Source organism: Marinobacter salinus (genome assembly GCF_001854125.1).
Classification (GTDB): domain Bacteria; phylum Pseudomonadota; class Gammaproteobacteria; order Pseudomonadales; family Oleiphilaceae; genus Marinobacter; species Marinobacter salinus.
The window spans coordinates 2,012,848-2,127,696 of sequence record NZ_CP017715.1 but is presented as its reverse complement, the minus strand read 5'-3'; the positions used below and the strand labels follow the sequence as shown (position 1 = coordinate 2,127,696).

The window sequence follows — 114,849 nt, the reverse complement described above, 5'->3', positions numbered from 1 at the left end:
CCTGCTCGGGTTTACCGGCGTGGGTGCCTCACTGCTGATTGCGGCGCTGATTGCAGCCTACATGGGGTTTTCTGTCGCCCGGGCACTGGAGCGGGTCCCCATGGCCGAAGAGCGGTCACGGGCGCTTTGGATCTATGGCGGATTTCTTGGGGCTCTGTTTGTAGCCTTCGGAGCCTGGGTGTTCCTGGATACCGGGTTTAATGCGGTGACGGCGTCTACCCTGCTTTTACATTATCTGCCGTATCCGGCCCTCGCCCATGTATTCCTGTCTGACCGGTCCGTCCGGATGTTCCTCAAGAAAAACAGGCAGCCCTGAGTGCCCGGGAGATGATTTTGGCAACGCTTACGTTGGAAGATGTTTCTGTTGGTGCTCTGAAGAAGGTGAATCTTTCCGTTAGCGAGGGCGAAATCGTTTGCGTATCGGGAGCTTCGGGCAGCGGCAAAAGTCGGTTGCTGAGAGCGGTCGCCGACCTTGATCCCCATGAAGGCAGAGTGGCGCTTGATGGCGAATCGCAGGATTCCATGCCGGGCCATGTCTGGCGTCGGCAGGTCATGATGGTGCCCGCAGACAGCCAGTGGTGGTTTGATGATGTCGGCTCACATTTTGGTGCGGATGCTGACCGGGAGGTTCCGGAGGCCCTGGGCTTCGGCCCGGATGTCATGAGCTGGACCGTGAGCCGCCTTTCCTCGGGGGAGCGGCAGCGTCTGGCTATCCTGCGTGGGTTATACCGGAATCCCCGGGTGTTGTTGCTGGATGAGCCGACGGCAAATCTTGATGACGAAATGACACAGAAGGTGGAAGGGTGGCTGGTCTCGGAAATCCGGGCGCGGAAGCTGGCCGTCATCTGGATTGCCCACGACAACAGCCAGATCCGGCGCATTGCGGGCAGGCACTACCGGATTGATGGTGACTCGCTGGAGCTACTCGATGGAAATCATTGATCTTGCCTGGTGGAAGCTGGCGCTGACCGCCGTGCTGGTTCTGGCCCTGGCGGGTGTGAGTCTGGCGGCCCGGCTCGGGATTGCCCGGAGCCTGCTCATTGCGGGCATGCGCACCGTGATCCAGTTGACGCTGATCGGTCTGGTCCTGGAAGCCCTGTTTGCATCCTCGGAGCTCTACTGGATAGCGTTGATGGCCACCGTGATGCTTCTGGTGGCCGGTCGGGAAGTTATGGCTCGTCAGCAGCGGCGACTGCGGGGCTTCTGGGCCTTCGGTATTGGCACCGGGGCTATGTTCCTGTCGTCATTCACTGTAACAGTGCTCACACTGACGGTGGTGATTGGCCCCACGCCCTGGTATGAACCCCAGTATGCCATTCCTTTGCTGGGCATGATGTTGGGTAACACCATGACCGGCGTGGCCCTTAGCCTGGACCGGCTGACCGAGTCTGTCTGGAGTCAGCGCGCCGTTATCGAGAACCGGCTGATGCTTGGAGAGCCCTGGCGCGATGCCCTGGAGGATATCAGGAGGCACGCCATGAGAAGTGGGATGATGCCTTCCATCAATGCCATGGCTGCTGCGGGTATCGTCAGCCTGCCCGGCATGATGACCGGGCAGATCCTTGCCGGCAGCCCGCCCGCGGTCGCTGTGAAATATCAGATCTTGGTGATGTTAACGATCACCGTTGGTACCGGTTTCGGCACACTGATTGCGGTTTCCTGGGGCAGTCGCCGGATGTTTGATGACCGGGAGAGGTTGCGGCTGGACCGGCTGATTCTGCAAAAAGGCCGGTGAGACTGCTTTGTTTTCGATGAAATGTTATATTATAACGATTGACCCATCCCGACCGGCCGCGAGTGCGACATGAAGCAACCTATTCCTACCAATCTGATCCTCGGTTTCCTTGGCGTCGGTAAAACCACCGCTATTCTCGATTTGCTGAAAAGCAAACCCGAGGATGAGGTCTGGGCCGTTCTGGTGAATGAATTTGGTGATGTCGGCATTGATGGCGCCATGCTGCAAACCGAAGGTACCTTCGTTAGGGAGGTACCGGGAGGATGCATGTGTTGCGTGGCGGGCTTGCCGATGCAGATTGGTCTGAATCAGCTGATTCACAAGTCAAAACCTGACCGGCTGATTATCGAGCCAACCGGGCTCGGGCATCCCTCGCAAATTCTCGAAACCCTGACAGGCGAGCATTACGCCGATGTGCTTGAACTGGGGCCGGTCATCACCCTGGTGGACCCCCGGAAACTGGAAGACCGACGTGTTTTGGAGAATGTTCAGTTCCGCGACCAGGTCGCCGCCGCCGATATCCTCGTGGCCAACAAGACCGATCTTTGCACGCCTGAACAACTGACCCGGTTTGAGAACTGGGCGAGAGACCTTCAGCCGGAAAAGCGAGCAGTGTTCCTGACTTGTCAGGGCCGGTTGAGACCTGAATGGCTCAGTGGCAACACCGCATTGCCAGAGGTTTCAACGCCTGAGGCGCACCATCACCATCACCATCGGGAACATGGGGTCGACGTCCCGGAATCTGTGGATGAGAATCCCTGGCAGATTGCTGAAAACGCGGGTCAGGGCTTTTTCAGCGTTGGCTGGCGTGTTCATCCCGATAAGGTTCTGGATGAGAATGTATTGCTCGCGATGGCCATGGACAGTCGGTTTGTGCGTTTCAAGGCTGTTGCGCATACCACGCAAGGATGGCGAGTGATAAACGCCGTCGATGGTGCTTTGTCAGTAACGGAAGCCGAAACCCGTGAACAGTCCCGCCTGGAAGTCATCAGCGGGGGCGCGCTGGATGCGCCCGAGCTGGACAGGCAGTTGCGTCAGGCTGTCCGGTAATCCCGGGTATGATGATGAAGCAGTCTTCAGATTGGGGGTGTGAGTGAGGGATTGCCCGGTGTGTGAGAAGGGGCAGATGTCCGATTTTGCCACGGTTAAGGCGCAGCGATACCTGCGGTGTCGGGTATGCGCAGCCACAGTGATGGATGAATCCTGCCGGTTGTCGGAATCACAGGAACGGGCGATTTACGAACACCATGAAAACGGGACCGATGATCCCGGCTATCGGCGGTTTCTGTCCAAACTGGCGGAGCCGCTGCTGGCAAAACTTCCGGCCGGGGCTACGGGCCTCGACTTTGGCTGTGGGCCGGGCCCGGCTCTGGCTGGCATGCTTGGTGACGCCGGTATGGCCATGAGCCTTTATGATCCCTTTTTTTATCCGGCCGCCGATGTATTGAACCGCCAGTATGACTTTGTGACCTGCACGGAAGTGCTGGAACATTTGCATCAACCTGCGGCGGTTTTCAGACAACTGGACAGTCTGCTCAAACCAGGAGGCTGGCTTGGCACAATGACCTGCCTCCAGACGGATGACGCCCGCTTTGCTAACTGGCATTACCGTCGGGACCCGACGCATGTGGTGTTTTACCGCGAACAGACACTATCGGCTATTGCCGCAAAGATGGGATGGGAGCTTACCGTTCCTGTGAAGGATGTGGCTTTGTTCCGGAAACTGCTGACGCCTGGTCAGTGACGGACACAGGGCATTCCGGAACACGGCAGTCTGAAGGCCTGGGTTTTAAGTGCGTTGATTCCAGGGACGCTTCAAAGCGTTTCGGTGCAAGGGCTGACGCACACTGTTGCGCTTTTTGTGCCTCATCAGCACAGCCCATCTGGTTCAGGGTGTAAGCGAGGTTGTTCCAGCCTTCCGCCGCGTCAGGAAACTCTTTGACCATGCGGGCAAAATCGTCTGCGGCTTGTCGCATATTGTTCCGCGCGAATGCAATGTTGCCTTGCCCAAGGATGGCCGCGGGCTGATCGGGCCAGCGTTGTTCTGCCGTCTCATAGGCTGTCATCGCCGCGTCAGTGCGTCCGGTGGTTTCAAGGTCGTTTGCTGAAGCCAGGAAATTCAGAGGGGTAGCGGTTGCCGGCAGCTGGTCTGGTGGCAGTATGACCACCGCCCAGTTTCCCGAACGGGCCCATGTGTTGGTGAACACTTCCACGCTGGTCTCATATCGTTCGCGGGTGCCGGTGTGCAGAATGACATTACGCTTTTGCGCATCAAAGCCGATCACCACGGCAAAATGCCACTGTGGCCACCAGTCGAACATGAGGTTCTGCATCACCAGGACAGGGTGTCCCTCATACACTTCCCGGAACAGGCTTTCCAGATCGCCATCCAGGCGGTAGACCAGCATTCCGTGTGCGCGTCCCGCAGCAACCATCTCTACCTGCAGTGAGCCTTCCCGTCCCGGAATATACACCAGCTCCTTAAGCACTTCGGGATCGGTGTTCAGCCCCTGGCTGTTTAGCATCATGGCCAGAGCGGCCGGACCACACTGGTAGCGCTCCTGAGGGTAAAACGGTATTTCCTCAAGCACAACACGCTGTTGCAGGGGCTGACTCTTATCGGTGGTTGCGGGCCATTGAGGTGCTGAGGCGCAGCCGGCCAGCAAGAGAACCAGCATCAGACTGGCAAGATGGCCGGCCGGCTTGAGTCGGGCTGAAAAGCGCACTTACCGGATGCAGTTTACGAACGGGAAAACGTTGGTCGCACAAAGCATATCGGTAATTATGAATACCAGCAGAAACAGCACAATGATGCCCACAACATCCTGGCCTGCAGGCGCTTCGGCCAGCTGTTGTTCGAAATCCGCCAGTTCCTGTGGTGTGAGATTCTGGATGCGGTCCTTTACCTGATCCTGGCTAACGCCCATCTCAACCAGTTTGTCCTGGACCTCCTGTTTATCAAGCATGCTTAACAATTGCTGGCGGTCCAGCTGAACCTGTTGTTCGCTGATCATTTCGCCGGTGCCCACCATGGCGGCAGATGCCGTTGAAGACCAGACGGATCCAACCGTCAGCATAATAGCCAGAAGGAAAGAGACGTTCTTCAGGTGCTTTCTGATACCGGACATTTCAGGCTCCCGTTATTCGTTATGTTCACATTACAGTAGAGCACAGTTATGTATATGTTCAATATACAAAATTGTCATCCCGATGTTTCAAAACGTGGAAAGCCCCGAGGCTTCCATGATGCGATAGCGCCAGTACCGGAGCCGGGATTCATCAGCCCAGGCTTCGTATGGCAGGCTCATCACCGGATCATTGTCTGGTCCCAACTGCCACTGCAGGTCAAAGAAACGGGCTGCTTTCTGAGCGACGGGAGAAGCTTCCGCAACGGAAATCCAGACATTCGTTTCCAGGTTCAGGTCATCCAGATTACGACGGGTAAAATTGGCAGAACCCAGCAAAATCCGGGTATTGCCCTTTTCCGGAGTCAGCGTCAGGAGCTTGCTATGGCATTGTTCTCCCCGGGTGTAACACCAGCGTACAGGAACGCCAGCTTTGTGAAGCTCCATGGCAACCTGCCGGTTTGGAATTCCGCTCTTGTCATGGCCGAACGCTTCGTTATTTGCATCCAGTAATACCCGAAGCTCGGCACCGCGGGCTTTGGCCGCGAGCAAAGCCTCCACGACTTTGCGATGGGACAGGTAAAACACGGCCAGGTCCAGCCTGTCGCCGGTTCCGGCTGACTGGATCATCGTAAGCGCAGCATCCCGTATTGCGGATTCCGTTAGCACCGCCACGAGGTCGCCGGGATTCCCGTTGGCGGGTTTCTTCTTTCCGTGGTGGTCAATTCGGGCGTCTATGATCGACGTGTCGGCACCGGACATTGCCAGAACTGCCCGCTCGCTTTTCAGTACGTCCATGACAGCCGGGCCCGCAAAGCTCAGCCCCAGGTTGCTGTGTCGGCTGCTGCCGTCGTGAGGGTTGGCGGATGTTACAACTGCACGTAATTCAGGCCCGTCATCGACCACCAGTAGTTTGCGGTGGTTGGCTTTGAAGTTTGGCAGGGCCAGGTAGCTTCGCAAGGTTACGGGGTGGTTGCCCAACGCGTTATCCAGCCAGCCTCCCCGCGGGTTGTTACCGAGCCACTGGCAACATGCCCGCCAGATTGCCGACCACGCAGGGTTGCTGTCCCTGAGCGGTGTCAGGCTGGTCTCTACGACTGTTATACCCGCCTTCCGAAGGGCTTCGAACCAGGGTGAGGCGGTGCCTCCATACATGGTATTGAGGGGGTCGGAGATGACGATGATCTTCAGGTCCGGCCTGGCTTTTTTGCGGGCAAGCAATGTGTCGGTAAGTTGTTCGGCGAGGGGCCGGTGTGCGACGCCTTCTGGCTTGGTGCTGTTGAAGAGAAACATGTCCAGCAGGACGAACCGCTCGGCCTGGCCAACCAGTCGGAATACCTCGTCGAAGATTTCATGATGCCGGGTTTCCGAGCCATCGGCGTGGTGTTGGGTGATGTCTGAAAGCAATACCGGGTCAATCAGAGGTGCAATCGGCCCGCGATAGCTGATGCCGGGCGGCAGCGACTTGTGCGTGTGGTACAACCCGATACCTGCCAGTGCGAGCAATGCCAGACTGATCAATAACTTCAATGTCATTACCGATGTTCCGTCATGCTTTTTTGATGGCTGGGGCTACCAACTATACGTGACCTCCCTCGCAGGTAAACAAACCCTTACAAAAAAACCGCCTTCGCCTGTATCGCGTCGCACTGGCTGTTTCTAAACTAGACAGATCAATCATTTAGAATAAAGCTGCCTGTGAATTCCATTTTTTCGGTCGTGTCTCGCCTCTTCAGCCTCAGGGTTCTGATCCTGCTGGCTGCAATCCTGTTCGCTATTGCAGGAGATCAACTCGGCTTTCTGAGCTGGGCTGACAGAGCTTTGTTCAGTGTCCTCGGGACCCCGGACACCGGTAGCTTTGCGGCACCGGTGCCCGTGGGATCCCTGGATTCGGCGTTGGCTGCCCGAGGTTTGATTGAACCCCGGTGGTCCGATCTGGCGATCCGCGCCGGTATGATGGCGGCTGCCCTGTATCTGGTGTTTGCGATTCCCCGAATGGGGGCTGCGGTTGCGCTCCCTGTGACGCTTCTGCTTGGAGGCTCGCTGGTCGTCCTGCAGGCTGCATTGATGTTTTATCGCAATGAGTGGCTGCCGCTGGGCGAGACAATTACGCTCCTGACACTCGGCTTCGTAGTGATGCTGTTCTGGCTGCAACCCCACCGCCAGATAACGGCCTTGGCGGAAAATGTACGCGATGCCAGGTTGCGGCTTGCAAAGCTTCTGTTGCAGCAGGGCCACCCGGATGAAGCGTTGGAGGCATTACTGGATTGTCCGTCCTGTGAAGATGCTCTGGAGCTTCGCTATCAGATTGCCATTCAGCAGGAACGAAAACGCCAGTACGAGAAAGCAGTTGGGACCTACCGGGGCATTCTGGAGCAACGAAAGAGCTTCCGTGATGTGGCTGAGCGGCTTTCCGCGTTGGAAAAACTGTCCACTGATGCCACGGTTTTCCAGCCTGGCGGGTTTGATAACACACGGACTCTGCTTATGCCTGAGCAGTCGGTCAGCCGCCCGACGCTGGGTCGCTATGAGATTGAACGGGAAATCGGCCGTGGTGCGATGGGCGTTGTCTATTTGGGTAAGGACCCGAAGATCGCCCGCACTGTGGCGATTAAAACCCTTAGCTATCAGGCCTTCGATGATGGCCAGCTGCAGGACCTGAAAGACCGTTTCTTCCGGGAGGCAGAGGCTGCCGGGCGTCTCAACCATCCGGCCATTGTGACTGTTTACGATGTCGGGGAGGAGGCGGACCTGGCGTACATCGCCATGGATTATGCCCAGGGCCGGCCGCTCAGCGAATTTGGTAAACCGGGCCGATTGCTTCCGCTGCCGACGGTGCTGGATGTTATTGCCCGGGTTGCAGATGCGCTCGCTTACGCGCATAGCCAGAAGATTGTTCATCGCGACATCAAGCCGGGAAACATTATCTTTAACCCGGATACGCGTGGTATCAAGATCACCGACTTTGGCATCGCCAAAATTTCAGACGATTCCCGCACCCGGACGGGCACCGTCATGGGTAGCCCGCTGTACATGTCACCGGAACAGCTCAAAGGCCAGAAAGTATCCGGAGCCTCGGACATCTACAGCCTCGGTATTACGCTGTATAAGCTGGTCAGTGGTGAGACGCCATACCAGGGCGACACTCTGGCTAATCTGACTTATCAGATTCTGAACAAACGTCCCAAAAGTGTACGCGAGTTCAATCCGGAGCTGCCCAACGGGGTGGTGAGGCTCATCAACAAGGCGATCCAGCGAGACCCGGACAAACGCTTTGCCTCCGCCGCCACCATGGCTGAGGCGGTACGCAGACTGGCGGTAAGGGAAGCAAGGGAGGAGGCCTCCTGATGGCTATGGATGTTGCAGGACGAAGCCACACCGGGGCGGTCCGGGACAGCAACCAGGATGTGGTTGCCTGGCATGTTAACGAGAACGGTAGCTCCGCACTGATGGTCGTTGCTGACGGTATGGGCGGGTATCAGGGGGGTGAGATAGCGAGCCGCATGGCGGTCGATGTGGTGATGGAATCGCTTTTACCGGAGTTCGGTGCCACCAACGGTGAGGTGGCGGGCGAAACCATCCGTGCACGTCTCCAGGTGGCGTTTTCCGTTGCCAATGAGCGCATTCTGGATCGGCGGGCTTCGGAGCCCCGGCTGGACAAAATGGGAACGACCCTGGTAGCCGCCTGGGTTAAGGGAAATGAAGTCCATGTCGCCCACGTGGGTGATTCGCGGTGTTATCTGATAAGGGGCGGGTGCGCAACCTGCCTGACCCGTGACGATACCGTGGTTCAGAATATGCTGGAAGACGGCAGCATCACAGAAGCTGATGTGCCCAATGTGCCGTTCAGAAATGTCCTGACCCGCGCCGTCGGTTCCATGGACCCTGTTGAAATAAGTTACCGAAGTGAGCATCTGCAGAGTGGTGACAATCTGTTGATGTGCTCCGACGGCCTAACCAACTCAGTCCCGGAATGGACCTGGAAAAACGTGTTGAATGAGTGCAGCAGTATTGAGGATGCAGCGCAGGCGTTGATTGATACCGCCCTGGAAAATCAGGCATCCGACAATGTATCTGTTGTTTTACTGACCCTGGATTAGCAGAGGAAACTGACATGGCATCGCTTTCACAACTGGTCGACAACGTGGTGGTGAACACGTTTGAGTTGGGGCAGCCGGAAACCCGGATTGGCCGCCGTGCTGATAACGACATTCGTATTGATGAAATTTCGGTGAGTGGCCAGCATGCGATGATCGAGGCCGTGCCCAATGCCTACCTGGAGGGCACCATCGATTATTACATTACCGATAACGAGAGCACCAACGGGACGTTCGTGAATGACATCCGTGTTGACGGCCGCCAGCGTCTTAACAGCAACGACATGGTGCGAGTGGGCTGGAACGAGTTCCGTTTTATTGATGAAGAAGAGAATACCCTGGAGAAGACGGCATACATTCTCGACTGAGGGGGAGGCCGCCAGGCGTTTACCTCTGCAACACCAGCTCTGAAAAGCGCTTCAGGAGGCTAGAGGCCTCCGGCGCTGGCTCAACACCCGCAATCAGGGCGGCGGAATCGAGATTTTCCTTCTCCAGGTCCGGTGCCTGTACTTCCAGGTAAGCTTTCATGATGGCGTCATTGAATTCCGGATGAAACTGGACGCCCCAGGCGCATGTACCAACCCGGAAAGCCTGGTGTGGCTCAAAGTCGTTCCTTGCCAGCAGCACAGCGCCGGGTGGCAGTTGCAGTGCGGACTGTCTGTGGGTCAGATGGGCTTTGAAACGTGTTGGCATCGACTGAAACAGGGGATCCGTTTTGGCTGCCGGCAAAAGCTCGACACTGTGGGTGCCTGTTTCGCGGCCCCTTGGGGGGTAGCCTGCCTCGCCGCCCAGGGCATGTGCCAACAGCTGATGCCCATAGCACACGCCCAGAACCGGGATTTCCTTTCTTACCGCACTAGCGATCCACGTCGCAGTGGCTTCGCTCCAGGGTGCCCGGTCGCTGACCATTGCCGGAGAACCGGTAATAACGATGGCATCCCAGTCTTCGGGCTCACCGGGTGACTCGCCGGCCTCCACATTCACGACCACCAGCGCCAGATCCGGTGAGAGTCCGCGGATGAACCACTCGTCAAAATCCCCGAACTGCCCCCTCAGACCGGCATAGGTACTGCCGGTTTTGAGGATGACGACCCGTGGGGCAGTGCTTTCGGTTTCTGGTGTGTCCATCCGGTGTCTCCGACGTAAATGCAGTCGTTCAGTCTTCTTGCTCGGGCAATTCGGCGTTGTGGAAAACGTTCTGAACGTCATCCAGTTCGTTCAGCATATCGAGAAATTTCTCGAACAGGGGAATATCATCGCCCTCCACCGGAGTTGTGGTCTGGGGCAGAAACTGGATTTCGTCCACCTCGAAATCAATGCCTTCGAATGCATCCACCAACGCCTGCTTGGCCTTGGCGTATTCAGTGTTCGGGGTGAATACCGTGATCTGACCGTCTTCAGTTTCGATGTCGGTAACGTCCACATCGGCTTCCATCAGGGCTTCGAGCACAGCTTCTTCGTCTTCGCCCTTGAAGACGAAAATGGCGCTGTGATCAAACATATGTGCGACTGTGCCGGGCGTGCCAATCTTGCATTTGGTTTTCGTGAACGCCAGGCGGACATCACCAAAGGTGCGGTTCGGGTTGTCGGTCAGGCAGTCCACGATGACCATGCAGTTGCCAGGACCGTAGCCCTCGTAGCGCGCGGGGGAGTAATCTTCGCCGGCACCGCCCTTTGCCTTTTCGATCGCTTTGTCGATAACGTGGCTGGGTACCTGGTCTTTCTTGGCGCGATCAATCAGTCCGCGCAGGGAGAGATTGCCGTCCGGGTCTGTGCCACCGGATTTTGCGGCCATGTAGATCTCTCGACCGTATTTGCTGTAGACCTTGGTTTTTGCCGCAGCCGTTTTGGCCATGGACTCTTTGCGGTTTTGGTAGGCTCTGCCCATTTGCGCTGCCTCTCTGTTCTTATGGAAAAGGCGGGATTTTACTCAACAATGCCTTTTGGGGACAGGCTTATTTGGCTTTGGGGCCAAGTTAAAGTTGAGATTAACGGCTGGTGAAATTGCTGTAAGGGTGCGCAGAAATTGACCTCGGACAGGTTTTCTGGATGACACGGAAGAGTATTCTGAAATCATAGATCGGGCATGCCTCTACAGGCCTCTGCTGATCTTCAGAAGGCTTTTCCTGAAGCCGGGGATGATCGGGCTGACGATGAATGAGGTCACCTCAATGAAACAGACAATGATTTATTCCGCTGTTGTTACGCTGGCGCTTATGTTGCCGGTCGCACCGTCCTATGCTGCTGATCAGGATCAGGATCGAGACCAGACACAAATGCAGGATCAGACGCGCCTGAAGGATCGCGACGGTTATCCGGTTTATGGCTATGGCATGATGACGGAGCAGGAACGAGCGGAGTTTCGTGAGCGTATGCGCTCCATGGACTCAATGGCAGAGCGCCAGGCATACCGGGAACAACATCATCAACGGATGGTGGAGCGGGCCCGCGCCCGGGGTATCGATATCGAGAACCTGCCGCCCACAGCGGCCGGCCAACCAGGTGGTATGAACGGAAAGGGCATGATGAATAAGGATCAGAAAGGCAAAGGGGCTGGAATGAACCAGTCGTCCGAGTGGAAGAAAAACGGCGCCGGTGGTGGCAAGCAGCAGTAAGCCCATGCCACGGCATCAAAGCGGAGCAGCGGGACCAGAACCGCTGCTCCGCTTTTTTATACGTAGTCTACCGGCCGGCTGTAGCTGTCCTGCGTGACCAGGTCAATCCCGCAGTCCATTTCGCTCACCCAGTCCAGGAAACGGTCGACCATGGCCGGCCCCTCAAAACGTTTACCATGCTGGGGAACGATCATGTCGACATCCATCTCTCTGATCATATTGGCCCACAGCCGGCAGACTTTCTTTGATGCGATGTACCGGCGATGAAACCCGATCATGGTGGGAATGTGTTTGTCGAAATCCTGCACCGGCAGGTGATCGTCTTCGCCGCCAAGGGATGCCCCAAGGTCCCCGGAGAACAGGATCTTTGCCACCGGATCATAGAACTGGAGATTGCCCACGGAGTGCATGAAGTGGGCAGGCAGGCACTGAAGGTAGGACTCTCCAAACTTTACGTTGGCGCCGGCATCGGGAACGCTCACAATGCGATCATAAACACTGCCGCTGAGCTGATTGGTCACGTAGCTGGAGACCAGGTGTGGCAAAAACCGCGCCCAGAGCCGTGAGGTTACAATTTTGGCTCGGGTATGGACGATCCACCGGTCAATAGCGCCAATGATGTCCGGGTCCTGGTGGGAAGCAAACACGTAATCCATGTCGCGAATGTTCATGTACCTGGACGCGGCGACCGAAAGCGGCGTATAGGTCAGGTCCCCGCCTGGATCGATCAGTGCTTCATGCTTTCCGTCAACGATCAGGAACTGGTTGGACTGAACGCCTTCCCCTGTTACCAGGGAATCGAACATCAGGCATTTATGGTGTCCGTTATCAAACAGAACAATGGGTTCGGCTGCCATTTCGGTCTCCCGCTGAAAATGGAGTATCCGGCCGTTGTGGCTGGATATTGCAAGCTGCGCGGAGATTACAAAACTGGCGGAAGCGGGCTATTGCCTCAGGTCAATTATCTGATATTCATCAAGTAACGATTTGTGTTCTCTCAACGTTGCTTCGCCAGTTTCGGTACCTGCCTGATTCCTCTACGAATACCCTTTTCGAGAGCAGAACTGACGACCTTGCCGGTGAACGGCACAATGTCCTCGAAGGTGATGGTGTAACTGATTTGAGTATGGCCTTCCGGTGTGTCGTCAAAACGGATCCGGCCCAGGTGGTTCTTGATCGGGCTCATGCTGGTAATGGTGTATTCGATCAGCGAATCCGGCTCGAAGTTGGTCACGGTCTCCTCCAGGCCGACCGGTCCAATACCGATCTTGCGGACAGAGCCGATGCCGTTCGGGTCGGCATCCTGGCTGTCCTTGATGCGTTTTACCGGTGCCCCCAGCAATTTGCCAAAACTGTTGTGGTCGGCAAACAGGGCGAAAACCCTGTGACGGGGAACATCAAATGTTTCATTGATTTCAATGGTGTACATGGCCATGAGTTCCCTTTTCTTCGGACTTTATGGTTCAAGGGTATCTGTTTGTCTTCTGCAACAAAAGTCGTAGTAATAGACACGTTCGAATCTGGCCCGAAACGCCGAGTCAGTGCCGTGCTGTGTGTCGGTAATCCCGTGGCGACTGCCCCATGACCTTCTTGAAAAGCCTGGAAAAATAGTAAGAGTCGTCATATCCGAGGCGCCGGCTGATTTCCGCAAAACTGAGCTCCGTTGTATCCAGAATCTGACAGGCCCGCTCTACTTTCAGGTGCAGGAAATGCTGGATGGGCGAGGTCCCGGTCTGCTCCCGGTAACGGGTCGCAAAATGCGCCGGCGATAGGCCGGCGAGATCCGCAAGCTGCTCCAGTGCGATTCTCTCGTCCAGGTGCTCGCGCATGTAGTTGTGGATGGTGTCGAGTTCGACCTTGCGATCATGGCTGGTTTCGTCGGCGTTGATAGGCACAGCTGCCAACAGCTGTCGAAGGCGGTTCGCGGCATGAATCAGGCCCCGGGCCCGAAAGCCGGTCTGGCGAACCGACAGCAGGCCGTTGAAATCCACCAGAAGTCGGGGTTGGCGGCCAAGGTGGCGGATCCGGGTAGGGCTATCAAACCCCATGTAATTGCGGAAATCCTCGGCAAGAGGTCCGGTGTAGTGTACCCAGTGAATTGTCCAGGGATTGTCCGGGTCAGCGGTGTAACGATGATTGGCGCCCGCCGGTAACAGCAACAGATCACCGGCCTCCACCGTATAGGGTTCACCCTGAACATTCAGAAAAGCTTTGCCTTCCGTGCAGTAAATCAAAAGATTGTCGCTGTGGTGTTCCCGGTGCATATGGTGCCCGGTGGCCCTGCGGTAATGGCCGAACGCCAGGGGGTATAAGTCCCGCGTTAACGGGTGACTTGCCAGCAGCCTGATGATTGGCGCTGGTACCACATAGCGGATGCTGTCCTGGGGTACAGGCCATTGTGAGGTTTGGGTCATTGCGCTTGTCTTTGCTTATTGTCCAGTTTCGAAAGATAGTCCATCACGGGCGAAATTTAGTCAATCACCAACCGGCAAACATCATGCTAGGATTTTGGCAATCGTGATCGAACCCGATGGGGTATCGGTCGGCTTCCCGCATAACAACAAACAGGGATATCAACATGAAAAACGTACCACTGTATATTGCCGGTGAATTCATCCAGAGCCAGACCAAGGACTGGATTGAAGTTACCAACCCCGCCACCAACGAAGTGATCGCCAAGGCTCCGAGCACGACCCATGCGGAAATGGAGCAGGCTATCAAGTATGCCGGTGAAGTATTCAAGACCTGGAAAGAAACGCCTGTTTCGGAGCGTGCCCGGGTAATGCTCCGCTATCAGGCACTCCTGAAAGAACACCATGACGAGATTGCCGAAATCCTCGCGCAGGAAACCGGCAAAACGTTTGAGGACGCCAAAGGGGATGTCTGGCGTGGTATTGAAGTGGTCGAGCACGCCGGAAATGTCGCGTCTCTGATGATGGGCGAGACGGTTGAGAACGTGGCCCGTGAAGTGGACACCCACTCCTGGATCCAGCCGCTGGGTGTTTGCGCCGGTATTACGCCATTTAACTTCCCGGCCATGATTCCTCTATGGATGTTCCCGATGGCGATTGCCTGCGGTAACACCTTTATCCTGAAGCCGTCTGAGCAGGACCCGCTGACACCGATGCGTCTGGCTGAGTTGTTTGAGCATGCCGGCGCGCCCAAGGGCGTTCTTCAGGTTGTTCACGGTGGTAAAGAACAGGTTGATACCCTGCTGACGGATCCGGCCATCAAGGCGGTGTCTTTCGTTGGCTCCGTTCCGGTTGGCCGCTATATCTACGAAACAGGCACCCGCAACATGAAGCGTGTTCAGAGCTTCGCCGGTGCCAAGAACCATATGGTTATCATGCCGGACGCTGACAAGAAACAGGTGATCAATGCTCTGGTTGGTGCCTCTGTTGGTGCGGCAGGTCAGCGCTGTATGGCCATATCCGTGGCAGTATTCGTGGGCGAAGCCCAACAGTGGATTCCGGAACTGAAAGAAGCCATGGCCAGCGCTCGCCCGGGTGCCTGGGACGACGCTGGCGCCAGTTATGGTCCGATCATCAGTGCCAAGGCAAAAGATCGTATTGAATCACTGATTGCCACGGGCGAAGCCCAAGGTGCCAACCTGCTGCTTGATGGCCGCGGCTGCACTGTTGATGGCCTGCCGGACGGCAACTGGGTTGGGCCAACGCTGTTCTCCGGCGTGACAACCGAGATGGACATCTACAACGAAGAAATCTTTGGTCCTGTTCTGTCCTGTATGGAAGTGGATCATCTGGGAGATGCCATCGAGGTGATCAACAACAGCCCATACGGTAACGGTACCTCCATCTTTACCAGTTCAGGTGGCGCAGCCCGCCGCTTCCAGCACGAGATCGATGTAGGTCAGGTGGGCGTTAACATTCCCATTCCGGTGCCCCTGCCGTTCTTCTCGTTCACCGGCTGGAAAGGTTCTTTCTACGGTGACCAGCACGCATACGGCAAGCAGGCTGTGCGCTTCTACACGGAAACCAAAACGGTTACCTCGCGCTGGTTCTCCAGTGAGGCGACGGCGGAAGCGAACTTCTCTATCCAGTTGCGTTGATTGCGTTGAAGGTGGGGATATTTGGGCCGGAACCTGTTTCCGGCCCCTTCTTTCCGTTCCTGCAATCAAGCTCTTAATTCTGGAGTGATTCATGGACTTTAACCTGACCGAAGACCAGTTCGCCTTCCGCGAAGCAGCGCGTGCGTTCGCCGAGAAATCCATGGCGCCTCACGCAGCGAAGTGGGATGACGAGCATATTTTTCCGGTAGATATGATGAAAGAAGCTGGCGAGATGGGCTTTATGGGCCTGTACACGCCAGAGGCACTGGGTGGCATGGGGCTTTCCCGTCTCGACACCTCGGTCATTGTGGAGGAGCTGGCAGCCGCCTGCCCGTCCACAGCCGCCTTCATCACGATTCACAATATGGCGACCTGGATGGTCGCCAGCTTCGCCTCCGACGACCTCAAACAGGAAATCGTACCGAAACTGGCCAGCGGTGAATGGCTGGCTTCCTATTGCCTGACAGAGCCTGGCGCCGGGTCCGATGCTGCCAGCCTGCGGACCAAGGCGGTTCGTGATGGTGACAGCTACCTGATCAATGGCAGCAAGGTCTTTATTTCCGGTGCCGGCAGCACCGATATTCTGGTTCTGATGGCCCGCACCGGCGCGCCCGACAGCGGATCAAAGGGCATTTCCACCTTTGTCATTCCCGCGGATGCCGACGGCATTACCTACGGCAAGAATGAAGAGAAAATGGGCTGGCACAGTCAGCCGACCCGTATGGTCAGTCTCGAGAACGTGCGTATTCCTGCTTCCAATCGTGTGGGTGAAGAGGGTGATGGTTTTGCCATTGCCATGAAAGGCCTTGATGGCGGCCGTCTCAATATCGCCACCTGCTCTCTGGGTGGTGCCCAGGCCGCTCTGCTGCGTGCTCGCAACTATATGCATGAGCGGGAACAGTTCGGCAAGCCACTGGCAGCGTTTCAGGCGCTGCAGTTCAAACTGGCGGATATGGCAACCAACCTGGTTGCGGCTCGCCAGATGGTGCGCCTGGGTGCATTCAAACTGGATAACGCAGACCCGGAAGCGACCCTGCACTGCGCCATGGCGAAACGTTTCGCCACCGACGCCTGTTTTGAGGTGGTCAATGAGGCCCTGCAGCTCCACGGCGGCTATGGCTATATTCGCGAATACCCACTGGAGCGCTATCTGCGCGACCTGCGAGTGCACCAGATTCTGGAAGGCACGAACGAAATCATGCGCCTGATCGTCGCCCGTCGTCTGCTTGATGACGGTGTGGCAGAAGCGATCCAATAAGGAGATTCCCATGAGTGATCTGATTCAGCTCGAAAAACGCGGACACATTGCGGTAATGACCATCAACAACCCGCCGGCGAACACTTGGACCAAAGAGTCCCTGGCGGCCCTGGTTACCACCATTAATGATCTGAATGATGACAGGAACATCTTTGCGTTGGTCGTGACCGGGCAGGGCGAAAAGTTTTTCTCCGCCGGCGCTGATTTGAAGGCGTTTGCCGATGGCGATATTGCCAATGCCAGCGACATGGGAAAGGCCTTTGGCGAGGCTTTTTCGACGCTGAGTGCGTTCCGCGGCGTGTCGATTGCGGCTGTGAACGGGTACGCCATGGGCGGTGGTCTGGAATGTGCTATGGCCTGTGATATCCGTATTGCCGAAGAGCAGGCCCAAATGGCACTGCCAGAGGCGGGCGTTGGTTTGCTGCCCTGTGCCGGTGGCACCCAGAACCTGCCGTGGCTTGTCGGTGAAGGCTGGGCCAAGCGAATGATCCTGTGTGGCGAGCGCGTCACCGCAGAGAAAGCACTGCAGATTGGACTGGTGGAAGAGGTGGTGCCAACCGGCAAGAGTCTGGACAAGGCGCTGGAACTGGCGGAAATGGCCTGTAAACAAAGCCCGTCCTCCACAGCACGTTGCAAGACCCTGGTGATGAGCGCCCGTGATGGCCGCAGCCATGCTGACGGTTGGCGCATGGAGCGGGAGTTGTTTGTTGAGCTGTTCTCCACCGAAGACCAGAGAGAAGGCGTTAACGCATTTCTGGAGAAGCGCAAACCGGAATGGAAAAACCGCTGAAACCCGACGCAGTGCAACGGTTGAAGGAATTGTTATGAGTGATCAACCCATCGTTTTTGAAGAGTGGTCTACGGGTGATGGCGCACTGATTGCCGTGGCGCGACTGAACACGCCCAAGGCGCTCAACTCGCTGTCCCTGGAGATGATTCGCCTGCTGACGCCACAGCTGAAGCGCTGGGCGGAAGATGATCTCATCCGTGCCGTCTGGCTCGAAGCCGAAGGCGACAAGGCCTTTTGCGCCGGTGGTGACATCGTGGCTCTGTACCGCAGTATGACGGAGCCTCAGGGCGCCAGTGTGGGCGAGGCCTTCTTCTCCGAGGAATACGAGCTGGATTACCTGATTCACACCTTCCCCAAGCCTGTTGTTTGCTGGGGCCATGGCATCGTCATGGGCGGTGGCATGGGGATCATGGAAGGTGCTTCCCATCGCGTGGTTACCGAAGGCTCCAAACTCGCCATGCCGGAGATCACCATTGGCCTTTATCCGGATGTGGCCGCCGGCTGGTTCCTGAACAAAACCCCCGGCCGCACGGGCCTGTTTTTGGGACTGACCGGCGCCCGGCTGAATGCCGCCGATGCGCTGTTTACCGGGCTGGCGGACCGCTTTATAAAGCATGAGCTCAAAGCCGGTGTTATAGAAAGCCTCAAGCAACGTGATTGGAAAGGGCAGGACGCCCATGCAATGGTAAGCAGTGTGCTGCGGCAGTATGAGCAGCAAAGTGCAGACGCTCTGCCAGAATCGCCCGTTCGTACCCATTTCGATGAAATAAACCGGGTGACGGATGCGGACTCTCTCGAAGCCGTTGTCAGCCAGTTGCGCGAGCTTTCAGGTGGCGATGGCTGGGTAGCGAAAGCAACAAAATCCCTGGCTGCGGCATCACCTACTTCACTGGCACTGGTCTGGAAGCATTTGCACGGTTGTGTGCATGACAGCCTGAAGGAAGTTCTCGATAAGGAGCTGGTGCTCTCACAGAAATGCCTGAGCAAAGGTGAATTTGCCGAAGGCATTCGTGCGCTGCTGATCGACAAAGACCAGCAGCCGCGGTGGCGCTACGCTTCGCTGGCGGAAATGGAAAGCGCCTGGATCGACGACTTCTTCGAATAATAGCCAACAGGCCACTGGAAGAGGTGGCCAACTCAATCGAATACAAAAATAAGGGGAAGAGATATGGCAACGATTACCTTTATCGGCTTGGGCAACATGGGTGGCCCCATGGCCGCAAATCTCGTAAAGGCCGGTCATGATGTGACTGTGTTTGACCTGTCAAAAGATGCGGTACAGGCACTGGTCGCCGAAGGTGCCAAAACGGCGGACACTGCGCACGAAGCGGCTAAAGGTGCCGAATGCGTGATCACCATGCTGCCCGCTGGCCAGCACGTAGAGGCGGTGTATCTGGGCGAGGATGGTCTGTTGGCGAAGTTGCCTGAAGGCACACTGGTGATCGATTCCTCCACCATTGCCCCAGAAACGGCCCGTGGTGTCGCGGAAGAAGCAACGGCCCGCAAGATTCCATTTCTGGACGCCCCTGTCTCTGGCGGTGTGGGTGGCGCCAAAGCCGGCACTCTGACATTTATCTGTGGTGGCGCCGAGGATACCTTCAACAAAGCCAAGCCGATTCTTGAGAACATGGGCAAGAATATCTTCCATGCGGGGGATCACGGTTCCGGCCAAGTGGCGAAGATCTGCAATAACATGCTGCTGGCAATCCTGATGGCAGGCACCAGCGAAGCTCTGGCGCTTGGCGTCAAGAATGGTCTGGATCCTGCGGTGCTGTCTGAAGTCATGAAACAGAGCTCGGGCGGTAACTGGGCGTTGAACGTATACAACCCGTGGCCGGGAGTGATGGAAGGCGTGCCTGCCTCCCGTGGCTATGAAGGTGGCTTCCTCGTAAACCTGATGAATAAGGATCTGGGGCTGGCTTTCGACAACGCAGTGAAAAACCATGCGTCCATTCCCATGGGTTCACTGGCCCGAAACCTCTTTGAGATTCACGCGGGGCAGGGTAACGGTACTCTCGATTTCTCCAGCATCCAGCGTTTGTACAAGCCGGAGTAAACGGAACGTGGGCACGGTTCGCCGTGCCCACGTTCCGGCATCCCGTTATTGTGCAAACCGCTTTTTCACGCGTTCAACTGACTGTAGGACCTTTCGAACTCTCCGTGGCCAAACGTCTGCGATAAGTAACCATCACGATGAGCAGAATACAGGCAACGGCGATGGCGCCGGGGAACAACACCGTGGTGACTGAATAGCTTTCCAGCGCCAGGATAACGATCAGGTTACGTGCTGCGAAAAGTGAAAAGAAAAGCACTGATTCTGAAAACGGGTGGTAAAAGGACTTTCTGATTGTGGGCCCGAAACCCAGAACGTCGACAGTTGTGAGCACAACAACCGCCCAGAGCGGGTCTGCCGTAAAATACCAGAAGGGCAGGGACGACATTGCTGATGCAAAAAAGACCCAGTCAGTGCCGGTAATGGCAATATCGCCCCGTTTTACGAATGACAGCAATGCGATGACGATTGCCACAACACCGGACACGCCAATAGGCCATGCGCCTACCCCGCCATCAGCCTGAAGTTGAGCCAGAAAAACCACGAACGTGGTGGTTCCCCAAATCACCCAGGAAAACACGTGTGGCCTGATTGCACCCGCTATGATGGCACGCATATACGGCACAAACGCCATGAATGTGAGCGCAATCGCAACCGCGCTTAAAACGCCTTTGTATGACATGAATTCCTGTATGTTTTGACCCGGTGCCGATGCTCATTCAATCCTTGCCGGTTTTCTTACTCGCCTGTCAGGCAAGCTAAATGCTCAATACTGGTCCCACAACATCCCCCCAGTATCTGCACTCCGTATGTGTTGTTCAGCGTTAACATCAGTTGTCCCCATTCATTCACATCATCAGTCTGCAACTCATCAGCCTTGTCCAGATCGCAGTGATCGAATGACGAAGCATTGGCCTGGTAGCCAATCAGTCGAGTAAAAATGTCGCCAGGCTGTTCTTCGGGGCATAGAAACGACGGATGAGCACAATTCACCATATAACCAAGGGGGGGCTGACTCGTATTTGAGTCGATTAAATTAATCGCAGCCTCAAGACTGGAACCATCCAGCACGCGCCCGTCTCTGGAAATCACAAAACTGATAATGTAGGGAACACCGGTTATCTCCATTGCCTTTGCGATACCCAGCGCTTCCTGAACATTCGGGAGCGTTTCAGCAATCAGGAAATCCACGCCTCCTCTGACCAGCTCCTGAATTTGCCATGTGTGGAACTGTTGGGCATCCGGCGCCGACAATCCTTCATCAGGATGGTAGCAGTCGTTCTGGCATCCGATCATTCCGCCAATCCTTACCTGCGTGTTGCGATCACCGCCGGAATCACGGAGTTCTCGTATAAAAGAAACCGCATCCACATTGACGGTATTGCTGACATCGGATTCCTTCACCCTGGTTTGGTTCGCTCGCCAAGTGGGTGTGCAGACAAGCATTGGTAAATTTCTGTCATGTGCCAGGTTCATGTATTCCAGGTAGATGGCGCTCATGATGTCTCTGGCGACAGGGTCATAAATCAAGGGCGCATTTACGAGAGTGCCATGAAGACGAACCTCTTCAGAACGCCGCAGCTGCTCTACAATTGCAGCTTCCATCAAGATAAACGGGTTGTTATCGAGCAGTTTTCTCATTTTGTTGGTTAACGCCTGCAATGGTTGGGGGGCAGTGCTGCCAGGCTCGGCTCTGTAGGGCATGAGCTTTGATGACAGGTTCAGCCTACTGCATCTTTGGAAAAAGCTGCAATACGACATGGTGTTGATGACTTTTGATACGGGCACCAGAAAAAGGCACGGCGTGCGGGCTCACAACTGTCAAATGTTGTCAGAGGTCTTCATTTTCGGGAGCAGACTGTTCAAACTGTATACAGGTCAGGCTATCCATCCATACTGAATTGAATCCTTCCCAGCCCCCCTGGAACAACAGCCCGTGTGCAAGGCAAAATGCAATGTCGATTTCAGCTAAAACCACTGCCTTGATTTTGCTGATGGGTATTCTGCTTTCATTTTCCGCCTTTTTTATCCAGCGCAGCGTGATCTATCCGGCTTTCCACGACATCGAAGTTGATTACGCCAAAGATAATATTGACCGGGTCATCGGGCGGCTGGAGGCTCAGCGGGAAATCATTGATGCCACGGTATATGACTGGACTGCATGGGATGATACTTATTCATTCATCCGGACGGGAAATCCAGATTACATCGCCTCAAACCTGTACCCGGACACTTTTCTCAACTTTGGATTCGACGTTGCTCTTTTTCTCAACCTTGCCGGGGAACCGGTCTGGGGCGGCGTTTTCGACTTCTCTTCGGAGGACGGGTACGTCAATCTGACAGAGACCCACCTCGACGGCATTGTGTCGGCGATAGGGGGTTACAGGGAACGGATTGACTTTGGGGATAGCATCGAAAACCAGAGTGCGAGCGGTGTTGTCCTGGTTGATGAGATTCCGGTTTTGTTTGCGATGCGGCCAATCGTACGAAGTGATGGTACCGGCCCCCACGCAGGCTATGTGGTGTTTGGGCAGTTTCTGCGTGACGGCCTTATAGACAGGTTTTCGGAACAGCTTGTCCAGGACTTCAGCATCGAGCCGGTGTCGGAGTCTGGTGGCTCGGAAGACCCAGGCGACTACACATTAGATGTTATCGACCAGGCGTCTCTCTCCGCGTCAAAGATCTACAGCATAAATGGAACGCCAAGCCTGAGGGCAACCGCGATTATGCCTCGAAACATCACCGAACTGGGCAGGGAAATTACCCAATTCGGCATCGTCCTGCTGGTCTTGCTATGCGGGTTTTTCGCCGCTGCACTGTTGCTATTGTTCCGGCGAATTGTGGTAAAACCGATCATGAGCCTGAGGGCGGATATATCCAATATATCCAATGGCATGGATTACTCCTTCAGGTCCAGTATCAGAAATAACGATGAAATCGGAGCCCTGTCGCGAGAGTTCAATTCGATGTTAGCGACGATCGAAGCAAACAACATGGAACTGCTTTGGCTAAATACCGAATTGACCTTGAAGCATCAGAAGGTGCTTGAAGTCCAGGGTGACCTCCAGGAGGCCAATGCGGAGCTGAAACGGTTGTCAGAGCACGATCCTCTCACCGGCCTCTCGAACCGGCTGGCCCTTGAGAAAAAGCTTAAGCAGGCCTGGGAGATACTATGCAGGACCGGGGATCCTCTCTCGGTCATTCTGGTTGATATTGACTTCTTCAAGCTCTACAACGACCGCTACGGGCATCAAAAGGGAGACCGATGCCTGAAGCAGGTTGCTGATATCCTGGCGAGTGCCATGCAGCGCAAATCGGACATGGCTGCACGATACGGTGGTGAGGAATTCCTTTTAGTTCTTCCAGGAACAGATGCCAAAGACGCTATCGGTGTCGCCGCTTCTATACGGGAGCAGATCATTGCGGCCAATATTGAGCATGATCGCAGCCCTGTCGCGCCATTCCTGACTATCAGCATCGGCATCTCGTCGATTGTGCCCAATGGCGAGATTGAGATGGATAGCCTTGTCTGGACGGCAGACAAGGCTCTATACGCAGTCAAGGGGAGCGGCAGAAACAATTTCAGATACGAGCCAGTCTGTGTAGCTGTCGAAAGCAGTAGTCAGCTATTGGGGTAATTCCGCCGAAATCTGGAAGCAGTTAACGAAAGGGGTCGAGTATTCGACTCGACCCCTGACGGATTCAAATCAGTAATCGCTTATCAGCGTACTTTTGAAAGAAACTTCTGGGTTAGCGGGTTTTGCGGGTCGGTAATAACCTGTTTGGCCTCACCAATCTCAGCAATAATTCCTTCGTGAAAGTAAGCCACGCGATCGGACACATCACGCGCGAAGCTCATTTCATGGGTTACGCAGATCATGGTCATTCCCTCTTCCGCCAACAGGCGCAAGGTATCCAGAACCTCTCCCACCAGTTCGGGGTCAAGGGCGGATGTAACCTCATCAAAAAGCATGTAGTCGGGTTTCATGGCAAGGGCGCGGGCAATCGCCAGGCGTTGCTGTTGCCCCCCGGACATTTTAGTCGGGTAGACATCAAATTTATCACCCAGGCCAACATGCTCGAGTTCCTTCTTGGCGATTTCAATCGCTTCTTCCTTGCTCATTTTTTTGACGATTCGGGGAGCAAGCGCCGCATTTTCCAGCACGGTCATATGAGGAAAAGAGTTCCACTGCTGAAAGACCATGCCCAGTTTCTGGCGTAGCTTATCCTTATTGGTCTCTTTGCTATGAACATCAATATCATCAACGATGATTTTGCCTTTCTGGATATTCTCGATGGCATTGATGCAATACAACAGGGTTGATTTGCCGCTGCCGGAGCCACCGATAATGCTCACGACTTCGCCCTTGTCGACATCCAGACTGACGCCTTTAAGAACTTCAAGATCACCAAAGGATTTATGGACATTCTGGATACTAATCATATTGCCATTTTCCTCTCAACATACCGACCATATGACGATAAGGGGTATGAAATAATAAAGTAAAAGATACCAACACCGATCAGAATCTCCAGTGGTTGCTGGGTACGGGAGATGAGCTGGTCGGACGTGCGCAGCAGTTCCATGTAACCAATAACAGAGACCAGAGCCGAGTCTTTGATGACACTCAGGGAAACGCCCAACCAGGAAGGGAAGACTGCTCGCAAACCAATGGGTAAACGAATGTAGAAAATGGTTTGCCAGTATGTCATGCCCAGTGAGCGGGCTGATGTCCGCATGGACTGATGCACGCTTTCGAAGCCACTACGGAAAACTTCGCTCATGAAGGCCATGGTATAAAGCGAAAGAATGATGGAGCCAGCGACAAACGGATCTAGTGGGTACCCAATCGCGCCAACAAAGGTTGAGAACAGAATGAGCTGAATAATCAGCGGTACACTTCTGAGTATATCCAGCACACCACCAAACAGTGTGTTGACGAGCTTGCTACTTTCAGCACGCGTAAAACCCACGACCAGGCCCAACAGTGTTCCCAACACTATCGCCACGACCGATATGGTCACCGTATTCATGACACCGGTCAGGATAAAACCCGTATCGTTCCAGGACAGAGGCGTGAATAAGGAGTTCATCAGACTTCCCCCTTGAATAGTCTGCGGGAAAGAAGTGATGAACTTATCAGCACCAGCTTGGTGATGACGAAGTACATAACCGCTGCCACAATAAAGAATTCAAGCGTCCGGAATGACAACGACTGCAGTCTCTGGGTTGTTCCGGACAGCTCGCTCATTCCAACCAGGATGCCCAGCGAACTCATCAGGATGGACCAGACAAACTGGTTGGTCATCGGGTGGTAGATGCGTCTGAGCATTTGCGGCAGGATGATGTAGCGATACACCTGAATGCTGGTCATGCCGAGAGATTTGGAAGCACTGTACTGAGTGCTGGGGATGGACTGAAAGCCGCCCCGAAAGGTCTCGGTCAGGTAACCTGCGTTGATGAATACCAGGGCGCTTAAAACCGCAACATAGGGGCTTAAATGAATGCCAAAAGCCCCAAGTCCGAAATAAGCCATGTAGATTTGAAAAAGTGCCGGAGTGTTTCGGGCAATCTCTACCCATACCGTGGCGACATAACAGAAGGGCTTACTGTTATTCATCTTGGCAATCGCTAACAGTATTGCAATCACAATACCCAGAAGCATTGCGAGCACCGATACGTGCAGGGTTACAAAGGCCCCGTTCAGTAACTCAGGCATTGTCTGGAACACGACGTTCCAGTGAAATTCATATTCCATACCTTGGCCACTTTCTGTGGTTGGAGGGAGGTCTGATCAGTGCCATACCGAGGCACTGATCAGAATTCGAAGCCGTAACGCAAAGGTGTTTTCGGCTGGCCTGTAGACAAGTAATATTGGCAGCCGCCTGCCTGGCGGCCGCCGATATTATTATTACTTGTTATCTCTCAAGGATTGGATCAGATCGGCAGGTGCGTCTGAACCGAAGTGCTTGTTGTAAGCCTCATTCATGTTGCCGTCGCGAATCTGACGAACCAGGAACAGATTCAGGTAGTTGATCCAGGCGGTTTCGCTTCTTTTTGCGATCAGACCTACGACGTCATCATAGTTGGGTACGAACGGGCCTGCCTCAAAACCTGCGAACTCTTCGCTTTGCAGCTTGGTCGCGATATTGGTGTTGGTTGAGATAATCGCGTCCACTTTGCCCTGGTACAGACCGAGGTACGCATCGTTCTCAGACTTGAACGCTGTGTAGTTATCGGTTCCCCAGCCTTTCTTCTCAGCGTAGGCGAGGTATTCAGTTTCGTAGGTTGTACCCAGTGCAGCGCCCACTTTCAGGTTCTTGAGGTCGTCAAATGATTGGATATTCTTGTCTTTTCCAGCAATAACCTGGAACTTGAAGACGAAGTACGGGTAGGTAAAACCAACGGATTTTGCGCGTTCCAGAGTGTCGGAAGTAGAGCCGATAACGACATCGGTTTTCCCGGCAATCAGGGATGGGATTCGATCACCCCAGGTGAGGTTGAGTACATTTACGTCCACGCCGAGGACTTCGGCCAGATCGTTACAATAATCTACGTCGAAACCTGCAGGCTCATTGTCTTCATTGAAATAGCCCATGGGTGGAAAGTCGAGAACCACGCCACAGTTCAATGTGCCTCGTTGAATCACAGTATCAAGCTGGTCGGCTGAAGCATTCATGGAGCCAACGGCAACACAGGCGAGCACTACTGTCGCTAATTTCCTGATCATAGTTTGTCTCTCTGTTGTTCTTGTCTGGGTCATAATTCCCAAATCTTTTACATATCTGGGAGGATACACTTAAAGTGTACCCTAGATTTTTTAGTGAAAATTCTTAAAGTTCCCAATAATATAGTTAATATGACCTTTAATTTCAGGTTTAATAGGTAATTATCTTTTAAAATGTTTGAAAAATAGGCAATTTTTCCGAAAATAGCATTAAAGTACCGATTTAATTTATTGAAATAATGGCTTTTTTAGCTTAAATCAAAAAACAGGCGCTGAATTGGTCGGAAGTATTGGTTAACAAGGGGGGGAACCAGCTCAGCAGATAATTTTTGGCGTCAGTGATACCCCGCAGGCAGATAGTTACTGCCATCACAGTCCGGATTTGGTTTCTGCATCATTCGGCTGTAGGACTAAATGGTCTGTTTGAATACCCCAAACCCGGCAACCAGGGAGGGTTACCCGCCCATGATCCCGAATACCATGAAAGCCATGGTTCTCACCGGCCACGGTGATATCGACAAGCTAGAGTATCAGGAGTTGCCTACACCCGAGCCCGGGCCCGGTCAGGTGCTTGTTCAGGTAACCGCAACGGCAAAGAACAACACCGACCGCAAGGCGCGGGAAGGGCTGTATCCCACCAAAAAGGGTGAGATGAAATCCTTCCAGATGGGCGGCAAGCCTACGTTGGTTTTTCCTCGGATTCAGGGTGCGGATATTGCCGGCCGCGTTGTTGCCGTGGGAGAAGGTGTTGATGAAGGCCGAATTGGTGAAAGAGGCCTGCTGGATTTCAACATCTACGCCAATGATCGCCGGGACATCAATCTCACCCCGGATTATTACGGTCATGGTGCTGATGGCGGATACGCCGAGTATGTGGCGTTGCCTTCCGACCAGTTCCACCACATCCCCAATCCGGAACTGTCCGACGCCGAAGTGGCATCCATGGGAATGTGTTCCTATCAGACTGGCTACCACATGGTCACCTCGGCCAACATTCAGGCCGGCGAGCGGGTGCTGGTCACGGGTGCCAGTGGTGGTGTCGGGACCGCGCTGATTCAGTTGTGCCGCATTGTGGGCGCCATTCCCTATGCCTTGAGCAAGCCAGACAAGGCCAATGCTTTACTTAGGCTCGGTGCCGAAGCGGTTCTCGATAGATCCGATATGGACAGCTTTGTTAACCGGGTCAAAGCGGAAACCGGTGGCAAACCGATTGATGCCGTGATGGACCTGGTGGGTGGCGAGATGACCGATGTGTTTATCGACACCATGATCTTCGACATGAACGCTCGGGATACCTACCCACGCCTGAGCATTGCCGGCGCCAGCGGCGGCAACATCAGTGAAATCCTGTGGACCCGGATCTACCTATACCAGGTGCAGATTTTCGGGGTATCCCACGGTACCCGGGAAGAAGCGGAACAACTGATGGCCTGGATTCGGGAGGGGCAATTGAAGCCGGTTCTACACGGAGCCTTCAAACTCTCTGACCTGCATCGGGCAGAACAATACTTTGTGAACCGGGGCAGCAATTATCTCGGCAAGATCGTGATTATTCCCGACTCACAATGGGAAAAACACGGCCAACCCTGGTCACTGGAGAGCGCCTGATGAAACCGGAACTGACGATTCAGTTAATGGATACCCATGCCGGCGGCGACGTCAGTCGGATTGTCACCGGTGGCATCGATCCTTTACCCGGTGACACCGTGCGGGCCCAGATGGAATACCTGCGGGACGATGCTGACGGCTTGCGCCGGTTATTGCTGGAAGAGCCCCACGGGATTCCCGAGATGTCCGTTGACCTGCTGGTAACTCCAACCGATCCCCGGGCAGTGGCCGGCTATATCATCATGGAGGTGATGGGCTACCCGATCTACTCGGGGTCCAATACCATTTGCACCGCCACGGCGGTTATGGAGTCGGGCATTGTGCCGAAGAAGGAGGGCAGGCAGCAGTTCATGCTGGAGTCTCCTGCCGGCCTTGTGCAGATTGACGCGACGGTCCGTGACGGGGTGGTGGAGGCGATTACCTGCGAAGGCCTGCCCAGTTACATCCACACCTACAAGTCGACCATAAACGTACCGTCTATTGGCGAGGTGGCGTACAGCATTGCATACAGCGGTGGCTTTTATGCATTGGTTGATGCGCAAGCGCTGGGTTTTGACCTGACACTGGATGAAGAGCGCAGGCTGGCCGAAACCGCCCATGCCATTGTGGAGGCGATCCGGGCTGAGCGGGGCTTCTCCCACTACACCCTGGGTGATGTGGGGCCCCTGCCGTTCCTGCACTTCATGGGGCCGGTAGAGCACGTGGCTGAAGGTTATTACCGGTCCCGTTCGGCCACGTATGTGCACCCCGGTGTTATCTGCCGAAGCACCACAGGTACCGGAACGTCGGCGCGGCTGGCGCTGATGAACTATGAAGGCAGCATCAAGCCGGGCGATCGGCTGGAAACGGTTTCCTTGCGAGAGACCGGCTTTATCGGGCAGTTCAGTGCAGTTGAACAGGAAGGCGATTATCAGGTCGTGAAGAACCACATTACTGGCAAGGCCTATGTCATTGCCCGTTCCGACATCGTGGTCAACTGTGATGACCCGATGGTGGAGTGCGGCAGCCTTCACCACATTCTCTCCAGTCGGCATGTGGGCCCAACCGAACCGGAATCCTGAGGTAAGGATTCCGGTTCGCCCTCCAGTACAGCATTCAGGCTGTGCCCCTTTCTGTCCCTGATAAGACTGCTCGATTTTCTGCTCTTTTGATCTAAAGTTTACCTTTACGTAAAGTGAACCCTGTGATAAACCTTGATCTCGTGGATTCAACGACAACAACAACAGGAGCTGAAAATGAGCCTTCCGGAATACACTGCCGTCTACAACAACTTCGATCCTGCCGCTCTGGAGGCCGAGGTCCTGGATGGCCGACTTGATAGCGGCCTGAACGTATGCCACGAGATCTGCGACAAATGGGCAACTGACCCCCGGAAAGTGGCGTTGTATTACGAAAAAGACGGTGGAGGTGAGGGCACTCTGACCTTTGCCGAGCTGAAGGAAGCTTCTGCCCGTTTTGCCAACTACCTGAAATCACAGGGCATTGGTAAGGGTGACCGGGTCGCTGCGCTCCTGCCGCGCACGCCGGAGCTATTGATTGTCATTGCCGGTACCTTGCGTGCCGGTGCGGTGTACCAGCCCCTATTTACTGCCTTTGGTTCTGGTGCCATTGAATATCGTTTCGAGCGGGCCAGTACCAAGCTGGTTGTGACCAATCCGGAAAACTACCCCAAGCTGAACGACGTAAAAGTGTGCCCGCCAGTACTCGCTGTAGACGCAAGTGCCATTGATGCCGAGATTCCGGACTTTGAGCAAACCCTGGCGGGGCAATCCAGTGAGTTTGAGCCGGTTATGGTCACGGGTGATGACCCGTTCCTGCAGATGTTTACATCCGGCACCGTTGGCAAGTCCAAAGGCGTTGCTGTGCCGGCCAAGGCGCTGCTCGCGTTTTATGTCTACATGAAGTACGCCATTGATCTCCGGGATGATGATAAATACTGGAACGTGGCCGATCCCGGCTGGGCTTATGGCCTCTATTACGCCGTGGTTGGTCCGCTGTTGATGGGGCACGCGACACACTTCAATCCGGGTGGTTTTACCCCGGAATCCACCTACGACATGATCCGCAAGTACAAAATTACCAACCTTGCGGCAGCGCCAACAGCCTACCGCCTGCTCAAGGCCAATGATCATGTACTTCCGGAAGGCGAGAACCTCGGTCTCCGGGTCGCCAGCAGTGCCGGCGAACCGCTCAACCCGGAAGTGGTGAACTGGATCCGCAATCGTCATTTTTGCCCGGTAAAAGACCACTACGGCCAGACCGAGACCGGGATGACCTGCTGCAACTTCCACGGCCTTGAGCATCCGGTGCGTGAAGGTTCCATGGGCTACGCTTCCCCGGGCCACAAAGTCGTCGCCCTGAACGAGAAGAACGAGGAAGTGGGTGAGGGTGAGGTCGGCCAGTTGGCTGTCGATGTCAAAGCCTCGCCGCTTTTCCATTTTGACGGCTACACCTGGGGTGAAAAGGATCCGTTCGTGAACGGTTATTATCTCACCGGTGACATGGTGATCAACCATGGCGGCGGCTGTTTCGCCTTCAGCGGCCGGGATGACGACATCATCACCACGGCCGGTTACCGGGTGGGGCCGGCGGACGTAGAAAGCACGCTGCTCGAGCACGCCGCGGTGGCGGAATCAGGTGTTGTCGGCAAGCCGGATGAAAGCGCGGCTCCATCATCAAGGCGTACGTCGTGATCAAGGGCGATTATGCCGGCGGAGACGAGCAGGCCCTGAAAGACGAACTTCAGGAACTGGTGCGTCGCCGGCTATCTACTCACGCCTTCCCCCGGGAAATCGAGTTTGTTGACGAGCTGCCCAAGACACCCAGCGGCAAGATCCAGCGGTTTGTCCTACGTAATCAGGCCAAGGAAGAAACCGGCGCATGATTATCACGTTTGAGGAGCTCCAGGCTTTCCTTGACGAGCAGTTTCCGCAGGGTGCCGCGTTTGGCACCCTGCAGAAGCTCGGGGACGGCTGGGCGGAAATGAAGCTGGAAGTGGACGAAGAGCACCTGAGGCCCGGCGGAACCGTGTCCGGGCCCGCTATGATGGGGTTGGCCGATGTCACGCTGTATGCCGCGCTGTTGAGCCAGATTGGGTTGGTTCCGCTGGCGGTGACCACCAACCTCAATATCAATTTTCTGCGAAAGCCGGTTGCCCACAAACCGATCTGGGCCCGGGCGACGATGTTGAAGGTTGGCCGCACCATGGGTGTGGGCGAGGTGTTCGTATACTCCGAAGGTGCGGACGAGCCGGTTGCACACTCCACCATGACTTACTCCATTCCACCCAGGCGATAGCATCATGCAGATTCGAGACATGATGGTGCCGTTGGGAGACGGCCTTTCAGTTGAAGTTCGCCGCATACGCCACAAAAAAACGCAGGGTCCGACACTGGTCTTTCTGCATGAATCGCTTGGCAATATTGCCCTGTGGCGAAAGTTTCCGGAACGGCTGGCCAAGGCCACCGGGTTCGATGCGCTGCTCTACAACCGGCTGGGTTACGGGCGGTCGTCCGACGAGCCGCTGCCTCGCCCCTATGACTATCAGGAGCGGGAGGGCTCGGTATTGTTGCCGCGCCTACTCGAAGAGCTTGGGCTGGAAGACGTAGTGCTGATCGGTCACAGCGACGGTGGTTCCATTGCCCTTATTGCGGCGGGTGCACTCGGGCCCCGGGCGCACGCTCTGGTTACGATGGCCGCGCATGTGTATGCCGATTACCTGACCGTTGAGGGCATTCAGGAGATGATGGCGCGTTATCGGGAAACCGACCTGAGGGAAAAGCTTCATCGTTACCATGGTGATCGTACCGATGACGTGTTCAAGGCCTGGCATACGGTTTGGCTGGATGAGGGGTTCCAGAAGTCCATGAATTTCAGGGACTGGCTGGCAGCTATTGAATGTCCGGCTATGATCATTCAAGGGGAGGAGGATGAGTACGGCGTGCCGGAGCAGGTCACCGACATCGTCGCAGGCATCGGTGCTGCCGCGATTCCGCTGTTTTTGCCCGACACCGGCCACTCGCCCCATCTTGAGCAACCAGACCTGCTGCTGGAGCAGGTGTGCGACTTTTTGCTAAGAGAGACAGCCTGAAAAACCGAAATTTTCTGTTGACGTTTACGTATACGTCAATCTAATCTGTTAACTAGTTCGAATGTACAACAATAACAAAGGTAAATTGGCTCATGAGTGAACCGTACGTTCTGGAGACCCGCAGCCTTGTCAAAGAGTTCAAAGGCTTTGTTGCAGTCGACGACGTGAATCTGAAGATTCAGAAAGGCCATATTCATGCCCTGATTGGTCCTAATGGCGCAGGGAAGACAACCGTTTTTAACCTGCTGACCAAATTCCTCACTCCCACCCGCGGCCAGATCCTGTTCAACGGCGAAGACATCACTTCCATGAAATCTGCTGCCATTGCCCGAAAAGGGGTGGTTCGATCCTTTCAGATTTCTGCCGTATTCCCGCACATGACCGCTTTGGAGAATATCCGGGTGGCACTGCAAAGCTTTGAAGGCAACTCGTTCAGTTTCTGGAAATCCGGAAGCTCGCTGAACAAGCTGAACCAGCGTTGCATGGAGTTGCTGGATTCCGTGGGTCTTGCTGAATATGCCAACACCACAACGGTTGAGCTGGCTTATGGCCGCAAGCGGGCCCTGGAGCTGGCGACGACGCTCGCCATGGAGCCGGAACTCCTGCTGTTGGATGAGCCCACCCAGGGTATGGGCGCCGAGGATGTCGATCGTGTTGTGGAACTGGTGCGCAAGGCGGCGCAAGGCAGGACAGTATTGATGGTTGAGCACAACCTGAGTGTGGTGAGCAAACTGTGTGACCGCATAACCGTGCTGGCCCAGGGCGCCGTGCTCACGGAAGGTGACTATGAAACCGTATCCGCCGACCCTCGTGTCCGTGAGGTCTACATGGGAACCGCTTCCAGCGGGGAACGCGGAGCACCCTCCGAGGAAAACGAGGAGGAGGTTGCCCGATGAGCTCGCGTCCCGACAAAGAATACGAACAGCTGCGCGTTTCCGGCCTGCATGCCTTTTATGGCGAGTCCCATATCCTTCACGGCATCGACCTGGTGGTACACCGGGGCGAGCTGGTTACTCTGCTGGGCCGTAACGGTGCCGGCCGCAGCACGACGCTGAAATCGATCATGAACATGGTGGGGCGGCGTACCGGCTCAATCATGATCAATGGTGAAGAGACCATGGCCTGTGCGCCGCACCATATTGCCAGGTTGGGTGTCGGGTATTGCCCCGAGCATCGGGGCATTTTTTCCGCACTCAGCGTCCAGGAAAACCTCACGCTGCCACCCGTCGTGCGCAGTGGTGGTATGAGCCTGGAAGAAATCTACACCATGTTCCCCAACCTTTACGAGCGCAGATTCAGCCAGGGCACCAAGCTGTCAGGCGGTGAACAGCAAATGCTGGCCCTGGCCCGGATCCTTCGCACCGGCGCAAACATGCTGCTGCTGGATGAGATTACCGAGGGGCTGGCCCCGGTCATCGTCGAGATGCTGGGGAAAGTGCTGGTCAAGCTTAAAGAGAAGGGGCTGACCATCGTCCTTGTAGAACAGAATTTCCACTTCGCAGCGCCCCTGGCTGACCGACACTATGTCGTCGAACACGGGCAGATTGTGGAAGAAGTCCGTGCCGATGAGCTGAGTGCCAAACAATCGGTGCTGGACAGCTATTTGGGTGTTTGATCCCGGATAGGTAAGAGCGAAAAGCAAAACAAGAGCAACAATAAACCCGAACTAACGCAACACAGTAGCGGAGATACAACAATGACAATGATGAAAAAGCTTCTGACCTCAGCCGTTGCCTCAGCCATGATGGCCAGTGGTGCCCAGGCCGCAATGTCGAACGATACCGTCAAGATCGGTTATCTGGCGGACATGTCCGGCACCTACCGGGATCTCGCTGGGCCGAATGGCCTTAAAGCCGTGGAAATGGCCATTGCCGACTTCGGCGGCAAGGTAAATGGTACAAAGATCGAAGTTGTCAGCGCCGATGATCGCAACAGTGCAGATGTTGCTTCCAGTACCGTTCGTCGCTGGGTCGAAAACGACAACGTGGACCTGGTTGCGGGCCTTGTGGCTTCTTCAGTTTCCATCGCCGTCAGTGACATCCTCGAAGAGAATGACAAGCTGGGCATCATTTCCGGCTCCGCTGCTTCCAGCATCACCAATGAGCACTGCACGCCGAACCACATTCACTACGTGTACGACACCTACCCGCTGGCCAACGGTACTGCAAGCGCTGTTGTCAAAGAGGGTGGCAAGACCTGGTACATCCTCACGGCGGATTACGCTTTTGGTCACGCCCTGGAAGGGGACGTTACCCGAGTGGTCGAGGCCAACGGTGGTGAAGTGATCGGTACGCTGCGGCACCCGTTCCCGACACCTGATTTCTCGTCCTTCATTCTTCAGGCCCAGGCCTCTGGTGCCGACGTGGTTGCCCTGGCAAACGCCGGTGCGGACACCACCAACGCTATCAACACAGCCAGTGAGTTCGGTGTGACCCAGTCCGGCCAGACCCTTGCCGCCTTGTTGCTGTTCCTGACCGATGTTAAAGCACTGGGTGTTGAAGCTGCTCAGGGTATCCAGCTGACAACTGGCTGGTACTGGGATATGAACGATGAGACCCGTGCCTGGTCTGACCGCTTCTTCGAGGAAACCGGTGCGCGGCCGACCATGGTTCATGCCGGTATCTACTCCAGCACCATGCAGTACCTGAAGGCGGTTGATGCGACTGATTCAGACGATGCCCAGACTGTGCGCAAGCAAATGATGGACACGCCGATCAACGACATGTTCGCCAAGAACGGTAAAATCCGCGTTGATGGTCGTATGGTGCATGACATGTTCCTGGCGGAAGTGAAGACTCCGGACGAGTCCACGGGTGAGTGGGATCTGTACAAGATTCTTCGCACCATCCCGGCCGACGAAGCCTATCGTCCGCTCTCCGAGAGCAAGTGCCCGTTGGTAACCAGCAAGTAAGAGCGTAACCCCCGGTGTATCCCCGCCAGCCTGGCGGGGATACACCGGGAACCCGCAACGATGAGTCCAGATATCACGTTTGCGCTGCTTTTGGAGTGAGCAACATGTCCATGATTTTTGGTGTCCCCCTGGCTGTGCTGTCTGGTCAGCTTTTGATCGGGGTCATTAACGGCGCCTTCTATGCGCTGTTGAGTCTCGGGTTGGCCGTTATTTTCGGTCTGCTCAAGATTATTAACTTTGCCCACGGGGCAATGTACATGCTCGGTGCCATGGCCACCGTCATCCTTTTCGACACTCTGGGTGTCAACTATTGGGTCGCTCTTTTCCTCGCACCGCTGCTTGTTGGCGTTGTGGGTGTGCTGGTCGAGTATTTTCTGCTCCGGCGAATTGCCGGTCAGGACCACATTTACAGTCTGCTGCTGACTTTTGGCGCTGCCCTGCTGATTCAGGGTGTGCTGACAAACATCTACGGGGTATCCGGACTCCGTTATTCCATGCCGGATCTGTTCAAGGGAGGAATTAACCTCGGGTTCATGTTCCTTCCTTACTACCGTGCCTGGGTGATCGTGATTGCCCTGGTGGTGTGTTTCGGTACCTGGTTTATGATCGAAAAGACAAAGCTTGGTGCCTATCTGCGAGCCGGAACAGAGGACTCGCAACTGATGCAGGGTTTCGGGATTAACGTACCTCTGCTGATCAGCCTTACTTACGGGTTTGGCGTTATGCTCGCGGCTTTTGCCGGGGTTTTGGCGGCACCTATCTACTCTGTGACGCCTGTGATGGGCTCGCACATTCTGATAACGGTGTTTGCGGTGGTCGTCATCGGCGGTATGGGCTCCATTGGTGGGGCGATTATCACCGGTATCCTGATGGGCGTGATTGAAGGGCTTACTAAAACCTTCTACCCGCCCGCGTCATCTGCGGTGATCTTCCTGGTCATGGTGGTGGTTCTGATGTTCCGGCCTGCGGGTCTGTTTGGTAAGGAGGCATAATCATGAACCAGCCCTTTAATCAGACCGACGTCCATAAGGCCATCCTGGAACAACAGAACGCCGAAAACCGCAAGAAAATGATACTGAACGGAGTTCTGATTCTGCTCCTGGTGGCGGCGCCATTTGTCATGTATCCGGTCTTCCTGATGAAGATTCTGTGTTTTGCGCTTTTCGCCGTTGCATTCAACCTGCTGTTCGGTTTTACCGGGCTGCTGTCCTTTGGTCACGCCGCGTTCCTGGCGACCGGCGGGTACACCACCGGCTATCTGCTCAGCAATTACTCCGGCCTGACTACGGAAATCGGGATTCTTGCTGGCACGGCGCTGGCAACACTGTTGGGGCTCGCTTTTGCCCTGTTGTCGATTCGCCGTCAGGGAATTTACTTCGCCATGGTAACCCTGGCGCTGGCGCAACTGGTTTTCTTCTTCTTTGTGCAGTCGTCATTCACCGGCGGTGAAGATGGTATGCACGGCATTCCCAGGGGTGAGCTGTTCGGGATGATCAACCTGGAAGACAACCTCAACATGTACTATTTCGTATTGGCTGTCTTTATTGCCTGTTACCTGTTGGTGCAGCGCATCGTAAGCAGCCCTTACGGGCAGGTGCTCAAATCGATCAAGCAGAACGAGCCCCGCGCGGTATCGCTGGGTTACAACGTCAACCGCTACAAGATCCTGGCGTTCGTGATTTCCGCGGCCCTGGCGGGCCTTGCAGGGTCCATGAAATCTGTCGTGTTCCAGCTGGCCTCCCTGAATGATGCTCACTGGCACATGTCCGGCGAAGTCATCCTGATGACTCTGGTGGGCGGTATGGGTACTTTGCTTGGGCCAGTGGTTGGTGCCACCTTCGTGGTTAACATTGAGTACCAGCTTTCACAGGGTCCACTCCGGGACTGGGTTGATCCGATCCTGGGTGGCATCTTCGTACTCACGGTGCTGGCGTTCCGCAGCGGTATTGTCGGCGAAGTCCAGAGGTTCATGAAGAAGAACCTGGGATAAGACTACAGCGCGAGAAAACGAGGAAACCTGACAGGCCGCTCATAGAGCGGCCTTTTTTTGTGAACTCTGCTGTGTTGGATCAAGGCAGTCTCATCACAATGTCGGCTACGATTGACCGGTAATGGTTAAAAACAGTCGTTTATTGATATTGCCTGAGGTAAGTGGAGGCTGATGGTGAAAAAAACCTTAATCGCTCTGGTTCTCATCGCGGTCATTTCAGCAGCGGTGTACGGCTGGTATCGCAATCAGAACTCCGACAATGGGCCGCTTACCCTGTATGGCAATGTGGATATTCGTGAGCTCTCCCTCGCCTTCCGGCAGGGCGGGCGCATAACCTCGCTTGCCGCGGATGAGGGGGATCAGGTGGAGGCTGGCCAGCTGGTGGCGGAACTGGACCCAGAGCCTTTCCGGAATGCCTTGAGAGCGTCGGAAGCCCGGGTAATGCAGGCGCGGGCCATGCTGGCCAAGCTTGAGTCCGGAAGTCGTCCGCAGGAGATTGAACAGGCCCGTGAAATCGAGCTTCAGGCTGAGGCGGTATTGGCAAATCGGCAGCGGGAGTTTACCCGTCTCAGAGAGCTGGCAAAGGCCGGTGCCACGAGCCAGCAATCGCTGGACAGCGCCCGCTATGCGCTTGATGAGGCCAGGGCCCGGGTGGCTGCTGCGAAGGCCACGCTGTCGCTGCTTGAAGAGGGGCCGCGCCAGCAGGATATAGAGGCAGCGAGGGCGCAGCTGGCCATGGCGGAAGCCGAGGCCGCCCAGACAAAAACCGCCCTGTCTGATACCCGTCTGGTGGTGCCCGACGACGGTACGGTTCTGAGCCGGGTAGTCGAGCCCGGCGCCATGGTGCAACCAGGCAGCCCTGTTTTTAGCCTGTCCCTCGGGGATCCCGTGTATGTTCGGGCCTACGTCAGTGAGCCCCGTCTTGGTGAGGTACCTCCGGGCACTTCCGTGACCATAACCACGGACAGTGCCGACCGGTCTTATTCCGGAAAAATCGGATTTGTGTCTCCTCGCGCGGAATTTACCCCCAAGTCGGTGCAGACCGAGGAGTTGCGAACGGAACTTGTGTACCGGCTTCGCATAGTTGTTCAGGATTCCGACGAACGGCTGCTTCAGGGTATGCCGGTGACCATTACCCTCGATGCGTCATGAACGCGGCCATAACGCTAAAGGATGTTCACAAGGCCTTTGGCAAAACCAAGGCCCTTGATGGGATTTCCGGTGACATTGCTCCGGGCAGGCTGACCGGATTGGTAGGGCCTGATGGCGCCGGCAAAACCACACTTATGAGATTGATGGCCGGGTTGCTCGAGTCCGACAGCGGGCAGCTTTGTGTTGCCGGGCTGGACCCGATTCGTGACGGCGATGCCCTGGCCGAATCGGTGGGCTATATGCCCCAGCGCTTTGGCCTCTACGAAGACCTCTCGGTGATCGAGAACCTTGATCTCTACGCTGATTTAAGGGGGCTTGCCCGGGCCGACTACCGCGACACCCTTGATAAGCTCCTTGAGTTTACCCGCCTTGGTCCGTTTACCGGGCGCCTGGCCGGGCGGCTCTCCGGTGGCATGAAACAAAAACTCGGACTGGCTTGTGCACTGATTACGTCTCCCAGGGTACTGCTTCTGGATGAGCCGGGTGTGGGGGTCGATCCCGTCAGCCGGCAGGATCTCTGGCGCATGGTGCAGGCCCTTACCGGTGAGGGGATGGCGGTGCTATGGGCAACGGCTTATCTGGAAGAAGCGGAACAGTGTGAGGATGTGCTATTGCTGAATCAGGGGCAGCTGCGCTTCCGTGGCCCGCCGGGGGAACTGACCGGTCGGCTGCGCGGGCGGTGTTATCGCCTGAAGGGCAGCGGAGACAAGCGACGCCTGCTTGCTGAGGTCCTTCAGCGCTCCGGGGTCCGGGATGGCACCATTGAAGGCGACAGCCTTAGGGTGGTGTTGGCCGAAAATGTACCGGAAACAATTTTTGCGGATCTGGGTGAGGCTGAGCCCGTTGCTCCACGTTTTGAGGATGCCTTTATTGACTTGCTGGGCGGCGGTCCCGGTGGCCACTCGCCCCTGGCCGATCAGATGCCCGGCGTGGCGGAGCAGGGCGCCATGGTGGAGTGCCAGGCACTGACCCGGCGATTCGGGGACTTTGTGGCCGCCGACAATGTCAGTTTTACCGTGCGGAAGGGTGAAATTTTCGGCCTGCTTGGGCCCAACGGTGCGGGCAAGTCCACTACCTTCAAAATGCTGTGCGGTTTGCTTAAACCCAGTAGCGGGGAGGCGCGGGTGGCGGGGCTGGACCTGCGCAAGTCGGCCAGTGATGCCAAGCTGAAACTGGGCTATATGGCCCAGAAGTTTTCGCTGTACGGTTTGTTGTCGGTCCGCCAGAACCTGGCGTTCAGCGCTGGCGTTTATGGCCTTTCCGGCCGGCAGAGAAAGCAGCGTATCGCCGAAATGATCGCAACCTTTCAGCTGGAACCTTTGCTCGACAGTGCTCCGAACCAGCTATCGCTGGGCTTCAAGCAGCGCCTCGCGCTGGCTTGCGCGCTCATGCACAGGCCACCGATTCTGTTCCTTGATGAGCCCACCTCCGGTGTCGATCCCATCACCCGGCGGGAGTTCTGGACCCACATCAACGGCCTTGTCAGCAAAGGCGTTACCGTGCTGGTCACCACGCACTTCATGGATGAGGCGGAGTATTGTGACCGTGTGGCCCTGATGTATCGCGGTCGCGTTATTGCCCTGGACAGCCCCGATAATCTCAAGGCACAGGCAGGCGGTGAGGGCAGCATGGAACAGGCGTTCATTCATCTGATTGAGGCGCAGGACGATGAATAGCCGCCGGCTCTTTGCGCTCATGAAAAAGGAAAGTCTGCAGATTCTCCGGGACCCGGCGGCCATTCTCATCGCGTTTGTCTTGCCCGTGATTCTCCTGTTCCTGTTTGCCTATGCGGTCTCGCTGGATATCAGGCAGGTTCACCTGGGTGTCGTGGTTCAGTCCGACAGCGCCCAGGCCCGCTCTCTGGCCGCGAGTTTCAGCGGCACACCTTATTTCAGTGTGCTGCCTGCCCGGCATCGGGCCGAGGTGACGCCACGCCTGGTCAGTGGCGAACTCAAAGGGTATGTGCTGATTCCCGGCGACTTCGACCGACGCCTTGAGCAGGGTGAGCCGATACTGCAGGTGATCACTGATGGAACCCAGCCTAACACCGCTAATTTCGTCGCCGGTTACACCCGGGGGGTCGTTAGTAACTGGTTGGCAGGCAGAGGCATCCAGGCTGTCGTGAATCTGGAATCCCGCTTCTGGTTCAATCCGGAAGTGGAAACCCGTCGTTTCCTTATTCCCGGCGCCATAGCGATCATCATGACCATGATCGGCACCCTGCTAACCGCCCTGGTGGTAGCCAGGGAATGGGAGCGAGGCACCATGGAAGCCTTGCTGTCTACGCCAGCCCGCATCCCGGAGATCCTGCTGGGAAAACTGGTGCCGTATTTTTGCCTGGGCCTGATTGCGACCCTCGGCAGTACGGTTCTGGCAATTAATGTGTTCGACGTGCCGCTGAGGGGGAGCTGGGGGACGCTGATGCTGCTATCCAGCTGCTTCCTTGTGCCTGCCCTCGGCCAGGGATTAGTGATCTCCGCCCTGGCCAAGAATCAGTTCATTGCTGCTCAGGCTGCGCTTTTTTCCGGATTTCTGCCGGCCTTCCTGCTCTCCGGGTTCCTGTTTGAGATCGATGCCATGCCCGCGCCTATCCGGTTGCTCACCCATATCATTCCGGCGCGATACTTCATTGATTCCCTGCGCACGGTATTTCTGGTTGGGGATATCTGGCCATTGCTGATCCGGGACATGCTGGCAATGCTTGCCGTTGGCGCCGTGATGTTTGTTATCGCCCGGGCCAAAACCCGCAAGAGCCTGGAGTCCTGAGATGCAATGGTCGCGACTGTTGGCGCAAATCGTAAAGGAGCTGCTGAGCTTGCTGAGGGACCCCAGGGCGCGCGCCATTCTGGTGTTGCCGCCGATGCTGCAGCTTCTGATCTTCTCCTTTGCTGCCACGCTGGATGTAAGGAATGTGACCCTGGCGGTTTATAACGAAGACACCGGCGCCGCCTCCCAGAATCTCGTGGCCGATATACAGCACGCCAGTTTTGTCAGCGAGGTTATGGTCGTTGGTGACAGCCAGGCACAGGAGCGGTTGCTGGAACGTGGATCAGTGCTATTGGCTGTGCATATTCCGGAAGACTTTTCCCGGAACCGCCTGGCGGGCAAGCCGGCAACGGTTCAGGTGCTTCTGGATGGCCGGAGGGCGAATGCTGCGCAGGTTGCCTTGGGCTACCTGCAGACAATTGCGCTGGGGCAGAGTGGCACCTTTGAACCCGTCGTTCTGCGCCATGCGTTCAACCCCAACCTGATATACCGCTGGTTCGTCGTGCCGGGGCTGTCCGGTATCCTGTCCATGTTCATAGCTTTGGTGGTCACTGCGCTATCAATCTCCAGGGAGCGGGAACTCGGTACCTTTGATCAACTGCTGGTGTCACCCACCACGCCCCTGGAAATCATTATCGCCAAATGCCTGCCCGCGGTGCTGGTCGGCTACGTGATGGGGACCATCATGGTCACCGCCGCGATCGTGCTGTTTCAGGTACCGTTTACCGGCACCCTGGTATGGCTGGCAGGCGCACTGTTGTTGTTCATTCTTTCGGTGGTGGGTATCGGCTTGATGGTGTCTGCCATTGCAGACACCCAACAGCAGGCCATTCTGGGTGCCTTTGCACTGGGTGTTCCCATGATTCTCGTATCCGGTTTCGCAACGCCCGTCGAGAACATGCCCGATGTCCTGCAATGGGTGGCGCAGGGCGTACCCCTGACCCATTTTCTGGTGATTGTGCAGGGCAGCTTCATGAAGGCTCTTCCCGCCGATGTTATTTCGGCTCATCTCTGGCCCATGGCACTGACAGCGCTGTTCACACTTAGTGGCGCAACCATCGTGGTAAAAAGCCGGCTGAACTGATGCCAAGGGCTGGTGCCTTTGGGAGTGCCTTGGCAGCCCGAACGTGACCAGGAAAACGTTGCACTATTCAAACGTTCTTGGGCGAACAGTATCCGGCTTCAGGAAGTCCTTTTCACCGGTGTTGGCATGATCCCCCAGCACCTTACCGTCGGTTTCGCGGACCTGGCCATACCGGGAGCGCTTGTGGAATGTTGGGCCGTATTTCTCAAGGGTCTCCTTGATATCCCCGGTATAGCGGGGATCCTGGGGGCGTTCCTGGCTGTCCATGTAGTAGGCGATATCCCAGGCTTCCTGGTCGCTCAGGGATAAAGGCTGGCCCAATGGCATGTTGTTCTTGATAAAACCGGCAGCCGTATTTATGCGCACGATGCCGGCACCCCAGTTATTGGACTGATCACCCCAGGGAGCTGGGAACACTGTCTGACCGGCAACCCGAAGGCCTTGCCCATCTTCGCCATGACAAACGGAGCACTTGTCACTGAATAGCTGCTCGCCTCTTGCATAACTCAGTTCTTCCGGGCGTTCCGGTGCCGGGAAACCGCGACCGTAGATAGGCTTCTCCGGGTACACTTCCACGCCTTTGGCGAGCCATTGATGATAGGCCGACAGCGCAAGCATGTTGTCGCTGCCATAGGCTGGCGGTTTGCCGTTCATGGAATATGTGAAGCAACCGGCAATCCGTTCCTCCAGGTTATTGACGTGGTCATTCTTGCCCCGGAACCCGGGCAGGGTGACTGCCGCCGGCCAGACCGGAGCGCTAAAGGGTATGCGACCTTCGCCAAGGTGGCAGCTGGAACAGTTCATATTGTTGAAAACGTTCTCGCCGCGAAGCTGCTGGGTGTTGGTGAACAGGTCGTGGCCCCGGCGAATCACCCGCTTGAGTTCCGGGTGCATGTCCGATTGCTCAAGATCTTCCATTGTCGGTGGTATATGAACGAGTTCATTGGCCTCTGGTGCGGGATAACCCAGTCCGGTCAGGGTCTTGATATAGTCGTCTTTCCGGTCGCTCGCATTAACCGCTGCGGTAAAGAGAAGGGAACTGGCCAGGGCTGTGTAAGCAAAAATTGGTTTCATGGCTGTGTCTCCTCTGGATTGGACGCGGGCGGTTGGGTTGAAAGCCAGGCAGCGACGGCAAGGATGTCCTGGTCATTCAGGCGGCGGGCTATGGTGCCCATCAGGTCCTGGGGGTCGTTCTTGCGGCTCCCTTCCTGCCAGGCCTTAAGCTGCACCTCAATATATCGGGCATGTTGCCCGGCAATGCCCGGGAACACCGATCCGGCTCCTTGATTGTTCGGGCCGTGGCAACTCTTGCAGGAGACAACATACTTCGACCAATCCCCTGTTTCTGCCAGCATCTGTCCCCGCTGCAGAGCCTGTTCGTCGGGGTTTTCTCCCGCCTGGCCCGGGGTGGGCGTCATCTCGCTGTAATACTGTGCAACGTCCAGAATCTGTTGGTCCGACAGCATGCCGGCGAAGGATTTCATGGTGGCATTCTGGCGTTGACCGGACTGGAAATCATGCAACTGCTTGGCAATGTACCCGGCGTCCAGGCCCGCCAATCTGGGCCAGGGTTCGCCCTGTGCATTGTTTTTTCCGGAGCCATCTGGCTGGTGGCAGGCGGCGCACATGGCGGCAGCCTCAGCCCCGCGGTTGGCGTCCCCGGTCGTTGCCGCCTGGGCCCACAGGCTTACGGATGCCAGGCTCAACGCGAAAAGAGTGGTTGGCAAGTAGTTCATGGTGGGTGTTCCTCCCGGATCGCCAGCGCTTGCTGGTAATTTGATATTAGTCTGTGCAGGGGATGGCTTGAGTTTCCTTAAAGTCTCAATAGCTATAAGCATATACTATATATGAATATGTGAGGCAAAGTAATCGGCATCGCCCCTCCGCCTGAAATTTATCCGTGGAAGTGATGGTTCTTCCCGGTGCATGCGGGACAGACAGACCAGGACCATCGCCCGATGCGGTATGTGCGTATCTTGCCAAACGCTCCGGAAAGCTGGATAAAGGAGCGTTGAAAATCCCTGTGCCGGCCCCTCGCCACAGGCCTATTTGAGTTGTGGAAGGCTTACCTTATGGGTTCTGGTTTCGCGAGCGCTGACGCATTCCTTCAGGCGCACCCCGAGTTGCAGTTTGTTGACCTGCTGATTCCGGATATTAACGGCATTGTTCGTGGCAAGCGGGTGGCGCCTTCGGCGCTGCCCAAGGTGTTTGAGCGAGGCATTGCAATGCCCGCGTCCATCTTTGCCCTGAATATTCAGGGCACTACGGTTGAAGAGACCGGCCTGGGACTGGATATCGGAGAGGCGGACCGGGTATGCCTGCCTGTCGAGGACACACTCACCATGGAGCCCTGGCAGAAGCGGCCTACTGCCCAGCTGCTGCTGACCATGTACGAGCTGGACCGCAAGGTACCATTCTTCGCAGATCCGCGGGTGGTGTTGCAGAACATCGTCCGGCGTTTCGGTGAGTTGGGTCTGACGCCCGTGTCCGCCTTCGAGCTGGAGTTCTACCTGATTGACCAAGAGAATCTGGCGGGCCGGCCGCAGCCGCCGAAGTCCCCGATTTCCGGCAAGCGCCCGGCGGGCACCCAGGCTTATTCCATTGATGATCTGGATGAGTATGCGGAGTTCCTGGCCGACGTGCTGGATGCTGCCCATGAACAGGAGCTGCCTGCCGATGCCCTGGTGGCAGAATCCGCCCCCGGTCAGTTCGAGGTCAACCTGCATTACGTGGATGACGCGGTAAAGGCCTGTGACCATGCCACGCTGCTCAAACGCCTGATCAAAAGTATGGCCTACGACCATGAGATGGATACCACCTTCATGGCCAAGCCCTACCATGATCAGGCGGGCAGCGGCATGCACTTGCATGTGAGCCTGTTGGATAAGGCTGGGCACAATGTCTTTGCCGGCGATGCCGAACAACCGAATGACATGCTGCGCTGGGCGGTTGGCGGCCTTGTCGCCACCATGAACGATGCCATGGCGTTGTTCTGCCCCAACATAAACTCCTACCGCCGGTTCAGCCCGGAATATTACGTGCCCAGCGCGGCCACCTGGGGTGTCGATAACCGCACCGCGTCGCTACGTCTGCCCGGGGGCGATCCACAGGCGCTTCGCATTGAGCACCGGGTGGCCGGCGCTGATGCCAACCCTTATCTGCTGATGGCGGCGGTGCTGGCGGGTATCCACTACGGCATTTCCAACAAAATCGAGCCGCCGCCGGTGACGGTGGGTAATGCCCATGAGCAGCACGAAGCCAGTCTGGTGAATAACCTGCGGGATGCGTTGAGGGGGCTGGGCCAGTCTCCGGTCATGGCCGATTATCTGGGTAGCCAGTTTCTTGATGTGTTCGTAGCCTGCAAGGAGCATGAATTGACCGAGTTCGAGATGACCATCTCGGATCTGGAGTACCTGTGGTACTTGCACACAGTTTAAAGGCTCTTCAAGGTTAATCAACGGCGCCCGGTGAGGCGCCGTTTTTCGTTTCCAATACTACTCAAGTGCGAGCCAGGTGGCCTTCAGCTCGGTGTACTTGTCGAACGCATGCAGGGACTTGTCCCGGCCATTGCCCGACTGCTTGAAGCCGCCGAAGGGGGCAGTCATGTCGCCGCCATCGTAATGGTTGATCCACACGCTGCCGGCTCGCAGGGCTTTGGCCACCTTATGGGCGGTGTTGATGTTGGAGGTCCATACCGCCGCCGCCAGGCCATAGATGGAATCGTTCGCGATGGCAACTGCCTCCTCGGCGGTCTTGAAGCCGATCACCGAGAGCACCGGCCCGAAGATTTCTTCGGAGGCGATACGCATACGGTTATTCACCCCATCAAACACAGTTGGCTGCACGAACAGGCCGCCGGTGTCTTCCATGATCCGCTGGCCGCCTTCCACCAGGGTTGCCCCTTCGGATTGCCCGATGCCAATGTATTCAATGATGCGGTCAAGCTGGGCCTGATCAACGATGGCACCGCAGGTGGTTGCCGGGTCCAGTGGGTGGCCGGGGCGCCAGGTTGTGAGAGCTTCGCGAATCAGCCCGATAAACTCCGCGCGAATGCTTTCCTGCACCAGCAACCGACTGCCGGCAGTACACACTTCGCCCTGGTTGAAGGCAATGGCGCTGGCAGCTTCGGCAGCGGCTTTCTGCAGATCTGGTGCGTCGGCAAAGACGATATTGGGGCTCTTGCCGCCGGCCTCCAGCCATACACGTTTCATGTTGGACTGGCCGGCGTAGACCATCAGTTGTTTCGCTACTGTGGTGGAGCCGGTAAACACCAGACAGTCCACATCCATGTGCAGAGCCAGCGCCTTGCCTACGGTATGACCATAGCCGGGCAGCACGTTAAACACGCCGGGGGGAATGCCCGCCTCTTCAGCCAGCGCAGCGAGGCGAATGGCGGTGAGGGGGGATTTCTCCGAGGGCTTGAGAATCACCGAGTTGCCGGTGGCCAGGGCCGGAGCAATCTTCCAGGAGGCCATGATCATCGGGAAGTTCCAGGGCACGATGGCTGCCACCACCCCGATGGGTTCCCGGGAGATCATGCCAATCTGGTTATGAGGCGTGGCCGCAAGTTCGCCGTACACCTTGTCGATGGCCTCGGCGGTCCATCGGATCGCTCGGGCGGTCGCTGGCACATCCACCGCGCGGGCGTGGCCGATGGGCTTGCCCATGTCGAGGGTTTCCAGCAGGGCCAGTTCGTCACCGTTGGCTTCGATCAGCTCTGCAAAACGAATGAGTACCGCTTTGCGTTTGCTGGGCGCCAGTTGGCTCCACACGCCTTGTTCAAAGGCATTCCGGGCGGCGATCACGGCGGCATCGGCATCGGCCTGGTCGCAACTGGCAATCTCGGTCAGCTCGCTCCCATCGATGGGGCTGATTGTCAGAAACGTCTCGCCGTGGCTGGCCCATCGGTAAGCACCGTTCACATAGGCGCGGCCTTCAAGAGTGAGCTTTGTTGCCAGTGCCTGCCATTCGGCCAGGCTGGTGGGTGTGGTAGAGCGATCAGGGTAGGGCATGGGTGCCTCGCAGGCAGTGGAGATATGCAATCATAGCAGCAGTTTCGCGGGCAATTGTCAGCTTCGATATAGGTAGAAGAACCTGTCTTCCCGAAGCCCGGGCCTTGGCATAGACTTGCCTCGGCGGCCGCTGTTGTCGCCTGGTTTCAGACCTCTCCGTCACCCTTTTGGCGCCTACTTATGACCCAGTTTCCCCCGGTTCCTTCCTATTACGCGGCTTCTGCCAACCCGGCGCCGCCCCGCCTTGCGTTGCAAGGCCATTGCGAAGCCGATGTGTGTGTGGTGGGCGCCGGTTATACGGGTTTATCCACGGCGCTGTTTCTTGCCGAGGCGGGTTTCAAGGTCGTTGTTCTGGAAGCGGCAACGGTTGGCTGGGGGGCATCCGGTCGCAACGGAGGCCAGATCGTGAACAGCTTCAGTCGCGACCTGGACAGCATCGAGCGCCAGACCGCGCCGGATCATTTACGCCTGCTGGCCGAAATGGCCTTTGAGGGCAGTCAGATTATCCGCCAACGAGTGCAGGATTATGGCATCCAGTGTGATCTGAAAGACGGTGGGGTTTTTGCCGCTCTGAACCCGCGTCAGCTCGGTCACCTGGAGGCTCAGCAAGCCCTGTGGCAACGGTTCGGGTATGACCAGCTGGAGCTGCTGGACCGCACGGCCATGGCTAACCGTGTCGGTACCGATCGCTATATGGGTGGAGCCATTGACCACACCGGTGGCCATATCCATCCCCTGAACCTGGCCCTGGGTGAGGCCCTGGCACTGGAATCCAGGGGTGGAATCATTCATGAATACTCGGCTGTTACAGAGATCGTTTCCGGCCCTGTGGCGACAGTGAAAACCGGTCAGGGAGAGGTGAAAGCAAGGTTCGTGGTTCTGGCAGGCAATGCGTATCTTGGTGGCCTGGTGCCGGAACTCGGGGCTAAATCCATGCCTTGCGGTTCGCAGATCATTGCCACCGAGCCACTGGACGATGCGCTGGCCAGGAAACTGCTGCCCCTCGATAACTGTGTGGAAGACTGCAATTATCTGTTGGATTACTTCCGCCTCTCCGGCGATAAACGCCTCATTTATGGCGGTGGCGTGGTGTATGGCGCCCGCGATCCGGCCAACATAGAACGGCTGATTCGCCCCAACATGCTAAAGACCTTCCCGGCGCTGGCCAACGTTAAGGTCGATTACGCGTGGACCGGCAACTTCCTGCTTACCCTGTCACGCCTGCCGCAAATGGGCCGCCTGCAGGACAACGTATTCTACTCCCAGGGCTGCTCCGGCCATGGCGTGACCTTCACCCATGTGGCAGGCAAGGCTCTGGCAATGGCGATACAAGGTCAGGCCGGGCGCTTCGATGCGTTCGCCAGTCTGCCCCACTATCCATTCCCCGGAGGCCGGCGGTTCCGGGTACCGCTTACCGCAATCGGGGCCTGGTATTATGCATTGCGAGACCGGTTGGGGGTGTAAGCGACCGGCGGGATGACCGGCTCCGGGCCGTCACCGCAGAGCAGGGCAGTGATAGAATGTGCTTAACTGGTGATGCGAGACTGTGAGGAGAATCGCCCATGAATCCTGATGAATGGAGAGCCATGATGGAGGTCATTCCCGACGTTCGCGACGGATTGACCCGCACAGAGCGTATCGTCCTCTATGTTGTGCACGAAACTCAGCGGGAACTGAATGGCCGCAATGTTCCCACGGCCATGTTGTATGGGCGGGTGCTGGAGTATGTGGATATGAGCGAGGCAGAACTGCATGTCTACCTGGATCGCCTGGGCGTCAGGGGCGACGCTCTGTAACAAGGATGCCATTCTCGCCGAACGTCAGCCAGGCGATGGTTTCACCGGTCTGATCGTGCAGTTGTTGACCAGAAAGGAAGGTGTATGGGCCTGTTTTTCTGGGTGCGGTTAATGCGTGTCTGGATAGCCCGTGAAACAGTGAAACTGAATCCTGTGTTCACGGGCTCTGCCTTACGTCCGGATTTCGGATGGTGAATTAGCCACTGACCTGGCGCCGAATGTGATCGATCACCTCACCGTGCTCGTGCTGGGGGCTGAACATTACAATGTCGGTGTCTTTCCCCGCCCTTACACTATGCCCGGGAGGCCAATAGAACAGGTCGCCGGTTTGTGAGGTTTCCTCGCTGCCATCGGTATAAAGCGCAGTGATTTCCCCGTCAACAACATAGCCCCAATGGGGGCTCTGACAACTGTCATCCTTAAGTCCATGCAACAATGCTGTGATATCGGTGCCCGCTCCAAAGGAGAAATACTCGGCCCCCATGGTCCCGTAGCCGGTTACATCGCCAAAATCGGTTTTCTGGCGAGCAATTGCACCGGGTACGTCAATCCGAACAGGTACATCTTCTTTTGCGATACGCATAGAGATTACCTCCGTGTGGATTTGTTGCAGGATTGTTGCCACCCCTCAGGTACTTCGGACAAAACCCTGTAATTCAAAGTAGCATACTTTTTCCCGTTAACTGTGCGTCCAATAATGCGGGAAAGGCGATACTGAATGCCTTTGGCACATCCCTGGCAGCATGCTAGGGCGTTGCCGGTTTGAAAGCCCCGCTTCTTCGCTTGCGCCAGCGCACTGGCGGCGAACCGGTCCAGCGCCGGAACGCACGGTAGAAAGTGCTTACTTCGGCAAAACCCAGTGCCTCTGCAATTTCCGGCAGGGGGGTGCTCGGATCCGTCACCGCCTGCAACGCCTTCTCACGGCGTACGTCGTCCAGAAGAGCATCGAAGGTCTGTCCCTGTTCCTGAAGCCGCCGTGCGAGCGTTCGTTGGCTGATGCCCAGAGCCTTCGCCGCTTCGGCACGGCGAGGCAGAACCGGGCCCAGCCGGGCATTCAGCCACCGACGCAGTTCCGGAGCAGAGGCACTGTTCATGGAGAGGGCCGCCAGGCGGGCGGTGGTATATCGCTCGTGAACCTGTGCAAGTTGAGGATCGGCCTGGGGCAGGGGCCGATCCAGCACGGCATTCTCAATCAACACACCGCTGAACGCCTGTTCGAACTCTACCGGGCAGTTGAATACCGCCTGGTACCCATGCATTGGCCCGAGCCGTGGCTGGCTGAACTGCACGCGCGAGGGCTGCATCCGGGTTCCCGTCACCCAACTGGCAAAGCCCACCACAGCCGCCAGAACCGCTTCAATCTGGTGGGGGCTGAAGGCCAGCTTGCCCTGCCGGGGGTGGTAGACCAGCCAGGTGGCGGTATTGCCTGCGAGGATCTGGAACCGCCCACCATCGGAGATCAGGCGCTGGAAGCGCTGCACCATCACAATGGCCTCACGCAGGGTAGCGGCGGACTGAAGGGCGAACCCCACACCGCTGATGCTCATCGGGGTGAACTCGGCGCCCACCTTCAGCCCGAACCCCGGATCGCCGGTGCAACGTTCCGCCGCATGCCATAGCCGGGTGATGTCATCAATGGGCCAGCGTTCCTGGGCGCTGACTGGCTCAGGAATACCGGCCGCAGCCAACAGGGTGTCTGCATCCACGGCAAGGCGCTGCGCCGCTGCAATCACGGTGTTCACCCAGCCAATGGAAACTGTGGCCTCTAATGTCAAATTCGCTGGCCTCTGAAGTCAATTTTAAAGCCATGGTACCGGTATATCTTTAAGGCTGACAACTCATTACGACCGAGTCGGATGCGCACTATGGCCAAGGTAATTTCTTCAGACATTCTGGTGGTCGGCGGAGGCCTGGCCGGTATCGTCGCGGCCCTCGAAGCTCTGCGAGCCGGGAAATCAGTGACCCTTGCGGACAGGGATACGGCTGAACGAATGGGTGGCCTGGCACTGTGGGCGTTTGGCGGCATGATGCTGGTGGGCACCCCCCTGCAAAAACGCATGAAGATTGGCGACACGCCCGAGATTGCCCTGGGTGACTGGCTCAACTTTGGTGAGCTGGCTCCCGATGATCAATGGCCTCTGCAATGGGCACGCTACTATGTGGAGCATTCGCGATCAGAAGTGTATGACTGGCTGGACAATGAAGGCATTAAATTCCTGCCGGCGGTGAATTGGGTGGAGCGTGGCCGCCTCGGAGAGGGCAACCGTCTGCCCCGTTACCATGTTGTCTGGGGTACCGCCCGGGAGCTGGTCCGCTGCCTACTGGCGGCCCTGCACCGGGAAAATACCGGCGGCAGACTCACTCTGCTGCACCGGCATCGCATCACCGAACTGGACCACTGCGCAGGCAAAGCCAGTGGTGCCCTGGCCATCAACGAAGCCACCGGTGAAGAAGTCCGCTTGGCGGCATCCGCTGTGGTACTGGCCACCGGCGGTATCAACGGCAGCCACAGGGAATGCCGGGCCAACTGGCCCGTCGACCGTCCGCAACCTGCCCAGATGTTGAACGGGGCTCATCCAAATGCGGATGGCCGTATGCATCACTGGGTAGCCGACACCTTGGGTGGCAAGATTACCCACGCCGGGGAAATGTGGAATTACGCGGCTGGCTTCCCGCATCCTTACCCCCATTTTCCGGGCCATGGTCTTTCCACCATTCCCTGCAAATCCGCCCTGTGGCTGAACCACCGGGGTGAGCGGATCGGCCCGGAACCCCTGGTGACCGGATTCGATACCCACTGGTTGTGCCAGCGGGTGGCGGAACAGGAAAAACCCTGGACCTGGCACCTGTTGAACTGGCGCATTGCGGCCAAGGAATTTGCCATCTCCGGCGCCGAACACAACGCCCGGATCCGCGACAAACAGTTCCCCCAATTCGTGAAAGAGCTGTTGCTGGGCAATCACGCCCTGGTGCGCCAAATGCAGCATGAAAGCCGGGATTTCCTGGTGGCGGATAACCTTGCCGAGCTGGCCGGCAAGATGAACGCGCTAACCTGCTCCCACGACATGAAGCCGGCAACGCTTCAGGCTACGGCGGACGCCTTCGATGCCAACTTCACAGCGGGCACCCATCTCCATAACGATGCCCAGATCCGGATGATCCAGCATGCCCGGGAATGGAAGCCGGACCGGCTGCGCACCTGCAAACCAGCCCCGCTGCAAAAGCCCGGCGCCGGGCCCTACATCGCCGTCCGCATGCAATTGATCACCCGCAAGAGCCTGGGTGGTCTGCAAACGGATCTGCAAAGCCGTATTCTCAATGCTCAGGGAGCGCCGGTAGAAGGCCTGTACTGTGTGGGAGAGGCCGCAGGCTTTGGCGGCGGTGGTGCTAACGGCAAGCGGTCCCTGGAAGGCACCTTCCTGCCCGCCTGTATCATGACGGCACGTGCCGCGGTGCGCTCTATTGTGACCGGAGGCTGAAGCCCTTGAACCCGAAGCTGACCCCAGCGGCACAATCGGCCAGAACCCTGATAACTGAATTCCGAAAGGTTGGAGAATAACAATGACAAACGGCGCACAAGCCCTGATGAAAACCCTGGTGGATGCCGGCGTGGAAGTCTGCTTCAGCAACCCTGGAACCAGCGAAATGCATTTTGTGGCGGCTCTGGATGACGAGCCTAAAATGCGGGCTGTGCTTGCCTTGTTCGAGGGTGTCGCCACCGGCGCTGCGGACGGCTACGCCCGCATGGCTGACAAACCCGCCGCCACCCTGTTGCACCTGGGCTGTGGCCTCGGCAACGGCCTGGCCAACCTGCACAATGCCCGCAAGGGCAAGGTGCCAGTGCTGAACATTGTTGGTGACCACGCCACCTACCACGTGAAATACGACGCCCAGCTGCAATCCGATATCGAGACCGTTGCCCGCAACGTTTCCCCCGGCTTTGTCCGCACCGCCAAGAGCACAGAAACACTCTGCCAGGATGCCGCCGAAGCCATTGCCGCCGCCCGCACGGCGCCGGGGCAGGTGGCCACACTGATCCTGCCGGCAGACGTTTCCTGGGGTGAGGGCGGTGTGCCCAGCGCACCCATGGCACCGCCCACACCGGAGCCGGCAGACGATGCCACGGTAGAAACCATTGCCTCTGCCATCCGCTCCGGCAAGAAAACGGCCCTACTGATGGGCGGGCATTCCCTGCGGGAACCCAGCATGCTGGCGGCAGCCAAACTGGCGGCGCACAGCGGCGTTACCTTGTTGGCAGAAACCTTCCCGACCCGGATGGAACGGGGTGCCGGCCTGCCTTACGTGGAACGCCTGGCCTATCTGGCTGAGCTGGCTACGGTGCAACTGACGGATGTGGAACAACTGATTCTGGTGGATGCGAAGGCACCGGTCTCCTTCTTCGCCTATCCCGGCAAGAAGAGCTATCTGGTGCCGGATACCTGCCAGGTACACACTCTGGTGGCCCCGGACCAAGATATCCTGGCCAGCCTGAACAAACTCAACGATGCCGTTGGCGCCAGCCAGGCGCAGCCGAAGCTACAGCCGGAGAAACGACCGGGCCGGCCACGGGGCAAGCTGACCGCCGAGAAAGTCTGCAAAGCGGTAGGGGAACTGATGCCCGAGAACGCCATCATCGTGGACGAAGGCATCACCTCCAGCCTGATGCTCTCGGTAATGACCGCCGGCGCGCCCCGCCACGACATGATCACCCTCACCGGCGGCGCCATTGGCCAGGGCCTGCCCAACGCCGTGGGTGCCGCCGTGGCCTGCCCGGACCGGCCGGTAGTGGCCCTGATTGGCGACGGAACTGCCATGTACACCATCCAGGCCCTCTGGACCATGGCCCGGGAGCAGCTGAATGTAACCTCCATCATCTTCAACAACGCCTCCTACTCCGTGCTCAACATCGAACTGGAGCGGGTAGGCGCGGAAGAGGCCGGGGAGAAAGCCAAATCCCAACTGGACCTGCGCGGCCCGGTGATCAACTTCGCGGAACTGGCCAACGGCATGGGCGTTCACGCCGTGCGGGTACACACCGCCGAGGAAATGGCAAAAGCCCTGGAATATGCCCAGAGAATGCCGGGACCACACCTGATTGAAGCCGTGATCCCGGAATCCCTGAGCGGGGTGAAACGCCGGATACTGCCGTGGATGCTGCGCTCATTGCCCAGCCTGCCGCTGTCGGTTTCCAAGGCGCTGAAGCGCAAGCTGGCGCCCTGAGGCAGATTCAGTCAAACCTGGCCAGGTTCTGGAGCGCAATGGTGTACTCACCCTTACCGGCATCAAACCCAATCCGGTAGGTTGCCGGATACCAGGCCGGGTAGCTGTAACGTTGGGGTTGCTTTACCGGTGAGGTCATTTCCGGAAGCGACTCCAGAAAGGCCAGCGACACCATCGGCTCAACGAACATCAGTTCGCCCTTGTAATAGCCGTAGATGAAGTTGTGGCTGAACGTTTGGCCATGGAATTCATGCCCCGCGGGGTCCAGGCCGTGCATTCCCATCCTTTCTACAGCTGCATCCGGCGGGATCACGTAGCCCGCGGGCACGAGTTGTGGGTCTGGTGCCGCCATGGCCAGTTCACGGCCCTCGCCATGGAAGGTAATCGCTTCACGCTCACCATTGCTGATCAGGTAGAAATGCACGTCGAAGTGGGGAACCGTGTAGACCCCATCAGGAATATGGCCGGCCGGGTTCCAGTCAAGAACCACGTGATCGTATCCCGTCTTGGGGCCTGCATCCGGCATGGGTAATGAAAACTCCCAGACCATCTGGTTGCCCTGAACCTCGGGAAGCCCCTGAAGGGCATACTTTGTCATGACGACAGATACAGATTCAGGTTCGTTCATCCCGTTAGCAATGACTTCCACGCGCGCGGTGCCATTACCGACCGGCATGGGGGCTCCGGTGAAAACGACTGGATCGGCGGCGAGCGCGACACTGGCAAAACCCAGGCAGGCTGCGGTAAGGATGGAACCGTTGGGTTGGAACAGACAAAGAGCAGTCTTCATTTCATCACTCCTCAATGACACATGCCGTTCGGCATTATGTAGCGGCCGCTATGGCCAGAAAGCCATCGCCCTTCGGGCTGACTCAGAGGAGATCGGAATTGGCAGGCTGGGCTGACAGCAGTATAACGCGCTTCCTGTCTGCACGCTTCTCCCTACTACCACCACAACGGGATTTGGCTGGATGGAATTAATATATCAGTTGGACTGGTTTTCTCCACTGAAAAGTTTTTCAGGAACGGCCTTGTCTGCCAGTGCCTCAGCAATATACCGGTAGCCCTTCTGGCCGGGGTGATAACCATCACTGGCCAGCAGTTCTGGGTCGGTGACCACCGGGTAGTTCACGTAGCTGAAGTCTTGGGGGTACTGCCGTGCGAGGCGGATATAGAGTTTATCTAGCTGCCTTGCCCGCCAACCCATCACGTAACGAAGCGGCGAAGGCAGCGCCGTGAACAGATGCATGGGAGGCACGCTGAGAAGCAGAATGGGCCCCGGATACCGGGGTGCGAGCAATCCGCGCAACTCCCTCAACTGCCGGCGGAAACGATAGCGGGGTGTGAACCCCGTGGTGTCGTTCACCCCCATGCTCAACAGCACCACATCCGCCTCTGGCAATTCGGCGGTTTCCAGCTCGCGAATCAGCGCCCCAAGCCGAATGCCGTTGACCCCGAAGGTGTGCCAGGCAATGGTCTGGCCGGTGCGCTTGTAGATCTGCCTCGCCAACTGGCTGGCCAGGCCCTGCTCGTGAGTTTCAACGCCGACACCGGCCGCTGTGGATTCACCAATCACCAGGATTCGCCTGGCCGGAGAGTCTTCACCATATTGACCAGACGGAGAGCCGCCAGCTTCCGGCAGCCTGGGCGTTGTGCGACGGGCTTGCTTGCCCTGGTACAGCAGTACCGGGAAGAGCAGGGCGGTGGTCAGCCAGAAAGGGAAGTGCATCTGAAGGGGCTCCGGTTATGCCGACAGATCAGTGAGCGACTGACTTGGAGAATACATTGATCACCACAACACCGGAAATAATCAGCGCCATACCAATTACACTGGCGGCATCCAGCGTTTGCCCGTAAATCAGCCAGCCGATAAACGCCACCAGTACAATGCCCAGCCCCGCCCAGATGGCATAGGCCAAGCCCACCGGAATTTCCTTCAGTGTGATCGAGAGGAAGTAAAAGGCAACGGCATAGCCTCCAATCACCAGCAGGCTGGGCCAGAGCCTGGTAAACCCTTCACTGGCTTTCAGCCCGCTGGTTGCTACCACTTCCGCAACTATGGCAATGCCAAGAAATAGCCAACTTTTCACAGTGAATCTCCAGTGCCGGACGAAATTGGGAAACAGACGATACCAGCCCTCAGCGCCGCCTGACAGGGTAGCTCTCGAAAAGGAGAAGCACCTGGCCACCTGGCCCCGTGATTGTATTCCGGGGATATACGAACGCGTTCGTATAATTAGCTGTTAGGCAATCGTCACGATGAAATGGATCGCTATTTTCTTGCTGGTTATCCCCTGCGCTGCAGTATCAGAAGCTGAGCTAGATTTTCACCTTTGTTCGGCCTTTGTGCAGCAGTCGGCAGCAGGGGCAAAGTCCGAAAGTGGGTGGCCGGTTCACGTAAAGCTGACAAAAGTTGGGGCCACAAGTTTTGAGAGGTTCACTGACGCAAACATTGGCAGAATGAGCCGCCTAGCGGCCGTCCACCGAACGCCCTAGTCGGGCGCCGCTTAATTTTGGCGTGTGTGCCGGGCATGGCACAGAACTAGGGAGGTGAAAGTCCTCCTGCCAGGTGTTCGCAGAGCCGAAGGCTAGGAGAAGAGCAAGGGCGTCATCGCGAGGTGGGGTCCGGAGGAAGCCCAATCCAAAGCGGCGGGGCGACGAACAGGAACCCGATACGAGGTGTGGTACATCCGGGGCGAGCGGGCACGTGACCGCGAAGCCCTCCTTCTGCGACTGGGGTGTGCTTTATAAATCGGGCGTCTACGCCGTGAAAGCTCTGTGCCTTACCCCGGGAGGTCTGCCATGTGTGGACGGACCCACTGAGAGACGAGCGATCGCCTCTGATCGCGTGGCAGAAATCAGCCGAGGGCATAGTAGGTTCGCCCGTGAACCGAAGGCCCGAACAGAGACAGGAGTCGAGTGTCCGTGCAGGGAAACGAGATGGCATCTGCAAAGCAGCTTGCGCTGCCCCTGGAGCAACCAGGGGATGAACCCGTTTCCGGAAATCGGGAAGACTCGCACTCCGTTCAACCCTCACCGTGGATGGCGCGTGTGTTGAGCAGGGACAACCTCAATCGCGCCCTGAAGCAGGTTCGACGTAACAAGGGAGCGCCGGGCGTCGACGGCATGACCGTGGATGAACTGCCGGATTATCTGCGCCAACACTGGCCGGAGATTCGACAACAGCTGCTCCAGCAGACCTACCGACCAAAACCGGTACGGCGGGTCACCATCCCCAAAGCCAACGGCGGTTCCCGCCCTCTGGGTATTCCAACGGTGCTGGACCGCTTTATCCAGCAGACGATTGCCCAAGTTGTCCAGCAGGACTGGGAACCCCGCTTTCATCCGAACAGCTACGGTTTTCGTCCTGGGCGTTCTGCGCATCAAGCGGTCCGATACGGACAGCGCTGCGCCCGGGAAGGTCGCAGCTGGGTGGTGGATCTGGACCTGGAAGCCTTCTTTGATCGGGTAAACCATGATCGCCTGATGGCACGGCTGAAACGGCACACGCCGGACAAGCCCTTGCTCCGGTTGATCAACCGATACTTGAAAGCAGGCGTCCAGATCGACAGCCGCAAAGCCCCGACACCCGAGGGCGTACCGCAAGGCGGGCCATTGTCTCCGGTGTTGGCGAATGTGGTGCTGGACGAACTGGACTGGGAACTGGAACGGCGCAACCTGCGCTTCGCCCGCTACGCCGATGACTGCCAGATCTATGTTGGCAGTCGCCGCGCTGGTGAGCGGGTGATGGTGAGTCTGACGCGCTTTATCGAGGACTCACTGAGGCTCACAGTGAATACACGAAAGAGTGCGGTGGACCGGCCCTGGAAGCGCAGCTTCCTGGGCTTCACCCTCAGCCAGAAAGGACAGCGACTGAAAGTGGCCAACAAAGCCCTCGACAAGCTGAAAACCCAAATCCGGATACTGAGCCGCCGAACACGGGGCCACTCACTGGCCCAGGTGATCGCAGATCTGAAAGAGACCCTGCTTGGTTGGAAAGCGTACTTCGACGAAGCCGAAGTGCTGAGCCCGCTGCGGGACCTGGACAAGTGGATACGGCGGAGATTGAGAAGTTACGTGTGGAAGCAATGGGGGCGAAGGGGGTATCGTGAGCTGAGAAAGCGGGGTGTCTCGGTCAGGTTGGCCTGGAACACCGCGAAATCAGCCCACGGCCCGTGGCGGTTGAGTCATTCGCCGGCACTGCGGCAAGCCTTACCGGCCCGATTGTTCCGGAGCTATGGACTGCCGGAATTGGCAGTACGGTAAAGGGTTGAATCAAGTCACTGAATCGCCGTGGTACGTGATCCGTATGCCCGGTGATGTGGGAGGAGGGGCATCGTGAGGTGCCCCCCTATCCCGATTAAATGCCAGTGACAGCCAGGTCCAGAGCTCCAACAATCTGATCTCTGAAATGCGAGAGGGAACCAACCGGGCTTTTGAGATGCTTTTCAGAAACAGAGGAAATTTGCGGGGTTAAAAGTAGAAGTTCCTGGTCTGCAAAGCTGATTTCCGGCGTGAGTTCCTGCATGGCTTCGCCACCAAATGCGGAGCGTTTCCCCAAAGGGATTACGATGCGAGTTGCAAGCTCACTCAGCAGACTGCTCTGAATATCGACAAGGTAAGGGTAGTGCGCTTTGCTGGTCTTGCTTGGGTTGGGGTAGACATCGAACTGTGCCATCAAAACTCCCTGAATTCGTCGCCGAAGCATCCATGTTGTTCAACAAATTCGTTGTAACTTTTAATGGCAGCGCGATTTTCTTCAACCCATTGTTCTGCTTGGCGTTTGGAAAGCTCTTCTTTCAAGGCTCGCTCCAGCGTAGCAGACAAGTTAATGTTCAGTTCACGGGTCTTACGCAGCAGATCGCTGTTGATTGAGAGGTTCGTGGCTTTTTTGGGTGCGGCGGCGTTGTAGAGTTCGGCCATTGGAGCCTCCAAATGACTGTTTAATACATGATCTTAGTTTATGCGCATGGGCATGCGCACTCAAGTATTTAACCAATGGCTGTTGTTTAAACGTCTCAACAACACTGTTTAATCGATCCGGAACGGAGAACACCATGTCTTCCCCCCTCGTGACTACCGACTGGCTGCAGGACAACCTGGATAACCAATGTTTGGTACTGATCGACGCGAGTATGGTCAATGTCGTTGGCAAGGAGCCGATCGTTTATGACCGCCCGGTGTTCATCCCGGGCAGCTATAAGATCGATCTGGAAGGAACGCTCTGCGATACCGGATCTTCCCAAATCCATGCCTTCCCGACGGAAGAGCAGTTCACAGAGGAAGCCCGCAGGCTGGGCATTACGCCCGAAAGCCTGGTGGTGCTGTATGACAACCAGGGCCTCTACTCGGCACCCCGGGCCTGGTGGATTTTTCGGGCCATGGGTCTCAACCACGTCTTTGTTCTGGATGGTGGCCTGCCGCAGTGGTTGGCCGAAGGGCGGGACACAGTTTCTGCTCCGGTTGCAGAGGCGGCCACGCCTGGCAGCGTGGCGGGCAACCTCGACCGTAGCCTGGTTCGGGATTCCGCCTACATTTTCCAGCACCTGGAGGACGAGCGCATAATGGTCATCGATGCGCGGTCACAGGCGCGTTTCCTGGCACAGGCGCCAGAACCCCGGCCCGGTGTGCGCGGTGGCCACATTCCCAATTCCCTCAACCTGCCGTTTTCGGAGGTGCTGGAGGGTTATCGGTTCAAGCCTGCCAGCGAGCTGGCGGCAACGTTTGCGCACCTCGCTCCGTCTCTTCCACCCAACAACGAGCAGCAGCTGGTGTTCTCCTGTGGTTCCGGTATCACTGCCTGCATCATTCTGCTGGCGGCCGAGCTGGTGGGGTATAACCAGCTGTCGCTGTACGACGGCTCCTGGGCCGACTGGGGCAGCAGTGAGTCGCTGCCCGTGGCGTAGCGCACGTTGATCTGGCTACCGGTGGATTGTTCTTGTCAAGCAAGCGCTCAGGCCGCCGGCCGGAAGTAAGCCCAATCCAAAGTGGCGGGGCGACGAACAGAAACTGGGTATGAGGTGTGAAGCACTCGGGGCGAGCTGGCACGTGGCAGCAAGGCTCCTTGGTTCGAGATTACCGACGATTTGCCTCAATTCGCTGGTAATGACTGAGGCAGTGATAACAGGCCGCGTTAGACGGAGCCGGCGGCGGTGTCTTGGCACTCCATAGCTTTGGCTCCCGTCGTCGTTAGGGCAGAATCACCAGGTGATTGGGCAGCTCGTTGCGCTCGTGGGTAGCGGGTATGTGCTCTTTCAGGAGCTTGCCGCAGCTGGCAATGCAGTCAAGAAACCCTTGCCGCGTCTGGCCCTGGTGCACCTTGGCGGTGAAGTCCGCCACGATGTCTTCCCACACCGTGTTGTCCAGAATGTCGGCAATGCCCTGATCCACCAGAATCTCCACATAGCGCTCCGCCTCCGAGACGAAGATCAGCATGCCAGTGTCGCCTTCGGTATGGTGCAGGTTCTGCTCCAGAAACTGCCGGCGCGCCAGGTTGGAGGCCCTCCAGTAACGCACCTGCCGGGGAATCAGGCGAGTGTTGATGCCGGGCACCCGAAACAGCAGGCTGAGCAGGATGAACGTACCCCACTGCACCAGCATCAGCATGTCGGCACCGAGCCAGCTGCCGAAGTAATTGGCAATGCCGGGCACCAGCAACGCCAGGATGCCGGCCCAGAGCAGGGGAATATAGCTGTAGTTATCTGACTGGGCCGTCAGTACCGTGACCAGTTCGGCGTCGGTTTCCCGCTCCACCTCGTTAATGGCAGCAGTAACGGCTTCCTGATCGCTTTTGCTTAATAATGTCATGATTCTTTCAGTCTCATTGTCAAGTGAGGGGTTCAGCGCGCTTGTCTATCAATGCGGAGCTACCAGCCACCAGAGGCACCGCCGCCGCCGAAGCCGCCTCCACCGCCGCCAAAGCCACCACCACCGAAGCCGCCGCCACGGCCGCCCATGGCACCACCCAGCAGAGCCGCTCCTAACAGGGCTGCGCCACCGCGCCCGCCACGGCCACCGCGACTGCCGATAAAGAACACCACGGCCATCATGATGAAGAAGAACAGCGCGACCATGCCTGCGTTGGGCTTCTCCTGGGCGACACCTGTTTTCTGGCCCTGGGGAACTGCCATCGGTTCACCGCCGAGAACCTGGATCATCGCGGCGGCGCCGTTGAAGATGCCGGCCTGGAAATCCCCCTGACGGAACGCCGGGGTAATAATGCGATTGATGATCACCGAAGAGTCAGCATCAGTGAGCCGGCCTTCAAGGCCATAGCCCACCTCAATGCGGATTTTGCGTTCTTCCTTGGCCACAATCAGCAGGGCGCCGTTATCCTCGCCCTCCTGACCGATACCCCAGTGCCTGCCCAACTGGTAACCGAAATCCTCAATGGGAAAGCCCTGAAGGTTCGGCAGCGTAACCACCACAACCTGTTCAGTGCTGGCCTGCTCGTGGGCCTGAAGCATCTTGCCAAGGCGGGCTTCGACCTCAGGAGAAAGCATCTCCCCCTGATCGACGACCCGGCCGGTCAGTTCGGGAAACTCGGGCGTTGACTGTGCCCATACAGCAGCCGGAAGCAACACCAGTAACGCTAACAGCATGCTTTTGTGGAACTGTGCAATCATCAGAATTCCACCGCGGGCGCTTCATCCGCATTTTCCGTAGTGGCTTCAAAGTTGGCGCGGGGCTCCAGATCGCTGTAAAGGATGCTGTGCCAGATCTTGCCCGGGAAGGTGCGCAGTTCGGTGTTGTAGCGCTCCACCGCCTGAATGAAATCCCGCCGCGCGACTGCAATACGGTTCTCCGTACCTTCAAGCTGTGACTGTAAGGCAAGGAAGTTCTGATTCGACTTCAGGTCCGGATAACGCTCAGACACCGCCATCAGCCGGCTCAGTGCGCTGCTCAGCTCACCCTGGGCCTGCTGGAACTGCTGCAGCTTCTGGGGATTGTTGAGAATGCTCTCGTCTACCTGGATGGACGTGGCCTTGGAGCGCGCCTCAATGACTGCTGTCAGGGTTTCCTGCTCCTGAGCCGCGAAGCCCTTGACGGTTTCCACCAGGTTGGGAATCAGATCCGCCCGGCGCTGGTACTGGTTTTCCACCTGGGACCAGGCAGAGGTGACTTTCTCATCGTAAGTGGGAATGTTGTTGATCCCACAGCCACTGAGTAACAGAACCAGTGCCATCAGCGGTGCCAACTGCCAGACAGTCCGCTGTTGAAACGGTTTATGAAGGATTCCCATAGTGCTTTTCCCGGTGGTGAATGCATGAAAAAGGGAAGATGCCGTGCCATCAGGCCGAGGCATCGAACTACCTCCTAATTGGGGACAGGGCCAGTGTTTTCAAGGTGGCAAGCGTATTCCAGACCCGCACCCTTTTTGGCACATGACTGTTCCTGGGCGCCAAGAATCCGAAGGCCCCGGTACCGGACCACACCTCCGCAACACGACGGTATGCCGGAGTTATACGAACGCGTTCGCAAAACTCCGAAACATCGCATGAGAAATGAAGGTAACTATCTGATAGGGTTGAAAGTTGGAACACGAAGGGCGGAGTTATACGCCCATGGCCAGGAGCAGGAGTGGCTCAGGAACGGGCGTATAACTCCGGCGGTAGCCGTGGTAATTGGTGCTCAAGGCGCTCTTTTTACTGAAGAATTGATCTATTGTTCGGGATAATTTGAGCGGAGTTTTACGAACGGGGGATATACGAACGCGTTCGTATAATTAGCTGTTAAAGCGGTGGGTGAGGGTGCAAAGGTTTTCTTGCCGTTTCACCGTAGGTTAGCGGTATACCACTGTATAAGTAAACAGTATCATTTTGCATCTGGGATCGTGTGCAAGAAAACAAATAATGCGGATCGCCGTTGAGCGCTCTCCCTGCTACCCTCAAGAGCCGGAGCAGACGGATAAGTCGCGGCTTGATCCGTCTGCTCCGGCTCTTGAGGGAAAGCCGATCAATCCGCGATCGTGGTCGCCTTTGTTCCGTGCCTTCTCGTCTTGGTTGCCCGCGCTGACCATTGGCCTGATACCTTTCCAGGGTTGTCTTCCGGGTATGGAGTGGCCTGTGACTAAGAGCAATATGACAGTCTTTCTGGACGTTCCGTTTAACAACACGTTGCACGCGACCTGCGCTTCGCTCCGGCACGTGAACATGTATCGTTAAATGAAAAAAGGAATCCATGAGTAAGCCGCACCAGAGAGTTGGCTCAGTCTCAAATGCTCACGTGGGCAGAGATTTCGAAAATGTCGCACTCAAGGTGTTTGCGGGAATTGGGCTGAATCTAGAGAAGAATTTTAAGGTCCCGGTCGGCTTGCATGGTACCTCCAAACTGCATGCGTTTGATTTAGGTTGCGAAGAACAAAAGATCCTCGTCGAGTGTAAATCGCATAAATGGACTGCCCCGAACGATAACGTTCCAAGTGCCAAACTCACTGTCTGGAATGAAGCGATGTACTATTTTCTCGTCGCTCCACCAGGGTTTCGAAAAATTCTTTTCGTCCTCAGAGATTTGAGCGAAAGGCGGCAAGAAACACTGGCTGAGTACTACATTCGAACATATCGTCACTTGATACCAAGGGACGTTGAGATCTGGGAGTTCGATGAGAACAGTGGGGAAGTGATCGAGCGATCATTTAACCAGTAAATCAAGCCGACCGTTTTGCGCTGGTGCTCCAAACGGCCGCTTATTCAAGGCGTTGAGGCTGTAGAAAAACCCCGAAAATCCCCTCCCGGTTTGGTAGGATCAGGCAAACAGACAAGGAGCCGTCGGAATGCCCCGCTTCAAGCACTACAACTACGATCAGGACGCCATGGTCGTGATCAACTACCAGGAACAGCTTCAGCCCGGCACCTTTGAACACGCGGTTCATTACCTGATTGAACACAAGCTGGACCTGTCAGTTTTCCACCCCAAGTACCGCAACGAAGACACCGGCCGCTTGGCCTACGATCCAGCCATCCTGCTGAAGATCATTCTGTTCGCCTATTCAAAGGGCATCACGTCCAGCCGGGAGATCCAGTGGTGCTGCGAGACCAACATTATCTTCAAGGCGTTGTCCTGCGATACCGTCCCGCACTTCACCACGCTGGCCAAGTTCGTCAGCAGCCATGCCGATGAAATCGAAGAGCTGTTCGAGCAAGTCTTGCTGGTGTGCCACGAACAGGGCCTGTTGGGTAACGAGCTGTTTGCGATCGACGGCTGCAAGATGTCCTCGAATGCCGCCAAGGAATGGTCGGGCACCTTCAAGGAGCTGGGTGAAAAGCGGGAGAAGTTGCGACGACTGATCCGCTACCACTTGAAGGAACACCACGAGCGGGACGAGGCAGAGACCGAAGCGGAACTGGACCGGGATATCCGCCGAGCCAAGACAGCTCTCTCCCTGGATGAGTCCCTGAAGAAAGTGGACCGCTTCCTAAAGACGAACCGCCCAAGGATGGGCCGGGGGAAGCGGAGCAAGGAAGTGAAGAGCAACATTACCGATAATGAAAGCGCCAAGATGACCACCAGCAAGGGCACGATCCAGGGCTATAACGGCGTGGCCACGGTGGACAAGAAACACCAGATCATCATCGACGCCCAGGCCTTTGGCGAAGGCCAGGAACACCACACCCTGCAACCGGTACTGGAGAGCGTGGAAGCCCGCTTCAGGAAGCTGGGTATCGCTGACAGCATTTATCAGCAAGGCACTGTGATCACGGCCGATACCGGCTTCGCCAACGAAGCGAACATGAAATACCTGCACGAACGGCAGATCAACGGCTACGTGCCCGACAACAAATTCCGCAGCCGCGACCCCAAGTTCGCGCAGCAGAAAGATAAGTACGGCAAGCGGCATCAACGCCCATCCGCCTCAACCTGGAAACAGGTGATTCCGGCCAGTGAGTTCCAGTTCGATCCGGTCACTATGACGTGCATCTGTCCGGCAGGAAAAGCTCTGCATTATGAGGGAACGAGAACGGACCAGGCCGGTGTCCCTCGGGCTCATTTCCAGGGTCGACTGCTTCAGTGCCGACACTGCCCGAAGAAGCATCAATGTATGCAGAACCCGGAGTCTGCCGATCACCGCAAAGGCAAAGGGCGGCAAGTCTCCTATACCCTGGAGCTGAAGCGCGGGCCTACCTACACCGACTGGATGAAGCAACGCGTCGACAGCCAGCAGGGTAAAGAGGTCTACAGTCATCGGATGTCGGTGGTGGAGCCGGTGTTCGGTAACATCGGGACCAACAAAGGGCTCAACCGCTTCAGCTTGCGAGGCCGGAAAAAGGTACAGGGCCAGTGGCAGCTATACTGCCTCGTACACAATATTGAGAAGTTGGCGAATTACGGACAGTTGGCAGCGTGAGGAAGGGCCGGGAAGGCCGAAAATATGGCCGTTGGACCTCAGACATACCGGCGCTGAAACCATCAAAGGGCTGCAATGGATGGCTAAGCACTGGAATCGCGATAATCGGCCGCTGATGGCCACGACAGAAATTTCAGGAATCAGGCGGTAGGAACGGCTCGGAATCGGGTTTTTCTACAGCCTCGTTATGTGTGCACCGCGGTCAAACATCAGGTTGCTTTTGAATGAGAGTAGATCTCGAATATTTAAAGGGCTTTCTCGATGTGGTTCTGGATAGCGAACATCCAGACTTTCGCATCGACCATGACGACATAAAGCCTCTCTGGGAAGACGATGAGAAACTCAAGAAGCTTGTTTTCCATATGGAAATTCTGAGCGATCAAGGCCTAATTGAAAGCTCAACAGATTCACCCGGTATCGGTTTTCGCCGAATGGGTACGGGTGGATTTAACGTAAGTTTAAAACCGCTGAGGCTGACAGCCAAAGGCCATCAATTCGCAGCGGACCTTTCCAAGCCGGGAGTGTTTGGTCAATTGAAAAGTTCTTTTAGGGATGCCGGGCCAAGTGAAACTGTAAAAGTAGTGTTTGCTCTGGGCAAAAAGGCACTTGAGAAGAAGTTGGATGATCTGCTGGAGTAGGGTCTGAATTCACCACATAACCCATATGAGCCTTCTCGGAATCAATAGGCAATAGTCATTTTTTTGGCCGCGCCAGCGGCCAACCTAAACCCATGAGCGAGAACGCCTTCTTCGCTAGTCTCGTCGAGCTGTCAGGCACTTACAGCAAACACATATAGGGGCTCTCTTACGCGGCTTTGGACCACAGCCTGACCGGTCGTTCCTTCGGTGGGTCAGGGGCACCAGACACTCATCGGTTAACCGGTCACTGGCGCTATTCAAGCGTCGGGCTGCATGGCTCCAGTTAGTGTCAGGCTCAGGACCGGTGTAAGCGCACTGGCTCATGGTATTAAGGCACGCCCACGGGCTGGCTAATCAAGTCGCTTTGGCTTCAGCAACGGTGACAGAAAACCGCTTCGGTATCGGGTACCAGTCAGCGGACTTGCAGTCTTCGGTGTCATCCTTTCTGATCCAGTTAGGCGTCTTGCTCAGCCCGTGGCGTGACTAACCTTTCAGAAACCGTTGTTCATCGAACACCCTGTTGTCTTTGAGCATGAAGTACACCGCCCGGCCCAACTTGTGCGCCAGGGCGGAGAGGGCCTTGGGTTTGTTCATTCGCCTCTGGAGTTTTTCGACGTAGCGCTTGGCCTTGTCGTTATTACAGATAAACAGCACGGCTGCTTCCGAGAACGCCCACTTCAGATGGGCATTGCCGATCTTGTTGCCCTGAGTACCGTAAACCTTGCCTGCAGATTCTGCTTTGCACTTTACCAGGCGAGCGTAGGATGCGAACTTTTGAACCGATTCGAAGCTTTGAATATCACCGACTTCGTAGAGAATGGTCAGGGCCAGAATGCGACCTACTCCGGGAATGGTCTTCAGCACGTTGAGTGAAGCCGGATCGTGTTGTTTGGCTTGCTGCTCCAGATGCCATTCAAGCTTTTTGAGTTCGTGCTGATAACAGTCGACGATTGCCAGGTCCAGATCAATGTTGCGTTGAACGTCTGGATCGCTAAAAGCAGCGGTGAGCTGTGACCGGCCGCCAGGGTTATTGAGGTTGGCTTTACTGGGCGGAAGATTGTACTGGCCCAGAGTGTTCACCGCGTGGGCCTTGAGCATGGCCCCGTGCTGGACGATCCGGGTGCGTCGGCGCAGCAAGTCGCGGGTGGCCGGCATTTCCTTGGGATAGACGTAGGCCAATGGGAAATTGCCACCGCGCATGAGCATTGAGATCTTGAATGAATCGATGCGGTCGTTCTTGGTTTTGCCGCCTTGGATGGCCTTCATGTACAGCGCATGCCCGAGGATAAAGTTGATGCCGTGTTCTTCACACAGATCGGAGATCCAGTACCAGCAGTGCATGCATTCAACACCCACCACGAGATCATCGCGAAAGGGTTCGAGCAGGGCCAGTAAGGGCTCCGGATGTCCTTGTGTAGCAGCACTTCGCCCTGCTGGTCGAGGATGCAGACATAAAGGCTGCGGGCGTGCAGGTCGATTCCACAATAATGGCGGTGGGTGCTATGGTAAAAGTTCATTGAGTCTTCTCCCTTGTAGTGCTTGGTCGCCTTCCAGCTTAGCGGGCAACCGCTGGGCTGGGGAGAAGGCTCACTCAGTATCAATCGGCTTTACGGCGACCGGTTTTCCGCTGCTTCGTATCTCCAATCCGGCGCGTGAGCCGCGCGTTATACACGAGAAGGAACTCTGATGAGCCTGAAAAATCACTTTGAATTGCTAGCCAATTACAACCAGTGGATGAACTCAAAAGTTTATGAGGCTGTGGGAGAGCTCTCTGCAACAGATTTAACTAAAGACCGTGGGGCCTTTTTTGGCTCCATTCTGGGAACTCTCAATCACATCCTCGTTGGCGACATCATCTGGCTCAAACGATTTGCGGCCCATCCCTCCTGCCTGAACTCGTTGCGAGAGGTCGCTGGTCTTCAAAGTCCGACTCGCCTGGATCAGATAGTCTTTGAAGACCTTGATAGCTTATCTCGGCGCCGGATCTGGTTGGATCGCAAGATTATCAACTGGATAGCAGAGCTATCCGAAAGTGATCTGGATTTCGTTCTCAGCTACCACAACACCAAAGGGATTCCTGCTAACAAGCGATATTCGAGCCTAGTTCTTCATTTCTTTAACCATCAGACTCACCATCGTGGCCAAGTGTCTACGTTGCTATCACAGGCTGGCTTGGATATCGGGGTTACTGACCTGTTGGCTCAGATTCCGGAGGAGGCTCATGTATAACCAGGCCAGTCACGGCGACGTCTACTACATTGCGGCTTCGCCTTCATTCCGTAGCCGCGCGTGCTGAGCGGAGTTATCACACAGGGAGGTGAGTCAATGATTCAATCTGGTAGCTGCCTTTGCGGTGGCGTCCAATATGAAGTAGCCGGCGACCTTAGCGACGTTTACAACTGCCATTGCTCCATGTGCCGCAAGCTCCATGCGGCGGCTTTCCGAACCTGTGCAAAGGTACGAGTGGATGACTGGCGGACCGTCAGAGGCCAGGAGCTGCTAAAAACCTACGAGTCCTCGCCCGGAGAGTTCAAGGTTTTTTGCGCAAACTGCGGTTCAAGCATTCATACAAAATTCGATTCAAGACCGGAAGTCTATGCTCTTCCATTGGGCACCCTCGACACCGATCCAGGTGTACGCGCAGACCGCCATGTTTTCGTAGGCAGCAAAGCTCCGTGGTTCGAGATTACAGACGATTTGCCTCAATTTATTGAGAATGACTGAGGCAGTGATAACAAGCCGCGTAAGGCGGACGTGGACTTCCCCCGGTGCGCTCCACCTTTCTAAAGAAGACCAAGGCCAACTTATCCAACAGCTGGTATTGAACCTGGAGTCTCCGTCAGAAGAGGAACTCAGGTCCGATTGGTTGCCTGAGGCCCGACGCAGAGGCAAAGAGCTTGATGATGGCACAGTTCAGGCTGTGTCTGGTAAGGATGTCACGAGGAAGGCTAGAGCGCTCATCAAATGAACTATTCTTTTCAACCCGGCACCTTTGAACACGCCTAATGTACTCAACGAGTAAAAAAGGATGTTTGTCGCAGTTTATGAATTAGAAGTCAGTGATGACTATTTGCAGGCCGACTTGGCGTCAGAGTGCTAACTGGCGACGGACGGCGGGCGCGAGAGATGCGCATGCTAGAATGCCCGCCTGCATTTGCCATCACCGGAGAAAAACGATATGAACACGGCTTCCGCACCTTATCCAATCGGTACGTCCGGCGTTCCCTGGGGCGACGTGGAACGCGCCGAGTGGTTGTCACGACAGAACCGTCAACGCAGCTACGAGTCTGAGGTGTTGAGTGCGATCGAGCGCCTGCGCTCGCGCTTTGATTTGGAAGAGTATGGCTGTCTGGATTACGGCCCGGATTATTATCCGTTGATGGCGATTCGCAGCCGCGACTGGAATGACGATCTGCCGGTGGTGCTGGTAACGGGCGGGGTTCACGGTTACGAGACCAGCGGTGTTCATGGCGCGCTGCAGTTCGTTGATCAGCATGCGGCGGATTACGCGGGCCGCGTCAATCTTTTGGTCGCGCCCTGTGTCAGCCCCTGGGCATACGAGCGTATCCATCGCTGGAACCCGAACGCGATCGACCCGAACCGCTCGTTCCACGAGGGCAGTCCGGCTGAGGAGTCGGCCGCTCTTATGCGATTGGTGGCGCCTGTTCGTGATCGTGCGCTGATTCATGTCGATCTTCACGAAACCACCGATACCGACGAGACTGACTTTCGTCCGGCGCTGGCTGCTCGCGACGGAAAGCCGTTTGAGCCCGCGGGGATTCCCGATGGTTTCTACGTAGTCGATGACAGCGAGAACCCGCAGCCTGATTTCCAGCAGGCATTGATCAAGGCGGTGGAGCAGGTGACGCATATCGCACCGGCCGATGACAGCGGCGAGATATTCGGTTCACCGGTGGTGGCTCAGGGCGTCATCGAGTATCCGCTCACGCAGTGGGGTCTGTGCGCTGGTATTACCCGCGCTCCCTACCGGACCACTACCGAGGTTTATCCCGATAGCTCCCGTGTAACCCCCGAGCAATGCAATGCTGCGCAGGCTGCCGCGGTGTGTGCAGCGATCGACTATGCGCTGGCGCACCAGTAGCTAAAACTAAGCCAGACTTTCACTTGTGCCCAACCTACGGCAAGCATCAACGTCTGCAAAGGCTTTGGGGCTTGTCGACGCCGAGCGTATCCAGCGTGTCAACGCTGTGTTCAAAGCCTGTTAAAGGCGCGATGGAAATAACTGCATTGTGGGTTGCCAGCAGGATGGGCTGACGGAGTTGGCCATTCCAGGTTCGAAAACTGCCTCGAACGCCTTTGTAGATGTCCATGGCAAACCCTTGCGAACGAAGATGGTCTGCGACGGCCTTTGGGTCGGCGGCACGCAGTTCCGTGACCGCAGTGACAACGGCACGTACGGCGGCCCAGGCGGCAAAATCTTCGGAGCTCATATCACGTTCGTGTTCGCGCCGGAAACGCTGATTGAGTTGGGGCGCACCGTAGCGTTCAAGCGTCCAGTGCCATGCGTGAGCCGATAAACCTTCCGAACCGACGATCGGGCGTGGTGACTGGGTCGCATAAGGCACATACCGGCCGAATTCTCCCTCACTATCGATCAGCCAGACAACGTCATGGGTCACGCCCCCGGTCAGCAGCGCAATGTTGCTCAGGTCCCGCTGGCGCGGATCGTTTGTGAGTTTGAATTCGCGCTGAGCGACGATGTTGAGCCCGAACTTGGTCGCTGACTGACGGACAGCCTCTGCCTTTAAACGGTTTTCGTCGCCACTACCACTGAGCAGTAAAATTTTCTGCCACCCGTGGAATTTCAGGTGCTGTGCCAGAGCATCACCGAGCATGGCGTGGGAGGGCAGGGTGTGTAAAAGTGCCGGCGCACAATCTTCGGCACGCCACCGCGCTTCGCGGTGGCGTATATTGAACAACAGGCCTTCACCGCCTTCAGACTCTACGACAGCCGCCATTGCCTCTGCCGGAAGATCCAGGATTACGGCCAGGGCTCCACTCTCACGTGCTTCCCGCACGGCCGTTACCGGGGACTGGTCCGGGGCCATCAGGATGACGTCCAGTGCAAAGGACAAACCCAGTGCGCGTTCAAGAATCCGGGTACCTCGAAGCGCCACCTGTGCCGCGTCTACGGGTCTCTTGCGGTCACGCAGGGACAAACCGGTATAGACGGTTTGTGGCTCATAAAAGCCATCGTTCGCCATGCCGAGATAAACAATGCGGGCCGGCTCGCTGGCAGACGCGAAAGGAATGTTCAGCAGCACGACAACCAGAAGCAGTCTACTGATCATCGACCAGAACCCCATAAGGTACGCGCCCTACCGGCACCGTTTTCAGGGGCTTGAGACTGTCAGTGTCGATGACGGTGACGTCGTCCGACAGGCCGTTAGCCACATACAGGGTTTTTTCGTCAGCCGTCAGGCCCAGACCCCAGGCCCGGTTTCCCACCAGCACGTACTCAATCACCTTGCGATTGGGCACATCGATGACCGCTACATGGTTGGCACGTCCAAGCGCAGCATAGGCCCTGGTTCCATCTGCGGTCATGCGCAAATCCACGGGTGTGACCTGGTCGGGCCGAAACCCGGTGGGGAGGAAGCGGATGTCTGCAACCAGCTTGAGCGTCTTTACATCGATAATGTTCACCATCCCTGCCAGTTCAGCGGACACCCATAACTCCTTGCCATCGGGCGTAAGCGCAAAGCGCCGGGGCCGGGTATCCACCAGTATGTCAGCAATGACTTCGTCGGCTTCCAGGTCGATGACATGCACAAGATTCGCGGCTTCCGAGGCGACGAAAACTAGGCGGCCATCGGGGGTGACCTGAACACCTTCCGGCTCTTCGCCCGTTTCATATTCTGCCAGGAGTTCGCCGGTCTGGACGTCATAGACGGTTGCCAGAGCGTCTTCTTCGTTTGAGACGATCAGGCGACGGCCGTCCGGGTGAAGATCAAAGGTTTCCGGAGCGGAGACACCTCGAATCCGGCGCAAGAGCCTGCGGGATTCCGTACTGTAGATTGCGATCATGTCATCGTCGGCGCAGGCCACGAAAAACTCCGACCGGTCAGCGCTGAAATGCATACCTCTCGGGCGGGCACAAACCGGAATTTCTCTTACTACTTCAGCATCAGGCGACAGAATCGTAAGGCTATTGCCGCGTTCATTGGCAACGATCGCGTCCCCGGTTTTGGCAGCGAGTGGCGGGCTCAATAAGATGGTAGCGACCAGGAATGTTCGTGCCAGGCACTTCATTGAAACTCCTTTGATGCGGCGTAAAAGCGCGACGCTAATAGTGGAAGTATCGGCTCGGCCTAAAAACGTCGCCCTTGCGCTCTTTCGATATAACGATCGCTGGCTGCGGCCTGTGGTTGAACTAGTATCAATCATGCTAGAACAAAAAAAACGACTGGCCAACGCTCTTTCACGAAAGGAGTCAAAAGATGATCGTTAACAGACTCACTGCAACCGTGGTAATGCTCACGCTTGCAGGCCTTTTTCAGGCAACTGCGCAGGCGCAGGAAGAAACCTCCGACAGTTCATACTACGGCGACCTTCGAAACGTCGACCAACGCATGCTTACTCGCGCCGCCGGCGACGGCAACAACTTCCTTCACACCAATGGCAATTACGAGCAGACCCGGTACTACCCGGCGAGCCAGATCAACACCGAAAACGTTGACAAGCTACGTCCGGCCTGGATATTCCAGACCGAAGTCGTGGCTTCGCTGGAAACCTCGCCCATCGTGGTCAATGGCATCATGTACGTGACCACTTCCTTTAACCATGTCTATGCGCTTAACGCACGGACCGGTGAGGAAATCTGGCACTACAAGCACGACATGGGGCCGATCACCACGTATTGCTGCGGCCCTAACAACCGCGGCGTAGCCGTCCATGGCAATAAGGTATTCATGGGCACGCTGGATGCACAACTTGTTGCACTTGATGCCAGAACCGGCAAACAGGTCTGGTCGACCCAGATCGCCGATCCGGAGTTTGGTTATTCCGAAACCATGGCGCCCTCCGTCGTGAACGGAAAAGTGCTGATCGGTACCAACGGCGGCGAATACGGCATTCGTGGCTTCGTTAAGGCTTTTGACACCGAAACCGGCGAGCTGCTCTGGACGTTCAATACGACTGCAGAAGACTCGGTTGGTGTATGGGCGACACACGACGCCACTGGCCGCGACATGCATCGCGATATCGAAGCGGAAAAGGCGGCCCTTAAAGAACTGGGCGACCCGTATGAGACGCTGGGTGGCGGCGTATGGCAGAACCCCGCGGTAGACCTTGAAACCAACACAGTCTACTTCGTGGTTGGCAACCCCTCCCCGGATCTGGACGGTTCCCTGCGTCCTGGCGACAACCTCTACACGGACAGCCTGGTCGCGGTGAATCTGGACACCGGCGAATATGTCTGTCACTTCCAGTACATCCCGCACGATGTCTGGGATCTGGACTCGGTATCACCGCCAATCATCACAACGGTGAAGGACGCCAACGGCAAGGATGTCAAAGGTATCCTGCACGGCGGAAAAACCGGTCACGTGTACGTTAATAAGGCGAGTGATTGCTCGATGATCCGATTCTCGGAGGCCATGGTTCCACAAGAGGATATGTGGACACTTCCGACAGCAGACGGTGCGCGTATGCTGCCCGGCGCCAACGGCGGCGTTGAATGGTCACCCATGGCGATCGACCCTACCGAGCGTCTGAGCTATGCGATCAACCTGCATCAGCCCATGACCTACACCGTACGCTCAACGCCTTATCCTGAGGGCAAGCTGTGGCTTGGCGGCTCCTTTGACGTCATCCCTGACGAACAGCAGTGGGGCAATGTCACTGCGGTAGATTACGACACCGGCAAGATCTCCTGGCAGGTCCGTACCGCCCAGCCGATGATCGGCGGCGTTCTGGCCACAGCCGGTGGGCTGCTGTTCACGGGTGAGGGCAATGGGCTGTTCAAGGCCTATGACTCAAAGAATGGCTCAGAACTGTGGCGCTTCCAGGCCGGCGCCGGTGTAAATGCGCCTCCTTCCAGCTACACAGTGGAAGGCAAGCAATACATTGTTGTGGGCGCTGGCGGTAACGCTCAGCTGAACTATAAGCGCGGCAACAACATCATTGCTTTTACGTTGGCCGACTGACCAACCGTCATGCAAAACCAGGAGTGGGCCATGTGCCCACTCTTTTTTCTGACAGGAAAAGCCTTTATGAAAATTGCTTTCGTTCTACTTGCGGCGCTCCTGGCAACAGGGGCTGTCCATGCAGAAGCAGAGTTTGATGTCGAGGCGGCAGCCGGCCAGTGTGCGGCCTGTCACGGTGCTGAAGGGGTGCCGTCAGATCCGGCAATCCCGATCATTCATGGCCAGGAGTTTTTCTACCTGTACACCCAGCTCAAGGATTACGCTGCAGAGCGACGCGCAAACGACATCATGAGCCCCATGGCTGCACAGTTTGAACGTAGCCAGATGAAGGCGCTGGCCCAGTATTTTTCAGAGAAGTCATGGCCCATGATTCAGACCGAGGCTCAGGAGGGTGATGCTCAATTGGCACAGCGAGCTATGTCCCGCGGCCAATGCAGTGCCTGTCACGGCGAATGGCAGGGCGATAGTCGGATTCCACGTGCAGCCGGACAACAGCCTGGCTACCTTGAGCAAACGATGAAGGATCTCAAGAACGAGGTTCGACTCAACGCGGCCGCCAAGATAAGCGTCATGAAAAAGGTTGAGGATGAAGAGATCGAAGCGCTTGCCCGTTATCTTGGCGATCTTTGAGACAGGCACCCGCATGAACGGGTGTTACCGGGCCAGGAGCGCGCGTAGTTCATCATTGGTGGCGAGGTCATAGGCGCTTTTGCCGGATCGATCTTTCCTGGCCGTTTTCGCCCCTTTGTCGATAAGAAAACGGGCCATCCGGGTATGCCCCCGGCTTGCGGCAATCATCAGGGCGTCGCGGCCCCGGTTGTCCACGCGTGAAATGTCAGCTCCAGCCTCCAGCAGCAGGCCAGCGGTTTCGATTGCCACCAATCGCGGCGCATCATTGGCATGGCCTGCGGCCCACATTAAAGGAGTCAGATCGTTGCCCCAGACGCCATCTGCATCGGCGCCCGCCGCCAGCAGCTGCGACACAATCCGGGTATCGGCCTTGCCCGCAGCATAGATCAGCGCCACCTTTCCGCTTTCGTCCGGTCTGTCCGGTTCCGCGCCCGCATCAAGCAACAGGCTGACCATCCGCGAGTCACCGTTAAAAGCAGCGGCAGCCAGTGCTGTCACGCCCTTTTTGTTTTGGACGTTCACGTCTGCGCCGGCCTCAAGCAGGTATTTTACCATCCGGGTTCGGCGCGCCTCGGCGGCCAATAAAAGAGGTGTCGCGCCGGAAAGATCCCGGTGATGAATGTCGGCCCCTGCCGAAATCAGCAAGGACGCCACGTCGATGGCCCCCCGTTTCGCGGCGACTGAAAGGGCTGACTCCCCGTTTCGATTGCGCGCCTCCACCGAGGCGCCCCGGGCGAGCATCTCAGCGACAACCGCTTCGCATTTAACCTCGGCCCCCTGAAACAGGGCTTCATTCAAATGACGCCCCTCAAGGGCAGCGGCGGATTGCTCCAATCTCTGAACCAGGGCCTCGCAGACGAGGCTGGCGGGTTGGCCTGGCGCGGGCATGGGAACGGCCAGAGCTGAAACCAGCAACCACAGTTTTCGTTTATTCATTTAACAACAAACTCTCCACTGAACCCCTGGCGCTCCAGACCTTCAATGTAAAATGGATAAGTGCCGGGGCGGATAGTAACGAACCACACGTCCATTTGTCCGGATCGATCAAACTCGACCGCATGCAACCCCATCGGCTTCACTTCAAGGCCTTCAACAACCACCTGATCAATCCAGCTTTCCCGGAAAAAATCCGGCGCAAGCAACTTATACTCCTCAAGACCGTCGCTCTGGATACGCCAGCGGTAATAGACGCCTGCCTCCAGTTCGTATCGCTTGATTGAAAACCCATCGGCCGCGTTTAGCTCAAGAGGCTCCAGGCGCGTGGCACGGCGGGTAATATCATCTGCGGCAACCCATTGTGAAGCCAGCAAACAGACCAGGAGAGAGACGCAGAATGAGTATCTGAGTTTCATATTTGGTTCCATCAAACAGTCCTCGAATGAGCATAGTCCATGGGGATGGCCTTTTCCTCTGAGTTCAGACGAGGTCTTGAAAAATGGGTTCGCCTGTAGCTTTGACCGCATAGAACAGGCAGTCACTCTTCGCAATAATCGGGTTGGTGGTAATCATAAAGGCTTTGATGGCCTGGGCGGGGTAGATCTGGCCATCCCTGACTCGAAGCACCTGCTCCATGTTCTCGGTCCGGTTGTGGCTTATGGCTGTGAGTACGCTAAGGCCTTTTTTTCCAACCCATCCTAGCGGCTCATCCGGGGAAACGACCCCAAAATTGCGGTGTTCAATGTCTGGCGGAAACGTGAGGTCAGCCTGCCCGCTGGGCTCAAGGCGGTATTCTATGGTCGCTTCGGGCGCCAGCTCCACCCGAATCGGATTTCGCAGTACGGCAACGTCCCACTCCGCTTTTTCCAGCGACAGCACGTCGGGTCTGGAGGCATACCGAACGAGGCCCTCGTACGCCAGTTGATGAGCTTGGTCATCTTGGGCTCCACCACACTCGATGGTGACCGTGGGCACTTCCTGTTCAGAATATTCCATCAGTGCACCCAGCCGGAGATCCGTCATTATGAGGCGGTCGGTAAAGAGCGAGGTCAGCGCCTGATGCGCTGCGTCATTGGTGATGGTCACGGCGAAAGCCGGGCCCGTGCCTGAGGTGTTATGCACGTCCAGCAGGCATTCCGGTTCCTCTTTGCGAAGCTCTGCCAGCATGGCTTGTGCGATGGCACCTTCTTCCCCCTCGAAAGGCTCTTTGAAACACCGGTTGAGGTCGAGCCCGTCAGGCAGCTGGCGAAACGAGAACGCAGGTGGAATCTTCGCCGGATAGACTCCTCCGAGGAGAAACAGCATGTTGACCTCGGGTGTGTGCTGCTCCAGTAGCCACCGGTGAAGCGCAAACAGACCCGAGGGCTCATTGCCGTGTAGAAGCGTTGCCATGGCTCGGGTACGGGAGCGATCGCGACCGGCAACATGCACAACCGTGGGCTTTCTCAGCCCGTCCAGCCACTCAAGGGGTGAGCGGCCCAACGTTCGGGGCGACGGGTTATGCAGATAATCAAGAATGTTCGAGTTGCTCACGGTGACAGTGTCCATTCATGGAGCGGCCTATTTGTCTTCTGGTTGGCCATGTAAAGAGACAGCATACTTCGGAACGCCTCATCGGGACTCAGGGTTCTGAACAAGGACTCGGTGATGTGGCGCTGCCACCGGGCGCCCGACATGCCGGTTTCAATGCGGCCTTCGATGATTCCCAGGAGGCGGTGAATTTCCGTCTCGTCGACGGCTGTTCGTTTCAGTGCTTCCCGGGCACGGGGCAGCAGCTCACGGGCCACGGTCAACAGGGGCGTATCCTGCAACTGGACCTGATCCTTGTGTGGCCAGATGATTTCTGCGTCGATGCCATATTTGGCGGCGCGGTAGAAATTGTGTTCGGTGTAATGGAAGGGGAGTATCGACGTCAGATGACTGATGTCATCGAGCACCGCCAGCGCCGCCCCGATCACGAACAGTCCGTTCGCACACATATCAACGGCAGTGGGACCTGCCGGCATAGAGCGAATCTCGATGCGTAGATGACCTCCGTCTGTGTGATCAAAGATGGCCCGGTTCCAGGGCCATGTGGTTCCCTGGTGCAGGCGCAGCTCGGCCAGTTTCGGCACTTCCCCACGGTCGATCACGTCCATGGGATCTTCATCCGACATTACGGGAATAATAGGGGGATACAGTGATGCGGACGCAGCAAACAGTTCCCAGGCGTTGCGTGCCCAGCCGTTCCCGTAATAGACCCTTGGCGGGTGGCGCCAGGTTTTATGATTGGGTGATCGGCTGTCGATGGATTGCTTGAACAGGGCGATCCGGGTTTCGTCCCAAAGGTGGTGGCCGAACAGGCTGGGCGAATTGCTGGCCAGAGCCAGAGCAATCGGCGTGACCAGCTGGACCGCATTGAAATAATCGGCGAAACGGTGGGCGGGGACACGCCAGTGCAGCTGGAACGAAGTATTGGCCCCTTCCATGTAGACGTCGTCTGCCTCCAGATCTATGACATCGTTGCCACCAATATGGATGCTGAATGGCTGGCCCCGTTGCTTGAGCAGCGCGTTGGATAAAGCATGGTAGCGGGGTTCGTCTGTCATCGCCTCCGCCCCCATATCGGACTGGCGAAGTGTGGGCAGAATGCCTATCGGTACCAGTTCCCCACCTAGTGGCTTGGCGTGCTGGTTGATTCGCCTGATGGCAGCGAGCAGCTCTTGCTCTGTTCTGGCAAACGGATCTCCCCTGAAACCCTGGGGGCTGAGGTTGTATTCGAGATTGAAGCGGTTGAGCTCAACCGTCAGTTGGGGGTCCTGAACGCGGGCTGCGATTTCTTTGTTGATGGGTTGAACTAGCAGATCAGGGTTTACGATGTAGAACTCGACCTCGGCTCCAATGGAGCTCTCTCCCTCACCAAAGCCGGGCTGCTCCAGAAGACGAGTAAGTGCTGTAAGGTCCGTCCGGACCTTGGCAGCAAAACGTTCAAACTCTTCCGCCGTAAATTCCGATTTTTTGATCGACAGTCCCACGGTAACGTCTTCTTTAGCGCCAACTTACCTTGATAGTAGTGGAAGATGCGCCGGGCACCAGCCCAAGACCACTAAACCCTGGCAGTAAAGAGCCCTTCGGCTCACCTGTGAGCCGCTCCCGGTTTTGCCAGATAGGACCTCGACAGTGCATTCAGCTTCTCCTCTCTCAGCTTCCCAATCTCATCCCAGATCCGTTCCGAGAGGTCTGGGTGTGCCGCTTTGAACTGCCGGGAAAGCATCAGGTAGTAGGGTTTGGTTTTCAGGGGCGGGTCAATTCGGACGATGCCGGTCAGTTTGTCTGCGTTTATGTTCAACAGAAAATCCGCGGTTACTGACTGCAGGGCAACAGCGTCCACTCGTTTTGCGATCAGCAATTGCAGGCTTTGCATGGAACTGCGCACCTTCACCACAGAGACACCAAGTTTCTCCAGGTCAGACACAATGGAGTACCCCAGGGGAGCGCCAATCTCCAGGTTGGAAGTCCCGAAGGCCTCGCCGTTCCAGCGGAGGGCGGCGCCCGGCAAAGCGTAAAGGTGGTAGCTAATGGTTGTCAGGCGGCGGGAGGGATCAACCTGGTCATCTTTCCATGGGTACTCGCCAATGCGGGTGCGCCCTGAACTGTAGGAAGCATTAAATACTCCATCCACCTGGCCGGCTTCAAGCATGGCCAGGCATCGCTTCCAGGGAAACCGGCTGAATTTGATCCGCAAACCGGGTATGCGTTGCTCCAGTAGCTTGACCAACTCAACTGCGGCACCGGGCTCCTCTAAAACCTGTTGGGTGTCACCCATGTAATAGGGGAACTGGGTTTTATCTTCATAGGCTACACGCAGCACAGTCTCTGCAACTGCCGGTTGGACCGTCCATAAAAGCAGGCAAATCGCCAGGGTCAAAGTGAGGTGAGACGGCAGACATGCTTTCATGGCAGGGCTCAAAAGTTTGGAAACACAACTCTAACTTAGTTGGCCGCCGGACAAAACCTGAGGATCAGTTTTGCATACGGATGTCGTCTTTCCAACGAAACCCCACGCCACCAGCTTGCCAGACGCCATCTTTATTGAATGGATGCGGGCCAGCCATATTGATGTACGTGGGTAAGCCAAAGTGGGGAGCTAACTCCTGCCTTGCTTTGATGGTGACACGATCCATTATTCTCAAGCCCTGCTGTTCGGCCGGCATGTGGGCTTCAGGTGAGGCTCTGTGAGCAACTGCCCAGTTATCAATGAAGAGCAGATCCCCATTGTCGTAGTGATAACGAATGCCGTATCCCTCTTCGAAAGAATTATTCAGCAGATCGTTATAGTCGTTAAAAAGCGCCTTCATTTCATGTTCATTCAGTAAACGAAATTTGTCGGCGGTGGCTGGTTGTTTCTGTAGTTCGTCGTTAGGTACACCGTCCTCAGGCAGTCTTTCGAGAATGGCACCGGTCATTCCCAAGTGAAGCCACACGCTCTTGCGCCCGGAAATGGGGTGCGTGTGTACGAGGGGGTGGGTGACGCTGTACGCCGAATTCACCGAAACAAGACGTTCCCAGAATTCCTGTTTTTCCTCTGGCAGCGCATCAAAGGCTCCCCCCTGATGGGCAAAGTGGGTACCGCCACCATGCTCGGGTGCACGCGCCATGTAATACGCCGAATGCGAAAACGTCGCGGCTTCAAAGCTGCCATCATTATGCCATTGGGGGCCAACGCCAAGGATTCCGTGGCGGCTGTCGTTCGAACAGCGAAAGATGTGTCTGTTCCTTTCGGGCGTCGCAGGATGGACGCCGTGGGTGGAATGGATTTCGCGGGCGCCCCACCACTTGCTGGCATTAATCAGCTCATCGGGTGAAAGATCCGGTTGATGCTTGAAGACGATAAAACCCCGATTCGCCATCTCTTTTTCCAAAGCTTCGATGACAGGCTCGGGCAGTCTGGTGCGAACATCCGCGCCATAGATCTCAACGCCGAGGGGATACAGTTGTTTGACTGTTAACCCTTCATGCTCGATCAGCGAAACACGGTGAGGGTCCAGCGGAGGTATGGTCGGTGCTGCACTGCCGCCGAATGTTTCTGATGTTTGTCCCATAGGTGAAGGCCACCTTGCTGGTTGATTTATAGACAGCCTAACCCAGTGAGTTTTTTGAACACAAACCTGCCTGATGGATTTGTTGCCGTTCACTTTGACATGGGGGGAGAGGAGAAAATCGGGCAGATTTTTGTTTGAGGCTTTGCAGTGTCACGCTTGTCGGGGTACGTCCAGGCGCACCTCAGGTGCGCTGATCCTCTTCTGCGCCACGCTTATTATCCCTGGCCGTAAAGCCCCAGCCGACGGCCGTGAGGAGTATCAATCCGGTGATGATCGGTGATACTTCACCATAGGTAACCACGGCCCCAATGACGGCTGCTACTGCGGCAACGGCGGACAGTTTCCAGGAGTAGCCGCTGGTTCCGGACTGTTTTTGGGGTACTTCTGTCATAAATGATCCTCTTGAGCGAACGCTGACAATAACAGGAATCGCTGAACAATTGGTTGCAGTTGTGTTTTGGCAGCAGGATTAGCCGTTTTCCCGTGTGCCCTCAGTGCGGCGGTGTCTCAGGTGATGCGGCCCAGCTGGCGTTGCCAAGCTCCATGATACGTGAAACTTCCTCATCCGGTATGGCCGATAGGTCTCCCAGCTCCAGGGTGTCGTAATGGAATGCATACAGGCGGGAGGTGAATTCTGCAATGGGCAGCGAGGCTTCGCCGCGAAATTCGCCGTGGCCCTGAGTGGAGCAGGTAATGCCCTGGCCCCAGTCCTGGCCGCTGTCGTTATTGGGGTTGAAGAAGTAAACCCGCATCTCGTTACTGGGGCTAAGCCCGACCCTCAGGATATTGATGGCGTGGCGGCCAACAAATCGGGCGGCGCTATCGGTCACGGCAATGCCGGCCGGCTGCGCGTGGATGACTGGCATGTGGCCATTGTAAAAAGGGTGATAGCTGGCATAGAAATGCCGGATGAAGCCTTCATAGTCGCGCACCTCGCCGGTATGGATATCCGCGACCACGCAGAACCCGTGGCTGACCCACCAGCCATAGAATTCCGGGTTGATCCAGCGGTGGGCGTCATCGTCCCGGTTTTCACAGCGGCGCCACATTTCCCCATAGAGGCGGTCCAGGTGAGGGATGAGGACCAGCGATACTGGGTCCACATTGACCGGTGTTTCTTTTACTAACCCGGCTTTCAGATCCCTGGAAGAGACTTCCTGCCCTTCGAATCGACTCAGCACTTCATTGTCCCGGGCTGCCCAGGTCAGAACCTGAAGCAGATAATCGGCCTCGTTGGCGGCCCAAACCGACAGGCCGATTGCTGACTGGCAGCTCGGGTTGTTGCCCTGGCCCACGCCCAGTGGCTGCCCCAGAAGGTTGAGGACACCGGCCAGCAGGAATACCCGGGGCGGCCGGGCAATGCCAAAGGCCAATTGAAGGGTGTGTGCGTTCTCTGCCGAGGGGCGGAGTTTGATTTGCCGCCACAGGGCCTGGGCCACGGATGGCGTGAACAGTGAACCTCGCTCCAGCATCATGGTAAGACCATAAACAGCCTGGCAGGTTTCCGGGTATATGGCTTCATCGATAAGGGTATGAACCAGCTCGGTGTAGCAGTAGAGATCATCCAGGCCGGTCATGGTCAGCCCCAGCGTGGCAGGTATCAGGTCGTCCCTGTCATTGCTGCGCAGGAACCGGAGCATGACCGCGTGGTAAGAGGATGCCAGGCCGGTGTCGTGCATGCTGCGGGCAAAGTGGGTGGCCTCTGTGTCGAGGGCTTTGTCGTCCATCTTCGCCAGTCGCTGCTCATAGATCTGCAGGCCCGGGTCCTCGACGCTGCCCGGTGTGGGCGCAAACAGCGCGTTGACCAGGCGGGTTGCGTTGGCGTTGCTGGGGGTTTCTATTTTGGGGTCATAGAGACACTTGGCGATCTGGCTGATCATTTCGCAGATGCTCTCGACCTGAACGGGGCCCTGGTCCAGCAGTCGCCAGACTTCCGCCACCAAACTGTCCAGCAGGCTTTCATAGCCAAGATGGGAAATCAGATACCGGTAGAGTTCCTGAACAATGATACCGAGCTGTTTCGGGCGTTCCCGGTCGGCTTCGGTGAGTTGCCCGGACAGCAGGTCCAGGTTCAACGCCATAACCTGGGTGAGAAAATAGCGTGCCTGTTCTGCAGAAATTCCGGGGTGGAAGTAATCACCCCGGCTGACGGCAAGCATGCGTAGCTCGCTGATGGCCTCTACGATGGTCGTCACAGCACCGGCCTGGCGCAGGGAATACTTGGCCAGCGCCGGCTGCAGGATGGCCGGTTGAGCCCAATCACTGGCACCGAAGATGCCGGCGGACTCCAGCGAGCGGACCCGCCGGTACAGGGCGTCAAAGCCGCCCGGCAAGGTCATCAGCATTCGGGCGCGCTCCAGCAGTCCCAGGCTGGAGGACTGAGGGTCGGCACGACGGGTGCGGGCAAAGTCGGCCAGCGCCATATCAAAATGCATCAATGCCGGCCCGAGCTCAGGGTTCTCGACTGGGCGCCTCATAGCTTCAACTCCAGGTTGTGTTGGGGCCGGCGCGGGTGTTGCTGGTCCGGCCAACGGTCTGACTGTAGTCGTCTTTGCCTATGGTGGCCAGAACTGCGGCGTGTATCCAGTCCCGTTATCCCTGATACAACTCTGGCCCATGGTTTCGTTGCAGTCTACGCTGAGTACAATCAGGAAGATAAAGACTGCAATCCTCGACTGCTGTCCTGCGGAGGTGGAATGAAGTTTCCCTCAAGCACCGTTTTTGCACTCTTGGGCGCAGCGCTAATCGCGATCAGCTACGGACTCGCGCGGTTCGCCTTCGGTCTGTTCGTGCCCCCGATCCGTGAGGAGCTGGAGCTGACGCCGGACGTGATCGGTATCATTGGCGCGCTGCCGCTCATCAGCTTCGTGCTCGCCACGATCTTTGCACCATTATCTGCGGATCGTCTCGGCGCTCGCAACACCGCGCTGCTGTCCGGTGGTTTCGGTACCGTCGGGCTGGCGCTGATCAGCCAGGCCTCCGGTGCTTTATCCCTCGGCGTGGGTGTGTTCGCCTGTGGCATCTGCACAGGACTGATGATGCCGGCCCTGACGGCGGCCATGCAGGTGGTGGTGAAACGTTCCCTGCACGGGCGGGTCAGCTCGGTGATGAACGCGGGCACCAGCATTGGCGTGGTCGTTGCTGTACCGACGGTTCTTTTCCTGACCGGAGCCTGGCGTTATGCCTATGCGTCCTTTGCTGTTCTGGCGGTCATCGGAGTGCTTGCCACTTGGTTTTTCATCCCTTCCGTTTCCCGTGTCACGCCGTCAAATGCGGCTCCACCTCCTGCGATCACCACGCTGCAGTGGTTCCGCCTGTTCAGGCTCTCACTGTTTGCCTTCATGATGGGCTTCGTCTCCGCTGCGTACTGGATCTTTGCACCCGACCTGGTCGTCAATCTCGGTGCCCTGTCGTCCGACGCAACCGGTTGGTTGTGGCTGGGGGTTGGTATTGCTGGCCTTGGCGGTGCTGTGGTGGCTGATCTGGCTGATCGCAATAATCCGCCGATTACCCAGGCACTGATGCTGATGATGTTGTCCGCGAGCCTGGCATTGCTGGCCGCAAGCCCGGGTAATCTGGCGATCGCGACATTCTCCGCCCTGGTCTTCGGCCTGGCTTACATGAGTCTGACAGGGCTCTATCTGATGACTGGCATCCGCTTGTTGCCTGGACGGTTATCGATGGGGCCGGTGTTGCCGTTTATGGCTGTGTCGCTCGGGCAGGCAACCGGTTCGCCTCTCGTCGGCTTGTTGGTGAATGAATTCGGGTACTCCGATGCTTTTGCCATGTTCTCGGCGATTGGCATTCTGGTGGCCATGTTTTCACCCCTGTATCCGCGCTACATAGAGCAGGAGTCCGATGAGGAGGTTGAAGAAGAGACGGGGCTGCAGGCGGCGTACGATTACCAGCTTCAGAACGAAGAGGGTGAGCCGTTCGGGTATGCACCGAGCGAGGGCAAAGAACCATAGCGGCTCAAGAAAAACCCCGGCAAAAGCCGGGGTTTCTGGTTTCAATGGAGTCGGGAAGCTGGTTATTTCTTCAGCCCCATCTCCTCAATTGAAATCTCCCGCATCTTGAACTTCTGGATCTTCCCGGTGACAGTCATCGGGAATTCATCCACGAACTTGTAGTTCTTCGGGATTTTGAAGTGGGCGATCTGGCCCTTGCAGAAGGCCTGGAGATCCTCTGCGTCTACAGGATCCGCGTCCGGGCGCAGTTTCACCCAGGCGATCAGTTCTTCGCCGTACTTCTCATCGGGAATGCCGGTTACCTGTACTTCCTCGATGGCTGGGTGGGTATAGAGGAACTCTTCGATTTCTTTCGGGTAGATGTTCTCCCCGCCGCGAATGACCATGTCCTTGATGCGGCCAACGATCTGGATGTAGCCGTCCTCGTCCATGGTGGCCAGGTCGCCGGTATGCATCCAGCCCGCGCTATCGATCGCTTCGCGGGTTTTTTCCTCGTTGTTCCAGTACTTCAGCATCACGCTGTAGCCGCGGGTGCATAGCTCTCCGATTTCGCCCCGGGGAACCACGTTGCCGGTGCCGGGATCCACGATTTTGGTTTCCAGGTGTGGCTGGGTGCGGCCCACAGTGGTGACCTGCTTCTCGAACGGGTCGAGTGAACTGGTCTGGGTGGAAACCGGGCTGGTTTCGGTCATGCCGTAGGCAATCTGAACCTCTTTCATGTTCATCTTGCCGTTGACCTTCTTCATCACCTCTGCGGGGCAGATGGAGCCGGCCATAATACCGGTGCGTAGTGTGGACAGATCGTAGGTTTCAAACTCCGGATCTCCCAGTTCGGCGATGAACATGGTGGGCACACCGTAAAGGGCGGTGGCCTTTTCCTGGTGCACGGCCTGAAGCACGGATTTCGGCTCAAAGCCCTCATCCGGGTAGATCATGGTAGAGCCGTGGGTAATGCAGCCCAGGTTACCCATCACCATGCCGAAGCAGTGGTACAGGGGCACCGGGATCACCAGGCGGTCCTTTTCAGTAAAGCGCTGGCTCTCGGCCACAAAGTACCCGTTGTTCAGGATGTTGTGGTGAGTGAGGGTGGCGCCTTTTGGGTTGCCGGTGGTGCCGGAGGTAAACTGGATGTTGATCGGGTCGTCGAACTGGAGTTTGTCCTGAATTTTGTCCAGGTCTGCCTGGCTGACGTCATCGCCAAATTTCACGAATTCGTTCCAGGTCCACATACCGTCGTGCTTGTCGGTGTCCAGGTTGATCACGGCACGCAGGTCGGCGAGGCGCCGGGCCTTGATCTTGCCGGGAGCGCTGGCCTTCAGTTCGGGCGCGAGGTCGTAAAGTGTCTTCCGGTAATCTGAGGCTTTAAAGCTGTCAGCGGTAACCAGAACGCTGATACCGGCGAGGTTCATGGCGTATTCCAGCTCATGCATGCCATAGGCCGGGTTGATGTTTACCAGAATGGCGCCCACTTTGGCGGTGGCAAACTGGGTCACGGTCCATTCGTAACGGTTGGGCGACCAGATGCCCACCCGGTCGCCGCGCTTTACGCCGATGGCCATAAAGGCGCGGGCGGCTTCATTGACCTTTTCCACGAACTCACGGTAGGTCCACCGGATGTCCTGATGCAGACACACCAGGGCTTCGGTATCCGGATATTGTGCGGCGGTGCGGTCCAGCATGTCGCCGATGGTCATGCCCAGCAGCGGGCTCTCTGAAGTGCCGCTGGTATAGCTTGGAAGAGTCTTGCTCATGGTCTCTGCCTCCATTGTTTTTGTATTCGGAAACGAGCAGGTCTGCGAACCTGCTATCGACTCTGTTTGTGATACTCGGGGTTCGGTTGCATATCGCTGGCGATGGCCACCCGGTTGGACATGTTGTAGAACCCAATCAGGTTGCTAAGGTCCCAGATGGCGCGGTCGCTGAGGCCAGCATCGCGCAGTGCCTGAATGTCCTTTTCCGTGACGGAGGCCGGCGAGCGGGTAAGGTGGGATGCAAAATCGAGCATGGCCCGCTGGCGCTTGTCCAGGTTCGCCGTGCGGTAGTTCATCACCATGTGCTCGCCGAGTGTCGGATCACCACTCAGCACCCGCACGGCGGCTCCGTGGGCCACCAGGCAGTAAAAGCACTTGTTCTCGGACGAGACTACGACCGCCACCATTTCCCGTTCCAGCTTGCTGAGTTCGCCTTCGCCCAGCATCAGCTCGTTGTAAAGTCGGGTGAAGCCGTCCAGTTGTTTGAGGTTCTGGCTGTAGGCAGTCAGTACATTAGGGACCATGCCCAGCTTTTCCTGGCAGATCTGGAAGTACTTTTGAGTATCTTCCGGCATGTCCGCAATGTCCGGAATGGGAAGATCGAGGGCGACGACGTTCTTGTTATTGCTCATGAATACTCCTTGTTTGCTTCAGCAGTTGCCGCCGAGGGCTTGCCCCACTTTGGAACCGTTATGGCGATTTAGCTCATGGGTAATCCACTCACCGGTTGCCACCAGTTTGTCCAGATCCACGCCGGTTTCGATGCCAAGCCCGTTCAGCAGGTATAGCACGTCTTCAGTGGCAACATTGCCAGAGGCACCTTTGGCGTAGGGGCAGCCGCCAAGGCCTGCCACGGAGGCATCAATTACCGAGACACCTTCTTCCAGGACCGCATAGAGGTTGGCCAGGGCCTGGCCGTAGGTATCGTGAAAATGGGCAGCCAGTTTATCCATGGGTACATGGGCGGCGACGGCTTCCAGCATGCGTTTCGCCTTGAGCGGCGTGCCCACGCCGATGGTGTCGCCGAGTGAAATTTCGTAGCAGCCCATGTCGGCCAGGTCTTTTGCCACTTTTGCCACCTGTTCCGGGGCAATGTCGCCCTCGTAAGGGCAGCCCAGAACGGTGGAGACGTAGCCTCGAACAGGAATGTTGTGTTGCTTCGCCGCTTCCATGACCGGCATGAAGCGTTCAAGGCTTTCGGCGATGGAGCAGTTAATATTTTTCTGGCTGAAGGACTCGGAGGCGGCACCGAACACGGCGACTTCGTCCACACCGGCCGCCAGTGCGTTCTCGAAGCCCCTGAGGTTGGGGGTGAGCACCGAATAACGGACACCCGCCTTGCGTTTGATGCCGGCCATAACCTGGGCGGCATCCCCCATCTGCGGTACCCATTTCGGGGACACAAAGCTGGCGGACTCGATGTGAGTCAGGCCGCAATCGGCGAGCCGGTTGATCAGGCCAGTTTTGATCCCGGTGGCGATGACCGGGCCGGGCTCATTCTGAAGTCCGTCCCGGGGGCTCATTTCCACCAGCCTTACGTGCTTGGGAAAGGCCATTATTCTGACTCCTGTTCGCTCACTTCGATGGCAATCAGCTCCGCACCCTCGGAGACCTGATCGCCTTCGGCAAAGAAGATCTCGCTCACCACGCCGTCGGCCGGAGCCTTGATGGCATGTTCCATCTTCATGGCTTCCATGATGACCAGGGTCTGGCCGGCGGTGACGTTATCGCCGACCTTGGCCTGTACCGCAACGATGGCGCCGTTCATTGGGGCCGCCAGGCTGCCTTCGCCTGCCATATCTTCGAAACCGTAGGTTTCCCGGTAAACGGTGCACTTGAAGGTATCCCCTTCATAAAACAGCACCAGTTCTTCATTGTGCAGGTTACCGTGGATGCTGATGCGGTGGCCGTTGATGACCGCCTGCAGATAGTCCTCATCCAGCTTGGCGTTCAGGTGATAAACGCTGTCGCCCACGAACACCTGATAGCGGTCGTCCCGCTCCAGGATCTTGAGATCGTGAATCTCGTCGCCCACCTGAAGTTGCAGTGGCTGGGCGTATTCGGAGTTCATGCGCCAACTGTTTTTGCGTCCGAACGGGGACCAGGGGTCCGCGGTGACAGGCTCTGACGATTTGCGCTCTTCCAGTACGAAGCCGGCCGCCAGTACCAGTGCCTTGTGGGTATCCAGTCGGGATTTCGGGAACAGCAGTTCCTCGTGGGCGCTGATGAAGTTGGTGGTGAGTTCCTCTTCCCGGAAGGGCTGGGCATCGGCCAGTGCGTGCAGGAACCGGATGTTGGTCTTTACTCCGGCTATCCGGTAATTCTCCAGCGCCTGAACCATGCGGTTGATGGCCTGGTCCCGGGTTTCGTCCCACACGATCAGTTTGGCGATCATGGGGTCGTAATGGATGCTGATGTCGTCACCTTCGGTGACGCCGGTGTCGACCCGCACATGGGCGCTTTCATCGGGCGTGCTCAGGTAACGCAGGTTGCCCGTGGCCGGCAGGAAATCGTTGTCCGGGTCTTCCGCATAGATACGGGCTTCCAGGGCGTGCCCGCGGGTTTTCACCTGGGACTGTTCCAGGGGCAGGGGTTCACCCCAGGCCACTTTAAGCTGCCACTCCACGAGATCCTGGCCGGTGACCATTTCGGTGACCGGGTGTTCAACCTGCAGGCGTGTGTTCATCTCCATGAAGAAGAAGGAGCCGTCTACGTCGTACAGGAACTCGACCGTGCCGGCACCGACGTAGTCGATCGCCTGGGCGGCTTTTACGGCCGCTTCACCCATGGCTTTGCGGGTTTCTTCGCTCAGGCCCGGGGCCGGAGCTTCTTCCAATACCTTCTGGTGGCGGCGTTGCACGGAGCAGTCCCGCTCGGCCAGGTACACGCCGTTGCCGTCACTGTCGCAGAATACCTGGATCTCGACGTGTCGTGGCTGGGTCAGGTAGCGCTCGATCAGCATGTCAGGGTTGCCAAACGCGTTTTGGGCTTCCCGTTTGGCGCCCGCGAGGGCGTCGTCGAACTCGCCTATGTTTTCGACCACGCGCATGCCTTTACCACCGCCGCCGGCAACGGCTTTCAGCAACAGCGGGAAGCCGCACTTTACGGCTTCGGCACGGAGGGTCTCCGGGGACTGGTCATCACCGTGGTAGCCTGGCACCAGAGGGACGCCGGCCTTTTCCATGATGGCCTTGGCGGCCGATTTGGAACCCATGGCAGCGATGGCGGACGACGGAGGCCCGATGAAAACCAGATCATTGGCCTCGCAGGCTTCGGCGAATCCGGTATTTTCCGAGAGAAAACCGTAGCCCGGGTGGATGGCCTGGGCACCGCTCTGTTTGGCAATTTCAATGATTTTGTCGGCTCGCAGGTAGCTCTCGGAGCTGGCTGCAGGGCCAATGTGAAACGCTTCGTCTGCCATGGCAACATGGCGGGCACTGGCATCGGCATCGGAGTAAACCGCGACGCAACGGATACCCATGCGATGGGCGGTCTGTATGATCCGGCAGGCGATTTCGCCCCGGTTAGCGATCAGTATTTTGCTGAACATATCACTTGCTCTCCGGAATCCAGTTGGCGCGGCGCTTGTTCAGGAAGGCACTCAAGCCCTCCTGCCCTTCGGCACCCACGCGAATATCAGCGATGCGGTGTGCGGTATCGTCAATCACGGCGTGGTCAATCGGTTTGTGGCTGACGGCGAACACCAGATCCTTGGCGGCTGTCATGGCTTCCGGACCGTTCTGGGCGAGTTGTTGGATCATGTCGTCGCAGCGGCTCTCCATGGCGCCGACATCGTCGCAGACGATATGAACGAGGCCGTAGTGCTCGGCTTGTCGGGCATTGAAAATCTCGGCTGACATGAAATACCGGCGGGCCTGCCGTTCACCAATAGCGCGAACCACGTAGGGGCTGATAACCGCAGGAATCAGGCCCAGCTTCACTTCGCTCAGGCAAAAGCTGGATTTTTCCGTAGCTATGACAATATCGCAGCAGGCGGCAAGGCCCACCGCGCCACCAAAGGCGGCACCCTGAACCAGGCCGATCACCGGTTTGGACAGGTGATTCAGCACATTCATCAGCCGGGCCAGCTCCCGCGAGTCATCCAGGTTTTCCTGGCGGGTGTTGTCAGCCATGCGGCGCATCCAGCCGAGGTCCGCGCCTGCGGAAAAGTGCTTGCCCTCGGAGCGCAGGACAACCACCTTGGTGTCCTGGTCGGCCTGAACTTCTTCCAGGGCGGTGATCAGCTGCTGGATGATTACGTCATCAAAGGAATTGCGTTTGTCCGGGCGGTTCAGCACGACCTCGGTCACGCCCTTGGCGCGGTGCTTGATCAGAACCGCATTCTCTTGTTCTGTCATGGCAGGTCTCCCGATTACATGCGGAACACGCCGAAGCGCGTGGGCTTCGCCGGCCGGTTGAGGGTGGCTGAAAGGCTGAGTGCCACGACTTCCCGGGTCTGGGCCGGGTCAATGACACCGTCATCCCAGAGCCGGGCGCTGGCGTAGTAGGGGTGGCCCTGTTCCTCATATTTGTCGATGACCGGTTGCTTGAACTCGGCCTCTTCCTCGGTGGTCCACTCCTGGCCTTTGCGTTCCATACCTTCGCGTTTGACCTGAGCCAGTACGCCGGCGGCCTGTTCGCCACCCATGACCGAGATTCGAGCGTTCGGCCACATCCACAGGAAGTCGGGGCTGTAGGCGCGGCCGCACATGCCGTAGTTGCCGGCGCCGAAACTGCCGCCGATCAGTACGGTGATCTTGGGCACGTTGGCACAGGCCACGGCCATGACCATCTTGGCACCATGTTTGGCGATGCCTTCGGCTTCATATTTCTGGCCGACCATGAAGCCGGTGATGTTTTGCAGGAACAGCAGCGGGATGTTGCGCTGGCAACAGAGTTCGATGAAGTGAGCGCCTTTCTGGGCGGCTTCACTGAACAGGATGCCGTTGTTGGCGATGATCCCGACCGGGTAGCCGTGAACATGGGCGAAGCCGGTGACCAGGGTCTGGCCATAATAGCGTTTGAATTCGTCGAACTCGGAGCCGTCCACAATGCGGGCGATGACGTCACGCACGTCGAACTGCTTGCGCAGATCGGTGCCGACGATGCCGTAGATTTCTTCAGCGTTGTACAGCGGTGCCTTGGGCTTGCGGATTTTTACATCGACTGGCTTGCACCGGTTCAGGTTGGAGATGCTGCGACGGGCAATTTCCAGGGCGTGGGCGTCGTTTTCCGCGTAATGATCGGCAACACCGGAAATCTTGCAGTGCACATCAGCACCGCCGAGGTCTTCGGCCGTGACGACTTCACCCGTGGCGGCTTTTACCAGCGGTGGTCCGGCCAGAAAGATGGTGCCCTGGTTGCGAACGATGATGGATTCGTCAGCCATGGCAGGTACATAGGCGCCGCCGGCGGTGCACAAGCCCATGACAACGGCAATCTGCGGGATGTCGTCAGCAGACATGCGGGCCTGGTTGTAGAAGATGCGCCCGAAATGGTCCCGGTCCGGGAAGACTTCGTCCTGACGGGGCAGGTTGGCACCGCCGGAATCCACCAGGTAGATGCAGGGCAGACGGTTTTCCAGGGCGATTTCCTGGGCCCGCAGGTGTTTTTTCACGGTCAGCGGGTAGTAGCTGCCGCCCTTAACGGTGGCGTCGTTGGCGATGATCATGCACTCGGTGCCGGAGACGCGACCCACGCCCGCAATCACGCCGGCTGCGGGGACTTCTTCACCGTAGACGTTGTAGGCGGCGAACTGGCCGATTTCCAGGAAAGGGGAGCCGTCGTCCAGGAGGCGATTGATACGCTCTCTTGGGAGAAGTTTGCCGCGGGCGATGTGGCGCTCCTGATAAGAGGGGCCGCCGCCTTGCTGGATGGTGGAGACTTTGTCCCGCAGGTCTGCCACAGCTTGCGCCATGGATTCCTGGTTGGCCTGGAATTCGTCAGACCTTGGGTTTATTTTGCTTTGCAGTATCGTCATTTTCCGGGCCTCGAGGTTCGGGGCGTCGGGACTGGCGGGGTGTCGCTCCGGGAACCGCTACTAGCACGTCCATGTGCGCTTGTTTCCGGCCATCCTTGGCCTTCAACATTCCCGGAGCGACACCCCGCCAGTCCCTCGTCGTACTTTGGGTACAGGCCATCCAAAGCGGTTGGGCTTTGGTTGGCCTCTGGCTTGAAGCTGCTTTTTTACTTGTTCAGGAACAGCTCGCGACCGATCAGCATGCGGCGAATCTCTGAAGTGCCCGCGCCGATTTCATAGAGCTTGGCGTCCCGAAGCAGGCGACCTGTCGGGTACTCATTGATGTAACCGTTACCGCCGAGCAGCTGGATGGCGTCGAGGGCCAGTTTGGTGGCCATTTCGGCGGAGTAGAGGATGGCGCCGGCGGCGTCTTTACGGGTGGTTTCGCCGCGATCAGCCGACATGGCGACCATGTAAACGTAGGATTTGGCGGTGTTCATCCAGGTGTACATGTCCGCGACTTTGCCTTGTACCAGTTCGAATTCGCCGATGGCCTGGCCGAACTGTTTGCGCTCGCGGATATAAGGAACGGTCACGTCCATAGCGGCTTGCATGATGCCCAGTGGACCACCTGAAAGCACCAGGCGCTCGTAATCGAGGCCGCTCATGAGGACCTTGGCGCCGTTGCCAACGCCGCCGAGGACGTTTTCCTTGGGAACTTTGCAGTCTTCGAACACCAGTTCACAGGTGTTGGAGCCGCGCATGCCCAGTTTGTCGAGCTTCTGATGGCGGCTGAAACCCGGTGCGTCGCGCTCTACGATGAAGGCGGTAACGCCTTTGGAGCCGGCCTGGATGTCAGTTTTGGCGTAGATGACGTAGGTGTGCGCGTCCGGGCCGTTGGTGATCCACATTTTGTTGCCGTTGAGGACGTAGTGGTCTCCGGCGTCTTTGGCGCTGAGTTTCATGGAGATAACGTCGGAGCCGGCGTTGGGCTCGGACATGGCCAGCGCACCGATGTGTTCGCCACTGACGAGCTTCGGCAGGTATTTCTGTTTCTGTTCTTCGGTGCCGTTGCGGTGAATCTGGTTCACGCACAGGTTGGAGTGGGCACCGTAGGAGAGGCCAACGGAGGCAGAGGCGCGGCTGATTTCTTCCATGGCGATCACATGCGCCAGGTAGCCCATCTCGGAGCCGCCGTATTCTTCGCTCACGGTGATACCCAGCAGGCCCATGTCGCCCATTTTCCGCCACAGGTCCATGGGGAACTCGTTGTTGCGGTCGATTTCCTCGGCGCGGGGTGCGATTTCGGAAGCGGCGAAGCCGTTGATCTGCTCACGGAGCATGTCGAGGGTTTCACCAAGGCCGAAATTGAGCTCTGAGTACTGTGATTTCATCGTTGGCTACCTTTGGTTTTCTGTTATTAGTGTTCAGCGGTCTGCCTGGCTTCGTCGTTGGCCGGGGCCTGCTGTTTCTTTCTTTTTTGGAGCTCGGTAAGAGCTTCCCGGCACCGCGTTTCGGCGGTGTCGATTTCCATTTCCGCTTGTGCGATATCGTTTTTCTGCTGCTCCAGCATGGATTTCCGGCCTTCCAGAATTTCCAGCATTTTCAGCAGCTGTTTTTCATTGCCTGTCAGGGTCTCGTCCCACAGGTCAAAAAGTTCCTTGGTTTCGGCAAGAGTAAAGCCCATGCGTTTACCACGGAGAATCAGCTTCAGGCGTACCCGGTCTTTCGTGCTGAAGATACGGGTCTGACCGCGACGTCTGGGTTTGAGTAGGCCCTGATCTTCGTAGAAACGAATGCTTCGCGTTGTTACATCGAACTCCTGTGAGAGCTCGCTGATGCTGAAGTTTCTTTTTTCAGTCATGACGATTTCCTTTTTAGACTTAGGTTAGATAAAGTTTACGTAAACGTAAAGTAGTTTTAGGGTCCGATTTCTAACAAACAGAATCCTGAAAAGGGGAGTGAACGATGGAATTTAATAATGTGGCAGCCATTGTAACAGGCGGGGCTTCCGGGCTGGGCGAAGGTGCGGCCCGTGCATTGGCCGCTTCCGGGTGTAAGGTCGCGATTCTGGACTTGCAGAAAGAGCAGGGTGAAAAAGTGGCCGCGGACATCGGTGGAATCTTTCTGGAGTGTGACGTGAGCTCTCCGGAGAGTGCCGAGGCGGCCATCAAAGCGGCGCGGGAGGCCCATGGCCCCTGTGGTATTGCGGTGAATTGTGCCGGTATTGCCACCGCCTCGAAGATTCTGGGCCGTGACGGTGTGATGCCCCTGGAGAACTTCAGCAAGGTTATTCAGGTAAACCTGATAGGCACCTTTAACATCCTGCGCCTGGCGGCGGCGGATATGGCCCAGCGCGAGCCGAATGCGGATGGCGAGCGGGGGGTGATCATCAATACGGCATCGGTGGCGGCCTATGAAGGGCAAATCGGCCAGGCGGCTTACAGTGCCTCCAAGGGTGGTGTGGTGTCGCTGACCCTGCAGTCGGCCCGTGAGCTGGCTCGCGAGGGTATCCGTGTAAATACGATTGCACCGGGCCTGTTCATGACCCCCATGATGGCAGGTATGCCCGAGGAAGTTCAGGAAAGCCTGGCGGCCACATTGCCATTCCCGAAACGCCTCGGCAAGCCGGAAGAGTTCGGCATGATGGTGGACCAGATGGTGCGCAATCCGATCCTCAACGGCGAAGTGATTCGTCTGGACTGCGCGCTTCGCATGGCGCCCAAGTGAAGCATTCAATTGCAGGAGACATTCATGACTATGTCTGTTGATAAAGAAGAACTGGCGATGTTCCGGGACTCTGTCATCAAGGTCCTGGAAAAGGAAGTGACGCCACACTACGAGGCTTGGGAAAAGTCCGGCCTGGTGCCCCGGGAGTTGTGGAACACCCTCGGCAACGCTGGCATGTTGTGTGTCGACGTGCCCGAAGAATGGGGCGGCATCGGTGCGCCTTTCCAGTTCTCGGTGGTGGTGGGTGAAGAGCTCGCCCGCATGGGATTCGGCGCGCTGTCCACTAATGTGATGGTGCACTCGGATATTGTCGCGCCCTACCTCAGCCACATGGGCAACGAGGAACAGCGTCAGCAATGGTTGCCAAAGCTGGTTTCCGGGGAGGCGGTGGGCGCCATCGCGATGACCGAGCCTGGCGCCGGCAGTGATCTGCAGGCGATTCGCACCAGTGCCGTGAAAGATGGCGATGACTATATCGTTAACGGCTCGAAGACCTTCATCACCAACGGCCAGCATGCAGACATGGTGATCGTGGCCGCCAAGACTGACCCGAAAGCCGGTGCCCGTGGCATCAGCCTGTTTCTGGTGGATACCTCACTGCCGGGCTATAGCAAGGGCCGGAATCTGGACAAGATCGGCCAGCATTCCGGTGACACCTCCGAGATGTTCTTCTCGGATATGCGCGTCCCGGCTTCTGCGCTGCTGGGTGAGGAAGGGCAGGGCTTTATGTACCTGATGCGTGAACTGCCCCGGGAGCGATTGGTGATCGGTGCCCTGGGTGTGGCCGCCGCCCGAGGCTCCCTCGACCTTACAATCGCCTATGCCCAGGAGCGGGAACTGTTTGGTCAGAAACTGGCCCAACTGCAAAACACCCGTTTTGAAATCGCCCGCATGGAAACCGATTACCGGGTGAACAAGGCATTCGTGGACCAGTGTATTGGCCAGTACGACCTGGGCGAACTGGATGCCCCGACTGCTTCCATGGCCAAGTACAGCGCCACTGAGATGCAGTGCCGCGTAGCAGATGGCTGCCTGCAGTTGTTCGGCGGTTACGGTTACACCACGGAATATCCGATTTCCCGGAATTTTATCGACGCCAGGGTGCAGCGGATTTACGGCGGCACCTCGGAAGTGATGAAAGAAATTATTGCCCGGTCGGTACTGGGCAAAGCCTGATTGAGTGAGGAACGATTATGAGTGACAACAGCGTAGTGATTGCAGGTTCGGCCCGGACACCCATGGGCGGCATGATGGGCTCGCTGAGTTCGGTGCGCTCTCCGCAGTTGGGTGCGGCGTCTATCAAGGCCGCCATTGAGCGTGCCGGGCTTCAGCCTGCGGACGTTCAGGAAGTCATTATGGGGTGCGTATTGCCAGCCGGTCTCGGGCAGGCGCCGGCGCGGCAGGCCTCACGGGCTTCGGGCATTCCGGACAGCTCAGGTTGTACCACCGTCAACAAGATGTGTGGCTCCGGCATGCAAGCGGTGATCATGGCCCACGACCAGATCAAGGCGGGCACGAATAACATCATGATTGCCGGCGGTATGGAGAACATGAGCCAGGCGCCGTATCTGCTGCCCAAGGCTCGTGCCGGTATGCGTATGGGGCATGGTCAGGTGCTGGATAGCATGTTCCTGGACGGTCTTGAAGATGCCTATGAGGGTGGTTTGATGGGCGTGTTTGCCCAGCGTACCGCGGACAAGTACGACATCAGCCGGCAGGCGATGGATGAGTTTGCCATTGGCTCGCTGCAGAAATCCCTTGCCGCCATCGAAAACGGCTGGTTCCGTGACGAAATTGTTCCAGTGACTGTTGCCGGTCGTGGCGGCGACACCGAGGTAGAGATCGACGAGCAGCCGGGCAACGCCAAACCCGAGAAAATCCCCAGCCTGAAGCCGGCCTTCGCCAAAGATGGCTCGGTCACGGCCGCCAACTCCAGCTCCATCAGCGACGGCGCCTCTGCGTTGGTGCTTGCCTCAGCAGCGGAGGCCGATGCGCGCGGGCTGACGCCACAAGCGCGGATTGTAGCCCATGCCACCCATGCCCGGTTGCCCTCGGAGTTTACCCTTGCGCCGATTGGCGCTATTGAGAAGGTGCTCAAAAAGGCAGAGTGGTCCGTGGGTGATGTCGATCTGTTCGAAATTAATGAGGCTTTTGCGGTGGTGACTCTGGCGGCGATCAATGAGCTCAAGCTTCCGGCTGAGAAAGTGAACGTCCATGGCGGAGCCTGTGCTCTGGGGCACCCGATCGGCTCATCGGGCTCCCGGATCATCGTCACCCTGATCAATGCTCTCAGGCAGCGGGGCCTGAAACGCGGTGTGGCCTCACTCTGTATTGGTGGTGGGGAAGGTACGGCGGTGGCGATTGAGTTGATCTGATTTCGTCGCCTTGGGTGCCCAAGGCGACTTCCGTCACTGTATGCAGCTTTTCCAGCTGCGCCTGCAGCATGGCAATTGGCCGGGTGCCCTCCAGTGTGAGCATGATGTCCAGGTGCTCGCCTGCGCTCTCCACAGCCATTTTTGCGATCCGGAACCCGCGGATTCTCACCACCTGACACAGCCGTTCCAGCGCTGCGGTTTCATAACTCATCTGGCAGGTGAGGGTATAGCTTGGTATCGATGGCTGATTTTGCGGGTTCATGCGATATGCTCCCTTTGGGGTTTTATGGTGCGTTTGGTTTCATCAATCATGTCTCGGTTGCCGGCGCCGGGTTTGACGATGGGCCAGACGTTTTCCTCGCGGGCAATGGCAACGTGCAGCAGCATGGGGCCGTTGTAGGCGAGGATAGTTTCAATGCCGCGGCGAATCTGGTCCGTGCGTTCGATGTACAGGGCAGGGATATCGAAGGCTCGGGCCATGGCGACGAAGTCCGGATTGTCGTCCAGGTCGATCTGGCTTTCGCGGTTATTGTAGAACAGCTCCTGCTGCTGTCGGACCATGCCCAGACACTGATTATCGAGGACGATCATTTTCAGAGGCAGGTTGTACCGCCGGACGGTGGCGAGCTCCTGGGCGTTCATCATGAACGAGCCGTCACCGGCAACGTTGATAACGGTGCTGTTGCGGTCAGCAAACTGGGCGCCGATGGCGGCGGGCAGGCCAAAGCCCATGGTGCCCAGGCCGCCGCTGGACAGGTGGTGGCGGGGGTGGTCGAACTGGTAGTGCTGGGCCACCCACATCTGATGCTGGCCAACGTCGCATGCGATGACGGTGTTGTCCGGCGTGATGCGGGACATTTGACGGACGAAGGCCGGGCCGGTGATCGGGGCCAAAGGTTCTTCGTTGTCTGCCGTACTGAATCCGCCCGTGGTGTTCCAGGTGCGGCACTGCTGCTGCCAGTCACTGATGGCCAGGGGCGCGGCTTTTAACTCTGCGGTCAATGCCTTGAGGAGGCTGTTCAGGTCGCCGCGTAAAGCAAGGTCAGCGGGGCGCAGTTTGTTGATCTCGGCAGGGTCGGCGTCGATGTGGATCATCCGCGCATTTGGTGCAAAGGTGTCCAGTTTTCCGGTGGCCCGGTCATCAAGACGGGCACCGATCACCAGCAACAGGTCGCACTCGTCCACCGCACGGTTTGCCGCCCGGGAGCCATGCATTCCCAGCATGCCCAGGTGGTGGGCGCTGTGTTTGCCGTTATTGCCGATACCTTTGAGGGTGACAACGCTCGGCAGGGCCGACACGTCGGCAAAGGCACGGAAGCTGTCTTCGGCGTGCGCCAGGCTGATGCCTCCGCCGCTGTATAGCAGGGGCTTGTGGGCCGTGCGCAACAGGGCCAGCGTTTCGGAAAGGTCGGGGCTGGTTTCAGGGGTGGTCCCTGAGTCCTCAAATGACGCTGACGGAGCTTCGGTCAGCAGGACGTCTTTGGGAATATCGACCCATACCGGCCCCGGGCGACCGCTTTGGGCCAGATGAATGGCTTCCTCCAGGATCGCGGGAAGATCAGTAGCCGTATCCACGAGGTAGCTGTGCTTAACAATACCCAGCGTCATGCCAAGAACGTCGGTTTCCTGGAACGCATCGGTGCCAATCAGGCTGGAGGGTACCTGGCCGGTAATGACCAGCATGGGGATGGAATCCCGGTGAGCGTTGGCAACGCCGGTAATCAGGTTAGTAGCGCCCGGGCCTGAGGTGGCAATGCATACGCCCAGCTTGCCGCTGGCTCGCGCATAGCCATCGGCTGCGAGGGCGCAACCCTGCTCGTGGCGGCAGAGCACGTGTTCCGTTCCAACATCGTCTACCAGCGCATCGTATAGTGGCATGATGCAGCCGCCCGGATAACCGAAAACGGTGTTGATGTCGTGGCGGTGGAACGCGTCAAGAATGTGCTGTGCGCCGTTCATGGTCGTTTTTCCCTTTTTCTTTGCCGCAAAAAAAAGCCCCCGGGACCTTTCGGTGCCGGGGGCTTTTGGTGTTTTGTCAGGTTGTTGCTATCTCACCCGCTTGTCCACGCAAAAGCCCCCGGACGGTACCACGACCACCAGGACAAGCTTCACAAGGACAATCACTGCGTTGAGATTCATAAAATAAGCAATCTGCTCTGAATTCGTAAAAATTTCTTTGTAGAATCTACCCCACGGTTCAAATCAGTTGCAACTGTTTTCTTGCCGGTTTTTTTATCGGGTCTTATTTTCCCGCTTCCAATCACGGATTTGATGCACTGCGAGCGTTTCATGAGTAAAGCAAAGTGGGGTTCCCTGGGGTTGTCACTGCTGGTTGTTGTCGCCCTGGTGATCTGGATGGCGACGGGCGAGGTCAAGGTGGCCAGCGATCGAGCCCCTGATCGTCAGGAAAAGGGTGAGCCGCAGCGCACCAGCGTGCAGGTACAGACACTTACGGCCCGGCTGCATGAGCCGGGAATTCTCCTGCAGGGACAGCTTGAGCCCTGGCACTCCGTAACCATCAGTGCCCGGGTTGCCGGGACGGTTGGGCGCATCGCGGTGGGTCTTGGCGAGCAGGTTCAGTCAGGAGAACCGTTACTCTCACTCTCTGATGATGGTCGTCAGGCAGTGGTTGAGCGCTGGCAGGCCCGCACACGAAAACTGGAAGCAGACCTGGCCGCCGCCCGGAAGCTGCGATCGGCTAACCTGGCTTCCCAGTCGGAACTGCTCAACCTGGAAAGTGAGTTGGCTGCGGCGACTGCAGAGCTGGCTGCGGCGAGGCTCAATGTCGCCCACCTTAGCCCGAAAGCGCCCTTCGATGGCGTCATCAATGGCAAATACGTGGACCCGGGCAGTCTGGTACAGGTGGGGTCACCGCTGTTTGAACTGGTACGTATTGATCGCCTGAAGGCGATTGGGCAGGTTCCCCAACAATCCGTGGGCGATGTTTCTCCGGGGCAGCGGGTACGCGTCGATCTTCTGGCCGGGGAGCAGCTCGACGGCATCGTAACTTTTGTTGCCAGTGCTGCAGACCCGCAAACCCGCAGCTTTGCGGTGGAAATTGCCATAGAGAATCCAGAGCTTCATCGTGTCGCCGGGGGCAGTGCCAGTTTACGAATTGCCTTGCCGGAGGTGAAAGCGATGTTCATATCGCCGGCCTACCTTTCTCTGGGGGATGATGGCCGGCCCGGCGTCAAGTATGTGGGTGAGGATAACCGCGTGGTGTTCAGAACCGTCAAGTTGCTGAGTGTTTCCACAGATGGGGCCTGGGTAACCGGCTTGCCGGAGGAGATACGGCTGATTACTCGCGGGGGTGGTTTTGTCAGTGTAGGCGAACGGGTTCGACCTGTTGACGCTGCTGAAGACCGGGGGTAAAGACGATGCGTGCCCTTATTTTTGCCGCTATGGACCGGAGCCGCACCACGCTGCTTACCCTGTTATTCCTGATTCTTGGGGGCATTGCCGCGTTTCAGACCATCCCCAAGGAAGCGAATCCGGATGTCACCATTCCGGTCATTTATATTTCCATGACTCTTGAAGGAATCAGCCCGGAAGACGCCGAGCGGCTGTTGGTCAGGCCCATGGAGCAAGAGCTGCGTTCGCTTGAAGGTATCAAGGAAATGCGGGGCACGGCGTCTGAAGGACACGCTTCGGTGGTCCTGGAGTTCGATGCCGGTTTTGACTCGGATAAGGCCTTGCAGGATGTCCGCGAAAAAGTCGATACCGCCCGCAGCAAGCTGCCGGATGAGGCGGACGAACCCAGTGTGAACGAAATCAATGTCTCACTGTTTCCGGTGTTGTCGGTTGGCTTGTCCGGGCCTCTGTCGGAGCGGGAGCTGATCACCATCGCCAGAAACCTGCAGGACGCGATTGAGGCCATTCCGGAAGTCCTGGAGGCAGAGATTGGTGGTGACCGGGAAGATCTGCTGGAGGTGGTGGTCGACCCCCAGGTTCTGGAGAGCTATGGCATTGATTTCGACCAGCTCGCTTCCCTGGTAACTCGAAATAACCAGCTCGTGGCGGCCGGCTCACTGGATACTGGCAACGGTCGTATGGCGCTGAAAGTGCCTGGCGTGATCGAAACTGTCGAAGATGTGATGTCTCTTCCTGTGAAGGTGGACGGCGATACCGTGGTGACCTTCGGAGACGTTGCGATGCTGCAACGAACCTTCAAGGATCCGACCGGCTTTGCCCGCATTAATGGCGAACCCGCTTTGGTGCTGGAAATCTCCAAACGCACGGGTGCCAACATCATTGAAACCGTCGGCCAGGTGAGGACACTGATCGACCAGGCGAAATCGCGGCTGCCGGATACTCTGGAAGTCCGGTACATCATGGACCAGTCCGAGGAAGTTCGGGACATCCTCAGTGATCTGCTCAACAACGTTCTGACCGCCATTGTGCTGGTGATTATTGTCGTAATTGCGGCCATGGGGCCGCGCTCTGCATTGCTGGTCGGACTGACTATCCCGGGAGCTTTCCTGACCGGAATTCTGGTGATCTGGGGCATGGGGCTGACACTCAACATTGTGGTGCTGTTCAGCCTGATCCTGGTTGCCGGTATGCTGGTAGACGGCGCAATTGTCGTCTCGGAACTGGCTGATCGCAACCTCTCCGAGGGGCAGGCTGTTCAATCCGCCTGGGCCGAAGCTGCAAGCCGCATGGCGTGGCCTATAATCGCCTCTACTGCGACCACCCTGGCGGTATTTGTGCCCTTGCTCTTCTGGCCGGGTGTGGTTGGGGAATTCATGAAGTTCCTGCCATTGACGGTGATTATCTGCCTCACGGCATCGCTGGCCATGGCCCTGGTTTTCCTGCCGGTACTCGGCAGTGTCAGTGGTGGCAAACGGGCCCGCCAGGGCCACGCCAATGGGCGGCTGATGCAGCAGTATCGCCAGCTTCTTTCTGTTCTTCTCCGGTTTCCGGGCTTCACTCTGCTGGGTGTGCTGGGCATCATTGTGGTGATTTACGCGGCTTATGGAAAGTTCAACTATGGCGTTGAATTCTTTCCCAGCGTGGAGCCGGATTCGGCGCAGGTTCAGATCCGTGCGCGGGGCGATCTCTCAGTCTGGGAGAGGGATGCCATTGTGCGCCAGGTGGAGGATCGGCTGCGCGACATGCCGGAAGTAAACGCTCTCTATGCCCGTTCCATGATCAGCCCTGGCAATCAGATGGCGCCGGATGTCATCGGTGTGCTGCAGTTCCAGTTCACTGACTGGTATACGCGGCGGCCAGCCAGCGCGATTCTTGAGGATTTCCGGTCGCGAACAGCAGACATTCCAGGCATTGAACTGGAGTTCCGCAAGCAGGAGGGCGGCCCGGCAGAAGGCAAGCCCATTGAGCTTCAGGTGAGTAGCCGGGACAACGGCCGTCTGAATGGATTTGTGGACGCTATCGAGGGCCAGATGCGCACCCTGGGTGGTTTTACGGATATTGAGGATGACCGCAGTCTGCCGGGAATTGAATGGCGCCTGCAGGTGGACCGTGAGGCGGCCGCCCGGTTCGGTACCGATGTGCTCAGCGTTGGCAGTGCCGTCCGCCTGGTTACGAACGGTCTGGTTCTGGCGACCTATCGTCCCGAAGATGTGCGGGATGAAGTGGATATCGCTGTACGTGTGCCGAACAACTGGCGGGAGCTGGACCATTTGCAACGCCAGACGATCAACACGGGACGTGGTCAGGTATCTTTGTCCCAGTTTGTGAATCTTGAGCCGGGCGACAAAACCAACAGTATTGTTCGGGTTGACGGTCAGCGTACGGTAACGATCAAGTCGGACATGGCGCCGGGGCGCCGCGTCGATGAGCTGTTGAAAAAGCTTCAGGCAGAAATGCCGGAACCGCCCGATGGTGTTTCGGTGAAATTTGCCGGCGAAAACGAAGACCAGCAACAAGCCTCTAACTTCCTGATCAGTGCGTTCCTCGTTGCTGTCATGATGATGCTGCTGATTCTGGTGACCCAGTTCAATTCACTGTACCAGACTTTCCTGATTCTCTCGGCCATCGTTCTGTCCACGGCCGGGGTATTGCTAGGGCTGCTGTTGAACGGCCAGTCGTTCGGGATTGTCATGGTGGGCATGGGGATCATCGCGCTGGCAGGTATCGTGGTGAACAACAACATCATTCTGATAGACACCTACAACCAGATGCGCAGGGACGGCCTCGCGGCCTATGAGGCGGCTCTGGAAACAGGCTGTCTGCGCATGAGGCCGGTGTTGCTGACGGCGGTAACCACCATTCTGGGGCTGACGCCCATGGTGCTGGGTATCAATGTGGATCTGCTGACACCGTCTCTCGGGCTTGGCGCGCCATCCACGCAGTGGTGGACCCAGCTTTCCAGTGCCATTGCCGGCGGGTTGGCGTTTGCGACCATTCTGACTCTGCTGCTGACCCCGGCATTGCTGGTGCTGGGAGACAAGACCAGTCAGGGCGTCAGGCGCCTGACCGGTCTCAGATGAACCTTACTGGCGGATTCTTGCCGCCAGTTCCTTTGCCTTGTTAGCCATGGCCTCCAACTCCGGCACAGTACGCAAATTTTCATCCGATGCCTTGTGCATGAGTTCAGATATTTCGGCGACTTCGGTCACGTTGCGGTTAATGTCCTCACTGACGCTGGTTTGCTCCTCCGCTGCCGTTGCCACCTGGGTCGTGGCGTCATTGACGCTCGCCATCCTGCGGTTGATCTCACTGAGGGTATTGCGGACGTCTTCGACGGATACACTGCTCTCCTGAGCGACCACCTCAGAAGCCTGCATGTATTCGGTCGCATCACGGGAGGCGCCGCTAATCGCGGCAATAATCTGATCGATTTCGACCGTGGCTTCCTGGGTCTTTGCAGCGAGGTTGCGAACTTCGTCTGCGACCACCGCAAACCCACGCCCTGCATCCCCCGCGCGGGCGGCTTCGATGGCAGCATTCAGGGCGAGAAGGTTTGTCTGGTCAGCTATTTCCCGGATGACACGCATGACATCCCCGACCTTTTTGCCATCGCTTGCCAGCTGGTTCACGGTTTCAGCAGAACTCTGGATCTGGCTGGTCAGCCGTTGCATGCTTTCGACCGCTTTGTTGATCTGGGAGTCCGCCCTGGCAGTCTCCTCGGAGGTTTCGTGGACCTGGGTAGCAACCGATGCAGCATGTTGCGCCACATCCTGTGCTGTGGCGGACATTTCGTTCATGGCTGTAGCAATCTGGTCAATACGCTGGTGGGCCTTGTCAGACTGCTCGAGGACATTGCTCGCGTTTACCCGGATCAGCTCCCCGGTTGCATGCAGTTGGCTGGCGTTGTCTCCCATGAGTGATCCGGTTTCTCTCAGAAAACGATGTAGGCTCCTGGCGGCGCTGGCCAGCTGACCAAGTTCATCCTTGCCCTCCAGCGTTGCGGGATCCGAGAGGTCTCCCTCTCCCAGTTTGGTGATTTGTCCGGTTAGCTTCCGCGCTGGCTGGATGATGCTGGTAATCAGAATATAGACGAGCACAACAGTGCCTAGCACAATCGCTATCATAAGGAGGCTTGCAACTATCCAACTCCGCTCGGTCACTACCGTATTAAGGCGTTTGGCTTCGTCCAGGCTTGCTGCGCGGACGGCATCAGTCGCGCTGTCAATCAGTCGGGCCGGCTCACGGTCGATACCCTGGACTGCCTTATCTCCGGCGCCGGAGTCAAATCCGGAGCGGGTGAAGGCATTAAACCCTTTGCGGTAGGCGCGACCCATTTCACCGTGCGCTTTCTGGAACCGGGCCATTAAGGCTTTGGCTTCGGGCTCCTGTAGTCTGGGAATCAGGTCATCAAGTTGTTGTTGGATGGATGCTTCCCGCGCCTGGAAACGTCCCCAGTACTTCTCAAGTTGTTCCGGGTCGGCCCCGCGAATGAGAACATTCTTCCATTCCTGGACCTGGGTCTTGAACTCGGAGAGTATGTCCTGGGATTGGAGGGCTCTCACCATCTGGTCACTGACAAGAACGTTGAAATCGTCTTTCACCCGCAGCGAAAAGGAAAGGTAGACAACCGCCACGCTGGCAACGATCAGGTTGGCCGCAAGGACCACTGACAGAACTCGGTTGAGTATACTTCTGGAGTACCAGTTCATGGGCTTGTCCGGATTAGTAGGGGGAAGCGTTCTGGAATGCGTAATAACCGGTTTCACTGGACGGCCAATCACGGATCACTGAACATTATATTAGATGGTATCGGCACGTAAATTCAGGCCTTTAGGCGTTGACCGATGCTTTTTGTGAATCTTTTGTGACAGCCAAATGATGATTAATCCGCTAACAGTCCTGTTTCAGGATGAACAATTGCTGGCTGTGCACAAGCCGGCAGGTCTTCTGGTCCACCGCAGCCCCATCGACAAACATGAAACCGAATTCGCCTTGCAATATGCCCGTGCGCTTAATGGTGGAGATCATGTTTATCCGGTTCACCGGCTCGATCGGCCAACCTCCGGGGTGCTGGTGTTTGCACGTGACCCTGAGACCGCGCGAACGCTCGGAAAAGCCCTGATGGCGGGAGAAGTTCACAAAACCTATCTCGCCATGGTTCGGGGCTGGCCAGCGGCCACCGGAGAGATCGATCATCCATTGCGGGATGAGCCGGAAGACCGCCGGAAGAAAGGAATGGAGCAACCGGTGCGAGAGGCCCGGACCCGGTTCCAGACCCTGGCGACGGTCGAGATTCCGGTAGAGATCGAAAAATACCCTGGCAGTCGGTACGCGGTTGTTGAGCTTTTTCCCGAAACCGGCCGAAAGCATCAGTTGCGCCGACACATGAAACACATCAATCATCCGATTATTGGCGATGCCAATCATGGTCGTGGCCGACACAATCGATACTTCGCCCAGCGTTTCGGGGAAGGGCGGTTAATGCTGGCAGCAACCCGAATGGCGTTTGCTCACCCGAAAACGGGAGAGGCCATCAGCATCACCGCAGAGCCGGACAAGGGTTTTGTTCGGGTCCTCTCTATTTTTCCCGGTTTCAGTTTTCGAAAATTAAGAGCAATAGTTGCACGATGAAGGCAGGTTTGTAGCTTTTCTTGTCGATTTGCATCAAATGGTATGGAGACGCGGCGCGGTCAGATGGTTTGGGGCATACTCCGGAATAAGCAAATAACAATAAATGAAACAACCGGGGCATGCCGTGCCAATACTCTACAGGTTGCTGTGCCTGTTTTTTCTTTTGCCGATATCCGTTTCGGCTTTCTCCGCCGGACAGTCAGCCCTCTGGGATGCCCATTCCAAGCGGTTGGAGCTCTCCCGGTTTGTTGATTACTGGCAGGAGCCGTCCGAGCCTGTCGACATTGCAGCGGTCGCCAATCTGGCTGACGAGGTCTGGAGCCGTAATGGCAGTGACAGTATCAGCCTCGGCTACGGGAGCGAGGTCTACTGGTTTCGGGTCAAACTAGAAAACGCCACACAGAGCAAAGCGGTCAGCTTGCTTGAAATCGGGTACCCGGTTCTCGACCACATCGAGCTCTTCATAAACCCGGGCCAGCCAGGATCTGAATTTCTGGTTCTGGGTGACAAACAGCCTTTCTATGACCGGCCGATCGACAATCGTAATTTCGTTGTCCCGATAACGCTTTCCGGCGAAAAGGTGACAACTGTTTACCTGCGAGTCGACACCACCAGTTCCATGCAGGTTCCGCTGACCCTTTGGGATCCGGACACTTTTTATTCGGCTGAACAATCCCGAAGCATGTTCGAGGGGCTCTATTACGGGATTGTTCTGGTGATGGTTCTCTACAATCTGTTCGTGTTCATGGCGGTAGGGGAGCGGAGTTTTCTGCATTATGTCGGATATATCACCACCATGCCGTTGTTCCTTGCCAGCCTTCACGGAGTGGCGTTCCAGTACCTCTGGCCCGGCGCAACCTGGTGGAATGACCAGTCTATTATCGTGTTTCTCAATCTTGTCGTGCTTTTTGGCGGGACGTTCAGTATCAGTTTTATCAATGTGACCCGTCAGAATCATCCATATCTCAACCGATGGACCGTCGGGCTCGTCATGGTGGCGGGTATGCTTGCGACAGCAGGTTTGTTCGTGCCGTACAGATACATGATTCTGCCTACGATATTGGTGGGCGCCCTGGGCTGCACGACGATGCTGATTCTGAGTATTGCCCGTTGGCTCAAAAAAGATCCTGCGGCCCGTTACTACACGTTTGCCTGGGTCTTCATGTTGTTTGGCGGCATTGTTCTGGCGCTGAGCAAGTTCACCATGCTGCCCCGCAATCTGCTTACCGAGAATGCCACCCAGGTGGGATCTGCCCTTGGCGTTATCCTTTTATCGGTTGCCCTTGCGGATCGCCTCAACAGGGAGAAGAAACGCGTATTTCTGGCCCAGCAGCGCCTGTTGCGCGAAGAGCGCAAAGCCCGGATGGCCCAGGAGAAATCGTTGAAGGTGCAGCGGGAAGCCAACACGCTGCTGGAGGAGAGAGTACAGGAGCGTACCCGGGACCTGGAGAACCTCAACCAGCAATTGCTTGAACTCAGTGCTACCGATGCCCTGACTGCGCTCAAGAACCGAGGCTACTTCGACCGGACGTTTCAGTCAGCGGTGGTGCGGGCCTACCGTTACGAAGAGCAGCTGTCTCTGCTGGTCCTGGACATCGATCACTTCAAGAACTTTAACGATACCTATGGCCATCTGGTGGGCGATGACTGCCTGGAAATGGTTGCCCAGTGCATCCGGCGGTTTGTTACCAGGCCACAGGATCTGGCTGCCCGGTACGGGGGTGAAGAGTTTGTGGTTCTGCTGCCAGACACGCCGGAGGATGGGGCTGTGAGAGTTGCGGAACGTATTCGGACGGAAATAGAAAAAACCGCCTTCAGGGTGTCCGGAGAGACTCTGCACCTGACCGTCAGTGTCGGTGTTTGTAGTGTTTCACCAACACGGGCAGACGCAACCAAGGAGGTTTTCGGTAGGGCGGACGAAGCACTTTATGAGGCCAAGGGGCAGGGCCGGAACCGTGTGGTCGCATGGAGGGCTTCCGGTCAGGCCAAGGTATCGGCGGTTTCGCCGGTCTGACCAGGGCATGGCTCCGGCTGCAGAGAAATTAATGGTTTCCGAATACGCTTTTCATCTCAGACTTCAGATAATAAGCTTGTAGGCTGATTCAGTATTAAGCGAACCTGATGGACCTTATAGAACCTTTAGTACGCCATTTTTTGGGTATTTTTTTTCTGATGATCGGCCTGCAGTTTGCCGGTCGGACCCTTGGGCTATATCAACGGATGGGCTTCTCTCATATCAATTATGGCGAGAAGAAAACCGCACCCTGGTGGCATCGACACACCTTTAACGTATTCCGAACGCTCATTCTTTCGGTCTGTATTGTGCGTATTTTCGCCGACATTGATGGCTGGCTGGGAGTATTTGGCTGGCTTTACCAATGGCCGGTTCTGTTACTTGGCATGATGGTTCTCCTGACGTCATTCGCATCAATCAATTATCTGCAGGCGTATATGCACGAGGAGTGGCGTTCCGGCATTGATGCGGGGGAACGTAACCGAACACTGTTGACCCACGGACCATTCGGCCGGTCCAGAAACCCGTTATTTATCAGCGTTATGGTCGGGCAATTCGGTTTTTTTCTGGCGTTCCCCAGTGTCTTTTCCCTGATCTGCCTGATAGCGGGTGTGCTAGTGATCACCCGCCAGGCAAGTGAAGAGGAAAAGGCTCTGGCGCGGAATTTCGGTGCCGAATTCGAAGAATACCGGGCAAGGGTTCCGCGCTGGTTCTGACATTGGTCAGGCGCTTTTTTTGCGGGTTTCCTTGATCACGTCGTAGGCGTGACTGATTTCCCGGGTTCGTTCTTCCGCCATTTCCCTCATGCTTTCAGGCAAACCCTTTCCCGCCAGTTTATCGGGATGATTTTCGCTCATCAGCTTACGATAGGTTTTCTTGATGTCGGCATCGCTGGCGGAGGGTGAAACGCCGAGCACTTTGTACGCGTCATCAATCTGTTGCGTGGTTGAGCGTTGGCCAGCGCCTGCGCCGGTCTGCCCGGTATGGGCGCCGCGCAGCATGGCTTCGAGCTGATCGACCTGGCTTTCGGGCAGCCCCAGGCCACGGGCGATACGCACCAGCATCTCGTGCTCTGAGGGGTGGATAATGCCATCGGCCGCGACTGCGGACACCTGCACCTGGAGAAACATCTGCAGGAACGCTGGCTGCCGACCGCTCATCTGGAGGAAATGGCTCAGTTCTGCGTCCAGGTCAAAGTCGGGTTCTTTGCCGCGGTTAAAGGCGGCCCGGGCTTTCGTTTTCTGGTCTGCGTTGAGGCGAAAGCGCACAAACATACTCTCCGCCATCTGGATTTCATCCCTGGACACCACGCCGTCGGCCTTGCACAGAGCCCCCATGACGGCAAAAACCGATTCAACAAATCCGGACTGTATATTCTGGAGTTTGCCAATAAGCCGGCTTTTCATGCGGTTAAAAAGAAAGGCACCAATAGCGGCACCAACCAGAAAGCCAGGGAATTTTCCGAAGGCGTAGCCGATCAGACCGCCAAGAATGAGTGCGAAGAGCATCAATATTTCCTTAATCAGGGGTGAAACAGTCCTTAGAATATACGGGTTTTCTAATCGGTATTCATGAACAGGCTTTCATTCACATCGTTAATCTGTTCCGGACGAAGGTGTTCCTCGGCATATCGGCGATAGGTGCCGGACCGTATGAAGAGTTCGAATACATCCCGATCTATGTGGCCGTTGGTGACCATCGTCGACATGATGGTGAGAGATTCTGTCAGGCTCTTTCCCTTCTTGTAAGGTCTGTCCACGGCTGTCAGTGCCTCAAATACATCCGCGACCGCCATGATGCGCTCGGGTATTCCCATGTCTTCGGCATTCAGGCCACAAGGATAGCCTTGCCCATCCATTCGCTCATGGTGGGTGCCCGCGAGCCTCGGCACATTGGCGAGACTGTCTGGCAGAGGCAGGGCATCCAGCATGCAGATGGTCTGCACTATGTGTTCGTTGATTTTGAAGCGCTCCTCCTCGGTCAGAGTTCCCCGCGGAACAGTCAGGTTGTGGATTTCACCCCGATTGTCGGCATATTCGGGCAGTTTCATATCAAATCCCCAGCGGTTGCGGGGGTCATTTTTTTGAACCGGCGGAATCCGGTCTCCCCACGGGCGGAGGTGTTCGGCCTTGTCACTGAGCAGGTTCTCGGTGACCGGCAGCGGAGGGTCGGGGAGATCGGCCACTGACTGCTCCTCGTCGCTGGAGAGACCGATACGGTCATTGAAGTGTCGCTGCCAGGTGTATGCTCCGATCTCCCGAATGCGCTCGATGTCGGCATCTTCCATGAACTCAGCGCCCTGATTTGTCCGGGCAATGAAGGCAAACTCGTCCTGCAGCTTTGCCTGAGCTTCGTCCCGCCGGCTCCGCGCCCGGGGTTCGTCTCCCCCGTTCAGAACAGTTGTCAGATAGTGAATCTCGGCATCCCTGTGTAGCAGCTCAAAGCGGGTACGGATTTCGTGTATCCGGTTGTGAATGGTCTCCAGCTTTACTGCTTTGTCCACCACATACTCCGGGCTGGTTATTTTGCCGCAGTCGTGGAGCCACGCGGCGAGGTGGAATTCATAACGTTGTTCCTCGGTCATGGAGAATGGACCGAAGGTGCTGTCCGTGCTCGCGACAGCCTCGTCGATCAGCATGTGGGCGAGCTTGGGCACCCGCTCACAATGCCCGCCGGTATAGGGCGATTTGGCGTCAATGGCGTTAGCTACCAGTCTGATAATGCCGTCAAGCAGGGCCTGCTGGCTCTCAATCAGCTCTCGGGTTTCAATGGCCACGGCGGCGGAGCCCGCGATTTCATCGACGAACAGAATCAGGTCATCACTCAGTTGGGTGTGGTCACCCATTTCCATTTCGACCACCAGAATACCCACCAGGCTCTTGCCGCGGTTTCGGAGAATGGCAAACACTGGATGGCCGCTGATGCGATCCTGAAGCAGCCGGATGATGTCGCTGTCACTGGTATCCGTTGTCAGGCCTTCAATAGCGGACGGCAGTTCAAGGCCCTCGTTGACTGCGAGCGTCAGAGTCTGATCCTGGCGGCTGAACAGGTAAATTCCGCCCCGCTCCTGCCCGAGGATATGAACAATTTGCTCGAGTATGTCCCTCAGCAGTTCATTCAGGTTCTGACCACGGTTCAGTACTGTCGAAATGCTCTGGAAGCTCCGAATGGTTTTCGCCATATCATCCAGTGCCACACTGAGTTTCCGGGCTTCCCGAATGTGGGAGTCGGATTTCACCGAGGTGTCAAAACGGAATCGGGAAAGCTGGCTGACCTGATCTGTGAGGCGCTCAAGAGGCCTGCCGACGCGCCGGCCCAGGAACCAGCCCAACACCAGCAAGAGCAGGGCGATCGCACCGGCAATAATTGTTTGCCGGAACAGCGTGTCCCAGACTTCCGCCAACAATTCGTCTGCAGGAATGGCAACGGCAATGGTGAGGTTTTCCTCCTCCAGCGCAGCCAGCGGCTCTGTCATGCCGTACCAGTCGCGATTGTCGACTGTGTAATGGGCGACAGGCTCATCCTCCGCTGTCTTGCCGGCAGCATCCAGAGCCGCAGATATGGCCGGATCAGCAACGCCTTTTGCACCGGAATCTGCAAGCACCCTACGATCGGCATTCACGATGGCAATGCGGGTGTCCGGGGTTTGGCGCAGCTCGGTAAGCTGGTGACTCAGGTCGGTTACCGTTACATCGATACCGAAAACGGCGCCAGATGTTTCCGGACCGGTTGCAGCGCGACGGGACAGCGTAAGCCCGGTTTCATGTGTGGTGAAGAACACGTAGGGAGCCGATAGCTCGGTCGTGTTGGATGCAGCCGCCGTGTTAAACCAGGGGCGGGAGCGTGGATCGTAGGTGTAATCGCCAACGACTCGGCGCTGTATAGGCTGCATGTCCGCATCGTAGAAGTGCCATTCACCGATGGGGTCGCCACCTTCGCGGGTAATGGTCTGCAATAGAAACCGGGTTTCTTGCGGTGCATCCGGGAATTGCAGCACACCGGAACTGCGGACTTTTCTGAGCAGGAAAAAATCGCCGTTCCTGTACCCGGCGTAGACAGCACTGACAATGTCGCTGCTCTGCAGAATGTCTGCAATCACGGGCAAGCGGGCCATGCGCGCGTCGAGAGAGGTTGCCCTGGCCAACGGGTCATGGCTCAATACGGCCAGAGCCGTTGACGGTGGCGCGGTGATGGCCAGAATCCGATCGTCAACACTGACAGCCAGCTGCTTTGCGGCTGAACGGGCGGCGGTCACTTTGGCGCTTTCCATACCCCGGAAACTCTGGGCAACCAATACGATGGCCAGCAACAACATCCCCAGGGTGATGGCAGAGGCGATGAGCGGCGCCAGGGAGATTTGTGCTGATTGGCGGGTTCCGTGCATGGGTAATCCTTTGCGTTGAACATTCACGTAACACGCGAATGTTCGTGTGAGGACACATTAAAGAGTAGACCCTGGCCCCGGTTTTTTCTGGTTTTGCGATGAGAGGCAGAAGCTTATGACACCCGATCTCTTTGATGACCTGCCCGCCGAGCACCTACCTGAAATCATCGCCGAGGGCGCAGTCATCTTGCGCCGGTTCGCTTTGGATCGTGCAGAACGATTGCTTGGTGTGATCGGTGAAGTGACAGAGCTTGCCCCTCTTCGAAGAATGAAAACACCGGGCGGGCATGCCATGTCAGTTGCGATGAGTTGTTGTGGGGAACAAGGCTGGGTCACGGATACGCGGGGCTACCGTTATCAATCGGACGACCCGTTGTCCGGCCGTCCGTGGCCTTCAATGCGTGATGTCTTCCGGACATTGGCAAGAGAGGCTGCATCAGCGGCAGGCTATGAGGGGTTTTGCCCGGACGCCTGCCTGATCAACCGGTATGAGCCCGGTGCCAAGATGGGGCTGCACCAGGACAGGGACGAGCATGACTTCAAGCAACCCATTGTCTCGGTAACTCTTGGGCTATCTCAGGTGTTCCAGTTCGGAGGTCTGCGGCGAAACGAGCGGCCGGTGAATATTCCATTGCACCACGGCGATGTTGTGGTTTGGGGAGGCCCCGCCCGGCTGCGTTATCATGGTGTGCTCACACTCAAGGCCGGTGACCATCCGTTAACCGGCCCCTGCCGGTACAATCTGACGTTCCGCCGTGCCCGCTGATTACTGGAACCAGGCCACCGCCAGGCCTGCAGCCAGAGACAGCACCATGGGCCCCGCCACGAGCAGGCCTGTCTGCCGGTTTCCCAGGCTCCATGCCATTCCGGATTTCACCAGGTTGTTCGTGGCGGCAGCAATCACGATACCGATGACAGCGGTATTCATTGCCAGCGAATTGTTGGACATACGAGTGAGTGACAGGGTTATTGCATCGACATCGGCCACACCGGAACTGGCAGCCAGCATGTAGATACCCGCATCTCCAAGCCAGCTTTTCAGGAATTCGCCCAACAACAGAATGGCGGTAAGCAGCAGGCCGAAAACGAGGGCAGAGGTGAGGTCCAGAGGATTCTGGCTAAGGGCCGGCTGGCTCACGTGGAGCTGCTCAGAGTGACGGCGCCAGATGAAGAAGGCGGGTCCATAAAGTAAAGCGGTCATTGTGAGCACTGGCCAAATCAGACTGGGCAGCAGGTCCCGGTTAATCACAGCACAGTACACCAGTATGCGTGGAAACATGGTGCCACAGGCAATCAGAATGCCGGTCGCGAACTGGGGACTCAGCTGCGGCGTTTTTTCCGATTGGCGTGCAAAGTGCAGAGTCAGAGCCGTTGACGAGCTGAGCCCGGCAAACAGGCTGGTGAACAGAATGCCTTTTCGGGGGCCGGCGACACGGATCGCAAAATAGCCGACAAACGAAATCGACGCGATCATGACCACCATCCACCAGATTTCCCGTGGATTCAGCACGCCGCCCGGGCCCATCTTCTGATTTGGCAAGAGTGGCAGCATCACCACCGAAATCAGCAGGAGCTTGAGTGCGGCATCCAGCTCGTGGTCTTTGAGCTTGTATACCCAGCCGTGAATCTCCGCTTTTTTGTCCAGGATGATGGCGGTTATGACGGCGGCTGCGGTTGCCATCACCGGGTCCACGGCGACCGCAATGGCACCGAAGCAGAAGGTAAGCACCAGGCCCACCATGCCGGTGATGCTGAAATTACGGATATGC

General features: G+C 57.0%; 105 protein-coding genes and 2 pseudogenes (2 of these 107 cut by a window edge). 55 read left to right on the top strand and 52 right to left on the bottom strand.

The window, feature by feature from the left end:
* The 5 genes from BKP64_RS09715 to BKP64_RS09695 form a co-directional block, all read left to right on the top strand.
* Positions 1-316, top strand: partial view of a hypothetical protein gene (locus BKP64_RS09715; protein ID WP_070969124.1) — the 3' portion only. Its footprint begins 77 nt before the window's first position; the window shows 316 of its 393 coding nt (coding positions 78-393); its start codon lies beyond the left edge, outside the window; its stop codon occupies positions 314-316.
* Positions 317-333: 17 nt separating this feature from the next.
* Positions 334-942 carry an ABC transporter ATP-binding protein gene (locus tag BKP64_RS09710; protein ID WP_099092587.1) on the top strand — a complete coding sequence of 203 codons (609 nt, stop codon included), beginning with the start codon at positions 334-336 and terminating at the stop codon, positions 940-942.
* Positions 929-1,735: an ABC transporter permease gene (locus BKP64_RS09705; protein ID WP_070969118.1), complete on the top strand. Its 807-nt coding sequence runs from the start codon at positions 929-931 to the stop codon at positions 1,733-1,735. The genes BKP64_RS09710 and BKP64_RS09705 overlap by 14 nt, the downstream gene beginning before the upstream one ends.
* Before the next feature lie 69 nt (positions 1,736-1,804).
* Entirely contained in the window at positions 1,805-2,785 is a 981-nt protein-coding gene (locus tag BKP64_RS09700) for a CobW family GTP-binding protein (protein WP_070969115.1), read from the top strand.
* A 76-nt stretch (positions 2,786-2,861) separates the two neighbouring features.
* Complete coding sequence (locus BKP64_RS09695) at positions 2,862-3,479, top strand: class I SAM-dependent methyltransferase (RefSeq protein ID WP_070969112.1); 618 nt, start codon at positions 2,862-2,864, stop codon at positions 3,477-3,479.
* On the opposite strand, the gene BKP64_RS09690 is transcribed toward BKP64_RS09695, so the two are convergent.
* From BKP64_RS09690 to BKP64_RS09680, 3 genes are all read right to left on the bottom strand, one after another.
* Positions 3,421-4,461 carry a PA2778 family cysteine peptidase gene (locus BKP64_RS09690; protein WP_227515362.1) on the bottom strand — a complete coding sequence of 347 codons (1,041 nt, stop codon included), beginning with the start codon at positions 4,459-4,461 and terminating at the stop codon, positions 3,421-3,423. The genes BKP64_RS09695 and BKP64_RS09690 overlap by 59 nt on opposite strands.
* Entirely contained in the window at positions 4,462-4,863 is a 402-nt protein-coding gene (locus BKP64_RS09685) for a PA2779 family protein (protein ID WP_070969109.1), read from the bottom strand.
* 87 nt (positions 4,864-4,950) lie between these two features.
* The gene (locus BKP64_RS09680; RefSeq protein WP_070969106.1) at positions 4,951-6,396 is read right to left on the bottom strand and encodes a phospholipase D family protein; all 1,446 of its coding nucleotides are present in this window, start codon (positions 6,394-6,396) and stop codon (positions 4,951-4,953) included.
* A gap of 162 nt (positions 6,397-6,558) precedes the next feature.
* Between BKP64_RS09680 and BKP64_RS09675 the strand changes: the two genes are divergently transcribed.
* Genes BKP64_RS09675 through BKP64_RS09665 form a run of 3 tightly spaced genes read left to right on the top strand, consistent with a single transcriptional unit; the run spans position 6,559 to position 9,325 of the window.
* Positions 6,559-8,208, top strand: coding sequence for a serine/threonine-protein kinase (locus BKP64_RS09675; RefSeq protein ID WP_070969103.1), 1,650 nt, complete (start codon positions 6,559-6,561; stop codon positions 8,206-8,208).
* Entirely contained in the window at positions 8,208-8,960 is a 753-nt protein-coding gene (locus tag BKP64_RS09670; protein ID WP_070969101.1) for a Stp1/IreP family PP2C-type Ser/Thr phosphatase, read from the top strand. Before BKP64_RS09675 ends, BKP64_RS09670 begins: the two co-directional genes overlap by 1 nt.
* Positions 8,961-8,974: 14 nt before the next feature.
* Entirely contained in the window at positions 8,975-9,325 is a 351-nt protein-coding gene (locus BKP64_RS09665) for an FHA domain-containing protein (protein WP_070969098.1), read from the top strand.
* Positions 9,326-9,344: 19 nt separating this feature from the next.
* Here BKP64_RS09665 and BKP64_RS09660 read toward each other — a convergent pair whose 3' ends face one another.
* Together BKP64_RS09660 and BKP64_RS09655 are read right to left on the bottom strand one after the other, a co-directional pair.
* The gene (locus BKP64_RS09660) at positions 9,345-10,085 is read right to left on the bottom strand and encodes a glutamine amidotransferase (RefSeq protein ID WP_070969097.1); all 741 of its coding nucleotides are present in this window, start codon (positions 10,083-10,085) and stop codon (positions 9,345-9,347) included.
* A 28-nt stretch (positions 10,086-10,113) separates the two neighbouring features.
* Positions 10,114-10,845, bottom strand: a complete 732-nt coding sequence (locus BKP64_RS09655; RefSeq protein ID WP_070969094.1) for a YebC/PmpR family DNA-binding transcriptional regulator — start codon at positions 10,843-10,845, stop codon at positions 10,114-10,116.
* Between the two features lie 283 nt (positions 10,846-11,128).
* Here BKP64_RS09655 and BKP64_RS09650 point away from each other — a divergent pair, with 283 nt between their 5' ends.
* The gene (locus BKP64_RS09650; RefSeq protein WP_227515361.1) at positions 11,129-11,572 is read left to right on the top strand and encodes a hypothetical protein; all 444 of its coding nucleotides are present in this window, start codon (positions 11,129-11,131) and stop codon (positions 11,570-11,572) included.
* Positions 11,573-11,628: 56 nt separating this feature from the next.
* On the opposite strand, the gene BKP64_RS09645 is transcribed toward BKP64_RS09650, so the two are convergent.
* The 3 genes from BKP64_RS09645 to BKP64_RS09635 all read right to left on the bottom strand — a co-directional run bounded on the left by BKP64_RS09645 (position 11,629) and on the right by BKP64_RS09635 (position 13,986).
* Positions 11,629-12,429, bottom strand: coding sequence for an oxygen-binding di-iron domain-containing protein (locus BKP64_RS09645; RefSeq protein ID WP_070969092.1), 801 nt, complete (start codon positions 12,427-12,429; stop codon positions 11,629-11,631).
* A gap of 140 nt (positions 12,430-12,569) precedes the next feature.
* On the bottom strand, positions 12,570-13,007 hold the full coding sequence (locus BKP64_RS09640) for an SRPBCC family protein (protein ID WP_070969087.1): 438 nt from the start codon (positions 13,005-13,007) through the stop codon (positions 12,570-12,572).
* Positions 13,008-13,110: 103 nt separating this feature from the next.
* Positions 13,111-13,986: an AraC family transcriptional regulator gene (locus BKP64_RS09635; RefSeq protein WP_070969084.1), complete on the bottom strand. Its 876-nt coding sequence runs from the start codon at positions 13,984-13,986 to the stop codon at positions 13,111-13,113.
* A gap of 164 nt (positions 13,987-14,150) precedes the next feature.
* On the opposite strand from BKP64_RS09635, the gene BKP64_RS09630 reads away from it, so the two are divergent.
* The 5 genes from BKP64_RS09630 (at position 14,151) to mmsB (ending at position 19,745) form a co-directional block, all read left to right on the top strand.
* Positions 14,151-15,641, top strand: coding sequence for a CoA-acylating methylmalonate-semialdehyde dehydrogenase (locus BKP64_RS09630; RefSeq protein ID WP_070969082.1), 1,491 nt, complete (start codon positions 14,151-14,153; stop codon positions 15,639-15,641).
* A gap of 91 nt (positions 15,642-15,732) precedes the next feature.
* Positions 15,733-16,899, top strand: a complete 1,167-nt coding sequence (locus BKP64_RS09625) for an acyl-CoA dehydrogenase family protein (RefSeq protein ID WP_070969080.1) — start codon at positions 15,733-15,735, stop codon at positions 16,897-16,899.
* A gap of 10 nt (positions 16,900-16,909) precedes the next feature.
* On the top strand, positions 16,910-17,689 hold the full coding sequence (locus tag BKP64_RS09620) for an enoyl-CoA hydratase (RefSeq protein WP_070969077.1): 780 nt from the start codon (positions 16,910-16,912) through the stop codon (positions 17,687-17,689).
* Positions 17,690-17,723: 34 nt separating this feature from the next.
* The gene (locus BKP64_RS09615; protein WP_070969073.1) at positions 17,724-18,794 is read left to right on the top strand and encodes an enoyl-CoA hydratase/isomerase family protein; all 1,071 of its coding nucleotides are present in this window, start codon (positions 17,724-17,726) and stop codon (positions 18,792-18,794) included.
* 63 nt (positions 18,795-18,857) lie between these two features.
* The gene (gene mmsB / locus BKP64_RS09610) at positions 18,858-19,745 is read left to right on the top strand and encodes a 3-hydroxyisobutyrate dehydrogenase (RefSeq protein WP_070969070.1); all 888 of its coding nucleotides are present in this window, start codon (positions 18,858-18,860) and stop codon (positions 19,743-19,745) included.
* A gap of 73 nt (positions 19,746-19,818) precedes the next feature.
* On the opposite strand, the gene BKP64_RS09605 is transcribed toward mmsB, so the two are convergent.
* Both BKP64_RS09605 and BKP64_RS09600 read right to left on the bottom strand, forming a co-directional pair.
* Positions 19,819-20,424, bottom strand: a complete 606-nt coding sequence (locus BKP64_RS09605; protein ID WP_070969067.1) for a hypothetical protein — start codon at positions 20,422-20,424, stop codon at positions 19,819-19,821.
* Between the two features lie 56 nt (positions 20,425-20,480).
* Positions 20,481-21,383 carry a homocysteine S-methyltransferase family protein gene (locus tag BKP64_RS09600; RefSeq protein ID WP_070969065.1) on the bottom strand — a complete coding sequence of 301 codons (903 nt, stop codon included), beginning with the start codon at positions 21,381-21,383 and terminating at the stop codon, positions 20,481-20,483.
* Between the two features lie 314 nt (positions 21,384-21,697).
* On the opposite strand from BKP64_RS09600, the gene BKP64_RS09590 reads away from it, so the two are divergent.
* The gene (locus BKP64_RS09590; RefSeq protein ID WP_070969059.1) at positions 21,698-23,380 is read left to right on the top strand and encodes a sensor domain-containing diguanylate cyclase; all 1,683 of its coding nucleotides are present in this window, start codon (positions 21,698-21,700) and stop codon (positions 23,378-23,380) included.
* 83 nt (positions 23,381-23,463) lie between these two features.
* Here BKP64_RS09590 and BKP64_RS09585 read toward each other — a convergent pair whose 3' ends face one another.
* The 4 genes from BKP64_RS09585 to BKP64_RS09570 all read right to left on the bottom strand — a co-directional run bounded on the left by BKP64_RS09585 (position 23,464) and on the right by BKP64_RS09570 (position 26,473).
* A complete protein-coding gene (locus BKP64_RS09585; RefSeq protein WP_070969057.1) occupies positions 23,464-24,186 on the bottom strand; it encodes an amino acid ABC transporter ATP-binding protein in 723 nt (240 codons plus the stop codon).
* Entirely contained in the window at positions 24,183-24,836 is a 654-nt protein-coding gene (locus BKP64_RS09580; RefSeq protein ID WP_070969054.1) for an amino acid ABC transporter permease, read from the bottom strand. Before BKP64_RS09580 ends, BKP64_RS09585 begins: the two co-directional genes overlap by 4 nt.
* On the bottom strand, positions 24,836-25,501 hold the full coding sequence (locus tag BKP64_RS09575; RefSeq protein ID WP_070969051.1) for an amino acid ABC transporter permease: 666 nt from the start codon (positions 25,499-25,501) through the stop codon (positions 24,836-24,838). The genes BKP64_RS09580 and BKP64_RS09575 overlap by 1 nt, the downstream gene beginning before the upstream one ends.
* A 153-nt stretch (positions 25,502-25,654) precedes the next feature.
* On the bottom strand, positions 25,655-26,473 hold the full coding sequence (locus BKP64_RS09570; protein ID WP_070969049.1) for a transporter substrate-binding domain-containing protein: 819 nt from the start codon (positions 26,471-26,473) through the stop codon (positions 25,655-25,657).
* A gap of 462 nt (positions 26,474-26,935) precedes the next feature.
* Here BKP64_RS09570 and BKP64_RS09565 point away from each other — a divergent pair, with 462 nt between their 5' ends.
* From BKP64_RS09565 to BKP64_RS09500, 14 genes and pseudogenes are all read left to right on the top strand, one after another.
* On the top strand, positions 26,936-28,078 hold the full coding sequence (locus BKP64_RS09565; RefSeq protein ID WP_070973631.1) for a zinc-binding dehydrogenase: 1,143 nt from the start codon (positions 26,936-26,938) through the stop codon (positions 28,076-28,078).
* Positions 28,078-29,139: a proline racemase family protein gene (locus tag BKP64_RS09560; RefSeq protein ID WP_070969046.1), complete on the top strand. Its 1,062-nt coding sequence runs from the start codon at positions 28,078-28,080 to the stop codon at positions 29,137-29,139. Before BKP64_RS09565 ends, BKP64_RS09560 begins: the two co-directional genes overlap by 1 nt.
* Before the next feature lie 174 nt (positions 29,140-29,313).
* Positions 29,314-30,962 (top strand): annotated as a pseudogene (locus BKP64_RS09555) (AMP-binding protein).
* Entirely contained in the window at positions 30,959-31,375 is a 417-nt protein-coding gene (locus tag BKP64_RS09550) for a PaaI family thioesterase (protein ID WP_070969043.1), read from the top strand. The pseudogene BKP64_RS09555 and the gene BKP64_RS09550 overlap by 4 nt, the downstream one beginning before the upstream one ends.
* A 4-nt stretch (positions 31,376-31,379) precedes the next feature.
* Positions 31,380-32,168: an alpha/beta fold hydrolase gene (locus tag BKP64_RS09545; protein WP_070969040.1), complete on the top strand. Its 789-nt coding sequence runs from the start codon at positions 31,380-31,382 to the stop codon at positions 32,166-32,168.
* Between the two features lie 92 nt (positions 32,169-32,260).
* On the top strand, positions 32,261-33,064 hold the full coding sequence (locus BKP64_RS09540; protein WP_070969037.1) for an ABC transporter ATP-binding protein: 804 nt from the start codon (positions 32,261-32,263) through the stop codon (positions 33,062-33,064).
* Entirely contained in the window at positions 33,061-33,783 is a 723-nt protein-coding gene (locus BKP64_RS09535; protein WP_070969034.1) for an ABC transporter ATP-binding protein, read from the top strand. Before BKP64_RS09540 ends, BKP64_RS09535 begins: the two co-directional genes overlap by 4 nt.
* A gap of 81 nt (positions 33,784-33,864) precedes the next feature.
* Entirely contained in the window at positions 33,865-35,079 is a 1,215-nt protein-coding gene (locus tag BKP64_RS09530) for an ABC transporter substrate-binding protein (protein WP_070969031.1), read from the top strand.
* A gap of 104 nt (positions 35,080-35,183) precedes the next feature.
* Positions 35,184-36,071, top strand: coding sequence for a branched-chain amino acid ABC transporter permease (locus tag BKP64_RS09525; protein ID WP_070969028.1), 888 nt, complete (start codon positions 35,184-35,186; stop codon positions 36,069-36,071).
* A gap of 2 nt (positions 36,072-36,073) precedes the next feature.
* On the top strand, positions 36,074-37,069 hold the full coding sequence (locus BKP64_RS09520; protein WP_070969026.1) for a branched-chain amino acid ABC transporter permease: 996 nt from the start codon (positions 36,074-36,076) through the stop codon (positions 37,067-37,069).
* Positions 37,070-37,240: 171 nt separating this feature from the next.
* Positions 37,241-38,221, top strand: a complete 981-nt coding sequence (gene hlyD, locus BKP64_RS09515) for a secretion protein HlyD (RefSeq protein WP_070969023.1) — start codon at positions 37,241-37,243, stop codon at positions 38,219-38,221.
* Positions 38,218-39,897 carry an ATP-binding cassette domain-containing protein gene (locus BKP64_RS09510; protein ID WP_070969018.1) on the top strand — a complete coding sequence of 560 codons (1,680 nt, stop codon included), beginning with the start codon at positions 38,218-38,220 and terminating at the stop codon, positions 39,895-39,897. The genes hlyD and BKP64_RS09510 overlap by 4 nt, the downstream gene beginning before the upstream one ends.
* Positions 39,890-40,987 carry an ABC transporter permease gene (locus tag BKP64_RS09505; protein ID WP_083329195.1) on the top strand — a complete coding sequence of 366 codons (1,098 nt, stop codon included), beginning with the start codon at positions 39,890-39,892 and terminating at the stop codon, positions 40,985-40,987. Before BKP64_RS09510 ends, BKP64_RS09505 begins: the two co-directional genes overlap by 8 nt.
* 1 nt (position 40,988) lies before the next feature.
* Entirely contained in the window at positions 40,989-42,071 is a 1,083-nt protein-coding gene (locus tag BKP64_RS09500; protein WP_070969012.1) for an ABC transporter permease, read from the top strand.
* A gap of 63 nt (positions 42,072-42,134) precedes the next feature.
* On the opposite strand, the gene BKP64_RS09495 is transcribed toward BKP64_RS09500, so the two are convergent.
* Both BKP64_RS09495 and BKP64_RS09490 read right to left on the bottom strand, forming a co-directional pair.
* Entirely contained in the window at positions 42,135-43,145 is a 1,011-nt protein-coding gene (locus BKP64_RS09495) for a c-type cytochrome (RefSeq protein WP_070969009.1), read from the bottom strand.
* Complete coding sequence (locus tag BKP64_RS09490) at positions 43,142-43,807, bottom strand: c-type cytochrome (RefSeq protein ID WP_070969006.1); 666 nt, start codon at positions 43,805-43,807, stop codon at positions 43,142-43,144. Before BKP64_RS09490 ends, BKP64_RS09495 begins: the two co-directional genes overlap by 4 nt.
* Before the next feature lie 336 nt (positions 43,808-44,143).
* On the opposite strand from BKP64_RS09490, the gene BKP64_RS09485 reads away from it, so the two are divergent.
* The gene (locus tag BKP64_RS09485; protein WP_070969005.1) at positions 44,144-45,508 is read left to right on the top strand and encodes a glutamine synthetase family protein; all 1,365 of its coding nucleotides are present in this window, start codon (positions 44,144-44,146) and stop codon (positions 45,506-45,508) included.
* A gap of 57 nt (positions 45,509-45,565) precedes the next feature.
* On the opposite strand, the gene BKP64_RS09480 is transcribed toward BKP64_RS09485, so the two are convergent.
* Complete coding sequence (locus BKP64_RS09480; RefSeq protein WP_070968998.1) at positions 45,566-47,083, bottom strand: aldehyde dehydrogenase; 1,518 nt, start codon at positions 47,081-47,083, stop codon at positions 45,566-45,568.
* 180 nt (positions 47,084-47,263) lie between these two features.
* Between BKP64_RS09480 and BKP64_RS09475 the strand changes: the two genes are divergently transcribed.
* Together BKP64_RS09475 and BKP64_RS09470 are read left to right on the top strand one after the other, a co-directional pair.
* The gene (locus BKP64_RS09475; protein ID WP_070968995.1) at positions 47,264-48,547 is read left to right on the top strand and encodes an NAD(P)/FAD-dependent oxidoreductase; all 1,284 of its coding nucleotides are present in this window, start codon (positions 47,264-47,266) and stop codon (positions 48,545-48,547) included.
* Positions 48,548-48,645: 98 nt separating this feature from the next.
* Positions 48,646-48,879, top strand: coding sequence for a hypothetical protein (locus BKP64_RS09470; protein WP_083329194.1), 234 nt, complete (start codon positions 48,646-48,648; stop codon positions 48,877-48,879).
* A gap of 196 nt (positions 48,880-49,075) precedes the next feature.
* On the opposite strand, the gene BKP64_RS09465 is transcribed toward BKP64_RS09470, so the two are convergent.
* Positions 49,076-49,462: a cupin domain-containing protein gene (locus BKP64_RS09465; protein WP_070968992.1), complete on the bottom strand. Its 387-nt coding sequence runs from the start codon at positions 49,460-49,462 to the stop codon at positions 49,076-49,078.
* A gap of 163 nt (positions 49,463-49,625) precedes the next feature.
* Positions 49,626-50,654, bottom strand: a complete 1,029-nt coding sequence (locus BKP64_RS09460) for an AraC family transcriptional regulator (RefSeq protein ID WP_070968990.1) — start codon at positions 50,652-50,654, stop codon at positions 49,626-49,628.
* 90 nt (positions 50,655-50,744) lie between these two features.
* On the opposite strand from BKP64_RS09460, the gene BKP64_RS09455 reads away from it, so the two are divergent.
* A complete protein-coding gene (locus BKP64_RS09455) occupies positions 50,745-52,358 on the top strand; it encodes an FAD-dependent oxidoreductase (RefSeq protein WP_070968987.1) in 1,614 nt (537 codons plus the stop codon).
* An 82-nt stretch (positions 52,359-52,440) separates the two neighbouring features.
* Positions 52,441-54,099, top strand: a complete 1,659-nt coding sequence (locus tag BKP64_RS09450) for an acetolactate synthase large subunit (RefSeq protein WP_070968986.1) — start codon at positions 52,441-52,443, stop codon at positions 54,097-54,099.
* Positions 54,100-54,106: 7 nt separating this feature from the next.
* Here the strand turns inward: BKP64_RS09450 and BKP64_RS09445 are convergent, their stop codons facing one another.
* The 3 genes from BKP64_RS09445 to BKP64_RS09435 all read right to left on the bottom strand — a co-directional run bounded on the left by BKP64_RS09445 (position 54,107) and on the right by BKP64_RS09435 (position 56,225).
* Complete coding sequence (locus tag BKP64_RS09445) at positions 54,107-54,889, bottom strand: DUF5602 domain-containing protein (protein WP_070968981.1); 783 nt, start codon at positions 54,887-54,889, stop codon at positions 54,107-54,109.
* Positions 54,890-55,084: 195 nt separating this feature from the next.
* On the bottom strand, positions 55,085-55,828 hold the full coding sequence (locus BKP64_RS09440) for an SGNH/GDSL hydrolase family protein (RefSeq protein ID WP_070968979.1): 744 nt from the start codon (positions 55,826-55,828) through the stop codon (positions 55,085-55,087).
* Between the two features lie 28 nt (positions 55,829-55,856).
* The gene (locus BKP64_RS09435) at positions 55,857-56,225 is read right to left on the bottom strand and encodes a DMT family transporter (protein ID WP_472387582.1); all 369 of its coding nucleotides are present in this window, start codon (positions 56,223-56,225) and stop codon (positions 55,857-55,859) included.
* A gap of 814 nt (positions 56,226-57,039) precedes the next feature.
* Between BKP64_RS09435 and ltrA the strand changes: the two genes are divergently transcribed.
* Positions 57,040-58,365 carry a group II intron reverse transcriptase/maturase gene (ltrA, locus tag BKP64_RS09430; RefSeq protein ID WP_070973629.1) on the top strand — a complete coding sequence of 442 codons (1,326 nt, stop codon included), beginning with the start codon at positions 57,040-57,042 and terminating at the stop codon, positions 58,363-58,365.
* 94 nt (positions 58,366-58,459) lie between these two features.
* Here the strand turns inward: ltrA and BKP64_RS09425 are convergent, their stop codons facing one another.
* Both BKP64_RS09425 and BKP64_RS09420 read right to left on the bottom strand, forming a co-directional pair.
* Complete coding sequence (locus tag BKP64_RS09425) at positions 58,460-58,777, bottom strand: CcdB family protein (RefSeq protein ID WP_070968972.1); 318 nt, start codon at positions 58,775-58,777, stop codon at positions 58,460-58,462.
* A complete protein-coding gene (locus BKP64_RS09420; protein WP_070968969.1) occupies positions 58,777-59,022 on the bottom strand; it encodes a type II toxin-antitoxin system CcdA family antitoxin in 246 nt (81 codons plus the stop codon). Before BKP64_RS09420 ends, BKP64_RS09425 begins: the two co-directional genes overlap by 1 nt.
* A 134-nt stretch (positions 59,023-59,156) precedes the next feature.
* Here BKP64_RS09420 and BKP64_RS09415 point away from each other — a divergent pair, with 134 nt between their 5' ends.
* The gene (locus tag BKP64_RS09415) at positions 59,157-60,005 is read left to right on the top strand and encodes a sulfurtransferase (RefSeq protein ID WP_070968966.1); all 849 of its coding nucleotides are present in this window, start codon (positions 59,157-59,159) and stop codon (positions 60,003-60,005) included.
* A gap of 283 nt (positions 60,006-60,288) precedes the next feature.
* On the opposite strand, the gene BKP64_RS09410 is transcribed toward BKP64_RS09415, so the two are convergent.
* Genes BKP64_RS09410 through BKP64_RS09400 form a run of 3 tightly spaced genes read right to left on the bottom strand, consistent with a single transcriptional unit; the run spans position 60,289 to position 62,341 of the window.
* Positions 60,289-60,906 carry a TPM domain-containing protein gene (locus tag BKP64_RS09410; RefSeq protein WP_070968964.1) on the bottom strand — a complete coding sequence of 206 codons (618 nt, stop codon included), beginning with the start codon at positions 60,904-60,906 and terminating at the stop codon, positions 60,289-60,291.
* A 59-nt stretch (positions 60,907-60,965) separates the two neighbouring features.
* Positions 60,966-61,724 carry a TPM domain-containing protein gene (locus BKP64_RS09405; protein WP_070968961.1) on the bottom strand — a complete coding sequence of 253 codons (759 nt, stop codon included), beginning with the start codon at positions 61,722-61,724 and terminating at the stop codon, positions 60,966-60,968.
* Entirely contained in the window at positions 61,724-62,341 is a 618-nt protein-coding gene (locus BKP64_RS09400) for a LemA family protein (RefSeq protein WP_052471955.1), read from the bottom strand. The genes BKP64_RS09405 and BKP64_RS09400 overlap by 1 nt, the downstream gene beginning before the upstream one ends.
* A 938-nt stretch (positions 62,342-63,279) precedes the next feature.
* Between BKP64_RS09400 and BKP64_RS09390 the strand changes: the two genes are divergently transcribed.
* From BKP64_RS09390 to BKP64_RS09380, 3 genes are all read left to right on the top strand, one after another.
* A complete protein-coding gene (locus BKP64_RS09390) occupies positions 63,280-63,744 on the top strand; it encodes a hypothetical protein (RefSeq protein WP_070968958.1) in 465 nt (154 codons plus the stop codon).
* A 127-nt stretch (positions 63,745-63,871) separates the two neighbouring features.
* The gene (locus BKP64_RS09385) at positions 63,872-65,443 is read left to right on the top strand and encodes an IS1182 family transposase (RefSeq protein ID WP_070968956.1); all 1,572 of its coding nucleotides are present in this window, start codon (positions 63,872-63,874) and stop codon (positions 65,441-65,443) included.
* A gap of 224 nt (positions 65,444-65,667) precedes the next feature.
* The gene (locus tag BKP64_RS09380) at positions 65,668-66,081 is read left to right on the top strand and encodes a DUF2513 domain-containing protein (protein ID WP_070968953.1); all 414 of its coding nucleotides are present in this window, start codon (positions 65,668-65,670) and stop codon (positions 66,079-66,081) included.
* Positions 66,082-66,564: 483 nt separating this feature from the next.
* Here BKP64_RS09380 and BKP64_RS09375 read toward each other — a convergent pair.
* Positions 66,565-67,598 (bottom strand): annotated as a pseudogene (locus BKP64_RS09375) (IS110 family RNA-guided transposase).
* 169 nt (positions 67,599-67,767) lie between these two features.
* On the opposite strand from BKP64_RS09375, the gene BKP64_RS09370 reads away from it, so the two are divergent.
* The 4 genes from BKP64_RS09370 (at position 67,768) to BKP64_RS09355 (ending at position 70,183) form a co-directional block, all read left to right on the top strand.
* Positions 67,768-68,310, top strand: coding sequence for a DinB family protein (locus tag BKP64_RS09370; protein WP_070968950.1), 543 nt, complete (start codon positions 67,768-67,770; stop codon positions 68,308-68,310).
* A gap of 96 nt (positions 68,311-68,406) precedes the next feature.
* Positions 68,407-68,805 (top strand): GFA family protein, encoded by a 399-nt coding sequence (locus tag BKP64_RS09365; protein WP_070968947.1) that lies wholly within the window; start codon positions 68,407-68,409, stop codon positions 68,803-68,805.
* Positions 68,798-69,049, top strand: a complete 252-nt coding sequence (locus tag BKP64_RS09360; protein ID WP_070968944.1) for an addiction module protein — start codon at positions 68,798-68,800, stop codon at positions 69,047-69,049. Before BKP64_RS09365 ends, BKP64_RS09360 begins: the two co-directional genes overlap by 8 nt.
* A 210-nt stretch (positions 69,050-69,259) precedes the next feature.
* Entirely contained in the window at positions 69,260-70,183 is a 924-nt protein-coding gene (locus tag BKP64_RS09355; protein ID WP_070968941.1) for a M14 family metallopeptidase, read from the top strand.
* A 46-nt stretch (positions 70,184-70,229) separates the two neighbouring features.
* Here BKP64_RS09355 and BKP64_RS09350 read toward each other — a convergent pair whose 3' ends face one another.
* Together BKP64_RS09350 and BKP64_RS09345 are read right to left on the bottom strand one after the other, a co-directional pair.
* Positions 70,230-71,393 carry a type 1 periplasmic-binding domain-containing protein gene (locus BKP64_RS09350; RefSeq protein WP_083329193.1) on the bottom strand — a complete coding sequence of 388 codons (1,164 nt, stop codon included), beginning with the start codon at positions 71,391-71,393 and terminating at the stop codon, positions 70,230-70,232.
* Positions 71,383-72,354 carry a PQQ-dependent catabolism-associated beta-propeller protein gene (locus BKP64_RS09345; protein WP_070968935.1) on the bottom strand — a complete coding sequence of 324 codons (972 nt, stop codon included), beginning with the start codon at positions 72,352-72,354 and terminating at the stop codon, positions 71,383-71,385. Before BKP64_RS09345 ends, BKP64_RS09350 begins: the two co-directional genes overlap by 11 nt.
* 188 nt (positions 72,355-72,542) lie before the next feature.
* Between BKP64_RS09345 and BKP64_RS09340 the strand changes: the two genes are divergently transcribed.
* Both BKP64_RS09340 and BKP64_RS09335 read left to right on the top strand, forming a co-directional pair.
* The gene (locus BKP64_RS09340) at positions 72,543-74,249 is read left to right on the top strand and encodes a pyrroloquinoline quinone-dependent dehydrogenase (protein WP_070968932.1); all 1,707 of its coding nucleotides are present in this window, start codon (positions 72,543-72,545) and stop codon (positions 74,247-74,249) included.
* 66 nt (positions 74,250-74,315) lie between these two features.
* A complete protein-coding gene (locus BKP64_RS09335) occupies positions 74,316-74,879 on the top strand; it encodes a c-type cytochrome (protein WP_157755418.1) in 564 nt (187 codons plus the stop codon).
* 24 nt (positions 74,880-74,903) lie between these two features.
* Here BKP64_RS09335 and BKP64_RS09330 read toward each other — a convergent pair whose 3' ends face one another.
* The 8 genes from BKP64_RS09330 to BKP64_RS09295 all read right to left on the bottom strand — a co-directional run bounded on the left by BKP64_RS09330 (position 74,904) and on the right by BKP64_RS09295 (position 83,373).
* Positions 74,904-75,815, bottom strand: coding sequence for an ankyrin repeat domain-containing protein (locus tag BKP64_RS09330; RefSeq protein WP_070968926.1), 912 nt, complete (start codon positions 75,813-75,815; stop codon positions 74,904-74,906).
* Positions 75,812-76,231, bottom strand: a complete 420-nt coding sequence (locus BKP64_RS09325) for a cupredoxin domain-containing protein (protein ID WP_070968924.1) — start codon at positions 76,229-76,231, stop codon at positions 75,812-75,814. The genes BKP64_RS09330 and BKP64_RS09325 overlap by 4 nt, the downstream gene beginning before the upstream one ends.
* Positions 76,232-76,295: 64 nt before the next feature.
* Entirely contained in the window at positions 76,296-77,348 is a 1,053-nt protein-coding gene (locus tag BKP64_RS09320) for a M14 family metallopeptidase (RefSeq protein ID WP_227515556.1), read from the bottom strand.
* Positions 77,345-78,829 (bottom strand): glutamate-cysteine ligase family protein, encoded by a 1,485-nt coding sequence (locus BKP64_RS09315; RefSeq protein WP_070968918.1) that lies wholly within the window; start codon positions 78,827-78,829, stop codon positions 77,345-77,347. Before BKP64_RS09315 ends, BKP64_RS09320 begins: the two co-directional genes overlap by 4 nt.
* Positions 78,830-78,930: 101 nt before the next feature.
* Positions 78,931-79,752 carry a substrate-binding periplasmic protein gene (locus BKP64_RS09310; protein WP_070968915.1) on the bottom strand — a complete coding sequence of 274 codons (822 nt, stop codon included), beginning with the start codon at positions 79,750-79,752 and terminating at the stop codon, positions 78,931-78,933.
* A 64-nt stretch (positions 79,753-79,816) separates the two neighbouring features.
* On the bottom strand, positions 79,817-80,896 hold the full coding sequence (locus BKP64_RS09305; protein WP_070968912.1) for a TauD/TfdA dioxygenase family protein: 1,080 nt from the start codon (positions 80,894-80,896) through the stop codon (positions 79,817-79,819).
* A gap of 181 nt (positions 80,897-81,077) precedes the next feature.
* A complete protein-coding gene (locus BKP64_RS09300; RefSeq protein WP_070968908.1) occupies positions 81,078-81,287 on the bottom strand; it encodes a hypothetical protein in 210 nt (69 codons plus the stop codon).
* A 100-nt stretch (positions 81,288-81,387) separates the two neighbouring features.
* The gene (locus BKP64_RS09295) at positions 81,388-83,373 is read right to left on the bottom strand and encodes a hypothetical protein (RefSeq protein WP_070968905.1); all 1,986 of its coding nucleotides are present in this window, start codon (positions 83,371-83,373) and stop codon (positions 81,388-81,390) included.
* Between the two features lie 219 nt (positions 83,374-83,592).
* On the opposite strand from BKP64_RS09295, the gene BKP64_RS09290 reads away from it, so the two are divergent.
* The gene (locus tag BKP64_RS09290) at positions 83,593-84,864 is read left to right on the top strand and encodes an MFS transporter (RefSeq protein ID WP_070968902.1); all 1,272 of its coding nucleotides are present in this window, start codon (positions 83,593-83,595) and stop codon (positions 84,862-84,864) included.
* 62 nt (positions 84,865-84,926) lie between these two features.
* Here BKP64_RS09290 and BKP64_RS09285 read toward each other — a convergent pair whose 3' ends face one another.
* From BKP64_RS09285 to BKP64_RS09250, 8 genes are all read right to left on the bottom strand, one after another.
* A complete protein-coding gene (locus BKP64_RS09285; RefSeq protein WP_083329192.1) occupies positions 84,927-86,615 on the bottom strand; it encodes an AMP-binding protein in 1,689 nt (562 codons plus the stop codon).
* Positions 86,616-86,668: 53 nt separating this feature from the next.
* Positions 86,669-87,247 (bottom strand): peroxidase-related enzyme, encoded by a 579-nt coding sequence (locus tag BKP64_RS09280; RefSeq protein WP_070968900.1) that lies wholly within the window; start codon positions 87,245-87,247, stop codon positions 86,669-86,671.
* 18 nt (positions 87,248-87,265) lie between these two features.
* Positions 87,266-88,171 (bottom strand): hydroxymethylglutaryl-CoA lyase, encoded by a 906-nt coding sequence (locus BKP64_RS09275; RefSeq protein WP_070968897.1) that lies wholly within the window; start codon positions 88,169-88,171, stop codon positions 87,266-87,268.
* A complete protein-coding gene (locus BKP64_RS09270) occupies positions 88,171-90,165 on the bottom strand; it encodes an acetyl/propionyl/methylcrotonyl-CoA carboxylase subunit alpha (protein ID WP_070968894.1) in 1,995 nt (664 codons plus the stop codon). Before BKP64_RS09270 ends, BKP64_RS09275 begins: the two co-directional genes overlap by 1 nt.
* 1 nt (position 90,166) lies before the next feature.
* Positions 90,167-90,973 (bottom strand): enoyl-CoA hydratase-related protein, encoded by an 807-nt coding sequence (locus BKP64_RS09265; RefSeq protein WP_070968891.1) that lies wholly within the window; start codon positions 90,971-90,973, stop codon positions 90,167-90,169.
* A gap of 14 nt (positions 90,974-90,987) precedes the next feature.
* Entirely contained in the window at positions 90,988-92,595 is a 1,608-nt protein-coding gene (locus tag BKP64_RS09260) for a carboxyl transferase domain-containing protein (RefSeq protein ID WP_070968886.1), read from the bottom strand.
* A 206-nt stretch (positions 92,596-92,801) separates the two neighbouring features.
* Entirely contained in the window at positions 92,802-93,968 is a 1,167-nt protein-coding gene (locus BKP64_RS09255; RefSeq protein ID WP_070968883.1) for an isovaleryl-CoA dehydrogenase, read from the bottom strand.
* 26 nt (positions 93,969-93,994) lie between these two features.
* Positions 93,995-94,438: a MerR family transcriptional regulator gene (locus BKP64_RS09250; RefSeq protein ID WP_070968881.1), complete on the bottom strand. Its 444-nt coding sequence runs from the start codon at positions 94,436-94,438 to the stop codon at positions 93,995-93,997.
* Positions 94,439-94,542: 104 nt separating this feature from the next.
* On the opposite strand from BKP64_RS09250, the gene BKP64_RS09245 reads away from it, so the two are divergent.
* Genes BKP64_RS09245 through BKP64_RS09235 form a run of 3 tightly spaced genes read left to right on the top strand, consistent with a single transcriptional unit; the run spans position 94,543 to position 97,679 of the window.
* Entirely contained in the window at positions 94,543-95,304 is a 762-nt protein-coding gene (locus BKP64_RS09245) for a 3-hydroxyacyl-CoA dehydrogenase (protein WP_070968878.1), read from the top strand.
* Between the two features lie 24 nt (positions 95,305-95,328).
* Positions 95,329-96,480 carry an acyl-CoA dehydrogenase family protein gene (locus BKP64_RS09240; RefSeq protein WP_070968875.1) on the top strand — a complete coding sequence of 384 codons (1,152 nt, stop codon included), beginning with the start codon at positions 95,329-95,331 and terminating at the stop codon, positions 96,478-96,480.
* Positions 96,481-96,497: 17 nt separating this feature from the next.
* A complete protein-coding gene (locus BKP64_RS09235) occupies positions 96,498-97,679 on the top strand; it encodes an acetyl-CoA C-acyltransferase (protein WP_070968872.1) in 1,182 nt (393 codons plus the stop codon).
* On the opposite strand, the gene BKP64_RS19090 is transcribed toward BKP64_RS09235, so the two are convergent.
* Positions 97,594-97,890: an ACT domain-containing protein gene (locus tag BKP64_RS19090; RefSeq protein ID WP_227515576.1), complete on the bottom strand. Its 297-nt coding sequence runs from the start codon at positions 97,888-97,890 to the stop codon at positions 97,594-97,596. The genes BKP64_RS09235 and BKP64_RS19090 overlap by 86 nt on opposite strands.
* 47 nt (positions 97,891-97,937) lie before the next feature.
* Positions 97,938-99,638: an acetolactate synthase 2 catalytic subunit gene (ilvG, locus tag BKP64_RS09230; RefSeq protein WP_070968869.1), complete on the bottom strand. Its 1,701-nt coding sequence runs from the start codon at positions 99,636-99,638 to the stop codon at positions 97,938-97,940.
* Positions 99,639-99,968: 330 nt separating this feature from the next.
* Here ilvG and BKP64_RS09225 point away from each other — a divergent pair, with 330 nt between their 5' ends.
* Together BKP64_RS09225 and BKP64_RS09220 are read left to right on the top strand one after the other, a co-directional pair.
* On the top strand, positions 99,969-101,051 hold the full coding sequence (locus tag BKP64_RS09225; protein WP_070973627.1) for an efflux RND transporter periplasmic adaptor subunit: 1,083 nt from the start codon (positions 99,969-99,971) through the stop codon (positions 101,049-101,051).
* A 5-nt stretch (positions 101,052-101,056) separates the two neighbouring features.
* Positions 101,057-104,131 carry an efflux RND transporter permease subunit gene (locus BKP64_RS09220; protein WP_070968866.1) on the top strand — a complete coding sequence of 1,025 codons (3,075 nt, stop codon included), beginning with the start codon at positions 101,057-101,059 and terminating at the stop codon, positions 104,129-104,131.
* A 3-nt stretch (positions 104,132-104,134) separates the two neighbouring features.
* On the opposite strand, the gene BKP64_RS09215 is transcribed toward BKP64_RS09220, so the two are convergent.
* Positions 104,135-105,760, bottom strand: coding sequence for a methyl-accepting chemotaxis protein (locus tag BKP64_RS09215; protein WP_070968863.1), 1,626 nt, complete (start codon positions 105,758-105,760; stop codon positions 104,135-104,137).
* A 166-nt stretch (positions 105,761-105,926) separates the two neighbouring features.
* Here BKP64_RS09215 and BKP64_RS09210 point away from each other — a divergent pair, with 166 nt between their 5' ends.
* From BKP64_RS09210 to BKP64_RS09200, 3 genes are all read left to right on the top strand, one after another.
* Complete coding sequence (locus BKP64_RS09210; protein WP_227515555.1) at positions 105,927-106,682, top strand: pseudouridine synthase; 756 nt, start codon at positions 105,927-105,929, stop codon at positions 106,680-106,682.
* A 124-nt stretch (positions 106,683-106,806) separates the two neighbouring features.
* Positions 106,807-108,696, top strand: coding sequence for a sensor domain-containing diguanylate cyclase (locus BKP64_RS09205; RefSeq protein WP_227515554.1), 1,890 nt, complete (start codon positions 106,807-106,809; stop codon positions 108,694-108,696).
* Positions 108,697-108,803: 107 nt separating this feature from the next.
* A complete protein-coding gene (locus tag BKP64_RS09200; protein ID WP_070968858.1) occupies positions 108,804-109,412 on the top strand; it encodes a methyltransferase family protein in 609 nt (202 codons plus the stop codon).
* Between the two features lie 6 nt (positions 109,413-109,418).
* On the opposite strand, the gene djlA is transcribed toward BKP64_RS09200, so the two are convergent.
* Together djlA and BKP64_RS09190 are read right to left on the bottom strand one after the other, a co-directional pair.
* Positions 109,419-110,204 carry a co-chaperone DjlA gene (gene djlA, locus BKP64_RS09195; protein WP_070968855.1) on the bottom strand — a complete coding sequence of 262 codons (786 nt, stop codon included), beginning with the start codon at positions 110,202-110,204 and terminating at the stop codon, positions 109,419-109,421.
* Positions 110,205-110,254: 50 nt separating this feature from the next.
* A complete protein-coding gene (locus BKP64_RS09190) occupies positions 110,255-113,080 on the bottom strand; it encodes an HD domain-containing phosphohydrolase (protein WP_070968852.1) in 2,826 nt (941 codons plus the stop codon).
* Between the two features lie 115 nt (positions 113,081-113,195).
* On the opposite strand from BKP64_RS09190, the gene alkB reads away from it, so the two are divergent.
* On the top strand, positions 113,196-113,846 hold the full coding sequence (alkB, locus tag BKP64_RS09185; RefSeq protein WP_070968849.1) for a DNA oxidative demethylase AlkB: 651 nt from the start codon (positions 113,196-113,198) through the stop codon (positions 113,844-113,846).
* Here alkB and BKP64_RS09180 read toward each other — a convergent pair whose 3' ends face one another.
* Positions 113,847-114,849: the 3' portion of an MgtC/SapB family protein gene (locus BKP64_RS09180; RefSeq protein WP_070968847.1), read on the bottom strand. Its footprint extends 278 nt past the window's final position; the window shows 1,003 of its 1,281 coding nt (coding positions 279-1,281); its start codon lies beyond the right edge, outside the window; it ends in the stop codon at positions 113,847-113,849.

Coding starts and splice junctions, on each gene's coding strand:
- BKP64_RS09705 (WP_070969118.1), top strand. CDS start 929: ATGGAAATCATTGATCTTGCCTGGTGGAAGCTGGCGCTGACCGCCGTG.
- BKP64_RS09700 (WP_070969115.1), top strand. CDS start 1,805: ATGAAGCAACCTATTCCTACCAATCTGATCCTCGGTTTCCTTGGCGTC.
- BKP64_RS09695 (WP_070969112.1), top strand. CDS start 2,862: ATGTCCGATTTTGCCACGGTTAAGGCGCAGCGATACCTGCGGTGTCGG.
- BKP64_RS09685 (WP_070969109.1), bottom strand. CDS start 4,863: ATGTCCGGTATCAGAAAGCACCTGAAGAACGTCTCTTTCCTTCTGGCT.
- BKP64_RS09680 (WP_070969106.1), bottom strand. CDS start 6,396: ATGACATTGAAGTTATTGATCAGTCTGGCATTGCTCGCACTGGCAGGT.
- BKP64_RS09670 (WP_070969101.1), top strand. CDS start 8,208: ATGGCTATGGATGTTGCAGGACGAAGCCACACCGGGGCGGTCCGGGAC.
- BKP64_RS09665 (WP_070969098.1), top strand. CDS start 8,975: ATGGCATCGCTTTCACAACTGGTCGACAACGTGGTGGTGAACACGTTT.
- BKP64_RS09660 (WP_070969097.1), bottom strand. CDS start 10,085: ATGGACACACCAGAAACCGAAAGCACTGCCCCACGGGTCGTCATCCTC.
- BKP64_RS09655 (WP_070969094.1), bottom strand. CDS start 10,845: ATGGGCAGAGCCTACCAAAACCGCAAAGAGTCCATGGCCAAAACGGCT.
- BKP64_RS09650 (WP_227515361.1), top strand. CDS start 11,129: ATGAAACAGACAATGATTTATTCCGCTGTTGTTACGCTGGCGCTTATG.
- BKP64_RS09645 (WP_070969092.1), bottom strand. CDS start 12,429: ATGGCAGCCGAACCCATTGTTCTGTTTGATAACGGACACCATAAATGC.
- BKP64_RS09640 (WP_070969087.1), bottom strand. CDS start 13,007: ATGGCCATGTACACCATTGAAATCAATGAAACATTTGATGTTCCCCGT.
- BKP64_RS09635 (WP_070969084.1), bottom strand. CDS start 13,986: ATGACCCAAACCTCACAATGGCCTGTACCCCAGGACAGCATCCGCTAT.
- BKP64_RS09630 (WP_070969082.1), top strand. CDS start 14,151: ATGAAAAACGTACCACTGTATATTGCCGGTGAATTCATCCAGAGCCAG.
- BKP64_RS09625 (WP_070969080.1), top strand. CDS start 15,733: ATGGACTTTAACCTGACCGAAGACCAGTTCGCCTTCCGCGAAGCAGCG.
- BKP64_RS09620 (WP_070969077.1), top strand. CDS start 16,910: ATGAGTGATCTGATTCAGCTCGAAAAACGCGGACACATTGCGGTAATG.
- BKP64_RS09615 (WP_070969073.1), top strand. CDS start 17,724: ATGAGTGATCAACCCATCGTTTTTGAAGAGTGGTCTACGGGTGATGGC.
- mmsB (WP_070969070.1), top strand. CDS start 18,858: ATGGCAACGATTACCTTTATCGGCTTGGGCAACATGGGTGGCCCCATG.
- BKP64_RS09605 (WP_070969067.1), bottom strand. CDS start 20,424: ATGTCATACAAAGGCGTTTTAAGCGCGGTTGCGATTGCGCTCACATTC.
- BKP64_RS09600 (WP_070969065.1), bottom strand. CDS start 21,383: ATGAGAAAACTGCTCGATAACAACCCGTTTATCTTGATGGAAGCTGCA.
- BKP64_RS09590 (WP_070969059.1), top strand. CDS start 21,698: ATGTCGATTTCAGCTAAAACCACTGCCTTGATTTTGCTGATGGGTATT.
- BKP64_RS09585 (WP_070969057.1), bottom strand. CDS start 24,186: ATGATTAGTATCCAGAATGTCCATAAATCCTTTGGTGATCTTGAAGTT.
- BKP64_RS09580 (WP_070969054.1), bottom strand. CDS start 24,836: ATGAACTCCTTATTCACGCCTCTGTCCTGGAACGATACGGGTTTTATC.
- BKP64_RS09575 (WP_070969051.1), bottom strand. CDS start 25,501: ATGGAATATGAATTTCACTGGAACGTCGTGTTCCAGACAATGCCTGAG.
- BKP64_RS09570 (WP_070969049.1), bottom strand. CDS start 26,473: ATGATCAGGAAATTAGCGACAGTAGTGCTCGCCTGTGTTGCCGTTGGC.
- BKP64_RS09565 (WP_070973631.1), top strand. CDS start 26,936: ATGATCCCGAATACCATGAAAGCCATGGTTCTCACCGGCCACGGTGAT.
- BKP64_RS09560 (WP_070969046.1), top strand. CDS start 28,078: ATGAAACCGGAACTGACGATTCAGTTAATGGATACCCATGCCGGCGGC.
- BKP64_RS09550 (WP_070969043.1), top strand. CDS start 30,959: ATGATTATCACGTTTGAGGAGCTCCAGGCTTTCCTTGACGAGCAGTTT.
- BKP64_RS09545 (WP_070969040.1), top strand. CDS start 31,380: ATGCAGATTCGAGACATGATGGTGCCGTTGGGAGACGGCCTTTCAGTT.
- BKP64_RS09540 (WP_070969037.1), top strand. CDS start 32,261: ATGAGTGAACCGTACGTTCTGGAGACCCGCAGCCTTGTCAAAGAGTTC.
- BKP64_RS09535 (WP_070969034.1), top strand. CDS start 33,061: ATGAGCTCGCGTCCCGACAAAGAATACGAACAGCTGCGCGTTTCCGGC.
- BKP64_RS09530 (WP_070969031.1), top strand. CDS start 33,865: ATGACAATGATGAAAAAGCTTCTGACCTCAGCCGTTGCCTCAGCCATG.
- BKP64_RS09525 (WP_070969028.1), top strand. CDS start 35,184: ATGTCCATGATTTTTGGTGTCCCCCTGGCTGTGCTGTCTGGTCAGCTT.
- BKP64_RS09520 (WP_070969026.1), top strand. CDS start 36,074: ATGAACCAGCCCTTTAATCAGACCGACGTCCATAAGGCCATCCTGGAA.
- hlyD (WP_070969023.1), top strand. CDS start 37,241: ATGGTGAAAAAAACCTTAATCGCTCTGGTTCTCATCGCGGTCATTTCA.
- BKP64_RS09510 (WP_070969018.1), top strand. CDS start 38,218: ATGAACGCGGCCATAACGCTAAAGGATGTTCACAAGGCCTTTGGCAAA.
- BKP64_RS09505 (WP_083329195.1), top strand. CDS start 39,890: ATGAATAGCCGCCGGCTCTTTGCGCTCATGAAAAAGGAAAGTCTGCAG.
- BKP64_RS09500 (WP_070969012.1), top strand. CDS start 40,989: ATGCAATGGTCGCGACTGTTGGCGCAAATCGTAAAGGAGCTGCTGAGC.
- BKP64_RS09495 (WP_070969009.1), bottom strand. CDS start 43,145: ATGAAACCAATTTTTGCTTACACAGCCCTGGCCAGTTCCCTTCTCTTT.
- BKP64_RS09490 (WP_070969006.1), bottom strand. CDS start 43,807: ATGAACTACTTGCCAACCACTCTTTTCGCGTTGAGCCTGGCATCCGTA.
- BKP64_RS09485 (WP_070969005.1), top strand. CDS start 44,144: ATGGGTTCTGGTTTCGCGAGCGCTGACGCATTCCTTCAGGCGCACCCC.
- BKP64_RS09480 (WP_070968998.1), bottom strand. CDS start 47,083: ATGCCCTACCCTGATCGCTCTACCACACCCACCAGCCTGGCCGAATGG.
- BKP64_RS09475 (WP_070968995.1), top strand. CDS start 47,264: ATGACCCAGTTTCCCCCGGTTCCTTCCTATTACGCGGCTTCTGCCAAC.
- BKP64_RS09470 (WP_083329194.1), top strand. CDS start 48,646: ATGAATCCTGATGAATGGAGAGCCATGATGGAGGTCATTCCCGACGTT.
- BKP64_RS09465 (WP_070968992.1), bottom strand. CDS start 49,462: ATGCGTATCGCAAAAGAAGATGTACCTGTTCGGATTGACGTACCCGGT.
- BKP64_RS09455 (WP_070968987.1), top strand. CDS start 50,745: ATGGCCAAGGTAATTTCTTCAGACATTCTGGTGGTCGGCGGAGGCCTG.
- BKP64_RS09450 (WP_070968986.1), top strand. CDS start 52,441: ATGACAAACGGCGCACAAGCCCTGATGAAAACCCTGGTGGATGCCGGC.
- BKP64_RS09445 (WP_070968981.1), bottom strand. CDS start 54,889: ATGAAGACTGCTCTTTGTCTGTTCCAACCCAACGGTTCCATCCTTACC.
- BKP64_RS09440 (WP_070968979.1), bottom strand. CDS start 55,828: ATGCACTTCCCTTTCTGGCTGACCACCGCCCTGCTCTTCCCGGTACTG.
- ltrA (WP_070973629.1), top strand. CDS start 57,040: ATGGCATCTGCAAAGCAGCTTGCGCTGCCCCTGGAGCAACCAGGGGAT.
- BKP64_RS09425 (WP_070968972.1), bottom strand. CDS start 58,777: ATGGCACAGTTCGATGTCTACCCCAACCCAAGCAAGACCAGCAAAGCG.
- BKP64_RS09420 (WP_070968969.1), bottom strand. CDS start 59,022: ATGGCCGAACTCTACAACGCCGCCGCACCCAAAAAAGCCACGAACCTC.
- BKP64_RS09415 (WP_070968966.1), top strand. CDS start 59,157: ATGTCTTCCCCCCTCGTGACTACCGACTGGCTGCAGGACAACCTGGAT.
- BKP64_RS09410 (WP_070968964.1), bottom strand. CDS start 60,906: ATGACATTATTAAGCAAAAGCGATCAGGAAGCCGTTACTGCTGCCATT.
- BKP64_RS09405 (WP_070968961.1), bottom strand. CDS start 61,724: ATGATTGCACAGTTCCACAAAAGCATGCTGTTAGCGTTACTGGTGTTG.
- BKP64_RS09400 (WP_052471955.1), bottom strand. CDS start 62,341: ATGGGAATCCTTCATAAACCGTTTCAACAGCGGACTGTCTGGCAGTTG.
- BKP64_RS09390 (WP_070968958.1), top strand. CDS start 63,280: ATGAGTAAGCCGCACCAGAGAGTTGGCTCAGTCTCAAATGCTCACGTG.
- BKP64_RS09385 (WP_070968956.1), top strand. CDS start 63,872: ATGCCCCGCTTCAAGCACTACAACTACGATCAGGACGCCATGGTCGTG.
- BKP64_RS09380 (WP_070968953.1), top strand. CDS start 65,668: ATGAGAGTAGATCTCGAATATTTAAAGGGCTTTCTCGATGTGGTTCTG.
- BKP64_RS09370 (WP_070968950.1), top strand. CDS start 67,768: ATGAGCCTGAAAAATCACTTTGAATTGCTAGCCAATTACAACCAGTGG.
- BKP64_RS09365 (WP_070968947.1), top strand. CDS start 68,407: ATGATTCAATCTGGTAGCTGCCTTTGCGGTGGCGTCCAATATGAAGTA.
- BKP64_RS09360 (WP_070968944.1), top strand. CDS start 68,798: ATGACTGAGGCAGTGATAACAAGCCGCGTAAGGCGGACGTGGACTTCC.
- BKP64_RS09355 (WP_070968941.1), top strand. CDS start 69,260: ATGAACACGGCTTCCGCACCTTATCCAATCGGTACGTCCGGCGTTCCC.
- BKP64_RS09350 (WP_083329193.1), bottom strand. CDS start 71,393: ATGATCAGTAGACTGCTTCTGGTTGTCGTGCTGCTGAACATTCCTTTC.
- BKP64_RS09345 (WP_070968935.1), bottom strand. CDS start 72,354: ATGAAGTGCCTGGCACGAACATTCCTGGTCGCTACCATCTTATTGAGC.
- BKP64_RS09340 (WP_070968932.1), top strand. CDS start 72,543: ATGATCGTTAACAGACTCACTGCAACCGTGGTAATGCTCACGCTTGCA.
- BKP64_RS09335 (WP_157755418.1), top strand. CDS start 74,316: ATGAAAATTGCTTTCGTTCTACTTGCGGCGCTCCTGGCAACAGGGGCT.
- BKP64_RS09330 (WP_070968926.1), bottom strand. CDS start 75,815: ATGAATAAACGAAAACTGTGGTTGCTGGTTTCAGCTCTGGCCGTTCCC.
- BKP64_RS09325 (WP_070968924.1), bottom strand. CDS start 76,231: ATGAAACTCAGATACTCATTCTGCGTCTCTCTCCTGGTCTGTTTGCTG.
- BKP64_RS09310 (WP_070968915.1), bottom strand. CDS start 79,752: ATGAAAGCATGTCTGCCGTCTCACCTCACTTTGACCCTGGCGATTTGC.
- BKP64_RS09305 (WP_070968912.1), bottom strand. CDS start 80,896: ATGGGACAAACATCAGAAACATTCGGCGGCAGTGCAGCACCGACCATA.
- BKP64_RS09300 (WP_070968908.1), bottom strand. CDS start 81,287: ATGACAGAAGTACCCCAAAAACAGTCCGGAACCAGCGGCTACTCCTGG.
- BKP64_RS09295 (WP_070968905.1), bottom strand. CDS start 83,373: ATGAGGCGCCCAGTCGAGAACCCTGAGCTCGGGCCGGCATTGATGCAT.
- BKP64_RS09290 (WP_070968902.1), top strand. CDS start 83,593: ATGAAGTTTCCCTCAAGCACCGTTTTTGCACTCTTGGGCGCAGCGCTA.
- BKP64_RS09285 (WP_083329192.1), bottom strand. CDS start 86,615: ATGAGCAAGACTCTTCCAAGCTATACCAGCGGCACTTCAGAGAGCCCG.
- BKP64_RS09280 (WP_070968900.1), bottom strand. CDS start 87,247: ATGAGCAATAACAAGAACGTCGTCGCCCTCGATCTTCCCATTCCGGAC.
- BKP64_RS09275 (WP_070968897.1), bottom strand. CDS start 88,171: ATGGCCTTTCCCAAGCACGTAAGGCTGGTGGAAATGAGCCCCCGGGAC.
- BKP64_RS09270 (WP_070968894.1), bottom strand. CDS start 90,165: ATGTTCAGCAAAATACTGATCGCTAACCGGGGCGAAATCGCCTGCCGG.
- BKP64_RS09265 (WP_070968891.1), bottom strand. CDS start 90,973: ATGACAGAACAAGAGAATGCGGTTCTGATCAAGCACCGCGCCAAGGGC.
- BKP64_RS09260 (WP_070968886.1), bottom strand. CDS start 92,595: ATGACGATACTGCAAAGCAAAATAAACCCAAGGTCTGACGAATTCCAG.
- BKP64_RS09255 (WP_070968883.1), bottom strand. CDS start 93,968: ATGAAATCACAGTACTCAGAGCTCAATTTCGGCCTTGGTGAAACCCTC.
- BKP64_RS09250 (WP_070968881.1), bottom strand. CDS start 94,438: ATGACTGAAAAAAGAAACTTCAGCATCAGCGAGCTCTCACAGGAGTTC.
- BKP64_RS09245 (WP_070968878.1), top strand. CDS start 94,543: ATGGAATTTAATAATGTGGCAGCCATTGTAACAGGCGGGGCTTCCGGG.
- BKP64_RS09240 (WP_070968875.1), top strand. CDS start 95,329: ATGACTATGTCTGTTGATAAAGAAGAACTGGCGATGTTCCGGGACTCT.
- BKP64_RS09235 (WP_070968872.1), top strand. CDS start 96,498: ATGAGTGACAACAGCGTAGTGATTGCAGGTTCGGCCCGGACACCCATG.
- BKP64_RS19090 (WP_227515576.1), bottom strand. CDS start 97,890: ATGAGTTATGAAACCGCAGCGCTGGAACGGCTGTGTCAGGTGGTGAGA.
- ilvG (WP_070968869.1), bottom strand. CDS start 99,638: ATGAACGGCGCACAGCACATTCTTGACGCGTTCCACCGCCACGACATC.
- BKP64_RS09225 (WP_070973627.1), top strand. CDS start 99,969: ATGAGTAAAGCAAAGTGGGGTTCCCTGGGGTTGTCACTGCTGGTTGTT.
- BKP64_RS09220 (WP_070968866.1), top strand. CDS start 101,057: ATGCGTGCCCTTATTTTTGCCGCTATGGACCGGAGCCGCACCACGCTG.
- BKP64_RS09215 (WP_070968863.1), bottom strand. CDS start 105,760: ATGAACTGGTACTCCAGAAGTATACTCAACCGAGTTCTGTCAGTGGTC.
- BKP64_RS09210 (WP_227515555.1), top strand. CDS start 105,927: ATGATGATTAATCCGCTAACAGTCCTGTTTCAGGATGAACAATTGCTG.
- BKP64_RS09200 (WP_070968858.1), top strand. CDS start 108,804: ATGGACCTTATAGAACCTTTAGTACGCCATTTTTTGGGTATTTTTTTT.
- djlA (WP_070968855.1), bottom strand. CDS start 110,204: ATGCTCTTCGCACTCATTCTTGGCGGTCTGATCGGCTACGCCTTCGGA.
- BKP64_RS09190 (WP_070968852.1), bottom strand. CDS start 113,080: ATGCACGGAACCCGCCAATCAGCACAAATCTCCCTGGCGCCGCTCATC.
- alkB (WP_070968849.1), top strand. CDS start 113,196: ATGACACCCGATCTCTTTGATGACCTGCCCGCCGAGCACCTACCTGAA.